The organism is Paenibacillus sp. E222 (assembly GCF_013401555.1).
Lineage (GTDB): Bacteria > Bacillota > Bacilli > Paenibacillales > Paenibacillaceae > Paenibacillus.
Map to the genome: position 1 here is coordinate 3,575,113 of NZ_CP058552.1, position 115,343 is coordinate 3,690,455.

Consider the following 115,343-nt stretch of genomic DNA (forward strand, 5'->3'; position numbering starts at 1 on the left):
GGATTATAATATATATCATGCGGAATTGAGTTGCATATCATGAGAAGTCGTGGAGAATTTCAGTAAAACGTGGAGGCAGCATGTCTACACCGTTGCTATGGCGGAAAGATGAGTTGAGGGAAAAAGGCCGTAACTGTACATTTCGCACAGTACGGCCTCATGATTTCCTTTTGAAAATGACGTTTTTTTAGAATATAGAAAAGCTTTGCAAATTAGGTCCTGAAACGCTGAATCAGCTCGAGCAGTTCCTGTGTAAGCTTAGCAAGCGCAGCAGAGGCGGCTGTAACTTCTTCCATCGCTGCAAGCTGCTCCTCGGAGGCAGCTGCCACACTTGAGGCGTGATCTGCCGTCTCGTGACCTATGGTTTTGAGCTGTTCCAATGTGGCGTCCACCTGTTGTGATCCAGCAGACATTTGCTCAGCGATGGCGGAGACATCCTCAATCTGGATATTCACATCGGAAATCTGTGAAGAAATAGAGAGGAACAGTTCTCCACTTTCGTTAATTACATCGGCAATATGAAGGACTTCGGAATTTCCTTTTTCCATATTTGTGACAAGGGAGAGTACTTCTTGTTGAACAGTATGAATCAATACTGCGATCTGTTCGGCGGATGTGCGTGACTGTTCGGCCAAATTGCGAATTTCAGATGCTACCACACCGAATCCACGTCCGTGCTCGCCTGCTCGCGAAGCTTCAATTGATGCGTTAAGGGCAAGAAGATTAGTTTGGCGACTTACTTCACTGATCATGTCTGTTATGTTCCCAATCTGCGCCGAACGCTGACGAAAGTTCTCCAGTGCAGACATGGACCCCTGTGCAGAAGAAGTCGCAGAGTCCACCATTCGCATAGCAGACTGAATCTTGTCCGATCCTGCCGCAGTTTGGTCAGCCACGCTTCGCGAAGATTCAGCTACATCTGCTGCGGCTTGTGCAATGCGGCCAATACCTGTCGTAATCTCATTCATGGCACGTGAAGTTTCTTGAAGCTCATGCATTTGCGTGCCGGCTTTTTGAGCAACGTCCTGACCTGTTGAAGCAATGACCTCAGCGGCCTTACCCGTTTCCTCTGCACTGGCTGTCAGCTGTTGGGAAGTGGAACCCACAGATAAAGCATGCTCCGATATCACGGAAATGGTATGGCGGAGCGTATCCATCATCTGATTCAAATGGCCTGACATCACGCCGAACTCATCTTTGGAATAGACAGGAAGCTTCTGTGTAAGATCTCCATCTGCGAGTTGCCCGGCAACCGTATTGACCCGATTCACTTGCCTTACAATGTACAGGATTGTGTAAGTCACAACACCACCAAGCAACAGCAAAGCGAGAAACGCAATGATAACGGACCAGGTCAGGCTATCGTAGAAGGGTTGCAAAATATGACGTTTGGGCAGGGCTGACACGAGATACCAGTTCGAATCCGTTCCTTGCAACTGAGCAGGCTCCGCAATAAACAGTTCTTGCTCTGATCCATCCGTGACGTAAAACTGGCGCTCGCCTGTTTGAATCCGTTTAATGACGTTTTGAATCTCTGTCGGGATTACTGCGTCTTCCTTGGCCAATTCCGGATGGGTTCCATGCGCAGCTATTTTTCCATCACTTGTAATCAGCATCGCGTAGCCGTTATCCGGATTTAGTGAAGATATATTCTGTTGAAAGCGTTCAATGGAGAAGTCGGCTCCGACAATGCCAAGAAACGTATTATTTTCATCCAGTAAAGGCAGGACGATGGAGACAAGCAAAGTTTCCTTTCCAGATACGGTGTAGGTGGTTGGCTCAGACCAGTAGGCGGATTTACTCTTTTTGGGCTCCTGGTAATACCTGCTGGTTTTACCTTCTCCCTCATAGGTCGTCAGAGGTTCCACGTGCAGGGTATTCCCATCACGTATCACGTAAGGAACGAAGCGGCCGGTGTCATCGTCATAAACGGTCTTATTCATATTCTCTGTATCTTTTCCGTCGAACGCATCAGGTTCCCAACCGGTATAAAATCCGAAAACCTTATCATCTTTTTTTAAGTATTGTTCCAGAAGGTGGACGATCTCTTTGCGGTCAAGCGACCCTGTACGAGCCGAATCCACTAATGTGGTACTTATGGTATCAAGGGTGTTTTTCACTTGGTTCATTTCAACCATGAATTCATTTTGGGCTCGGTCTGATGCTTGTGCAGCAACAGTTTCACCGTACTGAACGCTCTTGTCGTAGATCATTTTGGTATTAAATGCAATGAGTGTTCCAATACAGCACAATAATACGACTCCCAGTAACAGTCCGAGTTTGACAGCCAGTTTGCGATCGCTCAGAAACTTTATCATGTGATCCCCCCAGGTTTCTCTTTAGGTGTACGATGTGTTATTCAGTTCTCCGAAAGGGAGTGTATATTTTATATCGTTACTTGGGGGTTCATAATGTATATTCAGGTAAAAAAACACGTAAAAAAACAGCTGCCGAGAAAATCTCGGACAGCTGTTTGGTGTGAAGCTTAATGAAATTGCAACGATTAACGGTTGTAGAACTCGACGATTTGTTTTTCGTCGATGTCTTGGGACAATTCCGAACGCTCAGGCAAACGAATAAATTTACCTTCCAGAGCAGTATCGTTGAATTCTACGTATGCCGGAAGATGCGAACGGTTTTCCAAAGCTTCCTTAACGGAAGAAAGACCGCGGCTTCTTTCACGCAGGCTGATAACGTCGCCAGTGCTTACTTGGTAAGAAGCGATGTCAACTTTTTTGCCGTTTACAGTTACGTGACCGTGGGATACCAACTGACGCGAACCAGCGCGGGAGTTAGCAAATCCAAGGCGGTATACGAGGTTATCAAGGCGGCTCTCAAGCAAGAACATGAAGTTTTCACCCGCGATACCTTGCATTTTTTGCGCTTTAGCAAAGAGAGTGCGGAATTGCTTCTCGCCCAAACCGTACATGTGACGCAGTTTTTGTTTTTCTTGCAATTGCATACCGTAGTTGCTCATTTTTCTCCGTTGGTTTGCTCCGTGCTGACCTGGAGGGAAAGGACGTTTCAATTCTTTGCCTGTTCCGCTCAGGGAAATGCCGAGGCGACGGCTCAATTTAAATTTAGGACCAGTGTAACGTGCCATGTTTAAAGTAGCTCCTTTTTAGTTAAAGTTCATATAGGGCTCTGTTTGCGCTCCAATTTGTTGATGCGGGCTAGGCCACGCATAAGACGATCAGAAAAGTTCAGCCGCTGTCCTGAAAGCAACAAAAAGAATGAGGGTGACACAACCGGTAATGCCCAAATTTAAAGACCCATTAGTAGTCTTCATCAACAATTTATTTTACAGTTTAATAGAACCAAAGTCAAGCTTGTGATAAAAGCAAAAAAACGTCTAAATTTGTCGATAGGTCATTAGGCCCAAAAAAATGGGACAATTTTCTGAAATATGGATGCAAAAAAGCTTTAAAGAGAGTAAAATAGATTGTATCTTAACTTTAAATGATCTTGTACATTAAGGTTATCGCATAGGATTTGCAGGTTTGCGATAACGTCTGCAGATTAATGCATCCGAGTGGATGCAAAAACGGTGCAAAGGAGCGCCTGACATGTTAGAACATCTAAGAAGTAAAACAGCCAGCTTGAATTCGCGAAGTTCGGGCGATTCCGCATCTTCTGCCGCTCCTCACGAAGCGCATATATTTTGGATGCAAAAAATGGACATCACACCTTTTGATTTTTCATATTTGGGGAGCCTGTTGCAGCAAGCATACACCGACTGGCATGCCCAGCGGCGGCCACACTCAGACAGATCATCGATAATATACAACGTATGGAATACAGAAGGGATCTGTATGGGGCAAGGGAATGAAGGGGTTCCATTGCTTGATGTACATTCGACTGTGATGCAATGCCTTGAATCGGGACAGGCCCAGTCGTTACGTGGAACTACTGAAAATGGAGAGTATCATCTAATGGCTGAACCGCTGTTCTCCAGAACAAATAGGGATATGTTTGCTGTCTTCACTGCTGTAACCTACGAGCAAAATCGAGATGACACGTCTGAAGCTGTTGTTCGATCGGAGGCATTGCATTATCGTACCTGCTTTTACCGAAGATTTGAATACATATTTATGACGGATCTATTACATGCTCATGAACAAACGGCTCGTGAAGATCATCGAAGGTCGATTCTGTTCCAAATCGTTCAACGGATGCATGACAAAATGGATGTGGACGCCATATTGGATGAAGTATTTGACAGCATTGACTACTTATATCCAACGACCCGCATGACATTGTATATGTCTCAGGATCAGAGCAGCCTCAACCCACGCATCAAACCGCTGCTTGTTCATGAACGTGGAGAAGACATCTGTGTACAATCGTTCATGGAAGGCAAGCTCATTGTTGTTCGATCGGATGAAGGTGAACATCGTATTCTGGAGGTTGGTCTTCCTCTAAAAGGCAAACAAGGGATCTATGGTGTATTTCATATTGAGATGAATGAGGAGCTAATGGAAGATTCAGATTTGCAGCTGATTACGATGATGGCGGATACAGCAGGAACTGCTTTTGAAAATGCCAAGCTGCACGAACAATCGAATATGTTGATCCAGGAACTTCGTCTAATCAACGATCTGACACAACGTTTGAACAAAAGCCTGCAGCTAATGGAGATCTACCAAATCTCCGAGCAGGAGTTAAAGGACATCTTCCAGGCTGAATCTTGTTGTATTCTGCAATTGAATGATAGTACGAATCACTTCGAAGTGATGTCATCGAATATAAATGAGTTATGTCGCAAAACGTTTCCTATGGACTATGGAATCGCAGGTTTGCTCTATCAAACCGAAGAACCACTCATCCTATCCAATTATGCAAAATACGATAAAGTGTCATCGGTTTTCATGGATCTTACCGGCTCCCTGTCATTGATCGCTTCACCCGTTCGGGTGAATGGGGAAGTGAAGGGTGCCATTTTGCTGGGACATCCGAAAAAGCAGTATTTTTCGTACGATAATTACCGTCTGCTGCAGATGCTGTCCATTCATATTGGACTTGCTCTCTCCAATGCTACCCTCCACGCCGAGGTACGACGTTTGGCAAACCTGGATATGCTGACAGGACTATATGTGAGGCATTACCTGGATACTGTGATCCATGAACGTCAGGCTCACGAATTCTGTGGTTCATTGGTTGTTGTGGACATCGACCAGTTTAAGCAGGTGAATGACACGTTTGGACACCAAACCGGTGATCAGGTATTGAAACAGGTGAGCGACATTGTAACGAGTTCTGTCCGGCCCGAGGACATCTGTGCCAGATGGGGCGGGGAAGAGCTGGCCATCTATATGCCTCAGATTGGTGCTCGTCAGGCACTGGAATATGCAGAAATCATTCGTACCAGGGTTGCTGAAGAGACAAGGCCTTCCGTGACCGTATCCAGCGGTATTGCCGAATGGAACTGGATGGATGAGAAGGTTAGTGTGGAATCGTTATTTTACCGGGCTGATATGGCTCTGTACGATGCGAAGCATGGTGGTCGTAACCGAATCGTCATGGAAAAACAGGAAGTTACACGTTAAGAGAGGACTATTCCGATTTCGGAGTCGTCCTCTCTTTATTTTTTTGAAGAGGCGATGCCAAAGGAAGGAAGTATAAGCAAATAAGGGAGGGGCAGGCTATGGAGAAAGTTTGATGGAAAGGTGGAATAGAATATGTTGAACCGTCGGTATATGCGTGGACTATTGTTAACTCTGAGCATGGTTGTGTTGTGTGCTCCTGGTTGTGGATTGTTAGAGCGGGATCGAACTCCCGAGGAATTATTTTCACTGGCTTTATCAGGAATTGCAGGTAAAGAAAAGCTGAGTTTTGATGGGGAAGCGGGATTGCGACGTGAAAGCAGCGGGCTGTTCGAAAATCAGTTCAAATTTGAGGGCAAACTGGAGGATCATGATCGCTTGACCTTGCAAACGAGGTTGCCTGGAGCTGTAACTGCTGCCGGAACGGGAGTAAATGCTGCTGCTGTTAACAATAATGGGCAACCAAGCGGATTCAGTGCATCTTTTGAACGAAAACGAGGACAATGGATGGCTCTAACTGCCCAACATGAGCCCCTGCGCGGATCGCTGTCCCGTTTTAATCCCATCGCGCAAATGGAAAGTATCGATCGGTTGAACAAAACGATTACGTCCGAGTACGGTTCAGGTCGTCGAACGAAAATACTGCGAATTGAACTCGCGCCGAAAGACGCTAAAACCTTAGCACTCGCACAGCTTAACGACGAGATGGATGCAATCCGGGCAGAATATATGCATAAGGCAGCTGCGGTTAAGGGAGACAAACAGGCGAAGCTGGAGAAGGATTTGAACAAAGTGTGGGAGCAAGGGGAAGCATCGATGCAAGAGATGATGAAACAGGCCGAGGTACAGACGGTGTATCATCTTACCATAGATCGGAAAAGCAGCTTGCCCTTGCGACTTTCCTCCGAAAGCCAGGTGAGCTATAAGGACATGAACAGGAAATTGAATAAAGAAGCTCTTGTCACAGATGTAAACTTCAGGGCTTATGAGTAGATGAGTTGCGGGACTGCCTGCTGACGGGATCGTTGTAGCGTGCTACAATAGTATCGTAATTTACCGTTGTTCAATTCAAGGGATGGCGGATGACAGGAGGAGTTTACACGATGAAGGACCCAAGAATTCAGAAGCTCGCAGCTAATTTGGTGGGCTACTCTGTAGATGTACAGCCCGGCGAGAATGTGCTGGTTGAGATGATCGGCACGGAACGTGATCTGATGAACGCAATCATTGAAGAAGTAGGCAAAAAGGGCGGTAACGTCTTTGTACAGCTGACTGACAAAACAGTACAGCGTGCCATGCTCAAAAATGCAACAGAAGAAATGATGAAAACCTGGGCAGAGATCGATCTGAACCGGATGAAGCAAATGGATTGTTACATCGGTATCCGTGCAGGGGAGAATGTGAATGATCTGTCCGATGTACCGGAAGAGAAAATGAAAATGTACAATTCACTGTATTCCCATCCGGTACATAGCGAGCAGCGGGTAAAACATACAAAATGGGTTGTGCTTCGTTACCCGAATGCAAGTATGGCACAGCTGGCGAATACAAGTACAGAAGCGTTTGAAGATTTCTACTTCGACGTATGTAACCTGGATTACGCTAAAATGGACAAAGCACAGGATTCACTGGCTAACCTGATGAAACGCACGGATAAAGTCCGTATTACTGGACCAGGGACAGATCTGAGCTTCTCCATTAAAGATATCGGCGCAGAGAAATGTTCCGGGCAAAAAAATATTCCGGATGGCGAAGTGTACAGTGCCCCTGTACGTGATTCCGTGAACGGAACGATTAGTTATAACGCGCCAACGTTGTATAACGGCATTACTTTTGAGAATATCAAGTTCACCTTCAAAGACGGTAAAATTGTTGAAGCAACAAGCAACGATACAGACCGCATCAATGAAATTCTGAATTCAGATGATGGCGCTCGTTATATCGGTGAATTCGCCATCGGATTCAATCCGCATATCCTGCACCCGATGAAGGACATTCTGTTTGATGAAAAAATTGCAGGCAGCTTGCACTTTACGCCAGGCCAGGCATATGAAGAAACAGATAACGGAAACCGTTCCTCCATTCACTGGGATCTGGTGTTGATCCAGCGTCCAGACTACGGTGGTGGCGAAATTTATTTTGATGATGTACTGATCCGTAAAGACGGTATTTTCGTTATTCCTGAGCTGGAATGCCTCAATCCGGATAACCTGAAGTAGGAACCGTATTTTGCTGTTGCTAGGAAAGCGGATTCACGGTATCATGTAGTGGTAATTAATAGATGATATCAAAAGTGAAAAGACGGAGGGATTCCTATGTCGAGTAATAACGCAGCGGTAGTTGAAATTGCTCAAACAGCGAGCAAATTTACTTCTTCAATCGTACTTCATTCAGAGAACAAGTATATCGATGTAAAAAGTATTCTCGGGCTGTTTACAACGCTGATCAGCACGCACAGCTATGAACTGCACGTTCATGGCCCGGATGCAGCTGAGGCCAAAGCAGCTATGTCAGAAGTATTTGCCAAACATGGACTGAATGTGAGTATTGCATCCGAGTAATGGCACTAAGAAGCATCTCTGCCTGTTATGGCAGAGATGTTTTTTTGCATGAGATCATTCAGTTGTGCGGCAAGACCTCTCTAAAATAGGGAGATTAGGCAAGAATAAAGCTGTTCATGATCTATGGTTATTTTGGTCAGGTTCTTGTATTAGCTCCTGATTTCGTCTAATATTAGAGGTAGAACGTCTTTACGCGATTTTTGGGACATAGGGGGGAAAAATGCATGACTTCATCTGATCTGCAGGACCAGTTGCACTTGAAAGCGATCAGTCTTCTTCAAGAAGATGCAGATAAAATACAGAAGCTTATTGAAGTACAGATGGAGAATCTGGCTACCCGCTACTGCCCTCTCTATGAGGAAGTATTGGATACACAGATGTATGGGTTCTCCAAGGAAGTCGATTTTGCTGTTCGTGCAGGGCTTCTTCCAGAAGGTGCAGGTAAGCAGCTGGTAAGCGCGCTTGAGCGGAATCTGGCAATTCTATATGAAGCTTTGAACAAGAAGAATGAGCAATAGCCTGCAATAGCGCGGGTCAGAATAGAAGGCATGCAGGTGTTTGCATGCTTTTTTTGTGCGCCTGGATCGGACAGTTCCTCTGATGTGATTCAGGCAAAGGGAATCATAAAAGGCAGTCTGGAAATGCGATTTCCAGGCTGCCTTTTACGCGCTGATTGTTTAGTCAATCATTTAGGGTGATGGGAGTACTGTTATACCAGGAAGAACGATACACCCAAAATAATATACACGACCATGAGGAGCAGACCTTCGTACCAGTTCGTTGAACCGTCCTGAGTGATGGACTTGGCAATAAATACGGCTACGCCTATAGCAACCAGCTCAATCGTTGTAAATACGATGTCCATCGTTCTGCCTGTGAAGAAGCTGACAAAAACGAGTACAGGGGCAACAAAGAGTGCGATTTGCAAACTGCTGCCGACTGCGATCTCCACGGCGGCACCGATTTTGTTTTTCATGGCAAGCATGATGGCTGCACTATGCTCGGCTGCGTTACCGATAATGGCAACGAGGAACGCACCGACGAACAGTTCGCTGAGTCCGAATTGTTCAGTAAACACCTCAAGGGTGCCAACAAGCCATTCACTGACGAAGGCAACCATGACGGTTGCAAGAACGAGATAGAGAATCGATTTTTTCTTGGACCACTCGGGTGCATGTTCATGCGGCAGCTCTTCATCTTCATCCACCGTGACATCTGCGAGATAGTTCTTGTGTGTGACCATGGAAAATACTAACCACGCTATGTAGGCAAGGATCAGTAAGCCTGCGACAATAAGACTGAGTGTATTCGTGTCCTTCTGTGTGATGGAATGGGTGTTCAGGAACACGGCTGGAATAAACAGGGCAATGATGGCTACAATCATCAGGGAGCCGTTTAGGCCGGCAAGCGATACGTTATAATTCTGAATTTTGAACTTGAGTCCTCCGGCAAAGATACTTAGACCAAGCACCAGCAGCAGGTTACCGATAATGGAGCCTGTCAAACTCGCCTTAACCATGTCGAACAATCCTTCTTTGACGAGGAAAATGGCAATGATCAATTCGGCGGCATTGCCGAATGTAGCATTCAAAAATCCGCCTAACCGCTGTCCGGCATAATGGGCTACATTTTCAGTGGCTTTGCCTAAAAAACCGGCCACAAAAATAACCGAAATGGCTGAAATGACGAATTGCAGAATCGAATCCCATTTCAAGTAGTGGGCGACGGCGCTGAGTGCAAAGGTGGCAATCAGCAAAATGGATGAAATTCGGTTTCTCACAACAAACACCTCGGTAACGTATTATTTTGTTTTAAACGATAGTACTAAACACTTATGAGATTATTTTCATATTTCAATATAACCAAATCGTGGTAGGTTGTAAACGCATCTTTTTGAGTTTAATTTGCTTTTTGGGGTCGAAAGGATTTAAAATACGAGTAACGAAGTGAAGGAGGATGTGGCATGGCAGAACAACTTCAACTAGAGGGCGGAAATATCCGGATTGCCGATGACGTAGTGGCGAAAATTGCCGGAATGGCTGCGATGGAGACACCCGGAATTGCCGCAATGTCTGGAGGATTGTCAGAGGGCTGGGCGAAGCGCCTGAGCGGTAAAAACGTACAGAAAGGCGTAGGCGTGGAGGTCGGCCAGCTGGAAGCAGCCATTGACCTGCGCATCATCGTCCTGTACGAGACACCGATTCATGAAGTTTCCCGCATGCTCCAGCAGAACGTAAGAGAAGCGGTAGAGACCATGACCGGGTTACGTGTTGTTGAAGTCAATGTAAAGGTAGAAGGCGTATCTTTCAGAGGCGACGATCTGTAAACTTTAGCAATCCGTGATGGAAGAGCAGCTTTATAATGGCTTGGTTCTTCCATCTTGATAGACAGAGTGTACCGAGTATACGAAACCGAGCTCACACAAAAAGGCTGCGCACCCCACCGGATGCACAGCCTTTTTGGTGTTGCTTTTTTCTATTGAAGGGGTACATGATTCGTTCCGGTAGGAACAGTCCCATTTACCGAATTCGACGGATGGATTCACGTGAACGAAGTGCGGGAGAGGTACGAGTCTGTGTCTGAACTGTCACCGACTTCGTTTTCTCTTCCTTGATAACGTCCAAATTATTGGTACGCGAGATGCTGAGCAAGATACCCATGGCCACCATCATCACAAAGAGTGAGGTACCGCCATAACTGATGAACGGAAGGGTAACCCCTGTCACCGGAATGGTCTGGGTGACGCCCCCAATGTTGATAAAGGCCTGGATTGCAATTAATCCCATAATACCAATACCAACCAGCGTCCCAAATGGATCGGGACAGCGAAGGGAGACGATAATGCCTCGCCAGATGAAGTAAAGGTAGACCAACAGGAACAAGGCAGTTCCAACAAAGCCAAGCTCTTCCCCAATGACGGAGAAAATGAAGTCGTTATAGGCATTGGGCAAATAATGCAGCTTCATCGTACCTTGTCCGATCCCGGAGCCGGTGATGCCTCCATCCCCGATTGCAACAAGGGAACGATAGAGATTAAGACTTCCGCCTGTTTTGTCGGATAAAGGATCAAGAAATGCCTGAATGCGCCCAATTTTGTAGTTCTGTGTAGCTTCCGTAGTTGTGGTGCTATCTGCAGTATCTGAAGAAGACATGGAAGAAAAAAGGGCATTCGCTCCAAGTGCTAATGCTGCTCCCAACACTACGAGCAAAATGGAACCCATAATGTGTTTCATACTTGCTCCACCCGCATAAATGACTAGACCGCACGTCGAAACCAGAATGAAGCAGGTACCAAAATCCGGTTGCAGCATAATCAGTCCTGCAATGAATCCGACAATGACCAGCACAGGAATATATCCTGTCCTAAGATCCCTGAACCGTTCCCCTTTTTTGGTAATCAGTGCAGCGAGGTACAAAATAATGGCGATTTTGGCAAATTCCGCAGGTTGGACACTGAAGCCGATAATTTCAATCCAGCTTCGGGCACCGTTTACCTTCTTGCCTGCAACTAATACAATTAGTAGCAATACCGTGGTAAGTAAGAAAAAGGGTGCATAAAGTTTTTTGTATTTGTTAAATCGGATATTCATGGCAAAAAACATGCCCACTAAACCGATAACCGCCCACATAAGTTGTTTTTTCGTGAAGAACAGGGCATCATTGTTAAAACTTTTATTTGCAATTGCAATGCTGGAACTGGAGCTGAACACCATCACCAGTCCAAAGCCCACCAACAATAAAGTGAGGATTAGCAGTTGAAAATCCGGCGTGCCTCTCTTCGTTTTCGTTTGGGCCGTTTGTTGTTTCATGGTTTGGCCCAGCCTAAGCTTCCAGCAGTTCTTTAAGCTGCTGTAATTTTTGGGCCGCCAGCTTCACGACTGGCTGCGGTACGGTAGAGTCATAATCCAGACCATGCGGAAAGGTTGCTTTTCCAAGATAAACAGCTTCAACTGCGAGAACCGTATCCGGTTTTTCGAGTTTGCCATCGATCGCACGGGTATTAATACGTACAAAGTATTCCGATTTGGTTTGTTCATCTTCAATTTTGTAGTCATATGTAGCACGATAATATTCCCATTGCCACCGGACAAATCCGACTTTCTCGGCGCTCTCATCCAGGTATGCCAAGTCGCTCTTCAAGCCATCCAAGCCTGTATTCTCAAAAATCATAAGCGTCTGATCCTCCTCATAAGCTTCCGAGAGTATAAATCTCGTTCTTTTCTCTAGTTTATGATAGTATGTTTCCCCTTCCCGTGCAAGCTTTCAAGCGGTCATTCGTATCGGTTTTCTTCCAATTCTGCTACAATATACAGCAATAGGTTTCAAGAGGAAGGTTCGGGCTTGATGAAAGTCCCGTATAGAGAGCGAAAGGATGGAGAGACATGACAAATAATATATGGTGGAATGACCTGCAAATCCACATGGTAGAATGGCGTCGTCATCTTCATCGGAATCCTGAGGTTTCCTTTCATGAGGAGAAGACATCCTCTTTTGTAGCGGGTATGCTGGAGAGCTTTGGCGTTGAAGTGAGACGACACGTTGGCGGACACGGGGTTATAGGTACCCTTCGTGGGGACAAGCCGGGACCTGTCGTTATGCTTCGTGCGGATATGGATGCACTTCCGATCCAGGACGAGAAGGACGTTGAATATGCATCACAACAAGCAGGAGCCATGCATGCCTGCGGCCATGATGGTCACATATCCATTTTGCTGGGCACGGCATTGTACTTCAGTCGTCATAAACATGAGATCAAGGGTGAGATTCGCTTTTTGTTCCAACCTGCAGAAGAATTACTTCCAGGTGGGGCGCTCAAGGTCATTGCAGACGGCGGACTGGAAGGGGTAGATGTCATCTATGGTATTCATCTGTGGACCCCGCTTCCTGTAGGCGTGGCAGCAAGTACTCCGGGGCCGATGATGGCAGCGGCAGATGACTTTTATATTGAGATCAAAGGAAAAGGTGGACATGGCGGCATGCCGCAATCCACAGTGGACAGCCTGGTGGCTGGCTCCGCCCTTGTAATGCAATTGCAGACGGTTGTCAGTCGTTCAGTGGACCCTTTGCGTCCCGCAGTATTGACGATTGGCACAATGCAGGCGGGGTCAGCGCAGAATATTATCGCCGAGTTATGCAAAATGACGGGTACGGTGAGAACCTTCGATGAAGAGACACGCAGTATCATGAAAGAACGTATGCATACGATTGTGGCTCAGACCGGAGAGATTTACGGTGCCGAGACGAAGTTGAACTATATTATGGGATATCCTCCTGTTGTGAATGATGAGCAGGAAACGGCACGATTCTTCAAGGAAGCGGTGGATGTATTTGGCGCAGACCATGTACAGAAATCACCGATGCTGATGCCGGCTGAAGATTTCGCTTATTACTTGCAGCAGATTCCTGGCTGCTTTATGTTTGTCGGAGCAGGCAACCCGGAGAAGAATGCCATCTATCCGCATCATCATCCCAAGTTTGACTTTGATGAGGATGCCATGCAGAATGCGGTGAAACTATTTATAGCAATGGCTAAAGGATATACAGCCGAATGATTTGAGTATAGTTGGGCATCCTATTCATACGAAGGTATGGGCAGGGTGCTTTTTTTGTTAGGTTTTTATAATGATTAGGTTAAGGTCGAACTGTTGTACGATACAGGTTCAATTTCGGAAGAAACCGGAACTGGACTTTTTGTGATGCCTGTTATTCGGAAAAACATATAACTCATTTTTAAATTAGGGAGGCAGCGGAATGGAAAAAACGGACGCCTGCATTGTCCAGCGTGATTTTACAGTATTGCTTGAAGTGGGCCATCATGGATTTGACCAAGCCCGAGCTCAATTAGGGATGTATGCCGAACTGGTGAAGACACCCGCGGCTTTTCATACCTATCGTATCACTGCATTATCGTTGTGGAATGCGGCTGCACTCGGATGGAGTGCTGATCAAGTGATAGCAAGTCTGGAATACGTGTCTCGTTGGAATGTTCCTGCCGCCCTGATTCAGGATATCCAGAGAATTATCCATCAATATGGGAAGCTTCAACTGAGGCCAGAAGCGAATCATGGGAGAATGCGTCTCGTGAGTGAAGACGAACGATTGCTGGATGAATTAAGCAGTATGAAGACCATCTCGGCTTTTCGAATGGAACGTGTCGATCCCCATGAGCTTATGCTTGGCGGTGAGCAACGCGGATTGTTGAAGCGGGAATTGACCCGTTTGGGTTATCCGGTGCTGGATTATGCGGGATATCGAGAAGGAACAAGTCTGCCGTTCGAATGGCGAGCTAATACGCTAGGCGACAGTTCTGATGGCTTCCGGTTGCGCCCGTACCAACGAGATGCTGTGGATGCTTTTGAAGGTAGCGAAGGCATGGGAGGAAGTGGTCTGCTTGTTCTTCCCTGCGGTGCAGGCAAAACGGTTATTGGGATGGCTGTATTAGAGCGTTTACAATGTGAATGCCTTATCTTGACCTCGAATACCACATCCGTGCGTCAATGGATTCAGGAATTGCAGGATAAAACAACGATAACGAGTGAACAGATTGGTGAGTATTCCGGTCAGAAAAAACAGGTGAAACCTGTGACCGTGGCTACTTATCAGATTCTTACACATCGAAAATCGAAAGATGCTGATTTTACTCATATCAAATTGCTTAGTGAACGTCAGTGGGGACTTATCATTTATGATGAGGTCCATCTGCTGCCAGCACCTGTATTTCGGGCTACTGCAGATATTCAGGCTACGAGAAGACTGGGATTGACAGCAACATTGGTGCGTGAGGATGGCTGTGAACAGGATGTGTTTTCACTAATTGGTCCGAAACTATATGACATGCCATGGAAAGAATTGGAACAGCAAGGCTGGATTGCTAATGTAGAATGTCAGGAAATACGCATCCCGTTTACTCCTGAACTACGATCAAACTATTTGGAAGCAGAGGTGAAACATCAATTTCGCCTTGCAGCGGAAAATCCGGCCAAATTAGCTGTGATCAAACGGATATTGGACCATCATGAGGGGATGCCAGCGCTTGTCATCGGACAGTATTTGGATCAGCTTGAGAGCATTGCCCGGGAAATTGAAGCGCCGCTCATATCGGGTACGATGTCGCAGCAAGAGCGAGTGAAATGGTTTGCAGCGTTCCGGCGTGGTGAGATCAAAACGATTGTAGTATCCAAAGTTGCCAATTTTGCCGTAGACTTGCCGGATGCTGCTGTTGCACTTGAAATATCCGGAAGTTTCGGTTCAAGGCAGGAAGAAGCCCAGCGATTGGGTCGGATCTTAAGGCCGAAGTCCGGAAAAAATAAAGCTTATTTCTATGCCCTTGTGTCCGAGGACAGTAAGGAACAGGAGTTTGCATTACGTCGTCAGATGTTTCTGGTCGAACAAGGATATGAGTACAAAATCGTTCATGAATTGCAATGAAAAAATGCTGTACATCTCTACTTAAAATTATGGGAAAGGCATGATAAGCAATGCATACACAAGGTAATCTGGATGTGAATTCATTAAAAGAGCTTTCATGCGTTGAAAGAATGGTACTTGGTGTGTTTTTCTGCAAATATGCTGGACAGCCCTTTTCCAACATGTTGACATCAGCAGAGTGGGCTGTGAATGGTCTTAGCAGAGCTGAAGCAGTAACCGCGTTTATAGCGCTTCGGCATAAAGGGTGGATTAAAGCTGTGCGCAAGTCTTGGGGCGAACGCCTGTATTACATACCAGAATCATTACTTTCGTTGTTAACTATTGCCTATGCAGCACGGGTCGGACATTTCGTTCAGCAGAAGGTGAACGTATTACAGAATGATATGACACAAGCTAAGTCCATCTCCAATAATGAAGTCCAGAAAGTGAACATTGTTCGAGAGGGGAAGCCGGATATTGCTGCGGAGCTTCTGCATGTATTGGCTTGGATGGTAAGGGAAGGTCAAGCTCAAGGCGGACTTCCATTAACAAGTAAGGGAACGATCCACAAGAAAATGGTGCAGCGATTAAGTCGAATGACGGTTCTGGACCCTGAAGACTTCGCCGAACTAGGTATTCGTTACGATCATGCGGATGTATATCCAGTCCATGTGGCCCTTGTGATTGATGTACTGCTTAGTCTGGGTTTGATTGAAAAGGCGCATAATCGAATGCATGTGTCATCTGATCGTCTTTATCACTGGTTATCAATGCCGTGGTCTTCAATGCACCGAGAAATTTATAGCATATGTCTGGACCGATATGGTATAGCGCAGCCCAAACTTCAACATTTTCGTCAGCAATTGCTGATGTTTGCTTCACGGGAAAATGAATGGTTGAGTATTGCAGCAGGAACTATATACGGCGACAACAATCCGGAAGAAGCAATTGTAAATAGTGAGAGTGGAGATTCTTTGAGACCATCTTTCTCAACACATATTCGAGGGTGGCTCAATGTTCTGGCAGGTTTGGGATATGGTGAGGTTGGTGAGTCAACTGCGGGAGAGCTTTTTTATCGCTGGCAGATTGATCCTAAACTCTTACTGAACTTGGCAAATGATGAGGCGGAACATGAGGGGGGGAATACCATTTTTGTTCAGCCTGACTTTGAAATTATGGTTCCCCCAGACGTAATTCCTTCGGTTCGCTGGAATTTGGATATTGGTGCAGAGCTTATAAGTCGTGATCGAATGTCCATATACCGGATAACAAAGGAACGAATCGTCGCAGCCTCAGAGATCGGTCTTACAGCGGATGCAATGATAAACTTCCTTAGGCGGTATGCTGCCTCGGGATTGCCTGAGCATGTGGAGCTGGCAATCCAGCAGTGGGGACAGGAGGCAGAACGACTTCACATCGATGCTGGGAAGAACGTTGATGAGGACGAAGCAACGGATACATTCAAGAAAAGGGATACATGGATATATGAATCAAGAAGTGAACTACCTGAGGAGTTGACCCGGACAGAGTCGGACGCCATTGCAGATGAGTCCATTGTCGGGGCAAATGAGTTCAATGTCGGACTTGAGGTGCAGAAGGAACTCTTTTATATTCGTGGGAGGGTAGGGCTCATTCAAGGTGAAACCAATTTGCACACGTATGAACAGGATCATTCCATCACGGAACAGTCGGGGCTGTTTCCCGGATACGGAGAGATCCCGGAGATGTGGCATAACGAGTGGCGGGGATATCATGTGTCCACTGCCCGTCAGATTGCTGCAAAAGCTATTGAATGGCAGACAAAACTGGGTCTGAAGCTGGACAACAATATCGTATACGTGATTCCCGATCAGATTCACGGTCATGAAGATTGGACACTAACCGGATGGTCCATAGCGGATGGTGATACAGATCCCGTAGAACGCCGTACTTTTTCACCTAACGAATGGAACCAGATCCGCCTGATTATTCCGGACCATGCATAAGTTTGATTATCTTTGCCAAAGCAGATCCCATGTTCCCCATATTTCTATTTGCAGGAAAAACTCTTCTTAACTTTTCGGGGATATGATATGATGAAGTAGTCTACGTTAAGTAGAACTTTATATATAGATAGGATGAATTTCATGAGCGTAGCGGAAATGAACACGGTCGATATGGCCCAAGTGTTAACGGGCGCATATGAACTGGGCGACATGATTAACCAATCAGCCGAAGTATCGGATTATTTATATTGGAAGCAGCAAGTGGAGACGAACCCTGAAATTCAGGCGGGAATACGCAAGCTGGACGCCAAAAAGGAACTATTCGAAGAAACCCAGCGTTTTGGGCATTTTCACCCGGACTATCACGCCGCAAAAGATCAGGTCCAGGCTTTGGAGATGGAGTTGGAACGTTTCGAGGCGGTAGCCCGCTTCAAACAGGCGGAGAAGGCATTGGACGATATGTTGTTCCAGATGTCGGAGACGATTGCATTCGCCGTGTCAACGACCATTAAGGTACCGAGCAATGATCCGAATCCGAAGGGCGGCTGCGGTAGCGGAGGCAAGTGCGGTTGTAGCTAAGATGTGATCAGAAAATAAATTCATGACAGACCGGACCTTTCCGAGGCTCCGGTCTCCATTATAGAAAGGCGGGGAAAATGATGTTTGCGGAAAGGACAGGATTCATTATTTGGGTCAGTGATTTGAAAGCGGCTCGTAATCTCGAAAAGTATGGTACCGTTCATTACATCTCCCGCCGTATGCATTATGTCGTCATGTATGTTAATGCAGAGCGGGCAGAAGATACGATGAAAAATGTGAACAGACTTTCCTATGTGCGCAAGGTTGAACGTTCCTACCGGAATGAGATCAAAACAGAGTATGCTAGCAAAACAATGGACAAAACGAGTTTTTACGGGATATAACAAAATGGTTTCGGAATGTACAGTGAACTTGTTGCCACAGTACATTCCGAAACGATTCACCAGAGGGGTCCTTCGGGGCCGCTCTTTTATTGAATTAGGCATAAACTGGATTTTGTGAAAAAAACTGAAGTTACGCCTTGAGGTTGCGGGACTTATGTTGTAATATATTGGGTAAATAAATAGATAGAAAGTCCTATCTGGTGGAGAGTGATTCCCATGCGTGATAAGGTGATGCAACGTTGGAGCACGTATGAGCCTTTTTTCGTGGCTCTTGGAGACAAAAAAGTGGCCGACATCGTCATTACCAATCATGCCAAGATGCGGTATGCAGACCGTATTGAGCCGGCACGTAATGATGATGACCATATTGCGGCATGGTTATGGGAGTGTCTGAAGCAGGACCGTATTACACCATACTACCGTAATGAGCAGGATGTTTACCTGATCGACGAAGATCTGGTTGTGGTTGCTGAATTTTCCGAACTTGAAGGGGAATATGATATTGCTGGCAATCCGCTTCATAAGATGATTGTTGTTACGTTTCTGGGGAAAATGTCCGAGACAATTGAACTGCGGGATTTAAAATCGTATTATTCTTGGCTAAGACATTCAAGACGAATGACTCTTGTCAAGAACAGTCGCAAGCATAAGTAAGTTTGGAATAATCCATATTTTCGAATTGATAGATTCAGGTTACATCGCATGCAGACAAGCTGCATGCTTTTTTTGTTGGAATTCACGAAATCGGCTACAATGGGGAAAGCGTACAGAAGAGGGGCGAAGATATGAATTTTCATCAATTGCATATTTTTTATACCGTAGCAGAGAAGGGAAGTTTTTCAGCGGCTGCGCAAGCACTACATATGACACAACCTGCGGTGACGATGCAGATTCAATCGCTTGAGGATTATTTTGGGACCAAGCTGCTGCATCGTTCTACCAAGAAAATAGAATTATCCGAGGCGGGGCGGACATTACTGCCTCATGCCAAACGCAGTGTAGAGTTGGTCAGACAGACAGATGAGGCGATGTCTGCGTTTACACAAATGCTGCAAGGCCGATTGCAGCTTGGTGCAAGTTTGACGATTGGTGAGTATGTGCTGCCACGCATGCTGGGTCCTTTTGCCCGTCAATACCCGGATATCTCGATCGTTATGAAAGTGATGAATACGACGCAAATTATGGACGATATCTTGAAACATCAGCTTAACTTTGGACTGATTGAAGCCCCGGTTCATCACCCGGATATGATTGTAGAGCCGGTCATGCAGGATGAATTGAAGCTGGTTGTTCCGGCAGGACATGCACTGGCAGATCGTGGTGAAGTAGAGCTGGAAGATGTGCTGAGCTACGCATTTGTACTGCGGGAGAAAGGCTCAGGCACCCGTCAGGTGATGGAGGATCAGCTGCAGAAGAGAAATATAGACCCACAGGACATGAATGTAGTGATGGAACTTGGCAGTACAGGTGCTGTGAAATCTGCCGTAGAAGCGGGTGTGGGCATCACCATGTTATCCCCGTCGTCGGTTCAGCATGAGCTGGCTCTTGGACTGGTTCATATCGTGGATATTCGTGGGCTTGAGTTCAAAAGACAATTCTACGCTATACATCTGAAATCTTCATTACTTCCCTTGTCAGCAGTAGCTTTCCTGAATTATTTACGTCAGCAGGAGCAGACATTATGAGAAGGAAGAGCGGAATAAGAGGATAATATCATTTAGAAATTCGTCCAGCTAATCACTTGATATAAGAAGGAGCTGTTGTTCATATGCATCAATCTAACGGACGTTGTGATCTTCATACGCATAGCCAAGCGTCGGACGGAATGCAGCCACCTGCCGAGAATGTGAAGCTTGCCAAACAAAGGGGTCTGTCTGCGGTTGCGCTGACGGATCACGATACCGTAGCGGGTGTAGCCGAGGCACAGCAGGCTGGCCGTGAATATGGGGTTGACGTTGTGGCAGGAGTAGAGATCAGCACCCGCGCAGGCGGTAAGGATATTCATGTGCTGGGGTATTATGTGAATACAGAAGATGAGAAATTTCTGGATCGACTGCGCGGGCTGCGTGAAGCGAGAGAGGAACGCAATCATCTGATCATTGCCAAGCTGCAGGAGCTTGGACTCGAAATTAGCTGGCAGGAGGTCATTGATGGCCTTGGCCGACCGCTGGAGCCGGATGAAAGCATCGGTAGACCTCATATGGCCGATGTGTTGGTACGGAAAGGATATGCCGCTGATATGAGGGATGCGTTCAATCGTTATCTGGCTGAAGGTCAACCGGGCTTTGTGTCGGTTCCCCGAGTTGCACCAGAAGACGCATGCCAGTGGATTAAAGATGCGGGTGGTGCTGCTGTTATTGCTCATCCTGGTTTATACGGAGACGATGAATTGGTTCGTCGTATTCTGGAGGACTCCCGCCCTGACGGTATTGAAGTGGTTCATTCGGATCATGGACCAGAAGAAGAGCGCAGATATGCGGAGTTGGCACAGGAATTTGGGCTTATTCAAACAGGCGGTTCGGATTACCATGGTGTAAGGCAAGGGGTAGTATTCCACGGGGATCTGGGTAGCAAAACCGTAACCATTGATGTGCTCGATAAACTCCGGGCTGCCGCCGCAAAGTCTTGATTCGGAAACTCTCTTCAGTTGTTGTATGAGACTGGGGTATAAGGGATCGGATGTCATCGTGCTAAAATTGAATATGAAAAAAAGAAAGGACATAGAGATGGGTGAGCGTTAGTCGCTAGCCATGTCTCTATGTCCTTTTGGATTGCCTATAATGGGCTAGGTGATGGAATAATTCACCCATGTGCCGCGAGCAGCCCCAAGGCGTTCAAATAACTGCTGTGCCCGCTCGTTGGTTGCTGCTGTGATCCAAGACATGTAAGCACATCCGTGTTCACGTGTATATCGCTGACAATGTTCAAACAATCTGGCCTCGGCTTCTCCTTCTCTCCAAGCTTCCGTCACAAACAAGTCATTCATAATGGCCACGCGGTTTGCCTTCATCGTGCTGTAGGTAAAATAGAGTGTAGCGAACCCGATGAGTTCACCATCCTGCTCTGCAACGAATTGAACACCAATCTGCTGATCAAGCAGGTTTTTGAACAAAAGCTCGATTGCCTGATCACCAGGCCAGGGGTTGTTATAAAAGCCGACGACATACTCTTGCATTAATGCACTCAGCGGCAGTATATCATTAGGCTGAGTTGGTCTGATATTTAGCGTCATGGGACACATCCTTAGAAGTTAATATATAGATTTCATAATTGAATTATTATACATTAAAATGAATTTATATTCAATCAAGTGGTTCAACTGCATGACGTCCATATTTATTTGAAAACAAAGAAAATCCCCCGGATCGTCTTTTGTTCCGGAGGATTTTCTGTTGCCTAACAGGATTGAAAGCAAACATCTTATCCATTTTTGATCGTGGATGGCAAACTTTTAACCAGTTCTTCGTTCGGCGTCACAAACAGGGTCTTCTGGTGGTCATAAATGACAAAGCCTGGTTTGGAGCCGCTTGGCTTACGCACATGTCGTATAAAGGTGTAGTCCACCGGCACGCTGCTGGATTCTTTGGCCTGACTGAAATATGCCGCGAGTTGTGCAGCTTCCTCCAGCGTTGCTTCGCCAAAGTCTGTGCTGCGAATGACGACATGTGAACCCGGGATGTCTTTGGTATGCAACCAGGTATCATTGGCAGAAGCCAGACGGTTGGTGACATACTCATTTTGCAGGTTATTTTTACCTACGAGAAGTTCAATGCCTTCGGAAGAAGTAAACTGATGCACGGTTGGGCGGTCGTTTTTCTTTTTCTTTTTGCCTTTTTTGTTACGGTCACGAAGATAACCCTGTTGCACTAGCTCTTCGCGAATTTCTTCGATGTCATTCATGGACGCGATAGACAGCTGCTGGAGCAGATTGTCGAGATAGTTGATTTCGTCTTTCGTTTTTCCAAGCTGCTCATGAATAACTGCCAGACTGTTCTTGTATTTGTTATATCGTTTGAAATAACGTTGAGCGTTGTCAGACGGTGTTAGTAATGGGTCAAGCTGAATGGTAATGTTGGCTTGATCTTCATCATAGAAGTTCACAAGCTCCACACTTTTGTCCCCTTTACTAACCTGGTGCAGGGAGGCAAACAACAGCTCACCCCATAATCTGAATTTATCCGCATCGTCGGCTTCCAACAGATCCTTGTTCAGGTTGTCCAGCTTTTTGATGTTTTTGCTGCGCTCATTTTGCAGAAAACGTAGAAGATCGCTCACTCTTTGCTTAACCGTATCCCGCTCAGCCTTGTCTCCGTAATAATCCTCCATACACTTGCTCATCGTGTCATAGGTTTTCTCTGCGTCCTGAATGCTCTGAAGCTGAACGGCTGAGAAAATCATTTTGCCTTTGGCATTTAGCCCGGTTACAGGCGTATAACTATTATCTCTTACTGGCCCCATGATGGACTCAAAAGCAGTCCACAGCGCATCGGCTTCGATTCTAGCATCTTCACCTTCGCTTAGAGCGTGGTCGTCACCTTGATCGGCAGATACCCGAGAGGTAATCTCTCCTGCGATCAGCGGACTAAGACCGCTGAATGAATTCACCAACCAGCGAGAGGCTTCTTCTTCAGTAGCAGTATAGCTATTTCGGAATTCAGTGCTGCTAACTTCCAGTGGATTGCTTTTATGCTGCTCTGGTGGTTCGGTGTACGAAAATCCAGGCATAATGACCCGGTAACTGCTGATGGACGGGGTTACGTGATGAATTCCATCCAGAATCGTTCCTGTTATCGGATCGACCAAAACAATATTACTGTGACGCCCCATCAGTTCAATGATGATCCGTTTGACCGAAACATCCCCCAGTTCATCACGCTGACGCACGTCAATATGAATAATCCGCTCCATGCCAATCTGACGGATATCCTCAATGATCGCGCCCTCGCAGTGCTTGCGCAGCAGCATGCAGAACATCGGAGCTTCAGTGGGGTTAACAAACGTTTTTTCGGTAAAATGCACACGCGGATATGTCGGGCTGGCCGAAATAAGCAATTTGCTATTTCCGCGCTGAGCACGGAGGGTCAGTACAACATCATGGCCGTTAGGTTGATGTATTTTGCTGATTCGTCCGCCCTTGCAGCCTTGCAGTTCATGCACGATAGCTCGTGTTACGATGCCGTCCAATGCCATTTTTTTCAACGTCCTTTCTATCTATAACTGAAATGAACACCGGGATATGTAAAAAAGAACCCGTTGCAGATTCGTATTCGTTTGTATAGCAAAAAATCGGATTGCCACTGTGTACGTAACCACAGACCTTTATTTTAGCTTATTCTGCCCATCAGGGAAAGGATTCGCCATCGGGTGCTAATTAGGGTCCTGTCCGAATACATATAGAGCAGGTAGTTTGTCCGGCATCGCGTACAACCTGTTGATTAGCATAGCCGGTGTAGTATGTGTGACGTTTTACAGAGGAAATACAGACTGGGAGGGAATTTTGAAGCATGGAACATACCAAGTGGCACCAACTAAGCGTTGAAGAGCTTCGTAACACTCTTGGCGTCAGTCTTGAGGAAGGATTAACGGAAGAGACTGCAGCAGAAAAGAGGAAGACTGCCGGTTCGAATGAGCTGAGCGAAGGAAAGCGCATATCTCCAATCACATTATTGCTTAATCAATTTAAGGATTTCATGGTTCTGGTCTTGATGGGGGCCACACTGGTGTCCGGATTGCTTGGAGAATACCTGGATGCTGTAACGATTGTTGCCATCATCGTCCTTAATGCCATTCTTGGTTTTGTACAGGAATTCCGGGCGGAGCGTTCCCTTCGTGCGTTGAAACAATTGTCAGCCCCATTGGCCAAAGTGCTAAGGTCGGGTCAGGAAGTTCATCTTGCAGCCAAACTTCTGGTGCCAGGGGATATTGTGCTTGTGGAAAGCGGTGATCGCATACCTGCCGATGTGCGCTGGCTGTCCACGAACAGCCTCGATGTGGAGGAATCTGCACTTACTGGGGAATCAGTTCCTGTAAGCAAACATTTCCATCCCATAGCTGCGGATGACGTGCCGCTCGGAGATCAGAAGAACATTGGATTCATGGGAACCATGGTTACTCGCGGTACCGCCAAGGGCGTTGTGATCCGGACGGGCATGGATACCGAGATGGGCAAAATCGCCGATCTGATCCAGAATACGGAGGAACAGGAAACACCACTGCAACACAGGCTGGAACAGCTGGGTAAAATTTTGATTTTTGTGGCGCTTGGATTAACCGTTATGGTTGTTGTTGCAGGTATTCTGCATGGACAGCCGGCAGTAGGCATGTTTCTGGCAGGGGTCAGCCTCGCAGTGGCCGCCATACCAGAAGGGTTGCCAGCGATTGTAACGATTGCGCTAGCCCTGGGCGTACAGCGTATGATCAAGCGAAAAGCGATTGTGCGCAAGCTTCCCTCTGTGGAAACCCTTGGTTGTGCCTCGGTCATCTGTTCGGATAAAACGGGTACGTTGACCCAGAACAAGATGACGGTTACGGACGTGTGGCTGGAGGGACGCAGCATCAAGGTCACGGGGGATGGATATGCACCAGAAGGGCAGATGCTGGAGAATGGTCGTACCTTGGAACTGAAGAGTGACCAGACATTGCGGAGAATGCTTCAGATCAGCGCACTTTGTAACAATGCCAGTATTATCGAGAGTGTTGCAGATGAGATGCGGAATAAAAAGAAAGGCAAAGAGACAAATAAGGATAGTAAGAAAGAGGCGAAGAAAGGTACAAAAAAAGATCAAGTTAATGAATCGGTCAAGGAAGAGAGCGTGGTATGGGAGCTGAAAGGCGACCCTACGGAAGGGGCGCTCATAACACTGGCTTCCAAAATGGGGCTTACCCCCGCTGGCCTCAAAGAGCTATATGCACGTGAGCAGGAATTCCCGTTTGACTCTGATCGGAAGCGGATGTCCGTCCTGGTTCATCATCAGGGTGGGCGCATGATCTACACCAAGGGTGCACCGGATGTGCTGATTGGGCAATGCAGCTACATTTTGTGGGAAGGCAATGTTGTACCTTTCACAGGAACGCTGCGGCAGAAAGTCATGGCGGCGAACGAGAATATGGCGGGTTCTGCACTGCGGGTTCTCGGGATGGCTTACCGCGATGTACGGCCGAATGAAAAAGTAGAGAATGAACATGCTGCCGAGAGCCAACTCGTCTTTGTCGGGCTTGCAGGCATGATTGATCCACCGCGGCGTGAGGCACGGGATGCAATTGCGACTTGTCGCAGAGCAGGCATACGCACCGTTATGATTACGGGCGATCATGGCACGACGGCAGAGGCTATCGCCCAGCAGTTGGGTATTCTTCAGCGGGGTGGGTCTTCACTTAGCGGCCAACAATTGGCGGGCATGACGGACGAGCAATTGGATAAACAGGTAGAGGGGATTTACGTATTCTCACGAGTATCGCCTGAGCACAAACTGCGGATTGTAAAATCATTACAGCGTAAAGGGCATGTCGTAGCGATGACTGGAGATGGCGTGAATGACGCACCAGCCATTAAAGCAGCAGACATCGGTATTGCGATGGGAATTACCGGCACGGATGTGACGAAGGAAGCATCGGCGTTAATCCTGAGTGATGATAATTTTTCTACTATAGTAGCTGCAATTGAAGAAGGACGTAATATTTATGAGAACATCCGCAAGTTTATCCGGTATTTGCTGGCATCCAACGTTGGCGAGATTTTAACGATGTTTTTCGCGATGATGATGGGATTGCCGTTGCCACTCGTGCCGATCCAGATTCTGTGGGTCAACCTGGTGACGGATGGCTTGCCAGCAATGGCACTCGGTGTGGATCAGCCGGAAAAAGATCTGATGGAGCACAAGCCACGTGGCTCCAAGGAAAATATTTTTGCCAGACGACTGGGCTGGAAAATTGTCAGTCGGGGTGTATTGATCGGACTTTGCACACTCGGGGCATTCTGGCTTACCCTACAGGCCGCGCCGGATCAACCGGGTCAGCTCATTAAAGCTCAATCTGTAGCCTTTGCTACGCTCGTTTTGGCACAGCTCATTCATGTATTCGACTGCCGTAGTTCACGCTCCATCTTTCATCGGAATCCATTGCAGAACAAGTATCTGGTGTTTGCAGTTATTTCATCCATCGTGCTGATGCTGGCGGTCATGTATGTAGAGCCGCTGCAGCCTATCTTCAAAACCGTACCGCTGGGTATGCGTGAATGGGCGATTTCCATCGTTGCCGCAGGTATTCCAACCTTCCTTATGGGAGTGGGCAGCGTGTGGGGAGGTCGTCGCAACCGTCGCCGCATGGGCCCTGAGCGCTTCGTACCGAAAAGTACAAAGTTTTCGGCATAAAATCAATAGCAATTGCTTATCGTTTTCGTTATGCTATCCTCAAAATGATTCGAGGCGAGATTCCTCGGCATTTTGCAGGATAGCTTTTTTTATTTGGAATGTTGGATATGAATTTTCCGGGTTATCCTGTAGAGGAGCAAGAATAACGCTTTGGCAGCAGACTGCCAAAAGGAGTGGGCAAGGTATGGAATTTACAAAAATGCATGGACTCGGCAACGATTTTATTGTTGTGTTTGGAGAACAACAGCTTCCGGCTGATGCAGCAGAATTAGCTGTAAAATGGTGCAACCGTTTCTTCGGCATCGGCGCGGATGGCCTGGTTTATATACTACCTTCAGAGAAGGCGGATTTTCAGATGCGCATCATGAACTCGGACGGTTCGGAGGCAGAGCAATGCGGCAATGCCATCCGCTGTGTATCCAAATATGTATATGATCATGGTCATGTGACCCAAGAACAGATTACGATTGAAACCATCGGTGCGGGTGTACAACCCGTAAGCTTGAACATTCGTGATGGTAAAGTGGAAACGGTTCGTGTGGATATGGGAGAACCTATCCTGAATGGACTTCAGGTTCCCACCACCGTCGATGCCAACCCGGTGGTAGATCACTCCATTGAAGTGAGTGGACAGGAGTTCAAATTTACGGCAGTCTCTATGGGTAATCCTCATGCAGTCATCTATGTCGATGATGCTGTCAATTTCGATCTCTCGACATGGGGGCCACTTCTTGAAGTTCATCCTATGTTCCCGAAAAAAATCAATGTAGAGTTCGCGACGGTTCGCGATCGCGGATATGTGGACATGCGTGTGTGGGAACGCGGTGCTGGCCCAACACTTGCCTGTGGAACTGGAGCTTGCGCAACACTGGTATCATCCGTTCTGAACGGACATACGGATCGCACAGCGGTGATCAGCCTCAAGGGCGGCGATCTTCATATTGAGTGGAACGAAGCAGACAATCACGTATACATGACTGGGCCTGCCGAAGTTGTTTTCAAGGGAGTCACTTCGTAAAGGATACGTTTAAATGAGGAGGCCTTAGGGCCTCTTTTTTTGCAGTTATATGAATTCCTACTAGTCCAGATGGTTATAGAAACTGAATTTCACGAAAAACCTGTGTTTTTCTTCGTTTTCAGATGTTTTTTGTGTTACATTAGTATGAAATGATCAGTCAGGCGGGGGGAAAAGGGATGAAGGCGGATTTACGCAGTGTAATGCAGGAACGGGTCCTCATAGGGGATGGGGCGATGGGAACTTTCCTGTATCAGATGGGATTCCCGGTAGGGATTTCTTATGAAGAGTTGAACTTGATTTCACCTGAAGTGGTGGCAGATGTGCATCGTCGTTATCGCGATGCGGGTACAGAAATTCATGAAACCAATACGTACTCTGCCAATTACGATAAGTTGTCCAAGTTTGGTCTGGAATCCAAGGTGGAGGATGTAAATCGTGCCGGTGTGCGCATTGCCAAAGAAGTAGCTGGGCCAAACGGTTATGTTCTGGGCGCGGTTGGCTCCATTCGTGGAGGAAAGCGGACGAACGTATCAACAAGTGAATTGAAGCGCTTCTACCAGCAGCAGATTTTTGCACTGCTCGAAGAAGGAGTGGACGGCATTCTGCTCGAAACCTTTTATGATATCGAGGAGATGGATATCGCCCTTCTGCAGGCGCGCAAGCTGAGTGATCTCCCGGTAATTGGACAGTTCGCTGTTGAGGATGTAGGGCATACACTGGATGGATACACGATGCCTGAAGCTTTCCGAATCATGCGTGAGCAAGGGGCTGACGTCATTGGTTTCAACTGCCGTTCCGGTCCAAACGGAATTATGCGGGCGATGGAAACTGTATCAGGCCGTATCGGTGTTCCCATGTCTGTTTACCCGAATGCGGGTGCCGCGGATTACGTCGATGGTCAGTTCCGTTATGGAGCGTCTCCGGAATACTTCGGACAGACCGCAGTGCAATTCGCTGATCTGGGCGCACGTATTATCGGAGGCTGCTGTGGTACGACACCTGATCATATCGCGGCAATTGCCCAGGCTCTTGTTGAGTACACACCTGCTCCGATACTGGAACCTGATCCGTCCGAGTCGAAACCGCGTATCATCTTGCATGAGAATGTAGATGAACGGTCTGGACGGGGTGGGCAGCCTACGATTGTGGATCTGGTCAAACAACGTCATACCGTCATCGTCGAACTTGACCCACCGCGTGATCTCGACATTGCGAAGTTTATGAAAGGTGCCGAGACACTGAAAGCGGCTGGTGCAGATGCATTAACATTGGCTGATAATTCCCTGGCGGTTACCCGGATGAGCAACATGGCTCTAGGTCATCTTGTTCAGGATCGTACTGGATTGCGCCCACTGGTGCATATTGCATGTCGTGACCGGAATCTGATCGGGACACAATCGCACATGATGGGATTTGATGCTCTGGGCATTAATCATGTACTCGCTGTAACAGGTGATCCTGCACGATTTGGTGATTTGCCCGGATCAAGCTCGGTATACGATCTGACTTCATTTGAAATTATACGTATGATCAAACAGTTGAACGACGGCGTGTCCTTCTCCGGTAAACCGCTTAAGCAGAAGGCAGGCTTTGTTATCGGTGCCGCATTTAACCCGAATGTGAAACATCTGGATAAGGCTGTACAGCGTCTTGAGAAAAAGATTGCTTCCGGAGCCGATTATATTATGACACAGCCGGTATACGATCCTGAACTAATCGTAGCCATGCATGAAGCGACCAAGCATCTGGATGTGCCGATCTTCGTAGGGGTAATGCCGTTAGCCAGCGGCCGAAATGCAGAATACCTGCATAATGAGGTTCCGGGTATTCAACTGTCGGATGAAGTTCGCTCCCGGATGGCTGGTCTCGAAGGCGAAGAAGGTCGAGCAATGGGTGTGAAGATCGCCAAGGAGCTTCTGGATGTAGCAACAAAACATTTCAAAGGAATCTATCTAATGACTCCATTTATGTTCTATAGTATGACGGCCGAATTGACCCAATATGTGTGGGAGAAGTCGGAGCATCAATGTCCTACTTGTTTCAACCCTAATAATCAATTACAATAGTGTAACGGATGTGATGCCGATGTCATTCAGTATGACCGGATACGGTCAATCCGCCTTTCATTTTGGAGGCTATAAGGTACAATTGGAAATCAAGTCTGTCAATCATCGTTATTGCGAAGTGATGATGCGTCTCCCAAGAGAGTGGACGTGTTATGAAGACGGATTGAGGAAAAAGGTACAAAGCCGCTTAAAACGTGGGCGGATTGATGTTTATGTAATGAAAGAAAAAGATGAAGACCAGGCTCTTCCCGCTGTTCTGAATGAGCAGGCGGTCAGGGCCTATCTTCAGGCCGCAGAGCAATTGGAGAGCCGCTATGGTATGCAGGGCAAACCGAGTATTATGGATATGCTGGCACTTCCAGATGTCATGGTTCATTCGGATGGGACGAGTTCGCTTCCGGAAGAGCAGAAGGACGAATGGGAGCGTGTCCTGCAGCAGGGGTTGGAAGAGGCTTTATCCGGTCTGGAGCAGATGCGCGCCCGCGAGGGTCTTCATCTGGCCAGTGATCTGGAACGACGTGTCAGTCGTCTGGAATCACTGCATACCGAGATGCTTGCTCTTGCGCCGACTGTGGTGAGTGATCATCGCAACAAGTTAAGACAAAGGCTTACGGAAATGCAGGAAGAAGGCTCTTTCCCTTTTGACGAGCATAAATTGGGTATGGAAATTGCTATGTTTGCCGATCGTTCTAACATAGAGGAAGAGCTTACGCGTCTACTCAGTCACTTTGGACAGAGCAGGGAGCTGCTGAAAAGTGATGAGCCAGTAGGCCGCAAGTTGGACTTTCTTATTCAGGAGATGAATAGGGAAGTCAATACGATTGGATCAAAAGCCAACCATTTGGCTCTGGTGAACCGTGTTGTCGAGATGAAGGCGGAACTGGAGAAAATTCGTGAGCAAGCGGCGAATATCGAATGAACGGTCATATTTCGGCAAAAGAGTCGCATGTATAGGGGGAAGAACCTGATTATGGCAATCAAACTCATTAACATTGGATTCGGTAACATCGTATCGGCGAACCGGATTATATCCATCGTGAGTCCGGAATCGGCGCCGATCAAGAGGATTATACAAGAGGCAAGAGACCGTCATATGCTGATAGACGCAACGTACGGAAGACGTACTCGTGCCGTGATTATTACGGATAGCGATCATGTCATTCTGTCTGCGGTTCAGCCAGAAACGGTCGCCCATCGTCTTTCTTCGAAAGATGATGACAACGACGAATAAAATGGAGTGTAATATGTCTAAGGGATTACTGGTAGTGTTGTCCGGCCCATCTGGGGTCGGGAAGGGTACAGTATGCAGCGCTTTGCGCAAACGGGTGCCGGAATTGATTTATTCTGTCTCGGCAACGACTCGTCAGCCACGTCTGGGTGAGGAACATGGCGTCAATTATTTCTTCAGAAGCCATGAAGAATTCCTGAACATGATTGCTGAAGATCAATTGTTGGAACACGCAGAATATGTAGGGAACTATTACGGAACACCGCGTGATTTTGTGGAGAAAACGATTAACGAAGGCCGGGACATCATTCTTGAGATTGAAGTTCAAGGCGCGTTGAAGGTGAAAGAAAAGTTCCCGGAAGGGATCTTTGTATTTCTGTTGCCTCCTTCATTGGACGAGCTTAAAGATCGCATTCAGGGCCGTGGTACGGAAAGTCAGGCGACGATTGATCACCGGATGTCCGTCGCGGTAGATGAGATCAGTCTGCTGGAGCAGTACGATTACGCTGTCGTTAATGATGAAATTGATTTGGCGTGTAAACGAATAGAAAGCATCATTATCGCCGAACATTGTAAGATCAATAAATAATCCATTTGCCGCCGCAAAATGCGATAATCAGTGGAGAAGCTGTCATAGGATATATGTAGAGCAGCTCCAGTCTGGTTCACGCATACAGCGGTGCACCATGATTCCGTCAGGCAGCGAATTGTGATTATACTAATGCAAAGAGGTGTTTTGTAAATATGCTGTATCCTTCTATTGATGAAATGATGAACAAAGTCGACAGCAAGTATTCCCTTGTTGTTGCCGCTTCCCGCCGGGCAAGACAGCTTCGTGAAGGTGAGAAAACGGATTTGAGAAATGCCAGATCTCATAAACAGGTTGGCGTTGCACTTGAAGAAATTTATGGTGATCTGCTCGTTGTCATCAAAGGACAGGACGAAGAGGAAGAAGAGTAAGCCGCCTGCGGCTGCTCTTCAACTGCATACGGCGCAAGCCGGATTTATTTGACAACCGCGAGGTTGTTATTTTTTTCTCTATTCATCATTATAAACGTCGTATATCGGGGGGATAACCATGTTGAACGGTAAAAAAATCGTGCTTGGTGTGACTGGCGGCATAGCCGCATACAAAGCGGCTACATTATGCAGTAGACTGGTGCAAAAAGGAGCGGACGTTCATGTCATTATGACGGATTCCGCGAAACAGTTTATTACCGAATTAACGCTGCAAACCTTGACCCGAAATGTGGTATATAGTGATACATTTGATGAGCGGGAGCCTTCGGTCGTCTCGCATATCCATCTGGCTGATATGGCCGATCTTGTTCTGGTTGCTCCGGCAACAGCCAATGTCATTGCCAAAATGGCACATGGGATGGCTGATGATATGCTCTCTACAACCTTGCTTGCAACCACTGCTCCGGTGATGATTGCGCCAGCGATGAATGTACATATGTATGATCATCCGGCTGTACAACATAATATGTGCCTGTTAACCGAGCGCGGAACGATGATGATTGAACCAGGTGAAGGTCAACTGGCCTGCGGCTATGTGGGCAAAGGTCGTTTGGAAGAGCCAGAGACGATTGTCGATGTGGTGGAACGTTTTTTTGAACAGCAGGAGTCTGCCAAACGGGAACGTAATGAACAGTTTTCTTTGTTGAGTGGGAAGAAGGTTGTGGTCACTGCAGGAGGTACCATAGAACGAATTGATCCGGTGAGATATATTACCAATGATTCCTCTGGAAAAATGGGTTTTGCCATTGCAGCGACAGCACGTGATCTGGGGGCAGATGTAACTTTAGTTATGGGGAATACCCAGGTTCAGCCGCCAGCCAATGTACATGTGATCCCGGTGCAGTCTGCGCAGGATATGTATGATGCGGTAGCAGGTGAGTGGGATGATGCAGATATCGTGGTTAAGGCCGCAGCTGTTGCGGATTATCGTCCCAAGGAAGTGTACACAGAGAAAATCAAGAAGAAAGGCGATACATTATCGCTTGAACTTATTAAAAATATAGATATTCTTGAAACGCTGGGTAAGCAGAAGAGCCATCAATTTTTGATTGGTTTTGCTGCGGAGACCAATTCATTAGAAATGTATGCACGTGAGAAACTGGAACGGAAAAACTGTGATCTGATCGTAGCCAATGATGTCACCCAGGCGGGTGCCGGATTTGGAACAGATACCAACGCGGTGCACATCTATGACCGTGAAGGTTTGGTGGAAGAGCTTCAGGTGGTTGCCAAGGAAGAGGTAGCTCGCCGGTTGCTTTCGATTGCGGCGGAGCGCATTGCCGGGAGGAATTAATATGGAGATCGCCAAGGTTATTGTCGATGTTCCGGTGAAGGAAACGGACCGGCCGTTTGATTATCTGGTGCCGGAATCCATGCGTGAATGGATTGAAATAGGCAGCAGGGTAGGTGTACCTTTTGGTCATCGGACGGTGCAGGGTTTCGTGATTGATCTGGTGCCTCGCACGGGTACGGAGACTTTCAAACTCAAACCGATTCAGGAATTGCTGGATATCGTTCCACCGTTATCAGAAGATTTGGTTGAATTAGCTGAATGGATGAGTGAACGTTATGCCAGCAACCGCATTTTGTCTTTGCAGGTGATGGTACCGACTGCGTTGAAAGGGAAAGCAGAACGGTACATCTCACTTGGAGATGCCCTGGATGGACAAATGGCAGGTTCAACATCAGGTGAAGAAGTTCTTTTTGTGTGGGGAGAAGAATCGACTTCAGAAAAAGTGCAGCAAGATATTATTCGTTTTGTGAAGAGTCGTGGGCAGGTTCCCCTTCAGCAATTAAGTCGTAAATACCCCAATCATGCTGCGCTGATCAAGAAGTTGTTGCTCAGTGGTGTCCTGCTTGAAAGTCAGGCGATTAAGGACAAGCTGAATAAAAAAACGATGAAATCCATTAATCTAGCTGTGGATGCAGCGGCTGCGGAAGAGGCATTGACTTCATTCCCGGCAAAGGCGCAACGGCAGAAAGAAGTTTTGGCTTTCTTGCTGGAAATGAAAGAACTGTTGCCGATGGCGATGAAAGAATTGCTGTCCACACTTCAGGTATCAGCGGCTACAGTCAAAGGTCTGGAGGAGAAAGGGCTGGTTGTAACGGATGACGTCGAAGTCTTTCGTGATCCTTATCAGGGACGTAAGTTTCGTGCGACCGAGCCACTGAATCTGACCGATGAGCAGCAGCTTGTCTATAACAATATTAATGGTCGATTGCAGGAAAGGCGCCATGGCGTCTTTTTGCTTCATGGTGTAACAGGCAGCGGCAAGACGGAAGTATACCTCCAGACCATTCAGCGCTGTATTGAACAGGATCGGCAGGCGATTGTGCTTGTACCCGAGATTGCATTGACACCGCAGATGGTTGAGCGTTTTAAAGGACGTTTTGGTGATCAGGTTGCCGTGATGCACAGTCGTTTGTCTGGTGGAGAGCGTTATGATGAGTGGCGCAAAATTCGGGAAGGCCAGGTGAAAGTTGCCATTGGCGCCCGTTCAGCAGTCTTTGCTCCGTTCAGTCGTCTTGGTCTGATCATTATGGACGAGGAGCACGAGACTTCATATAAACAGGAAGAAACCCCGAAATATCATGCCCGTGATGTAGCGGTAAAAAGAGCACAGCAGCACCAGGCTGTCGTTGTCCTGGGTTCAGCGACACCTTCACTGGAAAGTTACTATGCTGCTCGTTCGCAGAGCAATGATGATTTTGCACCACTTTTGTTGGAGATGCCGACCCGCGCACTTGGTAATAAGCTGCCGGAGGTACGGATTGTTGATATGCGTGAAGAGTTGAAGGACGGTAATCGCTCGATGTTCAGCCGCGCCTTGCACAAAGGGCTGGAAGAGCGGTTGGAGCGTGGGGAACAGACCGTGCTTTTGCTGAATCGACGCGGCTATTCCACCTTTGTGATGTGTCGCAGTTGTGGTTACGTCGCAGGCTGTCCCGAGTGTGATATTTCATTAACCTATCATCAGCGTTCCAACAATCTTCGTTGTCACTATTGTGGATATGCGGAAGCAGCACCAGAAGTGTGCCCGGATTGTGGCAGCGAGCATATTCGATATTTCGGTACAGGTACGCAGCGGGTAGAGGAAGAATTGGCGAAGTTGTTCCCGGGTATTCGCGTCATTCGGATGGACGTGGATACAACGAGCGAAAAAGGTTCGCATGAGAAGTTATTGAAGCAGTTTCGCGAGAAAAAGGCAGACGTATTGCTCGGTACCCAGATGGTGGCTAAAGGGCTTGATTTTCCTGATGTCACTCTGGTTGGTGTCATTACCGCAGACTCCGCACTCAATTTGCCTGATTTCAGGGCTGCCGAAAAAACATTTCAACTGCTCACCCAGGTGGCGGGTCGTGCAGGTCGACATCAACTGCCGGGCGAGGTATTCGTTCAGTCCTATACACCAGAGCACTATTCGATTGGGCATGCGAGCCAGCATGACTATGTTTCGTTTGTCCGTGAGGAATTATTGCATCGGCGCAATTTGCAGTATCCGCCTTACTGTCGCCTGATTTTGGTGACCTTCTCACATGAGCAGCTTCCGGTACTGATCCGACTGGCTGAGAACTACACACGAATACTGAAAGAAAAGGCAAATGCTGCTGGCTGGTTAGGCAGTTTGGATCGTTTCAGCAATGATGCCTTTGACGTGCTTGGCCCGGTAGCATCACCGATTCCCCGGATCAAGAATAGATACAGATTCCAATGTATGATAAAATGGCGGGGGGATGTCGACGCCATTGGCCTGGCGCTCGCGACGGCCCGGCGCATGGACGACGACGTTCAGGCGCAGAAGCTGCAAATTAGTCTGGATGTAGACCCGCAAATGTTAATGTGAGCATTTGTAGTAAAATGCGGATGTAAACAGGCGGTATAAACATAGATTAAAACAACATGAATGATGGCTCGAACTTAAAATCAGTTTTTGATACCTGCTACATAGCAGAAAATCAGTACTATTTTTGAAATGAGCCTGATGTCCTGAAATTATGATGAGGATTAGGAAGGTGCTTACAACATGTCGATTCGTATTATCGTGAAAGAACCGGATGAGGTACTACACAAAAGAGCTAAAGAAGTAACGAAAGTTACACCCAATGTACAGAAACTGCTGGATGATATGGCAGATACGATGTATGACGCAGAAGGCGTAGGTCTGGCTGCACCACAGGTTGGTATTTTGAAACGGCTTATTGTGATCGATTGCGGAGATGAGCAGGGCCTGATCAAGATGATCAATCCGGAGATTATTGCGAGTGAGGGAGAGCAATTTGGACCCGAAGGATGCTTGAGTATTCCTGGTATTAACGGTGATGTGCGTCGTTTTGAGACAGTTACTGTCAAAGGGTTGGACCGCGAAGGCAAGGAACTGATTATTACGGGCAGCGGACTGTTGTCTCGCGCATTCCAACATGAGATTGACCATTTGGATGGCGTGCTATTTACGGATATTGCTGAAAAGGTGTACGAAATTGCAGCCGATCAAACCGGGCCGCGTCGTAACTAAGGAGTGATCGATTTGAATATTGTTTTTATGGGAACGCCTGAATTTGCAGTTCCGTCTCTCGATATGCTTATTGCCGAGGGATATAACGTGGTTGGGGTAGTCACACAGCCGGATAAACCACAGGGCCGCAAAAAGGTACTAACACCAACACCGGTCAAGGCTGCGGCAGAACGCCACGACCTGCCTGTATTTCAACCAGTGAAACTGCGTGCGCCGGAAGCTGTAGCCCAGTTGGCTGAATGGAAACCGGATCTGATTGTGACTGCGGCTTTTGGGCAGATTCTGCCCAAAGCTGTGCTGGATATGCCCGTTCGCGGTTGTGTGAACGTGCATGGCTCTCTTTTGCCAAAATATCGCGGTGGTGCCCCGATTCAACGTTCCATTATTAATGGAGAGCCGGTGACGGGTGTTACACTGATGTTTATGGCGGAAGGCTTGGATACGGGAGATATGATCTCACGTGTAGAAGTAGCGATTACGGATGAAGATACATCAGGGTCCATGTTTGTAAAGCTCAGCGAAGCGGGCTCCAAACTGCTTCAGGAAGAAATGCCGCGGCTGATTGCAGGTGAAACAACGGCTGTCCCACAGGATGAAGCCGAGGCTTCCTATGCACGTAATCTGACTCGGGATGACGAGAAGATGGACTGGAATCGGACGTCGCGTGAATTGTTCAATCAGATTCGCGGTCTTGTGCCGTTCTCGGGTGCATTCACGATGTGGGATGAGCAGGTCTTCAAGGTATGGGCAGCAACGAATCCGAAGCAGATGGATGTACTCTCGTCTTCCGATGCTGGACAAGCTGAGCCGGGAACGGTGTTACAATTGGGCAAAAACGGCATTGAAGTTCGCACAGGTGACGGTTCTCTCTGGCTTACTGAGGTTCAGCCCGCAGGCAAAAAAGTAATGCAAGCTGCTGACTTTGCCCGTGGTGGTACCCTGAAACCAGGAACGGTGCTGCAATGAGCGGAAATACACCGGGCCGTCCGTCAGGAAATGGTCATAAAGTCGCAGGAAACGCCTCTCGGGGCGGAGGAAACCAGCGTCGTCCGAACACAGGAAAATCGGGTCGTGCAGGACATTCATCTGCATCCCCAGCTTCTGCCAATGGTGCATCACGCTCGGAGCGGCCTAAAACATCTGCTCGTGCACTCGCTGTAAAGGTACTCAGCGCTGTTGAGCAAGAAGGAGCGTACAGCAACCTTGAGCTGAATCGGCGTCTGAAAGAAGCCGAGCTAAGTCCGGCAGATGCTGGGCTGGCTACAGAGTTGGTCTATGGTACGATCGCAAGACGGAATACCCTTGATTATTTTCTGGAACGATATGTAGCCAAAGGTGTATCCAAGCTGCAACCTTGGGTTCGCAGCCTGCTGCGCATCAGCGTGTACCAGATGTTATATCTGGACCGTATTCCGGAACACGCGGTGGTGAGTGAAGCTGTCAATTTGGCTAAGAAATTGGGTCATCAGGGCATCTCCGGTATGGTGAATGGAGTATTGCGGAACATGATTCGCAATCGTGATGAACTGCGTATTCCCGAACATCTGCCTGCAGCTGAACGTATCTCACTGGAGCATTCTCATCCGCTGTGGATGGTCGAACGCTGGATCAGCCAATATGGCGAAGAGACAGCGGAAGCGATCTGTCGTGCGAATAACGAGCCGCCTGCGGTTAGTGTTCGTGTGAACACGACAATGACTACACGTGAGAAACTGATGCAAGAGATGGAGAGTACGGGAGCGATCGTGGAACCTTCTCGACTTAGTCCGGACGGTATTCTCGTTCGCAGTGGTGGTAACATGGCACATACGTCCTGGTATCGGGATGGCTTGCTGTCCGTTCAGGATGAAAGTTCCATGCTTGTAGCTGAGGCCGTTGGGCCTGAAGATGGTCAGACTGTACTGGACTGCTGTGCAGCTCCCGGCGGAAAGACAGCCCATATGGCGGAGAAAATGCAGGACCGTGGACGGATTGTGGCCAATGATGTACATGCTCACAAACGTCAGTTGATCATGGATCAGGCAGATCGTCTGGGACTTAGCTGCATTGATGCTGTGACAGGTGATGCCCTTGATCTGGATAAGCGTTATCCAGAGGAATCCTTTGACCGCATTCTGCTGGATGCGCCATGTTCAGGTCTAGGTGTTATTCGCCGCAAGCCAGATGTCAAATGGACCAAAACTGCGGAAGACATCCAGGATATCTCCAATCTGCAACGTGAACTGCTGGATCGGGTTGCACCGCTATTAAAGCCGGGTGGTGTTCTGGTGTATAGTACGTGTACAATCGAGCCAGCGGAGAATGAGCATAGGATCGCTGACTTTTTGGCTCGGCATCCCGAATACAAGGCGGCTAAAGACTCTGCCTGGTCTGGTATGGAAACAGCTGATTTGAAGGTTGTTAACGGTGGTGTGCAGATTCTGCCACAGTACGCTCACAGTGACGGGTTTTTCATTGCCAGGTTGACAAGGATAGTGGATTAACAGTTTAATAGAGCACTGAAGGATAGCCGCCGAGGGGAACTTCGGCGGATTTCTTTGTGATTAGCCTCAAGGTTTAACATCAGTAAAATGTCATGATAGGGTGCGATGCAGGCATTGAGGTGTTATAATGCATGAAGTAAAGGCATCAAGGGTATACATGGATGTAACGTGGTCTTTGTGATAGAATAGGACGAATGGAAAGAAAAGAAGGAAGACGATCAAAAGAAAAGAAGGAATAGGTGTTGACAACAAAATGAAACCTTTTATATATGATTATTCCCTGGAGGAGCTGCAACAGTGGGCTGTTGAGAACGGGGAGCCGGCTTTTCGCGGTGGTCAGATCTTCGACTGGATTTATGTGAAACGTGTGAATGATTTCAGTGAAATGACGAACCTGTCGAAAGCGCTGCGTGAAAAGCTGACTGAACAATTTGAATTCGTTACACTAACTGAAATTACGAAATTTGAATCCAAGGATGGAACGGTTAAATTCCTGTTCGGTCTGCATGATGATCATGCGATCGAAACAGTTATTATGAAGCACAACTATGGTAACAGCATCTGTGTAACAACACAGGTTGGCTGCCGGATTGGCTGCACGTTCTGTGCATCCACACTGGGTGGACTCAAACGTAACCTTACAGCTGGCGAAATTGTCGCTCAGGTTGTGCAGGCCCAGAAAATTCTGGATGAACGCGGTGAGCGGGTCAGCAGCATCGTAATCATGGGTTCAGGTGAGCCTTTTGAGAACTATGAAGCAACAATGACGTTCCTGCGTATCATGATTCACGAAAAAGGGCTGAATATCGGTCAGCGCCATATTACGGTGTCCACAAGTGGAATCGTACCGAACATTTACAAGTTTGCAGATGAAGATACACAGATTAACCTGGCGATCTCCATCCATGCGCCAAATGATGCATTGCGTTCCAAATTGATGCCGGTAAACCGCCGTTTTCCTTTTGACGATGTAATGGAGTCATTGCGTTATTACTTGGCGAAAACGGGCCGCAGAATTACGTTTGAGTACGCACTTATCGGTGGTGTGAATGATCAGCCGGAACATGCGGCAGAACTGGCAAGTGTGCTTAAGAACATGCTATGCCACGTGAACCTGATTCCGGTCAACCATGTACCTGAGCGTAAGTACGTAAGAACATCCAGAAGCGACATTTTCAATTTTCAGAAGATCCTCTCGGAGCAGGGTGTTAATGTAACCATTCGTCGTGAACAGGGACATGATATTGCTGCCGCTTGCGGTCAGCTTCGTGCAAAGCATATGGAGTTGAGGTGAGAACGTTTTGATCAAAACAGTTCATGTGAGCCATATCGGACGGGTGCGTTCGGTGAATGAAGATTCAGCCTGGATTCGAAATCTTGATACAGGTTATATTCTGGGTATTGTTGCCGATGGTATGGGCGGACATCTTGCAGGAGATACAGCGAGCCGCCTGGCGGTAGAGACGTTGGTGCAGGATCTGGGAACGCTTGAGCCGGGTCTTTCACATGCGTCTTTGTCAGCCGCACTCAGCGATGCTATTTTGCATGCCAACGAAGTGATCTTCCGCACTGCATCCTCGGATGATAATTACCACAACATGGGAACCACCGTGGTTGCGGCCTTATTGAATGATACGGAAGGCGTTATTGGTCACATCGGTGACAGCAGAGCATACAAGATTGCAAACAAACATGTGATCCAGTTGACCGAGGACCATACGCTGGTCAATGAATTGTTCAAAAATGGTCAGATCAGCAAAGAAGATGTCTCTCATCATCCGCGACGCAATGTGCTGACACGTGCACTTGGGACAGACGCTGAAGTGAAGGTGGATCTGGATACCGTCAAGCTGGAAGAAGGCGAAGTTCTTCTCCTGTGCAGTGACGGGCTTAGTAATCTGGTCAGCAATGAGCAGATCATTCAGGTCGCAGGTAATCTGGAACTGGCATTGGAAGATCGGGCGGATCGCTTGCTTCAGCTGGCTTTGCTTGCTGGAGGAGATGACAATATCACGGTGGCATTATTCGAACTGCAAAAGGAAGGTTCCGTGACATCGGAAACGGGGTGTGAGTCATGATTGGGCACCAGCTAGGCGGACGCTATGAAGTGATCGAGCGTGTCGGCGGTGGCGGCATGGCTCTTGTGTACAAGGCCCAGGATCTGTTGCTCAACCGGAACGTTGCCATCAAAGTGTTAAGGCAGCAATTTGTGCATGACGAAGAGTTTATTCGCCGTTTCCGCAGGGAAGCACAGTCTGCAGCATCTCTCTCCCATCCTAACGTGGTCAGTATCTACGATGTGGGGCAGGAAGATGACGTTCATTATATTGTCATGGAATATGTCGAAGGTAAAAACCTGAATGAAATTATTAAAGAGCGGGCGCCTCTGCAGGTGGACGAAGCGGTTCGGATCGCCTCCCAGATTGCAGATGCCCTCGATCATGCACATCATAATCAGATCATTCATCGGGATATCAAACCACATAATATATTGATTGGTCGTAATGGCCGTGTGAAAGTAACGGATTTCGGGATTGCCCGTGCGGTTACGTCCACAACGATTACACAGACCGGCTCCGTAGTTGGTTCCGTACATTACTTCTCACCTGAGCATGCCAAAGGCATCGTGACTGGCGAGAAGTCGGACTTATATTCCCTTGGTATTGTACTCTATCAAATGCTGACTGGGCAGCTTCCGTTCCTGGGAGAGAGTCCGATTAGCGTTGCTTTGAAGCATTTGCAGGAAGAGTTTGATGAACCTCGCAAATTCAATCCGCTTATCCCGCAAAGCGTAGAGAACGTTATTCTGAAATCCATGCGCAAAAATCCGCAGGAGCGTTACCAATCCGCTAAAGAAATGCAGACGGATCTGGAAACCTGCCTGATGCCGGAAAGACGTAATGAAACGAAGATTGATTTTCCGGATGAGGATGATATCGATCAGACCCGTGTTATGCCGGCGATCAAGCCGGAGCCGCGTGGAGTTACATCCACAGGTGCTATACCCGTGATGGAGTCTGACCAAGATAACAACAAGGGCAAACCCAAAACAAAGAACTGGAAAAAGCCAGCGTTGTTGATCTCGTTGACCGTGCTTATTCTTATCGCGATGGTTGGAGTTGTGTGGTACGTGAAAGGCATGCTTGTTGTGCCAGATGTGACTGTACCCAATGTCATTGGCCAAACCGAGGAGAAGGCTCGTCAAATGTTGCAGGATCAAGGGCTTGTGGTCAGTGATACTGTCATCCGGGAGTACAAGGAGGATGTGGAACCAGGTATTGTATTTGACCAGACCCGAAATGAAGGCGACGTGGTCAAAGAAGGCTCTGAGGTCCAGCTGAGTGTTGGCGCGGAAAAAGAGTTGTTGAAGATGATTGATCTCAAAGACCTTTCATATGATGAAGCGGTCAAACAACTTACCAGCCTGGATATCAAAGAGGATCAGATTCAGCGTAAGGATGAATATTCAAATGATAAATCTGCGGGGACGGTTCTATCCCAAACTCCTGGGGTGAATGTAGAATACGATCCGGCAGAGGTTCAGATTGTTCTGACCGTGAGCAAAGGATCCGAAACGATAAAAATGCCGGACTTGAAAAATCTCACGCGAAGCGAGGCTGAGAAAAAGCTCCAAACCGCCGGCTTAATTCTTGCTCAGGTTCAGGAAGAGTCGAGCTACACCGTAGATGAAGGCAAAGTGACACAGCAATGGCCTGTGGAAGCTGGTGCAGAGGTGAATCCTGGTGATAAAATCACCATTTTCATTAGTACTGGATATCCGCCTGAGGCATTGAACTACCCCTATAACATTAACGTTTCGCCAAAAGAAGTAGGAAAGAGCAGCAAAATTCGAATTACTTTCGAGGATGCTCGTGGCAAAAGTCAGGAATGGGGAACCCGGAGCATCAAGTCTGCCCAAACGCTGACAATTCCGCTTGTTCTGGCTCCAAACGTCGATGGTGTTGTCTCTGTCTATCGGGATGGCCAATTCCTGGATACGTACCTGGTGTCCTATATTGATGCCAAAAATGGAACGGTAGTTGTGCCTACCATTGAGCCCGAGAAGGGTGCAGAGCCGCCTCCAACAACGGAGGAGCCTGATCAAGGCGGTGGTGGTGATGAGGGCACTGTAGATACACAACAGGAAGGTGAGCCTGATACACCTGTGGATGGTGAAGTGGACAACGAAGAGGGAGATACTTCTGCGATGAATAAGGATAAGGGTCCCTCCAAAGGCAAAGATAACAAGAAAAAGGAAGTCGTTAACGCATCAAGCCGTCCATAAGGACGGCTTATTGCCGACGTTTAGGGTAAATGTACTGTAAATTAAAAGGAGGGCGACGGAGCTATGCCAGAAGGTATCATCGTTAAAGCGCTAAGCGGTTACTATTATGTCATGCCACTGGAAGACAGCGGGGTGCCTTCGGTTGAAGGCTCCGCCGTTCAATGCCGGGCCAGAGGCATCTTCAGAAAACGGGGTACCTCACCGCTTGTGGGTGACCGTGTCAGCTATATGCTGACAGAGAACGGGGAAGGAACAGTAGATGAAATTCGCAAACGTGAGACGGAGTTAATTCGTCCACCTGTAGCCAATGTAAGTCTGGCTGTTCTGTTATTTTCCGTTAAGGAACCGGATATGAATCTCAATCTGCTGGATAAATTCCTGGTACATATCGAACAAGCCGGACTGGATGCACTAATTGTGCTCACGAAGCAGGACCTGGCTGATCCAGAAAACGATGCCCGTGATACAGTGGCTGAAGTAAAGGCTTTGTACGAGCAAATTGGATATGAAGTTATCTCTACGAGTTCACGAACTGGTGAAGGTAATGAACTGCTCAAGGAACGTCTTGCCGGCAAGATTAGCGTATTCTCCGGGCAATCCGGTGTAGGTAAATCTTCGATGCTGAATGCATTGATGCCAGGTCTAACCCTGGAGACCAGTGCAATCAGCATGCGCCTGGGCCGAGGGAAACACACCACCAGGCACGTGGAGCTCATACCGCTGGATAATGGTGGCTTTGTCGCCGATACGCCGGGATTCAGCCAACTGGACTTCCTGGAGATTGGTGTGGAGGAGTTATCTACTTGTTTCCGGGAGTTCGCTCAATATGCGGATCAGTGTAAGTTCCGAGGCTGTACCCATACGCACGAACCAGGTTGCCGGGTGCTTGCAGCCAAGGCGGAGGGAATGATCTCCGAAAGCCGTTATCAGCATTACGAACAATTCCTTACAGAAATGAAAGACAAAAAGCGGAGGTATTAATATGATTAAAATTGCCCCATCTATTTTATCTGCGGATTTTGCCCGTCTCGGCGCGGAAGTGGCGGAAGCCCAAGCTGCTGGCGGAGACTGGATTCATGTTGATGTCATGGACGGTCATTTCGTCCCTAATATTACGCTTGGACCTGCGATTGTAAAAGCGATCGCTCCACATACAAGTTTGCCGCTTGATGTGCATTTGATGATTGAGAACCCAGAGCGTTATGTGGAGGAATTTGCGAAAGCTGGCGCAGCTGTTATTACGGTTCATGCCGAGGCTTGTGTGCATCTGCACCGGGTTATTCATCTGATCAAGGAACAGGGAGTGAAGGCAGGGGTTGCTCTTAATCCGGGAACTCCGGCAAGTGCAATTCAGGAAGTGCTGGACGATGTGGATATGGTGCTTGTCATGACCGTAAATCCCGGTTTTGGTGGACAGGCCTTCATCTCAGGCACCATGAATAAAATCAAGCAAATTCGTAGCTGGCTGAACGAAAAAGGACGCCATGACGTGCATATTGAAGTGGATGGCGGTATTGCTGCCGACACAGCTCCGCTTGTGGTTGAAGCTGGAGCGGATGTGCTCGTTGCAGGAAGTGCTGTATTTGGACGTGAAGATCGCGCTGCCGCGATTGCCGAAATTCGCAGTAGCTACGGAGGCTGAGCATGAACCTCAAGGAGACGCTGTGGACAATGGGTGCAAGTCTCGTTACGGGACTGGTGCTTGCTATGTTTGCGGTCATTCAATCCCCTTACAATGCGATTACGTCATTGATCGGGGTTGGTGTTGTCATTATGTACTTCCGCAAATTTGACCGTACAGGACTTCGGGTTACTTTTGTGATATTCAGCATACTGTATTACTTATTGAGTGTATTCATGATCGCTGTCTATCAATATATCCCTACCCAAACCTAAATGACCTGATAACCAGGCTCGTCATTGTGGAATAGGGACAAAGGGTTCCGCATAAATATGGTTACATGAGCAGGTTTCTCATGTAGCCTTTTTTGTCGTGTTTAAGGCAAGGAAGGCCTGGAGCATAGGATACGGCGGATGCATGAGCATGATGGGGAGGGTGAAGTATGAAATTTTACACATTCAAACTGCCGAAGTTTTTGGGAGGCTTTGTAAAGGCGATTCTTAATACGTTTCAAAAGAACTGACATGATTAAAAGGTTCCATTGGCGAATACCGCCGCTATGGCTTCAGGATCATCTGGAATTCGGACCTGCGAAGCGCCATGCGGCGGCCATTCACATGCTGATGTGTGTATTCATGATTTTATTTCTGAATACCAAAAAAGCACCTGCAAGGAACAAGGTGCTTTTTGCTTACCCGATTTATAGTAGCTTTGCGTGATTATACGCGAGTCACTTTACCGGCTTTCAGTGCACGGGTGCTTACGTATACACGTTTTGGTTTACCGTTCACGAGAATGCGGACCTTCTGAACGTTTACGCCCCAAGAACGACGGTTACGGTTGTTAGCGTGGGATACGTGGTTACCGGTGCCCGGTTTCTTACCTGTCACATAACATTTGCGAGACATAGATTACACCTCCTATCCTAAAATAACCAGTTGCCCTAAGGAGACACGAATGCCATTCCAGACGGGCTAAATTGTTCTTCCTGACCGCAATGGTCAGGTTCCAGTAGCTAATGGCGTTGTTCAAGCCGGCATAGCCGGATCATTTCCATTACTAAACCTGCATAAAACAATACTTGAATATAATATCATATTGAAAAAAGCTTCGTCAACTGATCCAAAAACTTTATTTATTTCTCCTGTCTAATATAGTACAATGTTGAATAGTCCATAATACAGCGGTGAACAGGCTGTTGCCTCGGGGAAGCCGGAGAAAAAACCGGCCTTAAAGGGTCGGTGGTCTGCTTTTTTGGCAACGCTGTGAGCTGCGGCATTCCATCATTGGCACCAGTCTCCATGCGGCATTCATGCCGGCTCTTGATACCGGTGCATATCCGTATGCCCCGAATTAGGGGTTACAGAGTAATTGCAGGATATCGGTTGCCCGGCCGCCCAGACCGTTAATCCGGCTGACATGTTGTATTATATGCCTTTGCCGGACAAGGTATGGACGAAGAATAACGCGATAAGCGTTTGCGCATGAACAGACCAGATAACATCTTGGTGCAAGATGTTCGTGTATCAAGCTAGGAAGGGGAATTCTCACTTGAGTATACGTTCTTTAAATGGAACAGATTTTACCGCAATGGTACTTGCCGGAGCGGAACAACTTGGACAGCATGCAGAGCACGTCAATTCCCTGAATGTTTTCCCTGTGCCGGATGGCGACACGGGAACGAACATGAATTTGACAATGAGTGCAGGAGTCGCAGAGATTAAACGCAAGAGTTCTGCCTCCATCGGAGAAGCTGCCGGTATTTTATCAAAAGGCCTGCTTATGGGCGCACGGGGGAATTCCGGAGTAATATTATCACAATTGTTCCGTGGATTCAGTCGTTCAGCTGCTCCTTACGAGGAACTGAATACACTCCAGTTTGCCGCAGCCCTGCAGAACGGTGTGGACGCTGCTTATAAAGCCGTAGTGAAACCCGTTGAAGGGACCATTCTTACCGTAGCCAAGGAAGCGGCGAAACATGCCAACTACTACGCAAGACGGACGAATGATATAACTGAATTAATGAATGAAGTATTGTTAAAAGCAAAAGAAGCACTGGCAATGACTCCGGAATTGCTGCCTGTATTGAAACAGGTTGGTGTTGTGGATTCAGGCGGTCAGGGGCTTGTATATATTTACGAAGGCTTCATGGACGTTCTGTTGCAAACGGACGGGGCAAGTCGTACATCCTTCCAGAGAGACGTACAACCAACCGTAGCGGCATCTGCATTGAAACCGGCTGCACCGTCAGAAGTGGTTTCTGCGAAGCCTGCACAGCAGGTAATTGTCCCGGAGATGCCAATGTCTGCCCAGGCGCGACTGGAAACGGAAGATATTGAGTTCCTGTATGACATGGAGTTCTTTATTAACCGCGAGCTTGGAGAGAACGCAGGTGTTACATTTGATGATGAAGCATTCCGGAAAGCGTTGTCAGTTAACGGGGATTCCATCATTATTATTGCTGACGATGAAGTGATTAAGGTTCACGTGCATTCCAAGACACCTGGGGATGTACTAAACCTGGCTCTCCGTTATGGAGAAATCACACAAATTCACATTCTCAATATGCGTGAGCAGCATCGTGATCTGCTGACTGCAGGCATGGACATTGCGCCTTCGCCTGAGCTGTTCGCAGAGATTCCACCTGAAGCGGTGCGCAGTGTGGAAAAAGCCGTGCTCCCAGCAGACGAGATGGCACCATATGGTTTCATCGCGGTATCTTCCGGTGAAGGCATTGCGGAGATTTTCCAAAGTCTTGGCGTGGATGTCGTTCTGTCTGGTGGACAAACGATGAATCCAAGCACCGAGGATTTTGTGAAAGCGGTGCGTTCGATCGCGGCAGAAAAGGTATTTATTTTGCCGAACAACTCCAATATTGTACTTGCTGCCGAGCAGGCCCGAGAGCTGCTGGAAGATGAACGTCGAATTATTGTGATTCCGAGCAAGACGATCCCTCAGGGCATGGCAGCGGCTTTTGCTTTCCAGGAGGATGAATCTGCGGAAACCAATCGTGACCATATGCTTGAGGCAATTAGCCGGGTACAGTCCGGTCAAGTGACTCATGCGGTCAGAGATACACAATATGACGAGCTTGATATCAAAGCGGGACACTACATCGGTATCCACAATTCCAAGATCGTGGCAACGGACGAAAGCATGCTGCATGCATGTGAAGGCCTGCTGCAACAGATGATGGAAAGCGGAGATGAAGTGGTGACGATCCTTGAAGGGGACGAGGCTACCCCTGAGATTACCGCTGCGCTTGTCGCATGGCTTGAAGAACAATATCCTGATGCTGAGGTAGAGGTGCATCTTGGAGGACAGCCGGTTTATTATTATTTGTTCTCTGTAGAGTCCTAATAGAGGTTGTTCAAAAAGTCCCCAGTTAACTTTTTGAACATGCACTAATAGCACTTAAGCAAAGAGGAGGGATCTGATGAGCCACAAGGTTGCGATCGTAACCGATAGCACGGCAGATATACCGGAAGAACTGATCCATAAATACGGGATTCATGTTGTTCCGCTGCGTGTTTTGTTCGGGGAAGAAGCTTATGCAGACGGCGTTGATCTGACTTCGGAACAGTTCTATGCAAAATTGGAGAAGGTATCCGTGCTGCCTACAACCTCACAGCCTTCTCCCACTGATTTTATGAATATCTATAACACATTGTTGGATGAGGACCCGGAGCGGCCCATTGTATCGATTCATTTGTCTTCCGGCATGAGTGGTACCTATCAATCGGCTCTGCTTGGCAAATCGTTGCTGGAACGTGAAGAAGATATAACGGTACTGGATTCGAAGTCTGCATCCTATGGATATGGTTTATTGGTCGTACAGGCTGCCGAGCTTGCTGAACAAGGAAAATCCGCTGCGGAGATCGCTGCGGCTGTAGCCGCCATGCAGCAGAGCCGCAAGCTGTTCTTTCTCGTAGATACATTGGAGTATTTACAGAAAGGCGGTCGGATTGGCAAAGCTGCGGCCATCTTGGGAACACTGCTGAATATTAAACCGATCTTGTCCATTGATGAGGAAGGCGTTATTTACGCAGTGGAGAAAGTCAGAGGTCACAAAAAAGCCATGGCACGCATTATTGAGCTGTTTCAGCAGGATCTGGCGGGTCAACGTGTTAATCTGGCGGTAGGTCATACCGCAGACCCCGGATCAGCGATCGCTTGTGCAGAGCAATTACGCGGGCATTTTACACTGAATGAAGTGGTATATACCAATATTGGGGCCGTCATTGGCAGCCATGTTGGGCCAGGCGTAATTGCCATCTTTATGTGGCCTGTTCCGGAATGAGGGATTAGACATGAAATGGGAAGAAATATCGGTAAAACAAATTAGCGGCGTGAGTGCTCTCAAAGAGGGAGAGCTTCACGCCTTTGGCATCTCTACTGTAAAAGACCTGCTTGAATATTATCCGTTCCGTTATGAGGATTATCGACTGCGTTCGCTCAGTGAAGTGAAGGACGGGGATAAAATTACGGTACAGGGTAAAGTGATGGGCATCCCGGTGTTGCAGCGTTATGGCAAAAAGTCACGCCTTACCTGTAAGGTGATGACGGAAGAATGGATGATCTCAGCCACCTGGTTCAATCGGCATTTTCTGAAGGAGCAGCTTACGCCCAATCGAGAGATTGTTATTACGGGGAAATGGGAACAAAAACGTATGCAGATGACCGTAACGGACTCGGAATTTCCGGATAAAGGGGAAGGACGATCGGGAACGCTGCAGCCTGTGTATTCCGTAACCGGCAAGATTGCGCAGTCCTGGATGCGTAAAACGATTAATCAGGGGTTAGTCCAATTCGGGGAAATGATCCCTGAAATTCTGCCTCACTCCCTCATGAAGAAATATGGATTCATGGCTCGCAAACAGGCGATTGCCGGAATTCACCGTCCGCAGGATAACCGGGAAGGCCAGCAGGCCAGACAACGGATGGTGTATGAGGAGTTATTTTTGTTTCAGCTCAAGATGCAGGCTTACCGTGCATTGAACCGGGATCGTATGGATGGTGTAGTGCACACAACGGATAATACGACGATTCGCGAGTTTGTTCGCAGTTTACCATTTGAACTCACGGATGCGCAGAAGAAGGTAGAGCTTGAAATTCTGCATGATATGCGTTCACCGTATTCGATGAATCGATTGCTGCAGGGAGATGTAGGCTCAGGTAAAACGGTTATTGCGGCGATTGCGCTGTATACAACCGTTCGTTCCGGTTTTCAGGGGGCACTGATGGTGCCTACGGAGATTCTGGCAGAACAGCATATGCGCTCACTGCAAAAGCTGTTTGAACCTTTTGGCGTAACTGTGGGGCTGTTAACGGGTAGCGTAAATGGACGCAAGCGTAAAGATCTGATTGCATCCTTACAGATGGGCATAATCGATATCGTTGTAGGTACACATGCTCTGATCCAGGAGGATGTATTTTTCCGCGATCTGGGTCTTGTCGTTACGGATGAACAGCATCGCTTCGGTGTAAACCAGCGCAGCATTTTGCGGCGTAAAGGGTATAACCCGGATGTGTTAACGATGACGGCGACGCCGATACCGCGAACACTGGCGATTACGGCTTTTGGTGATATTGAGGTATCCACCATCTCGGAACGTCCAAAGGGACGGATTCCAATCTCGACGTACTGGGTCAAGCATGACATGATGGACCGGGTTCTTGGTTTTATTTCGCGAGAAGTGGACCAGGGACGTCAGGCCTATCTGATCTGCCCGCTCATTGAAGAGTCGGAGAAGCTGGATGTACAGAATGCGATTGACCTGCATATCCAGATGCAGCAGAACTTTCCGAAGTACCGTGTAGGTCTGCTGCATGGACGGATGACGGCTGGCGAGAAGGAAGAGATGATGCGTGAATTCTACAGCAACGAAATTCAGCTTCTGGTCTCCACAACGGTTGTGGAGGTCGGTGTCGATGTACCCAACGCTACATTGATGGTTATTATGGATGCGGATCGCTTCGGTTTGTCACAGCTGCATCAGCTTCGTGGTCGGGTCGGGCGGGGTGCTCATGCATCTTATTGTGTGCTCATTGCTGATCCCAAGACAGAGGTTGGGCAGGAGCGCATGAAGGTCATGACGGAAACCGAAGATGGATTCGAAGTATCCCGTCGAGATCTGGATCTGCGGGGACCGGGCGATTTCTTTGGCACCAAGCAAAGTGGATTACCGGAGTTCCGTCTTGCCGACATGGTTGCGGATTTTGCCGTATTGGAGCAGGCGCGAGATGATGTGTCCAGCCTGATTGCGGATGCGAGCTTCTGGACGTCTGTTGACTACGCTCCTTTACGTGACTTTTTACAGCAGCAGCAAGTATTCCAGGGTGATCTGATCGATTAATCGGGGCTGTGGATATGTAGTTTTCCACATTTTCCGTGGGAAAATGTCAAGTGTACAAGCCCTCCTGTCATATGAATAAGAAGTGAGTTCATTATTCAGGAGGTGCTGTACGTTTTGGGTTACCAACAATATGGAATCAGTCCGCAGCTGGTGGAGCGGATCAAAACGAAAATGAAAAATCCCGCTGTCAAAGAGCGTATCAAGAAGTTGATAGATGGGGTCACCAAGTCTGATTTGCAGGATAAGGCAAAAGTAAGAAGACTGGTCAAGTCGTCAGCGGTCATTTTGAACGAGAATTTTTCTGCGGCTCAGGAGGAACAATTTGTTGCTTTTGTTCTCGCGCAGAAGATCGATCCGAACAATACGTTTCATTTGATTAAGCTGTGGGGCATGTTCAGGTAGGGATTCGATGGAATGTTGGGTGGTATAAAATGAACTAAGGGTGTTACACGTGGCCACTCCGAGTGCAGTACCATCTTCCGATCGCTGTTATCCCCGGATTTTTTTGAATTACCCTTTGAAAGGGTAAAATCCGGTGATAAAGGCGAGCGCTTCGCTTCTCCAGATTGGTTCTGCACTCTCCGTTACTGTGTAACTGGGAGTTCATTTTATAAAAACCAAATTACATCGAATGTGTATGAAGTAATTATAGTGGATGGGCGGTTCATAAGTCAGGAAGTTGACTTATGGATCGCCTTTTTGATTTAAATGTAGACGTGTCCTTGGTCCTGAAATGATTTATGCTATGCGTTTTTTATCGTTGTTGAAGCTGAGGTTGTAACGGTGAGATGAAGAGCGTGACCTATGGGGAGACGTATTAACTGTGGCTAACGAACTGAGGTGACGCTATTTGGAGCATTTCTGCCTGATAGAAATTGTAACGAACCTGAGAGGCGCTATTTTCTCAATTCCGGCATGCATACGTTATTTATTGCTGTTTGCGGATGAAATAAGGTCACTGAGGTTCGTTACATTTTCTCGCTCCCCAAAATCACCTTAATAAGGCTTCTGAGGTTCGTTAGAATTTGGAATGACACTGCCGGATATGCTCTTATTTCTTTTTCATGTGCGCAGGAGGGTCGGGGATTGTGGTCATTATGAATACTGCGATGAATGTTGCAATAATGCTGCCGTTATACGGTATTTCTTTGAATATGTAGTCCTGTACAATCAGGATCAGAGTCGAAATACATAAAATGATGTGGAGCATTCGTCCTGATGAGCGTTCGAAATCTTTGGAGCGTTTGGAAATTTGGGATAGGGTGAACCATATGAGACTAAAAAGTAGAAGTGAACCAAGGATCAGGATGGTAAACATGTAAATACACCTTTCTGTGAGGAAAATGAACAGAGCAATTGGAATCTAGATAATAATATGGAGATAAGACAATGCAACAATAATTTCCTGATTATACCACATTATATTTTTAAGCTATAAATTTGTTGGAATAATTTATCCGTAAGCTGGACTAATGAACGTACATATGTATCTTATTTTCACAGGATTGACTTTGCTTTCCTCCTATTGGAGCGGTAAACTGTTGCATACGAGCATACATGGATTTCAAAGTGAGGAAAACGCTGCTGCGATAAGGGGCGTTTATTTTTGACGGATGTGGAGGAAGTCAGATTGACAGAGATGTTTACGATGCTGCTGGGGTTGTTTGAACGGGCGGCACTGCTGATTATATTTTTATTCTTTCTGTCGAGGATACCGCGGTTTAGACAGATTTTGCAAAAGGGAAAATTGAGATGGCAGGAGTACATTGCTGTTACGTTGTTATTCTGTGGATTTGCCATCTTCGGTACCTATACCGGTATTAATGTGGAAGGCTCGCTGGTGAATGTGCGCATTATTGCTGTCATGTCTGGCGGTATTCTGTTCGGGGGGCCTGTGGGCATCATTACCGGGATTGTGTCCGGGGTGCATCGGTATTTAATCGATATGGATGGAGTTACGGCGATCCCGTGCCTGATCACGAGTATTCTGGCAGGTCTGGTCTCCGGGTATATACATAAGTATACGCCTAAGTCGAAGCGCTGGATGATCGGTATTGCGGCGGGAATGATCTGTGAGGCGCTTACGATGCTGCTTATCCTGCTGTATTCCTATCCCGATCCTCTGGGTGCCGATATTGTCTCGAAGATTGCGCTGCCGATGATATTGGGTGAGGTGAATATTGGACTGATCGTGCTGCTGGTGCAGAGTGTGGAAGGGGAAAAGGAAATGATTGCAGCTCGTCAGGCCAAGCTGGCGCTAGAGATTGCGAACAAGACCTTGCCGTACTTCCGTTCCATTGATGAAGACTCTCTGCGTACGATCTGCCGGATTATTCAAGAGGATATTCAGGCGGATGCGGTTGCCATTACGGATACGCGAAATGTACTGGCTTATGTGGGATTTGGTGAGGAACGATATCACATCGGTAATGAAATTATTAGTGAGATGACGAAGAAGACAATCTCCAGTGGAGAGATTACGATCAGCAATGATGTCATTGACGAAAAAACGCCGGATATTCACTCCCTGCTCATTATTCCGCTCAAAGAGCGAGGCGAAGTGACGGGTGCCCTGAAAATCTATTACCGTAAAGCGTACAAGATTACGTATCCGTTGCAAACGATGGCTGTGGGTTTGTCCCAGATTATTTCCACTCAGATGGAAGTATCACGTGTGGAGGAGATCAAGGCTGCCGCCAATAAAGCGGAGCTGCGTGCATTGCAGACCACGATTCATCCTCATTTTCTATTTAATGCGCTGAACGCCATTGCCTCATCGATTCGAACTAAGCCGGATCGGGCGCGTGAGCTGATTGTGAATCTGTCTGGATATATGCGTTATAATCTGGAGCTGTCGGATGAGCTTATTGATATTCATAAGGAGTTGGAGCAGGTCCGCAATTATGTGGAGATCGAGAAGGCGCGCTTCGGCAGCAGGCTTAACGTCATCTATGATATTGATGAGGTGGCTGTGCATATTCCAAGTCTGGTCATTCAGCCGCTTGTGGAAAATGCCATTATCCACGGTATTCTCAAGGTGAAAGGACCCGGGACCGTACGGATTCGGGTACAGGATTATCCTGACTTTGTCCGAATTGGGGTGAGTGATACAGGAGCAGGCATTGGAGCTGACATTATTGAGCGTGTATATCATGACCGGATGCCTGTCAACCAGATCGGATTGTACAACGTGCATCGACGGGTGAAGCTCATTTATGGAAAAGGATTAACGATTACACGGCTGGAGCAAGGAACCGATATTTTATTTGATGTACCCAAAGGAGATGTAGTAACAAGGTGATGAACGGTCGATGAGAGCCCTTATTGTTGAAGATGAAATTCCGGCAAGTGAGGAACTGAATTACTTGATACAGGAACATAGCCAGATTGAAGTGGTAGATTGTCTGGAAGATGGACTGGATGTGCTGAAGTTTTTGCAGGAGCAGGAAGTCGACGTTATTTTTCTCGATATTAATATCCCTTCGCTGGATGGCATGATGCTGGCACATCATATTGGGAAGTTTGCGAGCAAGCCCTATATCGTATTTACAACGGCGTACAAGGAACATGCGGCTGAAGCGTTTGAGCTGGAGGCGTTTGACTATATTCTGAAGCCCTATGATGAGAAACGAATTGCCGCGATGCTGCAAAAACTCGAAACGGCATTCAAACGGGATCATGAGCAGGAGGAACGTGAACGTGGCAGCGACGATGGACAGGCTCACAATACGGCTCAAGCCAACGATGAATGGTCTGCATCACATATGCAGGCGCGGGAATCCAATACCCAGACGGAACGACGCATTAACCTGCTGCGCAATGACAATATTATTGTGACAGATACCGCCGATATTTATTATGCAGAAGCACAAGAAAAAGTAACGAAGGTGTATACCAAAAACGGTGAGTTTACGATGCCGGTCAGTATTTCGGATTTTCACGGCCGATTGCCGCAGGAAACCTTTTTCCGCTGCCATCGCTCTTACGTGGTGAATTTGTCTCAAATTCGTGAAATTGTGCCTTGGTTTAACAATACGTACCTGCTTCGTTTGCGTGATCTGGAGGCTGAAGTGCCCGTTAGCCGGGGCAAAGTCAAAGAATTCAGGCAGCTCATGCGCATCTAGAGGCATTTCATTCCGCATCTGATGCAACTCATGCTCAAATCGGTGTAATGAATCCCCTTTCATGTATGATTAGCTTGTGAACGCATTCATATATATGACATCGGCAAAGGGGAGATCACGATGAAAGCAGCTATTTCATCCGCACCTAATTCAGCATCTACAACTATAAAAATGAACCGCTGGCTTATTGTACTGGGAACTATTATTGTACAAATGGGTCTCGGAACCATCTACACCTGGAGTTTATTTAATCAACCGTTGTCTGATCGTTTCGGATGGGACGTCAGCTCGGTCGCGATAACTTTTTCGATTACCAGCTTTGCTTTGGCATTTGCCACACTATTTGCAGGCCGACTGCAAGAACGATGGGGACTTCGTCGTCTGATTCGGGTAGCGGGTGTGGTGCTTGGTCTGGGACTCGTGCTCAGTTCTCAAGTGAGTTCGTTGACACTGCTCTATATTCTGGCCGGATTTGTGGTTGGATTCGCGGATGGTACGGCGTACATCACTTCCTTGTCCAACCTGATCAAATGGTTCCCTGAGCGAAAAGGTCTGATCTCAGGTATTTCGGTCGGGGCCTTTGGTACGGGCAGTCTGTTGTTCAAATATGTGAACTCGGCATTAATCGGTGCTGTTGGTCCTGCTCAAGCTTTTATGTACTGGGGCATTATTGTATTGGTATTGATTGTAGGCGGCTCGTTCCTGATCCGTGAAGCGGTTGTTCGTGAACAAGCTCCGGCAGCAAGCAGCACAGACGGTGGGAAGCAACAAGTAACACGTCATGATTATACGGTCAAAGAAATGCTGCGTACAAAAGAAGCTTATATGCTGTTCGTTATTTTCTTCACGGCATGTATGAGTGGACTGTATCTGATCGGTATTGTGAAAGACATCGGTGTGCAGTTGGCAGGTCTTAATGTGGCTACAGCTGCCAATGCGGTAGCGATGGTTGCCATCTTTAACACCGCTGGACGTATCATTCTGGGCGCGCTGTCGGATAAAGTAGGACGGATGAAAGTTATTGCCGGAGCACTGCTGGTTACGGCTGTTGCCGTAATGACGCTGAGTCTGGTACCGCTGAGCTTTGGCATCTTCTTCGCCTGTGTGGCCGCTATCGCATTCTGCTTTGGTGGCAATATCACGGTTTTCCCGGCGATTGTAGCAGATTACTTTGGACTGAAAAATCAGAGCAAAAACTACGGCGTGATCTATCAGGGATTTGGATTGGGTGCCTTGGCTGGATCGTTTATCAGCGCCCTGCTGGGTGGATTCCATCTTACCTTTATTGTGATCGCTGTACTGTGTGCCATCTCGCTCTTGCTGGCGTTGATTATTACGCCTCCGGGTCAAGGACGTCGTACACGTCAACGTGAACAGCAGATGAATCTTAACCCTTCATCCCGGGCAAGCTGATCGTAGTGGGGATGACGTTCTATTTTATAAAAAGCAAGCTGGCGGTCTCTACGGAGGCCGCTTTTTGGTATCGGCTCAACCTCAGAGGAATGGAGACTTCTGTACAAGAAGCGGTTGTGTGCAATGCATACTTTGCTTCTGGTATACTCTAGGTGAAATAAAAAGAGCAAGTCCTTGTTAGCCATTTGGAGGAGGTATGTTCGTCATGAATTTCTTGAAATATGCACCATCTGATTTTGCTGATTATTATGCTCTTGTGTCCAATATTGAAGTCATGCAGCAGATTACCGAACGGGCTCTGCCTGAGCATGAAGCTACGGCGGAATTTGAATCCATGCTGAATTATAATCTCGGCAACAATTGTGGCTATTATCGAATATCTGGTGAAGATGGGGTAGGCATGGCCTACGCCAAACTGATCCCGGATGAAGCCGATCCGTCCCGGGCGGAAATGGGTTACATGATTCTGCCGGAGTATTGGGGGAAAGGACACGGGACTTCCATCGCAGCTCGGCTGATTATTCAGGCACAGGCGGCGGGAATTGGTGTACTCTATGCGGTTATCGATCCATCCAATGCGGCATCACGTCGAATATTGCTCAGACAGAACTTTGTATCCACATGGGTTGGGGATTATCATGGGTTACCTGGCGAGATTCTGGAGCTGAATCTTCAGGTGAAGCGGTAAGGGATCAGGCTTGCGGGTAATACATACCATACCGGGCATTTTGCATCACTTCAATGGGATTTTGTCATTCGGAGGCGTGTGAAATGCTCATACAGAGATTTGGAGGAGATGGAGATGAGCAATGCTGCAATGGAGCGTCTGAACCAGTTGCTGCCGGAATGGCTGGAGACCAGCCGTCTGCACACTGGACAGGGGAAAGTGGCTTCTTATATTCCCGAATTGTTCAAGGCCTCACAGGACGAACTGGGTATACATATCATGAACGCCGAAGGCAATCATGTATCAGCCGGAGATTGTGGTGTCCCGTTTACGATGCAAAGTATCTCCAAGGTATTTACACTTATTCTGGCCCTGATGGATCATGGGGAGGAAGCGGTCTTCTTTAATGTAGGAAAAGAACCTACTGGGGATGATTATGATTCCATGATCAAGCTCGAACTGGTCGAACCGGGTATTCCGTTTAATCCATTGATCAATGCGGGTGCGATTACGGTATCGTCCCTGATTGCCGGGGATTGCAAAGAGGAGAAGTCACGGCGCATTTTGGAATTTTTCCGCAAGCTGGCCAATAATGATCGGCTGGGCTATAACGAGGCGGTGTATCGGTCCGAATCGGAGACAGGCCATCTGAACCGCTCGCTTGGTTATTTTCTGAAGCACAATGGTGTGCTCAAGGATGATGTCGAAGATGTGCTTGCCGTCTATTTCCGCCATTGCTCCATCGAGGTGACTTGTGCGGACCTGGCCCGTATGGCACTGGTGCTTGCTTATGACGGGACAGATCCGATCACCGGGAATGAGCTTATTCCTCGTCGTTATGTGCAGATCGCCAAAACGTTCATGACTACCTGCGGTATGTATAATGCATCAGGCGAATTTGCGATTCAGGTCGGGTTGCCTGCCAAGAGTGGAGTGTCGGGTGGAATTCTGACTCTGGTTCCAGGCCAGTTTGGCATCGGGCTTGTAGGTCCGGCTCTGAATCGGAAAGGAAACAGCATTGCAGGCGTGCATCTGCTTGAGCGTCTTTCCAATGAATTTGACTGGAGTTTGTTCTAAACTAAGAAATCCCCTTACCCTCCTGAGTGGCCGATGAATCGCCATTTCGTCCTTTTGCTTCTTTGGAACGAAATGGTCTGATAGGAATACAGCTTGTCGGCTGCTTCAGTCTTGGTTCAAAACATGTAGGAAAACGGTCCTGCATGGCAACAGCCATGCTGCTTCTATTCCGGTATACCCGCACGCTGGGGTGAATTCGGGATGCTCCCTTTATATCACGTGCATTCGCCTGAGGCTTTGGCTCGCATCATTCATTTGCGAGCACCACATCCGTAATCAGATTCATCTGAATGTCCCGGGTCCCGGTCTCCGTTAACAGTCTGAGAGTGCGGGCAGGGGAGTCCAGTCGAAGCACCTGTCCGGTAAAACGGATATCATCATGTTCATGGAACAGGGTGATGGTGACTGCGTCCCCAAGCAGCATGGAGTTGCTAAGTAAACGGGACATTTCTTCCGCTGCCTGGGCATCCAGGGATGGACGGCTACGGGGAGCGAGTTGCTCCTGATGAATGATGTAGGCTTCCCGGTGTTCGGGAAGCATCATGCGCGACGACTCAAAAATCCCGTTTTGCTGTAATTTTTTACTCATTTATAGTGACCTCCAATTTTATGAGAACGGTCCTGTGCCTGTGCGGACGAGCAGAGCGAGGAGGCCCGCATGATCGCGGTTTCTCCGAACTTGCGCTTGATGTCATCGGTGGCACGTTCCAGTTCTCTTTTGCGTTCACGGTCATCGAACCAGGACAGCTGTACTTCGGAATCGGGCACGAGTCCGGTCAATGACACGCTGATGCGGCGAATGGGTAATCCGTCCCAATGGCGCAGAAACAGAGCTGCCGCTGCATCGTATACTTCATCGGTGATGTTGGTAGGTTCATTCACCTTCATCTGGCGGGAGAAGCCGGTTGGACGATCGTAATCCTGCCCCCGACATCCTACAGAGACGACATTACCCATGAGGGATTTGTCCCGGGAACGCCGGCTGACCAGCTCTGCCAGTTCGAGCAGCACCACCTTGATGTCTGCCCACGATTCATAGTCCCGAGGCAATGTCATCTGATGTCCAATGCCCTGCTGCTGGTGAGCATATGTCCCGGGTTTTACCGGAGAATCATCGATTCCGCGGGCAATACGCCACAGTACCTCACCATTGACACCCCAACGCTCTCTCAGTCGAGACAATGGAGTCTGCGCCAGATCACCGATCGTATGAATCCCCATCTTATAAAGATGCTGCCCCATCCGGGAACCGACCATAAACATGTCTCGAACAGGTTTATTCCACAACGTTTTCTGCATGTCCTTGCGGGGCAGTGTGTAGATGCCTCCTGGGACTTTTTTGGCATACAGGTCACAGGCCATTTTGCTGACTACCTTGGTGTCGCTGATGCCAACGCGGATATAGACGCCAGTCTCTTCCATGACCCTGTCCTGAATGCTGCGGGCAATCGTTTCGGGACTGCCGAACAGATCCAAACTTCCGGTGACATCCAGAAACTGTTCGTCAATGCTATATGGTTCAACCAGATCGGTATAGGACTGAAGGATACGGGTAATGTGTAGGGAAACACGAATATATTCGGCCATCCGGGGACGAATGACGACCACATCAGGACATTTGGCAAGAGCTTCACCCAGTCGTTCTGCAGTAGTAATTCCATAGGACTTGGCGAGTGGGCAGGCGGCCAGAATAATGCCTGAACGGCGTGCAGGATCTCCCGCAACAACAAGCGGACGGTCTCTGTATTCAGGATGTGCAGACTTCTCCACACTGGCATAAAATGACTGGCAATCGGCCAGCATAATGACACGTCCGTCTTTGCGGGGCATAGTACTTCTCTCCTTTTATTCATGATTCGGCTGCTTCTGTGCAGTGATGGGTTTCATTCAGTCAACGTTATTTTACAGTTTATTTACAGTATGGAACAAGTGTTCCTGTTTTATAAGCATATCCGACAATGTCAGATGCGGCAACCGGAATTATTTTGCAATTTGGACACAAATATTGGATGGACCTAATAGAGTCAAAATTTAGGAAATAAGATGTATTTTTTTACATTTCATGTAAGAGATCCGTGACTTCCGGGTGATGACCGGGTGTTCATTGGGCTTTGTGTAAAAGTAATATAGATGGGCACAGTCCTATAGGGGGGGACTGATGTCCTTTTTTCATTTTCTGCACTTTTCAGAAAACCTTGATAGGGCGCGGGTTTTCAAGGATACGTTATCGGACTATAGTATCAATTTTGTAATCTTTATGGTTAATACTGTAAAAATGTCCGCAACTTTAAAATATCATTAGCGTTTAATGGGGTAAGCGTTCAAGCGGAAACAGATCTCGCAATCCGCGTTGCATATAACAATAACGGGTAGAGATGTGCAAGCCTGGAAGAACCTCAAACGGACGGTTAAAGTGGCATATATTCGTGTCCATGGAACATAAGAGCAAGAAGGACTCCTGGATGCTAGTTGATGGCGCATTTTACGAATTATGGGCAGAATGTTGCAGTTCACGTTTGCTTCCATCAGCCTAGTTACAAATGCAGAGTCTTAGAGCTATAGTGAGAACTACACCGCTGACATCTCTACCCAAAGCGGACATCCGATGCGGGATTACCCGCAGACCTTCATGTCATTTAAGATCCGCAGATGAAGCAGGATGCATACTAGAGAGGTGAGCAATTAAGAGCCATGAGCAGACGAAGACGTAGACGCTGGTTGCTAACGATGTTTGTAGGAGCGGCCATAGTGACAGGCGGAATATTTGCCGGATGGCACTATATGCAGCCCCAGCTCGTTACGTACACAGCGGACAATGGCACGGAGATGAAGTTCAAGACCGATGGAGACCGGTTCATGGAATATGGACCCGATGGCGCATGGCGGGAGATGTTCGTGAAAGGTGTGAACCTGGGCGCGACATCACCAGGACATTACCCGGGCGAGTTTCCGTTGACCAAAGAGGATTACTTGAAGTGGTTCCAGCAGATTGAGGATCTGGGGGCCAATGTCATCCGGGTGTACACGGTACATGAGCCGGTTTTTTACAACGCATTGGTTGAGTATAACCGTGGCCGGGAGCAACCGTTATATTTTATACAGGGCATATGGTCGCCGGAAGAAGAGTTGATCGAGAAGCAGGATGCCTATGCTGACCATATTGAGCAGACGTTCAAGCAGGAGATTGAAAAGGCGGTATCGGCTGTATATGGGGATGCGGACATTCCCGATAAACCGGGAGAGTCAAGCGGCAAATACAAGACGAATGCCGGGAAATATCTAATGGCTTGGCATGTGGGGACCGAATGGGACCCTTCGATGGTGAACAACACGAATGAGAGTCACCCCGACGTGCCGCAGTACAAAGGCGTTCATTTTTCCGGGACGCAGGATGCATCACCGTTCGAAAATTGGCTGGCAGAGCTGCTGGACTACACAGCCGTGTTGGAGAAGAAATACGGATGGGAGCATCCGATGACCTTCACCAATTGGGTAACCACCGATGTGCTGGATCATCCGGGCGAGCCGCTGTTCGAAGAGGATTTGGTGAGTGTGGATGCGCGACATATTCAACCGGAAGAGTGGCAGGGCGGATATTTTGCCGCATACCATGTGTACCCTTATTACCCGGACTTGTTCCATACGGACCAGACACTCCAGACCATCAAGGATGAGAACGGCGAGTACAACACGTACAAAAGTTATCTGCGCAAGCTCAAAGCCGAGTTTTCCGATATGCCTGTAATGATTACAGAGTATGGTGTACCGTCTTCGCTTGGGATCTCCCATCTGGGTATGGGGGGTCGGGATCAGGGCGGACATAACGAGGCCGAGCAGGGCGAGATCGACGCATCGCTGACTCAGGATATTTATGATGAGGGGTATGCGGGAGCGATTTTGTTCATGTGGCAGGATGAGTGGTTCAAAAAAACCTGGAACACGATGCCGCTGGAAATTCCAGCTGATCGGCGGGCCTACTGGCTGAACGTGCTGACGAATGAGAAGATGTTCGGTCTGCTCGCCATGGACCCCGGTAAGCAGGAACAGCTGACCATCGACGGGAAACTGGATGACTGGAATGCGCTGAAGAAGGAAGAGGTCACCATCTGGCAAGGTAAGGTAGACGGCATCAAGGAAATGAAAATCACCCATGATGAAGCCTACCTGTACATTGGCATGACGCTGGATCAACCTTTTGACCCGGACCAGACCTTGCTGCGCATCGGAACGGATACGCTGGATGGTGGGAATCAGCCGGGTACGAGACTTCCGGATCGAACGCTGAGTGATGGACTCGAAACGGTGATTACATTGGGGCAGGATGATGAATCACAAGTGGAGATCGCCAAGGACTATGACTTTAACCAGCGCCTCTATGGCAAGGACGGTTACGGGATGCTGACCGAGGAGCAAGAGAATGCGGCAGATCCATTCCATCCATGGAACCTGGCAGTCAGCCTGCGGATGACCCCACCGGATACCCGGTCCGCCCAACCGTTCATGAATGAGCAGGTCGGTACATTGAAACGCGGAACGACAGCTCCAGATCAATCCGATACCGATTCGTTAACCGCCTGGCAATATAACGGTAATCAGGTTGAGATGCGTATTCCATGGATGCTGCTTGGATTCGGTGACCCAAGTTCACTGCAAGCGATCAAGTACGGAGCGCTGAAAGGTGGACGGGAATTCGAAACGGTCGCAGTCAAGGGCGTTACTCTGGTTCCGTGGCTAATGGATCGTTCTACTGGAAATATCTCTTGGCCTGGTGGTGACCAGAAGACACTGGATGTGAAAACATTGCCTATATACAGCTGGCAGCCCTGGGAGCAGGTACAGTACAGTGAACGACTGAAACTGAGCTACGAGGAAATGAAGAAACGGTATGAACAAATTCCAAGTTTTCAGACCGAATAAATGAGTATAAAGGAGGACCTTTTCACATGTTTCCGAATTTGGCTTTGGCTTATCTATTTCTATACATCTGTACGGCGCTTGTCGTTGTAGGTGTAATCCTGCTGTTTGCCATGAAAATGTCCCACAACGGCAAACGGCGCAAGATTGAGTTTTATAAATTAAAGCAGCGTGACTACTTTACGTATCTGCAGACGGCGCTGACAGAGGACAGTCCATTGAAATTGCCACCTGGGAAGCTGGCCCCGCTGGAGCGTCGGGTCATCCAGAGCAAGCTTATTGAATGGATTGATCAGTTCAAGGGCGAGTATCGCAACAAATTGATTGTACTCTGCCGTGAAGCTGGATTTGTAGAGCATGATCTGAAGGAACTGAGTCGTATTCGTTATGGACGCCAGATTGATGCAGCTTATCGATTGGGCGGCATGCGTTGTCCGGAGGCCGTTCCAGGCTTGATGGAATTGCTTAAGGATGAGAAGCCTGGTCCGATGGCGATTATGATTGGTCGTTCGATCGCAAGATGTACGATCCGTCAGGGTGAACTGAAAGACATGCTCGCGCTGCTGCTGACCAAAGGAAAATCGATTCATCATCTGGCAGCAGATATTTTGCTCGAAACCAGTCTGGAACCAAGCAGAATTCTGATTGAGTTGCTGGAAGATCGCAATCCTGACTTTGTCAAAGTGGGACTGGTTGCGATGTGGGGACAAGCTGTGCCGGAAGTGATGCCTGCACTCGACAGACTCGTTGGTGCAGAACATCAGGATGTACGGGCAGAAGCGGTGAAGCTGTACCTTAGCGCAAGTCCGGCACTTCAGGACGAAACCATTCTGAAGCTCATGCAGGATTCGGACCCGGAGGTGCGTGCCGAAGTGGTGCAGGCGCTCGGTTCGAAACATGCGTCAGGCAGCATTCCACTGCTGCGCAAAGCGCTGCGTGATGAAGATTGGGGCGTACGCTATAACAGTGCGGAGAGCCTGGGCAAGCTGGGCGAACCGGGATTTGAAGCCTTGTGTCAAGCCGCTGTGGAGGGCACAGGTGCTGAACGGGAAATTGCAATGCAGCAGATTGAGAGTACGATGCAGCACTCAGGAACAGACCACAAAGCCGTTGACCAGATGATTGCACATAACAAAAAAAGGCTGCTGTATGATCGGTACTTCGGTCCCGTACGTGGGAACCGGACAACAAGCACGAAACGTACAGGTGTGGCTGCGGTAGGAGGGGATTACACTGCTTAGAGATCTACTATTAATCTACGGCATGGTTGCAATCTATTATGTCGTTGCCGTAAATACGCTTTACTTTTCGATTCTGGCCTTATCATTCCGTAACATTTGGACAATCTTCAGGCGTTCGCATTATTCCAAATACAATACGTTGTCAGGCTCGGAGCTGGTACCATCGGTTTCCTTGCTGGTGCCTGCATACAACGAGGAACTGACGATTATTGAAAATGTAAACTGCCTGATGACGCTGAATTATCCAACGTATGAAGTCATCGTGGTGAATGATGGTTCCAGCGATACCACCTTAAAGGTGTTGCTGGAAGAATATCGTCTGAAGCCGGTACCCAACACGAAGATTCGGGGCAAGATTTCCTGTCAGAAAATTCGCGGGATCTACCACAATCCGGAATTCCCCGACCTGTATGTCATTGACAAGGAAAACGGCGGAAAGGCCGATTCCCTCAATGCCGGAATCAACCTGTCTCATTATCCGTTGATTTCTTCCATCGATGCCGACTCTTTGCTGGAGAAGGATGCCCTGATTCGTATGGCTCGCATGTATATGGAGAATCCGGAAGAGACGGTGGCTATTGGTGGGGATGTACGGATAGCTAACGGCTGCAAAATCGAGAATGGGGCAGTGCAGGACGTTTCACTGCCTCGCAAGATTTGGCCAATGTTCCAGTCCATCGAGTATCTCAAAGCCTTTCTCGGCGGACGGATCGGTTGGAGTCACATGAATGGTCTGATCATCGTCTCGGGTGCCTTCGGCATGTTCCGCAAGGATGCGGTTATTGCGGTTGGGGGATACCGGGACGGTTATCCGGGTGAAGACATGAACATTATCATCAAGCTTCACCGTTATATGCTGGAGAACAAATTGAAATACCGCGTAGCTTTCTGCCCTGAAGCCGTGTGCTGGACGCAGGCGCCGGATTCCTACCGGATCTTGTCCAGTCAGCGCAAGCGCTGGGGACGTGGAAATCTGAAGAACATGATCGAGAATCGCGGCATGTTGTTCAACCCGAAATATAAAGTCATGGGCATGCTGACTATGCCGTACAACATCCTTTTTGAAGCGCTGAACCCGTATTTCCGCATTACCGGACTTCTCGCTCTCACGGGATATGTACTGATGGATATGACTCAGTGGCCGATACTTCTTCTGTTTGGATTGCTCAACGTGGTGAGTGGTTATCTGCTGAGTGTGGGAGCACTTGTGCTCGAGGAAATTGCATTCAAGCGGTATAACAAGCTATCGGATCTGGTCAAAATGCTGTTCTACTCCGCTCTGAAATTCGTCGGCTATCATCAGCTCGGCGTGCTGTGGAGATTGCAGGGGCATATCCAGTTCATGCAAAACAATAACTCATGGGGTACCATGACACGCCAAAGCTGGTCCGAAGAAGAGAAGACAAGCGAGGCGGCTTAAGCACAGCGTAATCAAAGTAATACAGCAGAAACAATATAGATAACCGAGGGAGAAGGGTGGAAAAGAACATGCCAAATACGGCGACATTGCAGCGTGAGGCTGCCGTTAATGTGTACCGCAGTGTAGAACAGGGATTGAAAGAAACGGGTGCCGAAACATGCGGCTTAATGTTCATCCATTGTGCAGGGCAGTCTCAGCCGGAGCAGCAGGTCAGGACATATCTGGAGCAGACCAGTGAGTCTGCCTTCCAGGTCTGGCAGGATGGAGCCACACAGGCGATTGCTGTCCTGCTGCCAGGGTTGACACTGGATGAGGTTCATTATGAGGGGCTTCGCATCAAGCATGAATTGCAGGAGACGGTACCTGGTGCCGATCCGCAAATTACGCTGGCAAGTTTCCCGGCAGGTGAGCGTCCTTCAAAGGCAACCATTCAACATATGGCTGAGTCCGCCAAGCTGGTAGACCCGTCGGAGATTCATATCTACACGCTGGACAAGACGGCAGACGAGCCGGAACGAATTTTGATTGTGGATAACGATCCGACGGTACGCGAGTTTCTGCAATTGCGTCTGAAGATGCAGGGGTATGAAACTTATGAAGCGGTGGATGGACTGGCTGCACTGGAACTGATTGAGAAACTCACGCCTGACCTGGTACTGACCGAATTGAATCTGTATGGCATTGATGGCCTGCCGTTCATTCAACATATTCAGAACCTGGATGTGGAGCAGCCGCCCAAAATCGTCGTATTAACGGAACAACGTGTGGAACAAACGATCAGCCAATGCTTCCGCAGCGGAGTCGATGATTATATGACCAAACCGTTCTCACCTGTGGAGCTGGATGCCCGAATCAGGCGCTGCCTGCACTAAATGCAACCACAAGCAAAGCCAAGAGAAGCCAATAGCCTTCATTCATTTTTATCAGCCCAATAAGTACATTTACAGACAAACATCTATCAAATGGATTCGTCAATCAACCAAAAAAATACACTGCCCGGAGGGAATATCATGGAGAATCAACAATTCCACACATTACTGAATGCGATCGAAAATAAAGAAGCGGTGCTCGGCGTGGTCGGGCTCGGTTACGTAGGATTACCACTTGCGGTGGAAATGGTCAATCAGGGTTTCACGGTCATCGGGATTGATCTGGATGCATCCAAAGTGGAGAGCATTTATCAGGGAGATTCCTATATTCACGATATTTCGTCCGATGAATTGAAAAAAGTAATGCAAAGCGGCCGCTTCCAGCCTACAACGGATTACAGCATGCTTCGCGTGATTGACGCGTTGAGCATCTGCGTACCTACACCGCTCAGTGAAAATCAGGACCCGGATACGTCTTATATCGAGACGGTTGTGGATCAGATTAAACTGCACATGAAACCAGGCATGCTGATTACACTGGAGAGCACCACTTATCCGGGTACAACCGAAGAGCTGATCCAGGATGAGCTGGACAAAATCGGACATGAAGCAGGCAAAGACTACTTCCTGTGCTTCTCGCCTGAACGTGTGGACCCGTCCAACGGACGATTCACTACGTTTAATACACCAAAAGTCATCGGGGGCACAACGGAAGCTTGCCTCAAGCTGGGAACAGCGTTGTACAGCAAATATGTTGAAACGGTTGTACCTGTATCTTCACCCAAAGTGGCTGAAATGTCCAAACTGCTTGAAAATACGTTCCGCAGCGTAAACATTGCCTTTGTTAATGAAATGGCCATGATGTGTGATCGTATGGGCATTGATATCTGGGAAGTTATCGATGCAGCTGCGACGAAGCCGTTTGGCTTCATGCCTTTCTATCCGGGCCCTGGCATCGGCGGTCACTGCATTCCGCTTGATCCGATGTATCTGTCCTGGAAGGCCAAAGGATTCCGTTTCTACAGCAAATTCATTGAGCTGGCGCAATCCACCAATGACAATATGCCATATTATGTACTGAACAAAACATCAACCATTCTGAATGAGTATGCGAAATCGGTACGTAAATCCAACATTCTGTTGCTCGGTATGTCGTACAAGCCGAATATTGCCGATCTGCGTGAATCTCCAGGACTGGAAGTCTATGAACTGTTCAAGGAAGGCGGAGCCAATGTCAGCTATTATGATCCACATGCTGAATCGTTCCGGGACAAACATGGCGAGACAGTATATAGCGAAACGTTCAATCTGGAGCAGTTCAAGAAGTACGATTGCATCGTGCTGATCACCAACCACAGCGATTTGCCTTACTTTGATATTGCCGAGATGGGTGTGCCGATTCTGGATACACGTAATGCGTTCAAAACGTATACACATCCGCACATTTACAAGATTGGTCATTCGGTACAGCACCCTGTGCTGGAGCCAAGTGAAGCGTTGCTCGTCTGAGGAATCTAACGAACAAGTGGGGCAAACTGACGGTGAAGGCAAAATGGGCCATCTTGGCCCTGCTGTTCTGCCTGCTTCTTCTGCCCTGGCTACTTAAATGGTTTTCACATGAGGAACACAAAGCGACCTGGCTGTGGGACGCTTCCATTATTGCAGAGCAGACGCCTGAGATTATCTCCTTCTCCAAAGCGCAGGGTGTGGATACCATTTTCCTGCAAATTCAGGATGAGGTACCCGATGCGACTTACCGCGAATTCATCGCGGCTGCACGACAGGCTGAGATTGACGTACATGCCCTTAACGGTCATGCAGACTGGGCCTATACGGAGAAGCGGGAAGAGGGACTTGCGTTTATTGAAAAAGTACGGGCATATAATGCAGCTTCGGCCAAAAATGAACGCTTTGAGGGAATTCAGCTGGATGTGGAGCCTTATCAGCTAAAACGCTGGGAGAACGAGCAGAATAGCGTTATTGCGGAGTGGAGCGACAACATGAAGGCATGGACTCAAGCTGGTAAGGATGCCGGACTTTACATGAGCGCCGCAATCCCTTTCTGGCTGGATGCACGCGAGTCGGCAGAAGGCGGAGGTACATTCAGCCGTTGGGTGATTGATCACTTTGATGCGGTAGCCATCATGGCTTATCGGGATCGTGGTCAGCAGATGTATGATCTGTCCAAGGAAGAGCTGGACGAAGCGGATGAGCTTGGCAAGAAAGTATGGGTTGGAGCCGAACTGGCAGACACGCATGAGGGCGATCATCTAACTTTTTTCAGCAAATCCATCACCAATATGGACGAAGAAATGAAGAAAGTGTTTGATCTTGGCGCTTCTCATTCCTCCTTTGCAGGTGTCGCTGTGCATCATTATGAAGCATGGTATGCAAAGGAAAACGGAATTCCGCTGGCTCGAAAGAGCGAGGAGAAGAAGTAGCGGGTGTTTATAATAGGTGTATGCCGTTTACAGTAAGAGCACTGTCATATGTCATGAGGAAAAGGCAAGTCTCCGGTCAAGGAGGCTTGCCTTTTTGTTTGGGTTTGCTTAGGGTACGCATGGTTTGCGGGCAAATCAGCTTTTGTTTTTCTCGGCCGTTCGATAGCGGTTGGGTGGCAGACCGACCTGCTTTTTGAACGCTTTGGAGAAGGAGAACAGGTCGGGGTAACCCACCGAGTGCGCAACTTCAGTTAACGTTAACGGGGTCTGAACAAGCAGCCGTTTGGCCTGATTCATTTTGAGACGTTGAATGTACTGGACAGGAGACAGGCCGTAGGCTTTGCGGAATTGTTTGGTAAAATGGGTCCGATCCACGCCTGCGTGTGAAGATACACCTTCCACAGTAATGCCGCCAGCAAAGTGAATATCCATGTACTCCTTCCCCTTTTGCAGCCATGGTGTGGCAGAGTCTGGTTGAAGCACTCGGGTAGCGGGAGATTTGGCAATTCGGTCAAACAATCCGAGAAAACGAGTAAGTCGTCCCAGGTCGCTTGCGCCTCCCTGAGGTTTGCGAACCTCTTCCATAAAAGCACGCATGCCACTTGCCGTCTCTGGGGTAAGTACACCTGAGCGATGCGGCGTGTCCGGGGTAAGCCCGATTCGTGTCAGAAGTTCAGCTGCATGTTTTCCATCAAAGGCAATGAAAATTTTGTGCAAAGATTCCTTCGGGTCGGACCAATATTCATGGGTAACCTGTGGATACAGGCAGAAAGCATCACGGGCACGGAGGGAGTACCGATGTCCGTTCTGTATGAAAGTACCCTCGCCCTCCAGAACAAAAATTAAATAATGAAAAGGCGTCGTTCGCGGGCCGATATGATAGTTGCTCTTGGCTATATTACGACCGATTCGAATCGGCCATGCTCCACCGGCTTTCTCGAATTCAGACGGAGTAAAAAAAATAATATCCAAAAACTCGTGGTGGTCCTCCTTCATGCTCTCGATCATCAGGAACACCTCTTTAATATAAGTATAGTTTGTAATCTCTGAAAGTTTCTCTTATAACCTATTATACAGGTGGGTTTTGTAAATATTCAAGATCGAGAAGACCTATTCCTGTGAATTCACCACAAAATGACAAAATGAAATTACCGCGAAATGACATTGATCACAGACAAATCAATTGTTATGATGTCCATACCTATTAAACCAAGTTATTTTATCGGCATTTGGGAGTGTACGTACTTATAAATTGATTAGAAATTAGGCGCACTTTAAAAATAAGGTTTAACGAGTGCGAACGTAGTGGAGGGGACGAAATCGATTCTGGAAGAAACGCAGTGTTCGCCTTTATCTCCGGATTTTCCCCTTGGAAAAGTGAATCAAAAAAATCTGGAGATAACAGCGATCAAAAGAACGATTCGTACCCGGAACGGCCATGTTGCACAACACCGATCTTATTTTTAACATGAGACTTTATTTATTCATAGAAGGGATTGACTTGCGTGAGCGAACAGGAAGAGATGAAGTTTGGTTGGTTTTTGCCTACAGCAGGAGACGGAAAGTATGTGGGGGTTGCCCCGGAGCGGGAGCCGAGCCTGGATTATTTGATTCAAGTGGCGCAGACAGCGGAGACGGCAGGTTTTGAATTTGTATTGATTCCGACAGGGGGAGCCTGTCTGGATGCGTGGGTTGTGGGTTCGGCTGTTATGAGTCACACGAAAACACTGCGTCCGCTTGTCGCCATTCGTCCAGGTCTGGTCACCCCTGTATTGGCGGCGCGTATGGGAGCTGCACTGGATCAACTGTCTGGTGGTCGTGCCATGATCAATGTGGTGACAGGCAGTTCGGTTCGGGATTTGGAGGAACTGGGAGATCCACTGGCTCATGCTCACGATGAACGTTATGAACGGGCGAGCGAGTACATGGAAGTGATGAAGCGTTCATGGACACAATCGGCCGGGCTCAATCTGACCGAGTTTGCCGGAAGTGGTGCTCAATCGAATGAGGAAGCATCCGAAGATAATTCGGAGTTTAACGGTAAGTATTACAATTTTAAAGGTCCGGTAGGCATGCCTGAAACGGTGCAAAAACCGTATCCGCCGTTTTACCTGGGTGGAAGTTCACCGATTGCAAAGCGGGTCGCTGTTGAACACGCAGATACATTCCTCATGTGGGGCGAGCCGCATGACTGGATTCAGGAGCAGATCGAAGAAATTGAAGTCATTCGCGAACAGATCAAAGAGGAAACCGGACAAGATCGCCAGTTGCGTTACGGCATGCGGGCACAGGTACTCATCCGGGATACGGAAGAAGAAGCATGGGCGGCGGCTTGGGAGATTATTAGCAAAGTACCACCAGAGGCCATCGAAAAAGCCAAAGCAGCCTTCGCAGAGACGGATGCAACCAACCAACGCAGGCAGAATGAGCTGCGGGAACTGTCCGAGAAGCAGCAGTTCGTCGTAGGTCCAAACCTGTGGACAGGTTTGTCCGTTGTACGTTCTGGCGGTGCCATCCTCATTGTGGGTACAGCAGAACAGGTCGCAGAACGATTGATGGAATATGGAGATCTGGGCGTGACGACTTTCATTCTGTCCGGTTATCCGCATCTGGAAGAAGCCGAAATTTTCGGCCGCACGGTTATGCCCATCATTCGTGAGAAGTGGAAAACAAGACAGAAGAAGCATTCAGTTACTACCAACTAAATAAGTTCAACTAATCTTTTTATACGAAAACGGAGAGGACAGAAATAACGTGAAGAAGCGAAGCTAAAAGCTTTCTGAAAGAAAGCTACTTCGTAAGCATCATCTCGCCTGAAAGCTTTCTGGAAGAAAGCTGCATCGGAAGCACACGCTATCCCCGGATTTCCACTTTAATTAAGTGATTTAAAAAAAATCTGGGGATAGCAGCGATTGGAAGATGGTTCTGACCGCGTAGTGGTTCAGTGTAAAATCATTGTTTAACTTATATAACATCCTTCAGGAGGTCTTCTTTCATGAGAAAAAAACAAAAATATATCCTGCCCCTAGTCAGTATGCTGGTGATGTCCATCCTGCTGTCTGCCTGCGGCGGCGGGGATAACGCGGCATCAGGAGGGAGCGATTCCTCCGGTTCGGGCAAAGTAACAATCAGCTTCATGCACTGGCGTGGAGAGGATGTGGAAGCACTGAACAAGACGATTGATGCGTTTGAAAAGGAAAATCCGAACATCCATGTGGAAATGCAGACTCTTCCTTCGGACCAATATCAATCCACTGTACAATCCAAAATCAGTGATGGTTCAGTTGGGGATGTATTTGCTTCCTTCCCTGGTGCACAGTTCGAAGCCTTCACCAAAGCCGGATTGTTCACCGATCTGACTGGATCGTCGTTTCTGTCTGCATACAATCCTAAGTTAATTGAAGCAGGCCAGCACGATGGGAAGCAATATGCAATCCCTTATCAACTCGTATACAACGATCCAATCTATAATGTGAAGCTGTTCGAAAAATATGGATTGACACCACCGACGGATTGGGAAGGCTTCCTGGCACTCTGCCAGACGCTGAAAGACAATGGCATTATTCCGATTGCCTTTGCTGGAGCGGACATTGGTCCGGGCCAATTCATGAATACGATGGTGATGAACAATGCGCCGAGTGACGACATTTTTACCAAAGTAGAAGCTGGCGAAGCCAAACTGACGGATGAGTTCTGGGTGAAAACATTAACTCAGATCAAAGAACTGAACGACAAAGGATACTTCCAGCAGGACGCACTGGGCACGAAAGACCCGGCAGCGGGAGCGCTGTTTATTCAGGAAAAAGCAGCGATGCTCGCAAGTGGATCGTATCAACTCGCTCAGAACAAACAGCAAAATCCGAATCTGGAGCAAAAGCTGCTTGCACCGATTACCGTAAGTGCAGATCAGGCGAAGTATGAAGGTGTTCATACCACGACATTTATGCTCGCGGTGAACAGTAAGTCCAAACATCCGGAAGAAGCGAAGAAGTTCATCGAGTTCCTGAGCAATCCGGAAGTGGCTGGTGAATATGCGAACCAGACGGGACAGAATGTAACGGTAAATGATGTGAAGTACGATACACCTGAGCTTCAGGTTGCGGGAGATTGGGCGAGCAAAAAGACCGTGTTCCAGCCACGGTTTACCATCCTGAATGGAGATAATCAGAAAGCAGTGACGAACTCCATTCAGGCTGTGCTGAGCGGCACTTCTCCTGAAGAAGCAGCGCAGCAGGCACAGGCGATCATTGATCAGCATATCGGGAAATAAACGATGAAGAACCGTATTCAGCTATCCCTGTTTCTGTTACCCGGGTTGCTGCTGTACGTTGCACTGTTCGTATTTCCTACATTGACGGGGCTGTTCTACTCCTTTACGGATTGGGACGGGGTATCCCCGTCGTATGCATTTGTAGGGCTGGATAATTACAAGGACAGTCTCAGCAGCATCGTATTCCGCAAAGCATTTGGCAACAACGTGGAGTTCATGTTAACGGTTGTCATTGCGCAAACGTTTATTTCACTTGTTCTGGCGCTGCTCCTGGTACGCAACACCAAGACACGCATTGCACTCCGGGCGCTCTATTTTCTGCCTGCGATTCTGTCCTCCGTATCGGTGGGTCTGATCTGGGCATTTATGTATGATCCTTCGATCGGGCTGATTAACTATGGATTGAACGAGGCAGGTATGGGGAGCATGGCCCACAACTGGATTGGTGATCCGAAGATCGCCATCTACTCGATTGCCGCGGTACAGGTCTGGGCACATGCCGGGCAAATGATGATCGTGTTTATCGCAGGTCTGCAAGGCATTCCGGCAGAGCTGTATGAAGCAGCACGTATGGATGGCGGCAGCAAATGGCAGGTATTCCGTACCGTGACCTGGCCGCTGCTTGCACCTTCGGCAACGATTGTTGTTGCCTATACGACGATTCAATCGTTTAAGGCGTTTGACCTCATTTTCACCATGACGGACGGAGGCCCGAACTACGCTACTGAAATTTTGACGACATATATCTATCACACCGCCTTTGGCAGTTATTCATTTGGCCTCGCTTCTGCGGGTTCGATGATCTTCCTGGTTCTGCTCGCTTTGCTGACGTTATTGCAGTTCAAGGCGCTGCGTGCCGACCGGGTAAGCTATTAACTGTTGGACGGATTGAAGTGCTCGTGAGCAGGGAAGTTGAGAGTACGATGAGTTATTGAACGAGTTGTTGAGTCCATTATGTTGAAATAACTTGAGGGCTGGAATGATTAATTTTAACGGACTCTGGCAGCAGACCTAAGGAAGAAGGGAGGGAATTTATATGTTTTTAAAATGGTTCAACCGCCTGATTTTATTGGTGTACGCGCTGCTGATTATCGTGCCGTTGTACTTTGTATTTGTGTCATCGTTCAAAACGAGCAGCAACTTCTTCATCAGTCCATTTAGCTGGCCGGACCCGTTTACGTGGGATAATCTTACGGGCATGTTCCGCAACCAGCCGATGTGGCAGTATTTCGGGAACAGTCTGGTTGTAACGCTGGGTACGGTTGCGATTGAGTTATTGCTCAGCAGTATGATTGCTTATGCCATTGTCCGCTGGGGCGGCAGCGTGGGCAAAATTGTGTTTGCTTTATTCGTGGCTGGGCTGATCGTTCCTTCCCAAGTGAGCATGCTGCCGATCTATTCCCTGACGCGTACGCTTGGATGGTCGGACAGTCTGACTGGACTCATTGTAGTATCAGCGGCGATGTTAATGCCGGTCTCCGTATTTATGCTGACGGGCTTCATGCGTATGCTGAATGCGGAAATACTGGAAGCGGGCAGTATGGATGGAGCAAGCGAGTGGAGGCTCTACACACGAATTGCACTGCCGCTGGCAGCTCCTTCGCTGGCGGCAACAGCTACGTTCCTGCTCGTTATGGTGTGGAATGATCTGCTCATTCCGATGCTGATGCTCAGCAGTAAATCCAAGCTGACGTTACCACTCGCACTCATGCAGTTCCGTGGGGAATACGTGACGAACTATCCGATGATGCTCACCGGTGTGCTGGTTACAGCCATTCCGATGATTGTGCTGTTCATTCTGCTCCAGCGTTATTTTGTAGCAGGTTTGACAGCGGGTTCACTCAAGGGGTAAGGAATGGGAAGAAGATCAACGGATATGCGTATTTTACATTGATTTCTGGATCATTCTGCATAATAATGGTTTAGTGTCAGAATGACTACATAGAGATCAAGGGAGCTATAGGACATGAGCAAACTGGAAGTATTGCAGAATCCCAAGCAGCGCAAGCTGCTGTTCAGTGCCGGCATGAGCTGGCTGTTTGATGCCATGGAAGTCGGCATGATTTCCTTCATCGTGGCTGCACTCGCCAAGGAATGGAGTCTCAGTCCGGGACAAGTCGGGGTGCTTACGAGTATCAACTCCATCGGTATGGCGCTCGGTGCATTGCTTGCGGGGGCACTTGCGGACCGTTTCGGCCGAAAGGCCATTTTGATGTGGACCCTACTGGTATTTACGATTGCTAGTGGCCTGTCAGCATTGGCGACCGGATTCGCCGTATTGTGTGTACTGCGTCTGATTGCCGGTATCGGCCTCGGCGGGGAGCTGCCCGTTGCATCTACATTGGTATCGGAGTCGATGCCTACAGCAGAACGTGGACGTGCAGTTGTACTGCTGGAGAGTTTCTGGGCAGGTGGCTGGATTGTATCGGCACTCATTGCCAACTTTGTTATCCCGGAATATGGCTGGAGAATTGCTTTTGCCATTGGTGCCGTTCCAGCGTTCTATGCGCTGTATCTGCGCCGTGCCATTCAGGACCCGCCTCGTTACAAGAACAATACCAAGATTAAGAAAATCACGTTCCGCGAAAAGGTAGCCACGGTCTGGTCGGCACCTCATCGCCGCACAACGTTGATGCTCTGGATCTTGTGGTTTACCGTCATTTTCTCTTATTATGGCATGTTCCTGTGGTTGCCGTCGGTTGTTATGGCAAAAGGCTTTACGCTGGTCAAAAGCTTCCAGTACGTGCTGATTATGACGATCGCACAGCTGCCAGGTTACTTCACAGCGGCGTACTTCATTGAGCGGTTTGGCCGCAAATTTGTACTTGTCGTTTATCTTACATTGACAGCAGTAAGTGCGATTGCTTTTGGACTGGCAACAACGGAAGCGACGATCCTGACCGCAGGTATCTGTCTTTCCTTCTTCAATCTGGGAGCTTGGGGCGGTCTGTACGCATACAGTCCGGAATTGTACCCCACTTCCGTTCGTTCAACAGGTGTGGGTCTTGCTACATCGGTAGGCCGGATTGGGGGCGTGCTTGCTCCATTAATGGTTGGTATGCTGGTTCAGCGTGAAGTCGCAATCAGCCTAATTTTCACGATATTCTTCGTGACCATCCTCATTGGCGCTGCGGCTGTGCTGTTCCTGGGCCGGGAAACCAAGGGTCTGGAACTGGCCGAATAAATGTCAATAAATACAACGCAACTTTTGTGCGGGTCTGCCTGCCTACGACTATAACGGGGTGGATAAGCGGCAGAAGGTTGATACAAGAAGAGGCATGACTATGGCGTGACCATGGGCTCATGTCTCTTTTTGCTGTGTTTAGAGTGGATTTTCGCCTGCGCCATCGGTCCGATAGACGTCACTTTTTCTATATCCTATAATGACACTCGGGATGTAGGGCCGTGAGGATTCAGGGGGAAGAAGTGGGATCTGGATTCAGAAAAGTGGAGGTTAATGGAATGATGAAGAACAAACTTGAAATGGATCAAACGTGTGAAATGAATGCAAAGAATATGATGAATGAGAAGAATAAAATGAATGAAAAGCAAATGAAGAGTGGACAGAATAGCGTGTGTGAACGGATACGTGTGATTGAGAATGTCGGAATAAATGTGATGTACAGCTATAATGGCAGCGATAGGATGAATGAGATAAACGGGAGATTTGATGTCATTGATCTTACTCCTGTTAACGAGATGAAAGAGATGAAAGAGATGAAAGAGATGAAGATGACGAGCTATCTCTACAGCCATGATGAAGAGTTTAGATTAGATCGCGGGAATGAGAGGCTTGATCTGCATGCAAGCACTGACCACATGGAACCTATTACCGTCAGCCGGAAAGTCACCCATCGCAGGGGGAGAAAGGCTGGCAAAAGAGCAGGACGAGTCAGCGTGCTTCTCGGTGCCTTCGCGATGGCTCTCGGACTTACGATGGCAGCTCCGTCTGCCGGAGCACAGAAACTGGAGCAGGGCGTTCGCGGTGAACATGTGCTTCAATTGCAGGAGCAATTAAGCGAACTGGGGTATTTTAAAGCTGGATTGACCGGATATTACGGTTCTATTACCAAAGGCGCCGTCCGTAAGTTCCAACAGGCTCAGGGGCTGAGTGCGGATGGGATTGCAGGTCCAGCAACACTGAACAGACTGAACAAGAAAGTTGCAGCCCAAGGTAATACACTGCGCCAGCTCGCGAAGCTGATTCACGGGGAAGCGCGCGGAGAATCCTTTGAAGGACAGGTCGCTGTAGGCGCGGTTGTCTTGAACCGAGTGCATTCTAATGCATTCCCTTCATCAATTCCGAAAGTAATTTTCCAAAAAGGGCAGTTCACGGCCATAGACGATGGACAGTTTAATACAAAACCAACCCAGACTTCCTATCAGGCAGCTCGTAAAGCCTTGAATGGCACCGACCCGACACACGGAGCGCTCTATTATTTTAATCCGAAAATTGCCACTTCGTTGTGGAGTAAGAGCAGACCAACGTTGCTGACGATTGGGCAGCATGATTTTACAAGGTGAGTTAGGTTAAGAGATATTAGTAATAATTAAAATAATGGTGAACCCCGGTTGTGCGCTGCTGAATGCAGACGTGCTGCCGGGGTTCTGTTGGTTTTGGAGGGGAGTGACAGGGATTTCCTCCGCACCTTTAAGTTGCTCTCTAATTGACAATGATTATCGTTATCGAATATAGTCAAATTGAATTATAAAGGGATTTATTACTGAATGTAGCTTCAGTATGTGGTCAAACGGGGGAGAAAAATAGTGAACTGGGAAGAGTATATTCAAATGTGGGACCATTCATCGATTCAGCTGGTGGATATTCGCCAAATTGTAATAAGTAGCGGGGGGAAGCAGCAATATCATCTCCCAGTCAGTAGTTTTATATATATCGTGCAAGGACAAGGCTCCCTTTGGTTGGATGAGGATATACATATATTTAAACGGTTTTATCTACTGCATGCAGGAAAAGGAAGCAGGATCAGGATCGAGGCTGGACAGGATGAGGTGACGTACTATTACATTTTATATAGAGGTAGTATGTCACCCAAAGCTAGCAAAGAAATCCAGAAAAACTATCTCATGAACAACCCTTTTCATCTACCCTATGCCTACCAGCCTCTTGCTCCGGTTAATCTGTATCGTCATGTCGATTCGATGTATGAGGAATGGAACCGAAGACAGGTTTTTGAACGTTTTCATGTGAAAATCTTTTTTTACCAGTTCGTATATACACTCGTCCAGCAGCTTAAGCTTCAAGGAGTTACTTCAAAGGAAAAAGATATGGTAGAAGAGATCATCCAGTACATTCACGAACATTTTAATGAATCTATTTCACTTGAATCCTTGGCTGAACAATGGAATTATAGCATTCAATACTTATCGAAACAGTTCAAACTTCGTACTGGCAGAAGTCCTATCGAATACGTGATTCAGGCGCGGATGGCTAAAGCAAAAGAATTAATGATTCGGACAGATGCCACTGCACAGGAGATTGCTTCAAGTGTAGGTTATAGTGACGTTTTTTATTTTACACGTCTGTTCAAGAAGCAGGTCGGGATGACGCCAGGGCAATATAAAAAGAAAATGAAGGAGAGCTTAGGCGATTCAGATAGTCCATGGGAAGGGTTCGTATCCTCTATGGGCAAACATTCTTCTACTTGTTATGTTATTGATGATAATCATTATCAATACAAAACAGAAGGGGATAGACAGATGTATAGAGGAACAAGATCGAAGATGGTATTAACACTCATGTTATGTTTTACATTGATGCTTGCAGCGTGTACGAATGGGAACTCCAGTCAAAATAATAGCCAGGGGTCAGCAGGCGGAAATTCAAATCAGAGTGCAGAGTCGACTCAAAATATGCCTACCAATGAGGCCAAAGAAGATACGAGCATGCGGAAAGTATCAACGGTCATGGGAGAAGTTAGTGTTCCGGCACATCCCAAACGTGTTGTTGTTGACTGGGATTTAGGGCCAGTCTTGGCTGTAGGGGTAACGCCTGTTGGAGCGTCCAGTACACAAATGAACTTTGCAAAGTTTCTAAAACCTTATTTACCTGACACGGTTCAAGATATTGGTTTGGAGGGGAGCATCTCTTTAAAGAAGGTATTGGATTTGACTCCAGATATCATCATTACATGGAATACAGCGGCCTATGAAAGTTACTCCAAAATTGCACCGACCGTCGTGTTTGAGACAAGCAAGTATTCCACGATTCAAGAAGAAATCACGGCCATGGGCGATATCCTGGGTCGACAAGAAGAAGCTAAAAAGTGGAATGAAGATTTTGAAAAACGTACGGAAGCTGCCCGCAATAAAATCAGAAATGTAATTCCTAAAGATGCAACGATCTCCATTGTGGATTATATTACAGTAGACAAATTTTTGATGGTGATTGGCAATGCAGGCGAGCGTGGAGGAAGAGCTACATACGATATTTTGGGACTAAACCCAACGCCTAAAGTAAAAAGTGAAATCATCGACAAAAAAGAGGACCGTATTGAAGTGTCATGGGAGACTGTAAACGATTATGTAGGCGACTACGTCATTGTGCTTAGTGTTGAAGGCAAAGAGCCACCCAAGCTCCCGGTGACTTGGACATCCTTAGATGCCGTCAAAAATCATCATGTAATTGAGATTGAAATGGAAAAATATTTTGCGGCGGATTCATTCTCATCCCTTTTACAAGCAGAAGATATTGCCGACAAGATCACGAAAATGGCTGCCAGTGCTAAATGATTAAATGCTCCAATTGGATTTAGGCTTTCAATGGCAAACTTGAAACAACGCACACCGATTGAACATCAATGCCTATCGTAGCTTAACTATTTTAGTTAGAGGGTACCATCAAAGTCGCCTACATGGCGGCTTTTTTGGCAACATATTCAAATGTACAATAGTAGAGATTTAGAGATTCTATCCAAATGGATATGGGGGGAAGAAAAAAAGGAATAGAAGATACTATTTAATATGGACTATTAACATAATGATGCTCAAATAAGAATCCAAAGCGTAGGAATAAAGGAGGAGTAGCAAGCGCGCTGCTCTTTTTTATTCGCGTTTAGGAATTTATGGAATATGAGTAAAGTCTTATTTTATATCCTTTTTATTGAATTTAAGGATAATGTATAAACAAACATATTCCTTTCAGAATGCTGCCAGTTTGATTCCAGATGTCATGCAGAAGATTAGCAGGCTCTATCCAGACGGTCAGACATTCAATACGTTTATGGAAAAGAAAAAACTTGGAGCTTATACACTCCAATACCAGGAGACCGACTGGGAGTTTCTGCAGCGATTAGCATCTCATTATCATACGGTATTGATTCCTGTATCAACGGAAAAACGCATTCGTATCTATCTGGGTATACCCGAGCAACGGGATGCAGGCAAGCTGGAAGCAACGCATTACCGCATGTATAAGGACATGCTGGCCTATCAACAAGAAGCGCTAGGTGCTAGTGGCCTTAGTGAACAGGATTATATCCGATATGAAGTTAAGGTACATGACCGAGTTTTGCAACTTGGGGATGAGGTACAGTTTAAAGGGCAAAGACTCAACGTTTTTGAAATTCGGACCGAAATGCAGCAGGGGCTACTTATCCACCATTATGTGCTCGGGCACATGAAATCTGCTTATCAGCGTAAGCGATACAACTCACGCCTTGTCGGTGCATCCATTTCAGGACAGATTATGGGCGTCGTGAGAGATGAGGTTAAAGTCCAGTTGGACTGTGACCAGGAATGGAGTCTGGCCACGGCCAATCTGTTCCCTTACTCCACCATGTATGCTTCGGATGATCAGACTGGGTGGTACTGTATGCCTGAGCAAGGGGATAGTATCCGTCTTTACTTTCCTAATGCAAGGGAGGCGGAAGGCATTGCACTGAGCTCTGTTCGCAAGAAAATACCGGAAGAGGCCATGTCATCACCTTCTTCGTCGCCTGCATCGGCCCAAACTACCCAAACTGGAGGTGGTGGAGGAGGGATCACCACTACGGTTGTTCAGCAGGAGCAATTGCAGCCCATTGTGCAATATGACAAGGATTTAAAAGAAGATCTGATGGCCAATCCCAACACCAAATTCCTACTTACACCGACTGGACAGAAGATTACCTTTGAAGAAGACAAAATCACCATTACTGGAGCCACAGGAGGAGCGACTCTGACGCTGACCAGTGCGGGAACCATTATCCTGAACTGTGAGAACAAGATTACCCTTCAGGCAAGTAAGCAGATTGAAATGGTATCCGAGTCCGTCGTCATGCTAGCTAACCAAATAGATCTGTCAACCAAGGATGGAAACGGCGGCCTAACCATCGACCAAGGCCAGGTTGTCATTAAAGGGATTGAGATCTTAATGAACCAATAAAGACAGTGAGGGGCTAGATCATGCATCAGATGGAGCTGTGGCAGCAGTTCTTGGAACAGGAAGTGCTGCCACTTCGGAATAGCAAGATACAGGAGTTGCACACCTATTATGTTAGGCATCGGCAAGAGATAGTACAGGGAATTGTTCCTCTATTTGACGCCTTCTGTGAACGGGTAAGATTGCAACAAGAACAGGGTGAGCTACAGGCGTGCAGTATGCTGCACGTATCGTTAATGCGGACCAGGCTGAATCAGGGAGATCCGGCTTATATGCTATACGCGAGTGATCGGTACCGTGAGGGGGAGATGCCCGCGAGCGGGTTTCTATACGATGCAAGCTGGATTTATCGTTATATGGAACAGTGGTTCGAGGAATGTGAGAGCAGTCGCAAGAGATATATGAACCGGATTGATCAGGTTGCCCTTCATGCATGGCAAACAGGACAGTTGTATCCTTTTCATGTCTATATGGTACATGCTGTCCGTTATGCAATGGATGACATTCGTAAACTAGATTCATTTCAGAACTTAAACAAGGACATAGAATTTGAAGTTCGTGTTGGTGAATTTCAGGATCATGAGGTGACTGAATCGGTATACCGAATGAATGGGATGCAGCGCAGCTCGATAACTTGTAAGGGTTGGCTGGAGAGCAAGCTGACCAGTGAATACATCTATGAACATATTGCGAGTGTAGATCTTACGCAAGGGGATTATGGGGAAATAGATTTCAATTACGCTCGGTTCGAAGAAGTGAAACTCAGCGGTAGCCACATGGAGGAGACGAGCCTACTGGGAACTCGGTTTATGCGGTGCCAGTGTGATCATGTCAACTTTGGAGAGACGCTTTTGTATGATGCGGACTTTCGAGGGTGTGATCTGAGCAAGGCAAGATTCGATGGTGCTTTGGGTGGCCGCGATACCTTCGTCGATACACATGGACTGTTCTACGGTATGAACGGTGTCCAGTTTCAGGGAGCCAATCTGAATCATGCAAGCTTTCGATATGCGAAAATTGCGGGTGACTTTACAGGTGCACAGCTGGAGCAGGTAGATTTCACCGGGGCTGATCTGGCAGGAAGCCAGATGCTTGTACAAGATCGATTTCGGGTGCAGTTAACTGCTGAACAGCGCGCTGCTATTGAATGGGTGGAGAAGGATTCATGAGTGAAACAAATTACTACGTGATCGAACATGACAGACAGCTTTCTTCCAACGGAGCCAGCCTTCAATGGCCAGAGAGAATGCTTCAAGGTTATGACTATGCTGCTGAAGAGGAAATCGTTTATGTGAAGAGTGGTCAACCCTTTTACTCTTCCAGTATCCTTGCGCAATATCCTTTGCTGCTGCTCAGTGATGAGTTATCCAAGCTCATCATGAAGCTTGCACCTGAGATTACTTCTAAAAGAGTTGTGGTGATGAACCTGGAACAGTATAACCAGTCATTCTATCACTGGATGGATCTGCCGAAGGCGACGTGTATCGCGCCTGATCAAGCCTTGATCCAGAGTGGGCAGGTTATGAGCATAATGGCTGATCTCAGCGGCCTTGAACAAGAACCTGCATTCCTCATTCCGTATTATCGGACTCAGTTGGTGATTGTTCGTCTTGAATTGGCAGAACGTCTACTGCGGGCAGGTATATATGGTTTGAACGTCAGACCGATTCAGATCACAGAAGGAGACATGTAGATGGGAGTTACAGATACAATCTTAACGAAGGATACGCTAAACAAGCTGCTTTCCTCCCCCTGGAGGAGTGAAGATACATATGTAACGGCAGGAGCCTATATGCATTGTACGTTTGGAACCCATGAGGAGGTACTGAACAAGCTGGAGCCCAATGGGGTGTACATAAACGGTAGCCCGATGCTAACGGTCGAGGATTGTGCCACGTCCACTTCTGAGCCAGGGACGATTCACGGTATACCTTATACAAAAATGGGACAGGAAATCGACGGGAACTTATACTCCTTCGGGTATTGCCGGAGTGAGCTGCATCCGATGAAGTTAGCTGAACGTGTCGCAGGACCCAAATCGGATCCTTCGTACATTATTGACCCCGATCCAACAGAACCAACATGTGGACAGGCTATCTACCCTTGTGCCCCTGGAATTATGCCCACCGCCTCGGCTTCTGCTCAAAGCACATTGATGTCAAAGCCTTCGTTAAGTGCACTGATCGAGGCATTGGCAGGGGCAAAGCCCCAGTGGACCAATGGAAGTCCCAATGTGTCCATTCAGGGAGTACCGGCCCTGACCAGTAAGTCCTGCCTGTTCTGTACGTGTGGAGGACAGATACGCTTGTTAACCAATGGCATGGATCCGGCTCCTCCGGAGTTTGCTGTAAGGTAAGGCTGGCATAACGGAGGAGGGTATCGAAATGGATGTTAACTATCAGGGAGATGGATTTGAACTGCAGTGGCCCTACAAGATCAAGGACCTCCGCAGTTTCCGAATTGAGCGAGCTTTCAATGCACATACACGTTGTGTTTTTACAGCCCACATGAGCGAAGAGGAGGCAGAGCAATGCCTCCTCCAGAGTTCCTTTAACGACAGCCTCGTTCTGCAGAAGCCAACGGATGCCAGACCGGAGGGGTGGTTCGCCGGAGGAATTACCAAAGTCGATATACAGATGGAAGACGGTATCCCCCTTTTAGAAGTGGAGGCTTTATCACGTACATATATTATGGATATGAAGCCGCGGAGTCGCTCGTATCAGAACAAGCATCTGACCTATACCGATGCGATTCGGCAGCTGGTTCGGAATTATGCCTCAGGGGATGCCCAGAATATGGCGACAAGTGACCAGGCTTCCATAGGTGCTTTGTTGGTACAGTACGAAGAAACGGATTGGAAATTTCTGAAGCGACTTGCTTCTAGAGTGGGGACGGTCATTTTACCGGACGTATCCATGGATGCACCTCGTGTCTACTTTGGTGTCCCGGACTTATCCTGGGGTAAAGAGCTACATGTCCGGCGTTACAAGGCCATGAAAGATCGAGCTGTCTATGAAGAGCTTCGAGCTAATGCTGAAGGCAAGGATGCCGAGCGGCTAGTGGAAGCCGATTTTGTTAACTACCGAGTAACCAGTGATCAGTATTGCCAAGTTGGCGATGATGTGTCATTTAAGAAACAAATGTGGGTGGTCTCCGAGTCCGTGATCAGCTACTCAGCAGGTTTATTACAGTATGAATACTTGCTGGTAAAACGCCAGAGTTTGCGCCGAAAATCCCGCCGTAATGATAAACTCCAAGGGATGTCTTTGGAAGGACGCGTGATCAAACGCGCAAACAACATGGTGAAGGTGCATTTAGATATCGATGATGCACATGATCAGCAGGGAAATTGGTGGTTTCCTTATTCGGGAGAGGGCAACAATATCTTTCACTGTCTGCCGGATGAGGGGGCTCGCATTAAGGTCTATTTCCCCAGTGGCACAGAGAAAAAGGCGATGGCTATTAATTCGGTTCGTGGCGGCGGCGAGGAAATGAAGAGCCGGACGGTGTTCCAGAAACCTTCCACAAAAGTATTCGAGATGCCTGGTGAGGCCAAAATGCAGCTGGGAGATGACGGGGTATTATTTGAGAAAGGGACCGTTAGCCTGCATCTGGATGGAGGAAATATCACGCTGAATGCCAGCGAGGATCTTCTCGTTGTAGCAGGAAATCAGATTGAAGCCGGCAGTGGGGGTGAAGAGGGAGTTCTCGAATCTCTTCGAATCCGTGCTGAGCAGGAAATTGTACTCCAGACGAATACGGACCAGTATGTTATCCTGAACGGTAACCGGATGGGGATTCAGAGTGCCAAGGTTGACTTCCAGAAGATCGAAGTGGACTTTGTGGATCTTCTAACCGAAGAAGAGCTGGAAGAGTTGTATCTAGATAAGCTCGCTCAAGGAGAAATTGCGAAACAAGAGATCGATCTATCGCTCCAACTCAAGGCTGCAGTTCAGCTAACGAATGGGCAGCGAGCGGATATTCGTAATCAAGTAGCCGAGAAGGCTAAGAGTGATCCGGGAATGAAGGATCAAGCCAAGAACTGGCTGAGCACCATGTCTTCCAATGAACAAAAAACAATCTATCAACAAAAGTATATCAATCAGTCTGCTGCAGAGCCGGAAAAGAAAAGCAAAGCAGAAAAACAGGCCGAACTGGCAAGCCAGCAGAAGGTTTACGACCAGATGGACCAGGATCGAACGGCGATGTACGATTGGAAGCAGCAAGCCAAACAGGTGATGGATCAAGGGCAGCAAGCTGGCAAGTCATCAGAGGAAATCCGTGCAATGATGCCAGCTCCACCAGTGCTGAGCGGTCAAGGCTCCTCCCAACCGGCTGGATCGAGCGGAAAGCCAGGGATGATCCAGCAGTTCGTGGAAGCTACCGGAATCGGGGGCGTATTGGAAAAGATCAGTCCTTGGCTGGAACAGATGGAACTTGCCTATGGCATACCGCAAAAGCCCGACTACTTGAGCAAGCAAACCCAAAAAACGGTATACTTATCCCGATACACATTCGAAGAGCTTATTATTGGTCCCCAAGTATTGATTGCAGAATTCAACATCATATTCGGGGTAGTTGCAATTATAGCGGCGATACCAACAGGTGGAGGATCTCTGTACATGCTGGCTGTAGCCGATGCTGCGCTGGGCGTCTCCATGATTGTGGTCAACGCGGAGAAGCTGAATGATCTGAAAAACGGAAACGCCAATACGAATCCAACGTTTCTTGGAATGGATCAGGAATTGCTGGATAAGTTGGGTATTACGTTGATGGTTGTAAACCTGGCTATGCTGGCCAAGCATGGGTTAAATAAGGCAGCGGACAAGCTGGTGAATAGTAAGAACAGTTCAGCTCTAGGTGATACATGGGCAGCTTGGAAGCAGCAGATTCAACAAGATCCGGCGGCAGCTAGCGGTAAGACTGGACCGAAGACTGCTAAATCCAAGCCTTCCAGAGGGGCGTTGGGCGGTCCTGGTAAGAATAGGCCTTTCGATGAGTTTGATGACTTGCATCTATATGATGAGGCTAGTAAGGGACGGACCAGCACAATTCATAAGGTCGAACCTCCTCCTAAAACTGAGGGGACGGGTGATGGTAGAGACTGGTTTCCAACAAGACAAATCGATCCAGATGCTGAAGGTCATATCATTCAAAGGGTGTCAGAGTTAAAGAGTAGATTATCTAATGGAGCTTTGAATAAGAGTGGATCAAACTTTGCATATGCGGAAGTTGATATTTCAGGGATAAAAAAAGAATTCTATGCACACAGTCAAGTAGATGGACCACCGCCACCACACCAAACTGAAATGAATTACGATGGTTTTTCATTCAAACCACAAGGTGAGATTAGATATCCAGCAGAAGATGCTCCTAATAGTATTGGTAAACTTATACCGAGAAATGGTGATACGGAGCATAAAATTATAAATGATTTGGCAAATCAACTTGGTGAACCAAATCCAAATATAACAGGAAAAATAAAACTATTCACAGAAAATGATACTTGCGCGAGCTGTAATAAAAATATTAGAGATTTTAAAAAGGATTATCCTGGTATTATAATTGAGATAATTCATAATGATGGAAATAAAATTCCTAAAAAATAAGAGGTGTTTTTTATGACATGGCAGTATCAGGATTTAATAGATGAATTCTATTTGGATGTAGAAAAGTACAAAAATGAATATTATAGTCACGATGAAGCAATTAACATTACTTTCAATGAATTTTATTCTGAAAATATTGTTGATGAAATGGAAAGAGCGCTAATATATATTCTATATGCAGAGCTTTCATTGCAAAATCCAAGGATTTACAATAAAACAAAACAAGTTCTTTTACATGAATTAGAGTCAATAGATCTAAATAGAATTAGAAGTCAAATAATAGATGGACAACTAAATCAAGAGCAATTTGAAGAAATATCAATTCGTAAAGATGAGGTAATAAAGAAGCTAAAACTGATGCCTATCGATTCGTGTAATCAGGCGAGATGGTACTATACGGAAATTAGGAATGCAGTTAGTAATTTCTATTTAGAGCTCGTTGCCCAGAATATGGATAGTGATGAGATCATAGATCAGGTGCTGTCAAGATATAAGAGGGGGTGCGATCGAACTCCTAGTGTAAAAATTACAGTGTATATTACTTTGGCTGAAATACTATTGAAGAATAATCAAACTATTTCTAAAGAAATTATTGATGAAATAAGTGGTTTTAAAATGGATTCAATTAATGAGGAACTTAGCTTAGATGAATTAACAGATTTATCAAGAGCCGTTAAGAATGTATTAGAATAATATTCTGGTTCTGATAAAAACAATCTACTCACAATATTACTAATATCACCATAATGTGAGCTAACCGACGTATTGTGGTTTCTTTTTTTTCGCCGCTCCATTCTAAAAAATATAATCATTTAAGTGGCGGCTTTTCAAAAACACCCCACCCAGTGCCGAATGAACCCATCATTCAACCAATAACACATATAACCCATGTAATACCCGTATAAAGATTTCTCGATTTCGGTTGTACGCACATCAAATGCTTTAATTTTATAACCTAAATAACGCTATTCCGTTACGTTGAACAGGTCGATTATGGTCAGATACCACCATGATTGACCTGTTTTTTGTTATGTTCACTTTCGTGCTTTTTTTTCAAATTTACTCGCAACTGTAGATTACCCAGTAGCGTAGTGAGGAAGAGGTAGACAGAATCTAAAGGCTGTATACAATAAATATTAAATCTAGTAAGTTCAAGGCGATGTGTGAAAATTGTGAGCCAATGTACAGTAGTTTTGTATCAATTATAAAAGATTAAGAGGGGTTTTCATTGTATGCACCCAGGCAGTAACAAATATTCTTAGTGAAGCAGGTTGGTTTGCTGAACGTGAAATAGAAATTAAGCATTACGTGGAATTTCTGAAGAATGATGATTACAATATTTTTGAAAGGGCCATACAATTTCTAAAAGAATATGGAGGATTGAAAATTCAATTCAAGAATCCTAGAAAACTGGATCAATATTTAATTTTGAATACTGATCCTGAACATGCAGGAGAATCTATTTTTCGTGAGCTCGCCGCGAGATATGAACAACACTGTAATGAATCATTTGTAATTCTTGGAGAGATCGCCTCTATTGATATGACATGGTACATTGGTTCGTCAGGAAAATTCTATGGTGGCAATGATGATTTTCTTATTTGTTTAGGAGATAACTTTGATGAGGCATTATTTCATGTTGTTTCAGGTGCAAAACTTGATATGATAACTATAGATAGTGACTAATACACTATAACTTGTAAAACACATGTCATTCACCAAAAAAAAGACATGTGTTTTTTCTTTCGTGAAAAGGATGTTATAACTGATGAAAAAAGTGGTGAACTACTGTTCCTAAGTCGGAGATAATGCTGCACTGGTCGTCGTTTATACTAAGAAGTTGAACTTTAGAAGAACGCCAATACGAATCCAACGTTTCTGGGAATGGATCAGGATTTGCTGGATAAGTTGGGTATTACGTTGATGGTTGTAAACCTGGCTATGCTGGCCAAGCATGGGTTAAATAAGGCAGCGGACAAGCTGGTGAACAGTAAGAACAGTTCGGCGCTCGGAGATACGTGGGCAGCCTGGAAGCAGCAGGTTCAACATGATCCGGCGGTAGCTAGCGGTAAGACTGGACCGAAGACTGCTAAATCCAAGCCTTCCAGAGGGGCGTTGGGCGGTCCTGGTAAGAATAGGCCTTTCGATGAGTTCGACGATACTCGCTTGTATGATGAGGCAAGTAAGGGACGGACCAGCACAATTACTGAGAGGACGGGTAAACATGATTTTATAACAGATCCAGTTGTAATGAAAAAGCACATCATCGTACCAGAAGATGGATTTCAAGCATTCCTCGAGAGGAAATATATCGATATAAGAAAATCAGGTATTGGAGATATTTCCACAGTAGCCAAAAATACAGGATTGACAGAAGAACAGGTCTTGAAGATAAAGAAGCATTTGTTCTTAGACACAAAATAAATATCTGTTGGTGGTAAACCGTACGAAGAGTTATATTTTCAAGCGGATGCAGATATTGCATATGCATGGCAGAAGGCTCAAAAGGGCGAATTGACAGAAGAGGAAAAAGAATGGTTTAGGGAGCTAGCAAATCATGAGATTAAAGAAAAGGAATTTATGGATGGTGGGATGCCTTTAAGAGATCCGTCTACTTGGAACCACGAGGACGAGATATATGATATCGACATTAAAAAAAATGCACATGACAGAGCTAACATAACAGATCCCAATCCACCTTCATTTCCAGGATACGATCAATCAAAAGAATTTAACAAACATTTTGATAAACACATAGATTATTAACTAAGAGGTGAAAAAATGTATCTAGATGAGGCTATAGTAAAAATCAATAATGTGAAATGGGATGTAGTAGGTACAAGCGTATCAAAAGAGGATGTTAAGTTAGCTCGAGAATTTTTAAGGAGATTGGCTCAATTTTTCAAGGAGCAAGCGATTAAACCGAGGCCACCTTTGTTTTCAAATATAGCTCAATTGCTTGGTGACAATGAGGAAGAAATAGTGATCTCAGACTATTGTAACGAAGAAGCTTCAAAGTTTTTAGGTAGAAGCATATATACAGGAAAAATATTTGAATATTATATCCAATTGGCTAATTATGCTGATAAGGATCCAAAATATGCTAAATATATAAATGTATATGAACCCCTAATTAAAATTATTGAAAGAGGAGGTTTATTTGATCTCCGACATCAGTCACTGGATATACAAAATGTTGGACATATGCCATTAAGCGGATGGTTTGAAAAATTTGTAACAAAGGAACCGTTAGACATAGATAATCTGGTTTAAATATTTAAAGAGTCGAGTCTATCAATAACTCTTGCAAACATACGCCGCCCTGCGAGCTAACCGCCTGATATTGATCGGCCGTTGTTTAAAAAACTTTACCCATTGCCGAACGAACCCACCAAGCAACTAATAATCACTTAACCCGTGACATATCCGTAGATAGATTTCTTCATTTTGTTTTTGTTTGTACGCTCATTAACACTTTGAATTTTTACCCTAAATAACGTTACAGCGTTGTATTAAACATGTTGATTATGGTCAGATACCACCATGATCGATGTGTTTTTTACGTCTAACGCCACCATCCATGCACACCATCCATCATCCACTAAGTTGGACGGAGATAACAGAGCCAAGCAAATTCAAAAATCTTGTGATACTAATTAAATTGAACTTGGTCGAACAGTAGCGTACTGTAAATTCAGTGGGGTTTATCGTTACTGGTAAACATGTTACTTAATTAGGATGTGACAAATTCAAGATTCAAAATACGTCCTATGCTTCTGTATGTCTGGTGTGATTCCTGCCTATAGAATGTCTAAACCTATGAAGGGAGAAATCAGCCATGAACCATCCAGGTAAGGAGTGCGTTCAGAAGCTAGGGATAACACATCGAGCGTTTGTTGTTCTGTATGACATCTCAATGGGAATTGCTTGTATGGCTACACCGATTCCATCCCCCGCGCCATCCTGAACGTCATGACGTAACATGGCTGCGATGAATAGACGTTTTGGTTCAGATCCTCCTGGTGCACATGATGTAGCTTCTGATCAACCTTCATTTGAACTCCCAGGAGCATATGACTATTATTCGAAAAAAATTCTTGGGTAATAAAAATAGAGAAGGTGGAGCGCTAATTTTAATCAGGCAATTAAGCGTATTTCTGCAATAGATTGGAGTTGTATTGGAAACAAGCAAGCAAGATCGTATGTTCATATGAGTAAAGAATACTTAAGAAGAGCATCAATATTTTTCCAATATTATCCTGGGCCTTGTAGGTATCCCTTTATTATCATTTCAATTTCGATAACTAAGTCACAAGTGAGTGTTGATGAATTACAAATACTAAAAGAGATTGACAATAGTTATGTTAGAGAAATTGCTACCAGTTATTTAGAGTTAGACGTACTCATTGATGAAGGAAATCAAATTGCTATTGAAAATAAAGATTTGTTTGTGCCAGCAATAAAGCTATATGAAAGAGGTGGCCATTTCTTTATAAGGGCAGGTCTGATATGCGTGATCCAAAATGAAAACAGATTTCAAACAGACCTTAAAGAAAGAAGTGAGAACTTTGGAAAGGTTTGAAAAAGCAGTACAAAGAATTATAAATATTGATTGGAACGTCAGGAGGAAAGACCTTCCTTTACATGCATTACTTGTAACTGAATTTATTAATAGGGGTAACATCTTTAGGGATGTTTATTGCCCTGATAATAAAATACGTAAACCCATATACAGTGCAGCTCAGATTATTGGTGTTAAAGAAGAAATACTGCTTCATATTCAAGAAAAAGTTGAGGAATTGGAATTATTGAAACAAGGTTGGACAGTAGAGTTCTTGTGCAAATATTTTTTAGAGTGGGAGTGGATAATTAGCGTTGGAGAAAAAATTGATGCACGTTTCGAGGCTCTATATGAACCTATAATATTGTTGTTGGAGAGGGGGGTGAGAGTTAGTTACCACCATAATGAGCTTGTTTGTGGAAAATATGGATGGCCTCAAAATGTTTATTCTTTTCCAAGAACAGAATTTAGTGAATTTAACATGGAGAGACTAGATGAAATAGATAGAGTAGTATGATTTATATATTTTTGTTTCTATACTGAATTATATTTTTATTGTTTGTCTATTTCAGAAAAACTATAAACCATTTTGTGTTAGCAGTATACATGTTAAATAAAGTATTAACGCCACGATGCGAGCTTTCCGCTCGTATTGTGGTTTTCTTTTGCCCTTGTCTCAACTCCCACCCAGTGCCGAATGAGTCGGCGGCTAATTTCAAGTAGACTTAACCCTGTAATACCCATATCCGTTATTTCGTTTGTACGCAAATCAAATGCTTCAATGAATGGTATGCTCAGTTTTAATGATATTGAAACTGCCGTAGCATATAATGCAGCTGAAATTCGTGCAACACTTCCTAATGGCATTACATTCAGTATGAAAAGGGGAGTAACCGGCGTGGAAAGGAACAGCTTCTAAAGATTCCTCTATGTCTTCAAATGTTAAACCGACTAAGGCGAAGAATGCACCTAGACCTAAAGATAAAGATGGAATTAAGGCCAGGGATGAAAAAACTTAGTGGACGGGTAATATTATAATTAAACTTGAGTAAAGAGGTAACCCGATCGATCATCCAATAGAAGTACGACAATACGAAAAAATGTCTTCAATGTAATTATATTCTTTCTGGCTTTAATGTTCTTTCTGACATATAGTATTTTATTCAGTAGAGGGGAGTGCACAACAATGGAGGAAATAAATATACTATCGAAAGAAGAAGTTCTTTTAAAAGGTTTAGAATTTACAGGAGATGTTTGTTTTGATGGAGAGTACGGGGACCAAGTTTTTGATAGGTCTATTGAAGATGGAGGAAATCCAGTAACAGGATTAGTTTACGAAAAATATAGCAATGGGAATTTGGCTCACTATTGTTACTATGTGGATGGAGTTCCTGATGGTGATTATGTCACGTATTACTCAGATGGTAAAATAGAAGGATTTAAACGTATGCGTAATGGAGCAATTGCTGGAAAGTCTATTTCTTGGTTCAAGAATGGTGAAATTAGAGCAACATCAGTTTCTTGATGTTTTAAAGTTACTTTCAAAAATGGAAAATAGGAACTGTGAGTAAATGCATTCTGGCCAAGTTCACTACATACTTGTGGTTACTCGTCTAAGGAAATCAATGATTACTTGAACAAATAAATCAATAACAGGATAACAAATTGAAAGGTGATTATAATGGAGCAAATATTAAATCATCCATGGGAAATAAGCGAGAAAGAGGCCATTGTCCTTCAATATAGATTAGCTGAAAAAGTCATTAAACAAGATGAATTTACAGAGGTGAATTATGTTGCTGGAGTTGATGTAGCATATAGTAAACGAAGTGATAGTTTAATTGCTGCAGTAGTTATTTTGGATGTTAATTCGCTAAAACCAGTAGAATCAGTAGTAATTGAAGATAAAGTTAGATTTCCATATGTCCCTGGATTATTCTCATTCAGAGAGTTACCTCCAATTGTTAAGGCGTTTAAGCGAATAAAAATTAAGCCAGATCTAATTGTTTGTGATGGGCAGGGCATTGCTCATCCAAGAAGGTTTGGCTTGGCTTGCCACTTAGGAGTACTTTTAGATACACCAACGATCGGATGTGGGAAAACAAGATTAATAGGAACATTTGTGGAACCCGAATCCCAACGCGGTAGTTATTCACCTTTAATCGATAACAGTGAAGTAATTGGCAAGGTACTGAGAAGTCAAAACAATGTTAAGCCTATTTTCGTGTCAATTGGTCACCGTATCTCTTTAGAAACTTCATGTAATTGGATACTGGAACTTTCACCTAAGTATCGGTTGCCTGAAACCACTAGACAAGCTGACCATCTTGTTAAAACTACTCTAACTTAAGATTATTACTGTACACAGAATGCTAACTGGGTGAATATTCAAAACGGAAAGGTCATCACCAAGTCAGAAGGGGTCAAGAGGCAATTTTAGTCCGCTGGATGTCACAAGGGGTATACTTCCAGTGGTTTCTGATAAATCAATATGAACAAGCTAGGAGGATCGTATATGGAGAAAACGAATATGATGGCTGAATTTATCATTACCGGAGATCATTTCGAACCGAAGTTAATCACAGAACAGATTGGAATCGAACCATCAGGAACCTATATAAAATGAGAACAGATAGATGATAGAGATTTGTATCGAAAAGAAACCTGCTGGTTCTTGGATACGGACTATCAGGAATCTTTTGATGTCAATCAGCAATTGAACTACTTACTCAATCTTTTGGAGCCACATATTGAAATGTTGAAAACCTTGAGAATGAAGCATAATTTGAATTATCTGTTTAGCTTCTCAATCAGAGTCATGAATAATGAAAGCCCTGCGATTTCTATCGCGCAAAAGGCAATCAGTATAGCCTATGACTTGAGTGCAGAGTTTGATTTTGATTTGTATATTCTATAGCAATAGGAATAAGCTTTTTTTTAAAATACATACGTATAAAGAGTGTCATATTATATCATTAGCATACACCTACAGAGAAGAGCAATGGGTACAACTTACTTCTGATCCATAATACCCAGATGAATTGTTGATCACTTTCTTGATAGGGATAACCGGGTACTGGACGTCTCTCACTCACCCTAATGGTAGTTCAAGCACTGGATATCATTGAAACCGAATACGATTTTACAAAGTATATATAAAGAAGGATATAATTAGTTGCTATTTATAAATTTGTACTCGGTTACATCCAAAGAGGGGAGGACGAATATGCCATTTATTGGGGGAATCATTTTAATCTTGATCCTTGCATTTATTCTATGGGCATTAATGATCCCGCTATTCAATAAAATAGGTAGTAGAATTCTGAAAAAGTACGATAAATTCAAACAAGAGGAGAATGGTGATGAAAAATTCAAAGACGTTTAGGGTAGGGGCGATAACGGTTGCATTGGTTATTATCGTGGGAGTATTACTGGTGACTTTCTTTGTAACACGAATTCCTAATGGATATGTCGGGGTTGTATATTCACCCAATGGAGGTGTAAAAGACAGTACACTGAGTCAAGGGTGGAAACTCGTTGGAGCGTTTGATAAAGTGACGAAATATCCGATCCGAATTCAAACGGTTGAGTACAAAGATATTCAAATTGCGACTTCTGATGGAAAAAACATCACAATTGATTTTGCTTATAACTACCAAGTAGAACCAAGTAAAGTATCTTCTATCTTTAATACATTTGGGCCAATTAGCATTCAAGAAATTGAGGATACATATCTCAAAACACGTTTCCGTGACGCAGCTCGTAAAGGTATCTCCAAGTTTACAGTCATTGATGTGTATGGTGAAAAGTCATCCGACGCAGGAGTGGACGTCCAGCAACGTTTTTCTGATGACGTTAAAGAGTTAGGCTTTATTGTATCCAACGTTACTGTAGGTGTTCCTCAACCTGATGCTAAGACTCAGGAAGCCATCGATAAGCGTGTCGAAGCTTCTCAAGAACTGGAACGTAAAACGACTGAACTGGAGATCGCCAAGAAAGAAGCAGAACGTAAGCGCGTGGAAGCGCAAGGTAACGCAGATAAACTATTAATTGAAGCAGAAGGCCAGGCAAAAGCCAATAAAGAGCTTCAACAATCCTTATCGAGTCAACTCGTTGAATATGAAACCATCAAGAAATGGGACGGAGCCCTTCCATATGTAAGTGGGTCCAACACGCCAATGATTCAATTGCCGGGTACTAAAGTAGAGCAAAACAGCGGGGCGGGAAGCGTATCTCCCTAATTAGAGGTTTGAAATGCATGCCTTGCTTTCACATTTAAAGTGTTGAATGCTAATGAACAAGCCGGTCCAATCGTGGGCTGACTTGTTCTTTTTTGAGTGTTTTCAAAGGTACTATGAGTGGAATCAGTTAGCCTTGACATTGGATTCACTTAGCCAATCCTGTACAATGGATAACGACAATAACAACGGTAGATTAAGGATGGATCAGGACGATGAGAATTATTATATCACCAGCTAAAAAGATGAAGATCGATACCGATCATATGGCTATCGCGCAGATGCCGCAATTTATAAACGAATCAGAACAGCTATTAAGTCTGCTTCAAAAGTTATCCTATGACGAGCTCAAAACAATGTGGAAGTGTAACGATGCAATCGCCGAACAGAACGTGGAGCGGATTCGGAATATGAATATAAAAGTAAATCTTACGCCAGCCATCTATGCCTATGAGGGCATTCAGTATCAATATATGGCGCCAGGTGTTTTTCAACATGAGGAACTGGCGTATCTTCAGCAGCATTTACGTATCTTATCCGGTTTTTATGGCATGTTGCGGCCTTTGGATGGGGTTACCCCTTATCGCTTGGAGATGCAGGGCAAGCTGCAAGGTCCAGGTTTCAAATCGCTCTATCAATTTTGGGGAAGCAAACTCGCAGATCAGCTTCAAGCGGAAAGTAACTGCATTCTGAATCTGGCTTCCAAAGAGTATAGCAAAAATATTTTGCCGTTTCTTAATGAGGAAACCCGGTTCATTACATGTGTATTCGGACAAATGGTCGATGGGAAGCTGGTTGAAAAGGCCACCTGGGCCAAGATGGCCAGAGGTGAGATGGTACGGTATATGGCGGAGCATAAGATTACAGATGTGGAAGACGTAAGAAACTTTGATCGGTTAAATTTTGGCTTTTCGGAAGAACGATCTGACGAGAGCACGTATGTATTCATACAAGCAGAGGTAAAGTAGCTAGATGTCCGCTGATCATGTACCAGAATGATAACTATTTCATTTCACTTAAAAGTCGCCAACTGGCGGCTTTTTTATTATTCAGATAATAACTCTAAGTCCTAATCAAAATAGGAAAGGTTAACTCAATTGAAAAAGCATTTGAACTGCATCTATCTTTATTCTGTTTCGAATCAAGATAATTACAGGTTATATTAACTGTTATCTGAAAGGGAAAAGGAAAAAAGTCCCTTAAAGTAGGTGCTAATTAACTATGTCCTAAAATAAGGAAAATGACGATAATGATTTATTAGACTCCATTTACACATCTGTTTAGGAAGGGAATGGAGAAAAAACATAAAGGAGGAATATAAATTCCATGATTTTAAGAAAAGGTTTTATTGTTTTTCTGATGGCTTTGTTGTTGATTGGAACCATGTATCCGACCAGCGGTTATGCGCTTTCGGATCAATCGGATACCATAATAACAACTGAAAGTAGCGCGGGGAATGAAGATGTTACTATGGAGGAATCAGTTTTAACAGACGACGAATATCTGGATGGTATTGATCCAGACGTCCATGAAGAACCGGAAGGTGTAGACGAGGACGTTGAAGATGTAGAAGATGCGCCGACAGTAACTGATGATACATACGGGGAAAACTCTTTCTCTCCTCAAGCTATGGCCATGGCAGACGAAACTTTGACCATGAGCCCTGGAGATTCCTATACGTTCACGAATAACGGAAGTGCGACAAGATCGTTAAGTACGAATGCGGCGACCTCAAGAAGTAGTGCATACGATTACGTTATTTATAGACCAGATGGCAGCATCATGGGCGAAAATATGGACTCTACTAGTGGTTTATCAGTAGGTTCAGGTTATACAGCTGTGATCACCTCGACGGGTCAGAATCCGTTTACTTTAAACGGTATGAATCCCATGTGTTTTCTCAGGATCACATTAAAAAAGGGATCATGAAACTCGGGAAAGATAGATTGTCTATTTTTAACAGTGTAACTAGTAAGATAGGGCAAGTTAATCCTAGTAAAATTAAAATAGGTTCGAACCAGATGTTTACAAAAATCAACGGTCACGATGTAACAATTAGGTTTTTTGCTGACAAGAACGGCACCATAATTAATGTAGATGCCTTTATGGGCAAGTCTACTCGTATTCTTGGTAACCAAATTAATTAGAAATGAGGATTTTGATGAATGATTTGTCCATTCAGAATATTGTCAATGGGTTAGTGAATCAGTCGACTGGAGAGTCCATGGAAGAAGCAGAGAAGTTAATTCTTGACTATTTAAATAAGTTTCCTCAGGACGTAGATGCATGGGCAAGAGTAGTCTTATTGCAAACATTACCTCCTTTTGGAGATTATCAAAGAGCTATATCATTGTTAGATTCGGCAATGGAGTACAATGATAATGTTTCATATTTCACAATACTTTCAAGTTTTTTCAGTGAATGGTTTATGGGTGGAATGAATGATTTCCAACTTGAAAAATTAATGCAATTAAAGAAAAACTCCAGTGATACACAAACGAAAGCCATTATATTGTATTTGATGGCATGGCATTACGAATCTACAAACAAAAATAAGTTTGTTACTCTTGTTGATCAATCAATTAAAACATGTGATTATCTTGTAATGAATTGGCTTGATTTAGGAAGCTATTATTTACAAAATGGAGAAATGGATAAAGGAAAACTATTAATTCAGAGTGGATTGGCTAATGTTAAACTTATTTATAAGGAAGATACATGTTACGAAGATTATGACTCACTAGATGTAATTAGGTTTATTAATGAACGAATTACTGGCGTCTTTATGACGGAGGGAAGATACAATTCAATTGTTAATTTAACAACTACCTAAATTTCTTTTTTGAAAGAGGAATCAGCATAAAAACACAGTTGGTCTATAGTCGATAGAAGAATGCGAATTGATTAAATTCAGGTACTCACACGTTTCAAAGGTTATACAATGGGTACAACTAACCCTTGATTCTTATTTAAAGTATAAATAATTTTTAACTTAAATTTACAAAATGTAATGAATAAGCCAGTCCATTAGCGGGCTGGTTTGTTCGTGTTTGAGTCTTTTCAAAGGACCATGACAAGTGAAGGGGTTTAACATTGGATACACCTGATCAATCCTTTACAATGAATAACGACAATAACAACGGTAGATTAAGGATGGATCAGCACGATGAGAATGATCATATCACCAGCTAAAAAGATGAAGATCGATACCGATCATATGGCTATCGCGCAGATGCCGCAATTTATAAACGAGTCAGAACAGCTATTGAGTTTGCTTCAAAAGTTATCCTATGACGAGCTCAAAACAATGTGGAAGTGTAACGATGCAATCGCCGAACAGAACGTGGAGCGGATTAGGAATATGAATATAAAAGCAAATCTTACGCCAGCCATCTATGCCTATGAGGGCATTCAGTATCAATATATGGCGCCAGGTGTTTTTCAACATGAGGAACTGGCGTATCTTCAGCAGCATTTACGTATCTTATCCGGTTTTTATGGCATGTTGCGGCCTTTGGATGGGGTTACCCCTTATCGCTTGGAGATGCAGGGCAGGCTGCAAGGTCCAGGTTTCAAATCGCTCTATCAGTTCTGGGGCAGCAAGTTGGCAGATCAGCTTCAAGCGGAAAGCAACTGTATTCTGAATCTGGCTTCCAAAGAGTATAGCAAAAATATTTTACCGTTTCTGAGTGAGGAAACCCGGTTCATTACATGTGTATTCGGACAAATGGTCGATGGGAAGCTTGTTGAAAAGGCAACGCGGGCCAAGATGGCCAGAGGTGAGATGGTACGTTATATGGCAGACCGGAAGATTACAGATGTGAGGCATATTAGAAACTTTGATCGGTTAGGTTTTGTTTTCTCAGAAGAGAACTCGGATGAAGGGAATTATGTATTTATATATTCAGAGGGAAAATAGTCATTAGTGTGCCAATTATATATGAGAAGAGTGGTTTATTGTCGTTAATCAAAACGCTGTACAACATGAATCTTGATTTCATATGACATTGGCTTCCTCTGGCATACAAAACTCCCATCATAGTAGAGTTATTTCTACTGTCTACTATGATGGGAGTGTAACAAGAATTACAGTGGGCAGTTTTTCGTATTATATACAGCTAGAAATGTAATCTTTGTTTTCTCGATTTTTAAAATTATGTGAGAGTTGGATTGGTGTCAATGTTTAGCCTCTGGCGTTTCTTCAAGATGGCGTCCCCCCATGTCGTTCCAACACGTTTAAAGCAAATGTCCGCCAGACACTTCAATGTCTTGAGCTGTGACCCAGCCGAAATCATCGGACAATACGTTCACAATGACCTTCGCAAGATCTTCAGGTTGGCCTATTCTGCCAAATACAGATTGCTCAGCCAGTGGTTTGATGAATTCGGGATGCTTATCGAATACGCCATCGCCGAAATTGCTGTGCGTAGGGCCGGGAGAAACGGCGTTGACCCGAATGTTGCGAGGTGCAAGTTCTTTGGCGATATAACGAGTCCATGTGGAGAAGGCTGCTTTTAACGAGCCGTAGGCAGAGTAACCTGGGAATGATTGGTTCTTGGAAGAACTCGTAGTATTAACGATGGCTCCATGATCATCCATAAATCGCACAAGGTGTTGTGTTAAAAAAACGGGTCCTTTAAAGTTCGTATTAAGAATGTTGTCGAAGTATTCTTCGGTCATCTCATTGAACATCATAGGTCCGCCAATACCACCATTATTAACTAAGTAATCAAAAGTCGTTCTGTCCCAGATATCGTTCAGGTACTGTTTGACTTCTAAGGCGAAACCTTCGAATGTTGATATTTGGGTCAGATTTAACTTCAGTGCTACAGCCCGAACTCCTGTATTTTGCTCCACTTCCTTAACGACCGCTTCTGCTCTGTCCTTATAGGAATTATATGTGAGAATCACGCTAATTCCGCGCTTGCCTAGCTCCAGGGCCGTCGCTTTTCCAATGCCATTACTTCCACCTGTTACGATTGCAATTTTCATCATATCCACCCTTTCTTGTGATCGATCTGGACTTTATTTTAGTCTTCTCTGCGGAAATTATATAGATCTAATCACACCTTTAAATTGCCTAAAACCACCACATGTATTTGTAATGAGCAGAGAATATCGTTATTTTATAACATCAGAAGAGCCTAAAAATGCTGCTTCATTTCAGAGCTGTGTTGAGGGATGCAGATTCATTTGATAAGATAGGTGCATGAATAAAATTATGGATGAAATTATCGAATTAATGAAATGTGCAGGTACTCGACCGATTGAAACCGAAGTTCCAGGGCTGAGCATGATTAAGGGAGATATTCCCGCACATCAGCTTGCAGCACTCTACGAGCCGATGATTGGTTTTACGGTTCAAGGAACAAAGATGCTTTCAATCGGGGAGCGCAGAACTACACTGGGAGGCCCCTCATATTATGTTCTGCCGATACATGTTCCTGCAACGGCGAGTGTGCATCCAGATAGGAATGGCGGCCCTTACATGTCTCTTGGTCTTGCGATAAATCAGAATGTTCTTCAACGCTTATTAAGAGATCTGCCTGAAAATCTAATTCCAACTTCTTCTGTGCAGTTCGCAGCTTGTGAGATGGATCTTGAATTCATGGAGGCATGGCTACGCTTATTGCGATTAACTAAGTCAACCAGAGATATTCCCGCTCTTGCACCGGCTTATGAACGTGAAATCCTTTATCGCGTTCTGATGGGACCGCAAGGATGGTATCTGAGACAACTGGGTATGAGGGAAAGTAACTTCGCCAAGATTTCTCAAATTGTAAAATGGTTTCGCGATAATTTTATGAGGCCCATAGACATCAGTGAGATGGCATCAAAATCGGGTATGGCTATAAATACCTTTCATCGTCAGTTTAAAAGTGCAACGGGATTAAGTCCTATTCAATTTCAAAAGCAATTAAGGCTTTTGGAGGCTAGGAACCTCATTGCTTTTGAGGGTTATGCAGTAGCCAGTGCTGCATATCAGGTTGGCTATCAGAGTGCCTCGCAGTTTAATCGCGAATATTCCCGCTTCTTCGGTTTATCTCCAGCTCGAGATACGGAGAAACTAAGACGAATCGAACATGCAAGGGAGTAGACAAGCCTGGGATCATTAGCATTAATCTGGACGGAAACAATGTTCCCATTAAACTGTAGGACCATAGTATGGAAGCTCAACATTGAGAGAGTGGATTCATGAATTGAAATCAGGAGGTTAGCCGGATGAAATTGCCATTAAACTTCTGCTAACATAGTTTTATCCCATATCAAATGAGCGGTGAAAACAGATGAGTACAATTAAAGTTACCCCTGAGCAGTTACATTACTTGTCAGGTCAGGTGGATCAGGCGAGGCAACAATTGGAGCATATTCAAGATAATCTCTCCAGGCAGATTATGTTCCTTCAAGCCATGTGGATGGGTGTGACACAGGAGCGTTTTTATGATGATTTTGCGCGGTCGCGTCCCTTACTACAGAAAGCACTGGAGAGAATGGTGTATACTTCGAAAGAGTTAAAGGATATTGCGACACGGTTTGAGCATGCAGATGCGGAGAAGAGCAGTCTGGGTAGTGTTATTGGTGCTGTTGGTGCGGCAGCAATGATGAAGAGCACAGGGAGTGATGCGGGTTCGGGTGATAAGGGCTACCAGATGGCTCAAATCAATATCTATGGTCGGCTGATGTGGATGCCAGTAAACGAGAATGGTGTTCCCGATCAGGCCTCTCTGCAGGCATATCAGAAGGATCAGGGGCATTTGGATATCAACCGGATGCAAGCAGGTCATGCGGAAGAGCCGGGGGAAGATCTTAATGCTTTACAGATTAAAGCTTTTGAAAATAGAATCCATCCTTTCACAGGCGAGCCTGTATCCGATAAGTATGCTCAGATCATGTTGACTTCTCTGAAGTTCAGTCAGCTATTTATGGCATTTCAGATGGTTCGCGGGAGTATGCCGGGTGGCAAAGGGCCGTTTCGCTTACCTTCTTCTCATCCAGCTGTGGCGAAGATTAAAAAGAATTTGGAAGCGGCTGAATCAAGGAAAGCGAATGGGCAAAAGAAGGGTTCTGAGGTCACAGGGCAAGCTTCTAACATCGGTAGTATAGTTAAAGAAGGAAACAAAACGACATACACCAATCCAGTCGGTAATGTGCTGCATTGGGATGATCAGCATCCCAAAAATATTAATCGAGACATTGATCAATTGTTAAACAGTAAGGACTCAGGAAAAGCAACTGAAGCCAAAGCTGCTTACGCTGTAAGAGAAAGTAAGGAAGTTACAGCCTTCAGCCAAAAAATTCAAAGAGCTGATGGTAATCCTGCAGGAGATTTTGACATAGTAACTAAACATGAGATTATTGAAGTTAAAAAATCATTGAAAGCCATCACAGATGTGGAACAGTTTGATAAATATGTTAATGTAAAACACCAAGATTTCTTTAACTATGATCAGAAAAAAGTTATTTTATATATTGACAAGCCGTTGACTAATCCACATCCGAATGATTTGATAAAATTGGAATTAATCAAATCTAAAGGTGTTACTATTGTGAACTCTTTAGATGAACTCAAGGGGGTATTGAAGTAAAACATGGGGACTTCAGCTGTTATTTTAACAAAGAAAGATAAATATTCTCCAGAGCAGCTTCTAGCTGATACTATTGTTGCAGCTTTTCATGCGGACGCAGCTCTTTATTTCTATAACAATAAAACATATACAAATGAAGGAGAATTTTTGTATACAACGCTGAATATTAATCATAAGTCATTTACAGGGGACAATGAATCCTCATTGATTTTCCATATTCACAGCATTAGTAGCCTAAGCACTGAATTTTATTATCACGAAGATTTAGGTTTAGATCCTAACGAATCACTATGCCAGGTCGGGCACATTGAGGATATCTATGGTAATCAAGAGTTAATACTTCATTTTATTTATGAATATCTCAAGCTGAATCCTGATGATTATTTTTGGATTGCAGACAATGATTGGGTATACAGCCGGGAGGACATACAAAAACTGAAATCTTTACCGTACGACCCGGATTGGTGTTATAAAAATCCCAAAGACTAATTTCTAAGTCATGACAAAGGGAACATAAAGAATGTTGATCCTGCATTCCGATTAATATTTAGGAAGAGATAATTGATGATTCCATAAGAGGAAGATCAGAAAGTGTGTTTTATTGGAGAGTCTCTAGCTATGATTAAGATGTAATCTCAGTCATAGAATATGATGAATTTTATACAATATTTTATGATTTACAGTGAGAATTACGTGGAGAAGCATCCAGAGGGAAAAAGAGGATACTATCAATTTAATAGATGGCGTGAAAAGAAGATTGAATTTTAGTATACCTGCTAATACTCACTTAAAATATTTGTAAGTTAAACAAGTTAGTAATGTATAATTATGAGACATATCTTTTGCACCTCTGCGTAGAGTGGTTGGCGGTACTTCTATTTTACGTAAAGAGTCAAAGGTGTCTCTTTTTACATTTAATGGAACTTTTTTGAGCGAATCCAGTTATTAAGCTTTTTTTTCAATAAGATAATGTCTCAGAACGGAGGTGTTAAGTATGCCGTATGAATTAGGAGGAAGATCGGATAAAAGTGGAAATAAATTTGAAATTCGATGGACAGTAAATCAGATTCTTGAAGTATTAGATGAAAGACTAGATTATATTACATTAGAAGCTCTCGGAGATGACGAGCAAGGAGTTGATATCTGGGTCGGACTAAAGAATGGCACTAGGGAAGCACAGCAATGTAAAGGACGAAATGCGAGTAAAGAATATTGGGATTATGGCACAGCTAATGCAAAAGGAATCTTCACAAATTGGAAGTTCCAATTAGAAAGAAATGAGTCTAACACAGTTTCATTAGTATCTCCGTTAGCATTTACCCTATTAGAAGATCTAATTAATAGAGCAAATAATACAAGCACGTCCCCTCAGGACTTTTATCAATTTCAAATACTTACTGCCAGTAAAGAACTGAGAAGCTTCTTTGATTATTTTTGCAAATCAATGGAATTGATCCCTCAAGTGGATCATGATTTAATAAAGTGCATTTCACTTCTGAAGAGAATATCGTATCGTCAGACTTCAGATAGTGATTTAAAAAGAACGATATTATCCAGAATTAATTACCTTTTTCTGGGTGACGAAAATGAGATATATGAAACGTTGGCTACTTGGGTTATAGACGGAGATATCTTAGGGAAACCAATTACTCCATCCGTAATTTATCAGTTAATTAATGGAAGAAAAATGATTTTAAAAAATCTTGCATTAGACAAACGAATTATCCCACGATTTGAAGAGCTAAATCGTGAATATACCTCTTTATTTCTTCCATTAAATAATAAACTTATAGAAAGAAAGGAGTTTTATGAGAGCAGAAAAGCAATAAGTTCAGGCGAATCATTAATAATACATGGAAAAGCTGGGAGAGGAAAAAGCGGTTGTACAGAAGACATTATTAACTATTGTCAAGAAAATGCTATAACGTTTATAGCTTTAAAATTAGATAAGCGTACTCCAAGTGTAAGTGCTCAGAAATGGGGTGAAGATTTAGGGTTGCCATCTTCTATAGTTCATTGTATCCATAGTGTTTCCAAGACTGAGAGTGCTGTGATTATTTTAGATCAGTTAGATGCACTACGTTGGACTCAAGCACACTCAAGGGATGCTCTATTGGTGTGTACTCAAATTATAGATCAAGTTGAAAGAGTAAATTTAGAAAGAGAAAATAAGATTTCAGTAGTTTTTGTATGTAGAACATATGACTTGGAAAATGATAATAATATTAAATCTCTTTTCAAAACCGATAATAACAAAAAAACAGCTTTGCATTGGAATAAGATTCAAATCAACGAATTGCCCGATGATTCGGTCAAAGTTATTGTCGGTAATCGTTATGAGAACTTGACAAGAAAATTGAAAGAAGTATTACGAGTTCCAAGTAATCTTTATATTTGGAAACACTTGGATAATACTAGTGAATATAATGAATGTTCAACGGCAAATCATCTGGTCTTAGAATGGTGGAGACAATTAGAAAAAAGATGTTTTGAATTTGGACTTAATGAGGGATCTCTTAATGAAACTAAGGAGCAACTGATTAAGCATTTTGATAAATTAGGTAGAATATCTATTCCTATAAATTTATTAAGTGTCAACAGGTCAAGTTTGGAGTTTTTATCTTCAAACGGTTTCCTGATGTTACAAGGAAATAAAATTTCTTTTGCTCATCAATCAATATTAGATTGCTTTTTAGCTGAGATGATGCTGAAACAATATTATGAGAACGAAAACATATTAAATGTTATTGGCGACAAGGAGAAGCAAACACCTGGAAGAAGATATCAAGTTCAGATGATGTTACAAAATTTAGTGGAGTTTGACAGTGCAGATTTTCTTGTTGCTGGACAAAAGATTCTTGCGTCTGAGAATATCCGATACAGTGTCAAGTTTGTTTTTTTTGAAATATTAAATCAACTGGAACATTTAGATCATAATGTACAAAATTATATAATTGATAACTGTGAAAATGAGATGTTTGCTTCTCATATAATTAATAATGTAGTAAATTTCAAACCTCAATATATTAATTTACTTAGAAACAAAGGTATTCTTGATCGATGGTTTGAAGATACAGAGAAGAAACAGACAGTAATTAATCTTTTTATTAGTAAATCACCTGAATATGAAGTAGAAGATGCACTATTTATAGAGAAACATGCATTTCAATCACAAGAAGATGATACTAATTTCATGCGATGTTTCTTACATGATATTAATATGGATATTGACGAGATGTTCGAATTGAGAATGAAATTTTATCGCCGATATCCGAACATGGCAGAAAACTATCTTGACTTTAAGGCAATGCTAAAAAAATGCGAGATGAGAACAATACGGGTGTTTGCATTTCTTTTAGAAAATAAACTGAAGCGTCATGCTCAAACTTTGTATAGATACGAAGAAGAATTTTTACTGGAAGATTCGGAATTTCTAATTCAGGAAGGTAGCGAAGTTATTAATTTACTACTACCTTATGTTCCAACTATAGAGAACGAAATTTCATCTTTTAATGATTGGTCTGCAAGGTATTCACACATAAATGGTCTTGAACGAGCTTGTATTCAGATCATAAAAAAAGCAAATACGGCAATAATTTTATCAAATCCAGAAACATTTTGGGAACGTTATAAAGGATATATGGGTAAAGGAAACGACCTATACAACGAAATTATTTTAGATGGAATGCTCAAATTACCGTATTCATATAGCGATTCTATTATTGAATTTTTATGTGATGATTTTGACAATAACATATTCGATAACACTAGTGGTAACGGAGATCGGCTGTTACTAGCTAAAGAAGTTCTGGCAAGACATTCTGAACACTGTAGTTCACCTATTTTTGAGTTACTAGAAAAGACGGTTATTAGTTATGTATCCCCGTTAGCTAGAAGACTATATCAACGTAGAATTGAATATAACCGAGAGAATAATGGATCGATAGTTTACTGGAGTTTTTGGGGGGACTTACAAAAAGAAATCCTTGAAGCATTGCCATTGAATCAGCTTAGCGAAAAAGCCAAAGATCTGATTCATGTGTTACGGCGAAGATTTAAAAATGAAACTACTTTATATATGTATTCTAACGGACACAGTGGCTCTGTAAGTTCGCCTATTGCTGGGAAGAAGCTTAGTGATAAAAGATGGATTGCTATATTGACTAATCAAAAACTAAGAACAAAAGGTGGTTCGCGTTGGAATGAGGTTCCTGGAGGTTTTCTAGAAAGTTCAATAGAATCCTTTTCAAGTAACTTAAGGACTACCGTTTCTGAAGAACCAGAAAGAATGATAAAGTTATTACTCTCATGTAGTGATACAATACCGGAAATTTACATTGATGCTCTATTCAATGGAGTAGCTCAGAGTAAAACATTTAATAATATTCCATTAGAACTACTAGAATCGATGATTTTGAAATTTTCATTTGACTTCACTTCATATAGAGCAAATTCTGTATGTACAATGATTGAGAAAAGTGATGATGTAAGATGGTCACAGGAGATACTGGATTCACTTAAGGATATTGCAATTAAACACAAAAATCCGGAAATTGGAAAGCCAAATGTGACCAATAATGAAGATAAAGAAATGCGTAGCTTTGATATGTTACAAAGCAATGCAATAAATTGTGTGAGAGGTGAAGCAGCTCAAGCCATAGCTAACTTACTATGGAAAAAAAGTGATCTTTTCAGTGAGTTTAAAGATACCATTGGAAAGTTAGTATCTGATGAAAACCCAGCAGTGAGGTATGCAAGCCTATTCGCTCTATGGCCCTCATACAACATTGATAGGGATTGGGCATCTGAAAAAATCCTTTATCTTTATGAACAAGATTATCGATTAGCTGGATTCCATGATACAAGAAATATGTTTTATTTGTTATATCCACGATATCGTCAAAGAATAATCAATATTATCAAGCAATGTTACAATTCTGAAGACGATCAACTAATTAGATCAGGGGCGCATTGTTTATCTGAAATGTTTATCATTAAAAATGATTTTGTTGATGAAATGGCAAACGTAGATAATATGAGTAAATTACAAGCTGAGGAAATTATTTATATGGTTATGTTGTATTTTGATAAAGAAGAGTACAATGCATTAGCTAAAAATATTATTCTTAAATTTAAAACAAGCACTTTAGATTTAGAAATGCCGATCTCAAGATTATTTTATGATAATTTAATCGATTTGGAGAGAGATAAGGATTTTCTAATTGAACTAATGAGTTCAGATTTGAGTCGTAGAACGTTGCATGCATTTGTAAATTATCTCGAAGAAGAGGCAAAATCGGTAGTTGAATTCAAAGATATAATATTATCAATGAGTCGTCATTTAATTCAGAATGATACTAGAGGATATGAAGGTCTATGGGGTATCCATGATGATATCTCTAAATTAGTTATTGGACTATATGATGAAACTATTGAAGATACGAGAACAGAGATAAAATGTATAGCACAAGAATGTCTAGATATTTGGGATTTAATGTTTGAAAAGCAGATTGGACCTGTGAGAAGACTAAGCCATGAAATGATGCAAAGATAAAAAGAGAGTGAAAGTTTGAGCGAAATAAGACCTGACTGGACTGTTTCCTGTGAACGACTAGTCCAGTTACGTCTTTTTGCTTTGCAAACGTCTTGATGAGCGTGGGATACGAGTCCATTATCATTTTCTTCGCCAAGTATGAATTTTTAGTTTACAAGGATAAGGTTTCCTTACAACCGTCCGATTCAATAGATTATCTTCTAGTCTGATTATAATCAGCCAGCTTAATCAAGAATAGCTTTTGGAATATTCAGTATCCCGTTCGCAGTGTCATAAACACGTTCACCACAGCAAGATAAGCGTAAAATTGGTGTTTGAGGTAAGGTTTAACTTTGGATCAATAAAAAACACTAGTGGATTTCCCGCTAAATTCCCATCTCAGCTCTTCCCTTGATATACAATCTTCATGAGGTGACCTTACCATGAAAGATAACATGTCAAACCTGATCGAGGATTTGTTTCACGGAAACCTGCGGTTGGACGAGTCGATTCATCCTGAGCATGCCGAGTATCAGGAGATCAATCGCCGAATATCGGACCTGATGCAGAACTATAAGACACAGCATACGGAGAACGAATACGATGCATTGGAAGAATTGGTAGACTTAATCGGGCAATCGACGTCCATGTACGTGGAAGCAGCGTTTGAGCAAGGTTTCCGCACAGGCGGTAGGCTGATGATCGAGGTTTTGTGCAGAGCATGAGCGCAAACGATTAACCCAACCTATACGCGAGCAGGGCAGATGTAACCTTTCAAAACCAGCCCTAAAATATTCGAAAACATAAGCAACCAGCATTAACTGTTGATTGCCCGGTCATTCAAAAAACCACAAATCCCCTTATCCATCACCAGCAATCAGGCTGGCATGGAAAGGGGATTTTGTGCCTAATCCTGCACTTATTTACCTACATCTGTCTAACTATAACCTACCTTGCCCCAATATTCGTACCCGCTGGCGTTCCAGACCCAATCAGATCACTACCACCCGCAAGCTTGAGGAAATTGCCCAGCACAGGCGTCCCATCCGCACTGCGTGTCACCGAAGGCACGAGGGACACAAAGTCGGCTGCGCTGGCGAGCAGGCCTTTGTCGTTGACACTCTTTTTGTTCTTCCACCAGACGTTGGTGCTGCTGACGTCGGTTCCGCTGGTTTTGTCGCTGGCGCCGCCTTCGAAGGACAGGTTGTTGGTGAAGATATGTGTGCCTACATCAAAGGCAAAGTTGCTTTGACCATTTTGCCAGGACGTATTGTTTTTTATCTGAATGGAACCGGGATTGCTGTTATAGGTGAAGCCGTGCTTTTTATTTTGAAAAGCAATGCTGTTCTCGACAATATGATTCACTGCGATTTTCTCGCCGCCCAGTTTGAAGCCGTTACCGTCACTGTTGGAGGTGGATGTACCATCCGAAGTCTGCCCGTTGTGATGGGAGATGCTGTTGCGGATCGTCACGACGCCGATGGCGCCAGTATCTGTTTTGCTATAGAGATCCCAGCCATCGTCTACATTATAGGCAGCGATACAACCATCGAACAGGTTGCCAGGACCTACCGTCAATTTGGCAGCAAAACCGTCGGCATCCTCGCCGTCATCCGGGTCATAGTTATCATGGGAATAGGAGCGAATAATCTCGTTATAGGCAGGCCATTCGCTGTTTACCGCAGTCGAAGCATAACGGCCGAGCTGGATGCCAGTATCCCGGTTGTGATGAGCTTCGATCTGTTCCAGGCGATTGTAGCTGCCCCCGATAAAGATACCGTTGTCGCCCGCACCCTTCACTTCAAGTCCTTTGACGAGCCAGTAGTCTCCGAACATTTGCAGCCCGCGATTGGTGGAGGCGAAGGCTTGTGCCGAGAAATCAAAGACAGGCTTTTCCGATCCGTACGCCACCAGATTTTTGCGCTGTCCTGATGTACCACTGTTGCCTCGCTCAATCGTAACCGTTTCCGAGAAGCTGTAGGTGCCGCCGCGCAGATATATCGTTTTGCCCGGTGCGATCTGGGTCAGCGCGTTAGCCAGTGACGTAGGACTCGCAAGGGTTCCGGGATTGCTGGCCGAGCCGCCAGGAGCGACATATAGATCACCTGCGGCGAGTGCAGTGCTGGAGGCAGCCACGGAATCAGAGGAATTTTGCAGTCCGCTATCGATCAATTCCGCCGCACCAGCCGATCCACCGCCGAGTAATAATAGAGGGAACGCGGCACTTAGGCAGATGTGAGTCATTTTCGATTTCAGCGAACGTTGGGATGATGCATGAACAGAAGTAATAGGGAATAATTTCATTAGGCCAACCTCCTTAGTAATTGGGAAATGAAGTCCTAGAGGACACAGGTTCATGGTAAATGCTGTAAACGTTATCATCAATAATCATTTGATCAGATGGACTCAACCTGCTGACAAGCCTCGTATAACTGGTCGAAAATGGAAGTTCATGTGAGCAGCGCATAATCCTGCGCTCAGTTCATGTCCCTCATTTAACAGGGGATCATCTGAAATGAACGTAGGAAGAGCCCCTTTTCCCGGCAAACGGCATGATCCATACCTCTAATCATCTGAAATCAACTTTAAAAATATTTAAAATAGAAGAGCCTCGCGTGATCAGCTCACAGGCTGCTCAGGTTGAAACGCCAAATACCCCCGATAGCAAGCTGCGCAAGCAGTCTTTGCTACCGAGGGTTAATGAACGAGCCCATATGTTTCCTATATAACATGTCCCTTACTTTAAAATACGCCTTAACTAAACCATCCAGTGCTTAATATGGATCTGCTTCATGACTTCGCTTGGCGGCCTGTTCCACTGTGGGCTCATGCTTGGGCTGAACCGTAGCACTGTCATCCGTTGAGACGGAGGATAATCCTTCCGCTACCCGGCGCCCATAATCAGCATCCGCCTGTGTGAAATGGGAGATCATGCGCTCGCGGATATCCGGTTTGCATGTGGCTAAAGCATCTACCAGGTTGCTGATCAGCTCGTCTCGCTCCCAATCTTCAAACGAACGGTAGGTATCCCCGGCTTGTCCGAAATCATTCGTACGTTCGATCTTCTCACGCACTAGCCTGCCCTCCACCAACGGTTCATGTTCCGGGCCGCGTGGTGTAGCTTCTTTTAATCCACCAAGGGAGGATGGCTCGTAGTTCACATGCGGATTCTGACCCGGTGCACGATCCACCTGATATTGCATCTGCCCGCCGCTCTGATTGGTGGCTACCCGCTTTTTCGGTGCATTGACGGGCAGTTGCAGATAGTTGGCCCCCACTCGGTGACGCTGGGTATCCGAGTAGGAGAAGGTGCGGCCTTGCAGCAGTTTGTCATCTGAGAAATCCAGTCCATCCACCAGCACTCCTGTGCCAAACGCTGCTTGTTCCACTTCATTGAAGTAGTCTTCGGGATTGCGGTTTAGGGTCATTTTCCCAACGGGTAAAAACGGAAACTGCTCTGGCGGCCACAGCTTGGTCGGGTCCAGCGGATCAAAATCCAATTCGGGATGCTCGCCATCCTCCATAACCTGAACGCACAACTCCCATTCCGGGTAGTCCCCTTGTTCAATGGCGTGATACAGGTCCAGTGTAGCATGGTTAAAGTTCTGCCCCTGAATATCGCTGGCGTCCTTCTGGAGCAGGTTGTGTATGCCTTGATTGAGCGGTTCCCAATGATATTTAATGAGCACGCCTGTGCCTTCCTGATTTACCCATTTGTATGTATTGACGCCTGACCCCTGCATTTGTCGATAGTTGGCCGGAATTCCCCAAGGGGAGAAGAGAAACGTAATCATATGGGTCGCTTCTGGACTAAGCGAAACAAAATCGAAGAACCGTTCCATATCCTGTGCATTGGTCAACGGGTCTGGCTTGAAGGCATGCACCATATCCGGGAATTTGAGCGGGTCACGAATGAAAAAGATTTTCAGATTGTTGCCCACCAGATCCCAGTTGCCGTCCTCGGTATAGAATTTCACAGCAAATCCGCGCGGGTCCCGAAGCGTCTCTGGTGAATGTCCACCGTGAATAACCGTAGAGAAGCGAACAAATACGGGCGTTTCTTTGCCTTTTTCCTGAAACAGACGTGCGCGTGTATACTTCGATACCGGTTCATCCCCGGCCGTTCCATACGCCTGAAATACGCCATGAGCGCCAGCGCCGCGGGCATGGACTACCCGTTCCGGAATACGTTCGCGGTCAAAATGGGTGATCTTTTCGAGAAAGTGATAATTCTCCAGTGTAGTCGGTCCCCGGCTGCCGACGGTTCGAACATTCTGATTGTCCGTGATGGGATGGCCTTGCCGATCCGTTAATGTCTCAGGTGCCTTGTCTGAGGAATACTCAGGTTGTGAAGACTGATGATTCATGGAGCACCGCCTTTCCTTTTGATGGATTCGAATATATATTTTCCCTGCAAGTCGGTTCTATACATCGTTTTCATTAAAAAAAACTTGTCACCCGCCTCATGGCGTGGGATAATTAACTTTTGCCCAGCGGCCTTTTTTGAACGGAAAATGAAATTTGGACCGCTTGTCTAAGAATGGAGGCTGACCTAGGATTGTCTACACAACGTTATCCTTTTGCATATGATCCGGCAGAGCCCTTTGTATCCCGTCTAGGGGAATGGGTTGCCGATGTTTTTTACGATATTTTGCCAGAGTCCGGCTTCGAGGTACGGGATGAACAGATTTTTATGGCGTACCAGCTCGAACGGGCCTATGGAGATAAAAAGACCATTATGGCTGAGGCTGGTGTGGGAACAGGCAAGACGTTAGTTTATCTGCTCTACGCGGTCTGTTATGCACGTTATACGGGTAAACCGGCGGTGATTGCCTGTGCCGATGAATCTTTGATTGAACAGTTGGTGAAACCGGGCGGAGATATTGCGAAGCTGGCTGCACATCTGGACTTGGAAGTGGACGCACGTCTGGGCAAGTCACCTGACCAATACGTCTGTCTGAACAAATTAAGTGCGATGAGATTTGCGGATGAGGATGCGCCTGTTATTGAAGAAGTGCATGAGAGCCTTCCGGATTTTGTGAATACGCCGGGTACGCTTCAGGCCTTCCATCCGTATGGTGACCGCAAACAGTATCCACATCTGAATGATCGCCAGTGGAACAAAATTAACTGGGACCCTTTTCAAGACTGCTTCGTTTGTCCCAAACGTCAACGCTGCGGTCTGACGCTGTCTCGTGACCATTACCGCCGTTCCAAGGACATCATCATCTGTTCCCATGATTACTACATGGAGCATGTGTGGACCTATGAAGCGCGCAAACGCGAGGGACAATTGCCACTGCTGCCTGATCACAGCTCGGTTGTATTTGACGAAGGACATTTGCTGGAAGAAGCGGCCCTGAACGCACTGAGCTACAAACTGAAACACCGCATCTTCGAGGAACTGGTGACTCGTCTGCTTGAAGGCGAGATTCGTGAATCCCTCGCGGAGCGTGTGGATGAAGCGATTGAGAGCAGTGAACGATTGTTTGCGCTGCTGGATACGTATACGGTAGCCATTCCCGGATCGGAACGGAAAGAAGTGCGGGTAGAACCGCCGCTGCTGCGTGAGATTGAACGTCTGACCAGCGTCTTGGATGCGATTGGCGAAGAATTGGTAT

The 115,343-nt window shown here is 45.8% G+C and carries 98 protein-coding genes and 1 pseudogene (1 of these 99 running past the window's edge); 85 read left to right on the plus strand and 14 right to left on the minus strand.

Annotated features, from left to right (window positions below):
- Positions 1–212: 212 nt before the first annotated feature.
- Positions 213–2,318, minus strand: coding sequence for a methyl-accepting chemotaxis protein (locus HW560_RS16100; protein WP_179263891.1), 2,106 nt, complete (start codon positions 2,316–2,318; stop codon positions 213–215).
- A 185-nt stretch (positions 2,319–2,503) separates the two neighbouring features.
- On the minus strand, positions 2,504–3,103 hold the full coding sequence (gene rpsD, locus HW560_RS16105; RefSeq protein ID WP_076288214.1) for a 30S ribosomal protein S4: 600 nt from the start codon (positions 3,101–3,103) through the stop codon (positions 2,504–2,506).
- A gap of 463 nt (positions 3,104–3,566) precedes the next feature.
- On the opposite strand from rpsD, the gene HW560_RS16110 reads away from it, so the two are divergent.
- The 5 genes from HW560_RS16110 (at position 3,567) to HW560_RS16130 (ending at position 8,622) form a co-directional block, all read left to right on the plus strand.
- Complete coding sequence (locus HW560_RS16110) at positions 3,567–5,546, plus strand: sensor domain-containing diguanylate cyclase (protein ID WP_179263893.1); 1,980 nt, start codon at positions 3,567–3,569, stop codon at positions 5,544–5,546.
- Positions 5,547–5,678: 132 nt separating this feature from the next.
- Positions 5,679–6,536: a hypothetical protein gene (locus HW560_RS16115; RefSeq protein WP_179263895.1), complete on the plus strand. Its 858-nt coding sequence runs from the start codon at positions 5,679–5,681 to the stop codon at positions 6,534–6,536.
- Between the two features lie 110 nt (positions 6,537–6,646).
- On the plus strand, positions 6,647–7,762 hold the full coding sequence (locus HW560_RS16120; RefSeq protein ID WP_179263897.1) for an aminopeptidase: 1,116 nt from the start codon (positions 6,647–6,649) through the stop codon (positions 7,760–7,762).
- A gap of 96 nt (positions 7,763–7,858) precedes the next feature.
- Complete coding sequence (locus tag HW560_RS16125) at positions 7,859–8,104, plus strand: HPr family phosphocarrier protein (protein ID WP_024631140.1); 246 nt, start codon at positions 7,859–7,861, stop codon at positions 8,102–8,104.
- A 224-nt stretch (positions 8,105–8,328) separates the two neighbouring features.
- The gene (locus HW560_RS16130) at positions 8,329–8,622 is read left to right on the plus strand and encodes an Fpa/YlaN family protein (protein WP_024631139.1); all 294 of its coding nucleotides are present in this window, start codon (positions 8,329–8,331) and stop codon (positions 8,620–8,622) included.
- Positions 8,623–8,813: 191 nt separating this feature from the next.
- Here the strand turns inward: HW560_RS16130 and cax are convergent, their stop codons facing one another.
- Positions 8,814–9,884, minus strand: a complete 1,071-nt coding sequence (gene cax, locus HW560_RS16135; RefSeq protein ID WP_090901092.1) for a calcium/proton exchanger — start codon at positions 9,882–9,884, stop codon at positions 8,814–8,816.
- 183 nt (positions 9,885–10,067) lie between these two features.
- Here cax and HW560_RS16140 point away from each other — a divergent pair, with 183 nt between their 5' ends.
- Entirely contained in the window at positions 10,068–10,430 is a 363-nt protein-coding gene (locus HW560_RS16140; RefSeq protein WP_024631137.1) for an Asp23/Gls24 family envelope stress response protein, read from the plus strand.
- A 193-nt stretch (positions 10,431–10,623) separates the two neighbouring features.
- Here HW560_RS16140 and ftsW read toward each other — a convergent pair whose 3' ends face one another.
- Positions 10,624–11,913 (minus strand): putative lipid II flippase FtsW, encoded by a 1,290-nt coding sequence (gene ftsW / locus HW560_RS16145; protein ID WP_179263899.1) that lies wholly within the window; start codon positions 11,911–11,913, stop codon positions 10,624–10,626.
- Between the two features lie 13 nt (positions 11,914–11,926).
- The gene (locus HW560_RS16150; protein WP_053784292.1) at positions 11,927–12,274 is read right to left on the minus strand and encodes a YugN family protein; all 348 of its coding nucleotides are present in this window, start codon (positions 12,272–12,274) and stop codon (positions 11,927–11,929) included.
- 212 nt (positions 12,275–12,486) lie between these two features.
- Between HW560_RS16150 and HW560_RS16155 the strand changes: the two genes are divergently transcribed.
- From HW560_RS16155 to HW560_RS16190, 8 genes are all read left to right on the plus strand, one after another.
- The gene (locus tag HW560_RS16155; protein ID WP_179263901.1) at positions 12,487–13,656 is read left to right on the plus strand and encodes a M20 family metallopeptidase; all 1,170 of its coding nucleotides are present in this window, start codon (positions 12,487–12,489) and stop codon (positions 13,654–13,656) included.
- Between the two features lie 199 nt (positions 13,657–13,855).
- Positions 13,856–15,532 carry a DNA repair helicase XPB gene (locus HW560_RS16160; protein ID WP_179263903.1) on the plus strand — a complete coding sequence of 559 codons (1,677 nt, stop codon included), beginning with the start codon at positions 13,856–13,858 and terminating at the stop codon, positions 15,530–15,532.
- Between the two features lie 50 nt (positions 15,533–15,582).
- On the plus strand, positions 15,583–17,496 hold the full coding sequence (locus HW560_RS16165) for a helicase-associated domain-containing protein (protein ID WP_179263905.1): 1,914 nt from the start codon (positions 15,583–15,585) through the stop codon (positions 17,494–17,496).
- A 141-nt stretch (positions 17,497–17,637) separates the two neighbouring features.
- On the plus strand, positions 17,638–18,075 hold the full coding sequence (locus HW560_RS16170) for a YlbF/YmcA family competence regulator (protein ID WP_179263907.1): 438 nt from the start codon (positions 17,638–17,640) through the stop codon (positions 18,073–18,075).
- An 80-nt stretch (positions 18,076–18,155) separates the two neighbouring features.
- Positions 18,156–18,419 carry a YlbG family protein gene (locus HW560_RS16175; protein WP_063565591.1) on the plus strand — a complete coding sequence of 88 codons (264 nt, stop codon included), beginning with the start codon at positions 18,156–18,158 and terminating at the stop codon, positions 18,417–18,419.
- Positions 18,420–18,635: 216 nt separating this feature from the next.
- On the plus strand, positions 18,636–19,073 hold the full coding sequence (locus tag HW560_RS16180; RefSeq protein ID WP_063565592.1) for a hypothetical protein: 438 nt from the start codon (positions 18,636–18,638) through the stop codon (positions 19,071–19,073).
- 131 nt (positions 19,074–19,204) lie between these two features.
- The gene (locus HW560_RS16185; protein WP_090901078.1) at positions 19,205–20,104 is read left to right on the plus strand and encodes a selenium metabolism-associated LysR family transcriptional regulator; all 900 of its coding nucleotides are present in this window, start codon (positions 19,205–19,207) and stop codon (positions 20,102–20,104) included.
- Between the two features lie 83 nt (positions 20,105–20,187).
- Complete coding sequence (locus HW560_RS16190; protein WP_090901075.1) at positions 20,188–21,048, plus strand: PHP domain-containing protein; 861 nt, start codon at positions 20,188–20,190, stop codon at positions 21,046–21,048.
- A gap of 156 nt (positions 21,049–21,204) precedes the next feature.
- On the opposite strand, the gene HW560_RS16195 is transcribed toward HW560_RS16190, so the two are convergent.
- Complete coding sequence (locus HW560_RS16195) at positions 21,205–21,651, minus strand: GNAT family N-acetyltransferase (protein WP_090901072.1); 447 nt, start codon at positions 21,649–21,651, stop codon at positions 21,205–21,207.
- A gap of 188 nt (positions 21,652–21,839) precedes the next feature.
- Positions 21,840–23,609, minus strand: a complete 1,770-nt coding sequence (locus tag HW560_RS16200; RefSeq protein WP_179263909.1) for an Rqc2 family fibronectin-binding protein — start codon at positions 23,607–23,609, stop codon at positions 21,840–21,842.
- 314 nt (positions 23,610–23,923) lie between these two features.
- On the opposite strand from HW560_RS16200, the gene HW560_RS16205 reads away from it, so the two are divergent.
- From HW560_RS16205 to HW560_RS16300, 20 genes are all read left to right on the plus strand, one after another.
- Positions 23,924–26,788: a calcium-translocating P-type ATPase, SERCA-type gene (locus tag HW560_RS16205; RefSeq protein ID WP_090901066.1), complete on the plus strand. Its 2,865-nt coding sequence runs from the start codon at positions 23,924–23,926 to the stop codon at positions 26,786–26,788.
- Positions 26,789–26,972: 184 nt separating this feature from the next.
- A complete protein-coding gene (dapF, locus tag HW560_RS16210) occupies positions 26,973–27,806 on the plus strand; it encodes a diaminopimelate epimerase (RefSeq protein WP_090901063.1) in 834 nt (277 codons plus the stop codon).
- 176 nt (positions 27,807–27,982) lie between these two features.
- Complete coding sequence (locus HW560_RS16215) at positions 27,983–29,872, plus strand: bifunctional homocysteine S-methyltransferase/methylenetetrahydrofolate reductase (RefSeq protein ID WP_090901060.1); 1,890 nt, start codon at positions 27,983–27,985, stop codon at positions 29,870–29,872.
- A gap of 19 nt (positions 29,873–29,891) precedes the next feature.
- Positions 29,892–30,791 carry a YicC/YloC family endoribonuclease gene (locus HW560_RS16220; protein ID WP_076288229.1) on the plus strand — a complete coding sequence of 300 codons (900 nt, stop codon included), beginning with the start codon at positions 29,892–29,894 and terminating at the stop codon, positions 30,789–30,791.
- A 51-nt stretch (positions 30,792–30,842) separates the two neighbouring features.
- Positions 30,843–31,103, plus strand: coding sequence for an extracellular matrix/biofilm regulator RemA (remA, locus tag HW560_RS16225; protein ID WP_006209218.1), 261 nt, complete (start codon positions 30,843–30,845; stop codon positions 31,101–31,103).
- Positions 31,104–31,116: 13 nt separating this feature from the next.
- Positions 31,117–31,689, plus strand: a complete 573-nt coding sequence (gene gmk / locus HW560_RS16230; RefSeq protein WP_024631121.1) for a guanylate kinase — start codon at positions 31,117–31,119, stop codon at positions 31,687–31,689.
- Between the two features lie 155 nt (positions 31,690–31,844).
- Complete coding sequence (gene rpoZ, locus HW560_RS16235; RefSeq protein ID WP_024631120.1) at positions 31,845–32,060, plus strand: DNA-directed RNA polymerase subunit omega; 216 nt, start codon at positions 31,845–31,847, stop codon at positions 32,058–32,060.
- A gap of 118 nt (positions 32,061–32,178) precedes the next feature.
- Positions 32,179–33,414, plus strand: a complete 1,236-nt coding sequence (gene coaBC, locus HW560_RS16240) for a bifunctional phosphopantothenoylcysteine decarboxylase/phosphopantothenate--cysteine ligase CoaBC (protein WP_179263911.1) — start codon at positions 32,179–32,181, stop codon at positions 33,412–33,414.
- A 1-nt stretch (position 33,415) separates the two neighbouring features.
- Complete coding sequence (priA, locus tag HW560_RS16245; protein WP_179263913.1) at positions 33,416–35,965, plus strand: primosomal protein N'; 2,550 nt, start codon at positions 33,416–33,418, stop codon at positions 35,963–35,965.
- A gap of 180 nt (positions 35,966–36,145) precedes the next feature.
- Positions 36,146–36,634, plus strand: coding sequence for a peptide deformylase (def, locus tag HW560_RS16250; RefSeq protein ID WP_090901049.1), 489 nt, complete (start codon positions 36,146–36,148; stop codon positions 36,632–36,634).
- A 12-nt stretch (positions 36,635–36,646) separates the two neighbouring features.
- Positions 36,647–37,600: a methionyl-tRNA formyltransferase gene (gene fmt, locus HW560_RS16255; RefSeq protein WP_090901046.1), complete on the plus strand. Its 954-nt coding sequence runs from the start codon at positions 36,647–36,649 to the stop codon at positions 37,598–37,600.
- Positions 37,597–39,117: a 16S rRNA (cytosine(967)-C(5))-methyltransferase RsmB gene (gene rsmB / locus HW560_RS16260; RefSeq protein ID WP_179263915.1), complete on the plus strand. Its 1,521-nt coding sequence runs from the start codon at positions 37,597–37,599 to the stop codon at positions 39,115–39,117. The genes fmt and rsmB overlap by 4 nt, the downstream gene beginning before the upstream one ends.
- A 253-nt stretch (positions 39,118–39,370) precedes the next feature.
- Positions 39,371–40,411 (plus strand): dual-specificity RNA methyltransferase RlmN, encoded by a 1,041-nt coding sequence (gene rlmN / locus HW560_RS16265; protein ID WP_090901040.1) that lies wholly within the window; start codon positions 39,371–39,373, stop codon positions 40,409–40,411.
- A 7-nt stretch (positions 40,412–40,418) separates the two neighbouring features.
- Positions 40,419–41,195: a Stp1/IreP family PP2C-type Ser/Thr phosphatase gene (locus HW560_RS16270; RefSeq protein ID WP_090901037.1), complete on the plus strand. Its 777-nt coding sequence runs from the start codon at positions 40,419–40,421 to the stop codon at positions 41,193–41,195.
- Positions 41,192–43,402: a Stk1 family PASTA domain-containing Ser/Thr kinase gene (gene pknB, locus HW560_RS16275; RefSeq protein ID WP_090901035.1), complete on the plus strand. Its 2,211-nt coding sequence runs from the start codon at positions 41,192–41,194 to the stop codon at positions 43,400–43,402. The genes HW560_RS16270 and pknB overlap by 4 nt, the downstream gene beginning before the upstream one ends.
- Positions 43,403–43,465: 63 nt before the next feature.
- Entirely contained in the window at positions 43,466–44,383 is a 918-nt protein-coding gene (gene rsgA / locus HW560_RS16280; RefSeq protein WP_090901032.1) for a ribosome small subunit-dependent GTPase A, read from the plus strand.
- Between the two features lies 1 nt (position 44,384).
- A complete protein-coding gene (gene rpe / locus HW560_RS16285; RefSeq protein ID WP_053784310.1) occupies positions 44,385–45,044 on the plus strand; it encodes a ribulose-phosphate 3-epimerase in 660 nt (219 codons plus the stop codon).
- A 2-nt stretch (positions 45,045–45,046) separates the two neighbouring features.
- Positions 45,047–45,298: a hypothetical protein gene (locus HW560_RS16290; RefSeq protein WP_090901029.1), complete on the plus strand. Its 252-nt coding sequence runs from the start codon at positions 45,047–45,049 to the stop codon at positions 45,296–45,298.
- Positions 45,299–45,465: 167 nt separating this feature from the next.
- Positions 45,466–45,546 (plus strand): stage V sporulation protein SpoVM, encoded by an 81-nt coding sequence (gene spoVM, locus HW560_RS16295; RefSeq protein ID WP_019424875.1) that lies wholly within the window; start codon positions 45,466–45,468, stop codon positions 45,544–45,546.
- A 1-nt stretch (position 45,547) separates the two neighbouring features.
- Positions 45,548–45,742, plus strand: a complete 195-nt coding sequence (locus tag HW560_RS16300) for a hypothetical protein (protein ID WP_064636619.1) — start codon at positions 45,548–45,550, stop codon at positions 45,740–45,742.
- On the opposite strand, the gene rpmB is transcribed toward HW560_RS16300, so the two are convergent.
- Complete coding sequence (rpmB, locus tag HW560_RS16305) at positions 45,743–45,931, minus strand: 50S ribosomal protein L28 (RefSeq protein ID WP_024631107.1); 189 nt, start codon at positions 45,929–45,931, stop codon at positions 45,743–45,745.
- Positions 45,932–46,574: 643 nt separating this feature from the next.
- Here rpmB and HW560_RS16310 point away from each other — a divergent pair.
- From HW560_RS16310 to glsA, 9 genes are all read left to right on the plus strand, one after another.
- The gene (locus tag HW560_RS16310; protein WP_179263916.1) at positions 46,575–48,383 is read left to right on the plus strand and encodes a DAK2 domain-containing protein; all 1,809 of its coding nucleotides are present in this window, start codon (positions 46,575–46,577) and stop codon (positions 48,381–48,383) included.
- A gap of 76 nt (positions 48,384–48,459) precedes the next feature.
- Complete coding sequence (locus HW560_RS16315; RefSeq protein WP_179263918.1) at positions 48,460–49,323, plus strand: DegV family protein; 864 nt, start codon at positions 48,460–48,462, stop codon at positions 49,321–49,323.
- 10 nt (positions 49,324–49,333) lie between these two features.
- On the plus strand, positions 49,334–51,379 hold the full coding sequence (gene recG / locus HW560_RS16320) for an ATP-dependent DNA helicase RecG (protein ID WP_179263920.1): 2,046 nt from the start codon (positions 49,334–49,336) through the stop codon (positions 51,377–51,379).
- Positions 51,380–51,493: 114 nt separating this feature from the next.
- Complete coding sequence (locus HW560_RS16325; RefSeq protein ID WP_090901017.1) at positions 51,494–51,781, plus strand: stage VI sporulation protein F; 288 nt, start codon at positions 51,494–51,496, stop codon at positions 51,779–51,781.
- A 1,246-nt stretch (positions 51,782–53,027) separates the two neighbouring features.
- On the plus strand, positions 53,028–54,680 hold the full coding sequence (locus tag HW560_RS16330) for a sensor histidine kinase (protein ID WP_306459246.1): 1,653 nt from the start codon (positions 53,028–53,030) through the stop codon (positions 54,678–54,680).
- A gap of 10 nt (positions 54,681–54,690) precedes the next feature.
- A complete protein-coding gene (locus HW560_RS16335) occupies positions 54,691–55,503 on the plus strand; it encodes a LytR/AlgR family response regulator transcription factor (protein ID WP_179263922.1) in 813 nt (270 codons plus the stop codon).
- A gap of 120 nt (positions 55,504–55,623) precedes the next feature.
- Positions 55,624–56,916 carry an L-lactate MFS transporter gene (locus HW560_RS16340; protein ID WP_179263923.1) on the plus strand — a complete coding sequence of 431 codons (1,293 nt, stop codon included), beginning with the start codon at positions 55,624–55,626 and terminating at the stop codon, positions 56,914–56,916.
- Positions 56,917–57,121: 205 nt separating this feature from the next.
- Complete coding sequence (locus HW560_RS16345; protein WP_177185756.1) at positions 57,122–57,604, plus strand: GNAT family N-acetyltransferase; 483 nt, start codon at positions 57,122–57,124, stop codon at positions 57,602–57,604.
- Between the two features lie 114 nt (positions 57,605–57,718).
- On the plus strand, positions 57,719–58,660 hold the full coding sequence (gene glsA, locus HW560_RS16350; RefSeq protein ID WP_090901009.1) for a glutaminase A: 942 nt from the start codon (positions 57,719–57,721) through the stop codon (positions 58,658–58,660).
- Between the two features lie 247 nt (positions 58,661–58,907).
- Here glsA and HW560_RS16355 read toward each other — a convergent pair whose 3' ends face one another.
- Together HW560_RS16355 and HW560_RS16360 are read right to left on the minus strand one after the other, a co-directional pair.
- On the minus strand, positions 58,908–59,249 hold the full coding sequence (locus HW560_RS16355; RefSeq protein WP_111618793.1) for a YolD-like family protein: 342 nt from the start codon (positions 59,247–59,249) through the stop codon (positions 58,908–58,910).
- Complete coding sequence (locus HW560_RS16360; RefSeq protein ID WP_179263926.1) at positions 59,246–60,490, minus strand: DNA polymerase IV; 1,245 nt, start codon at positions 60,488–60,490, stop codon at positions 59,246–59,248. Before HW560_RS16360 ends, HW560_RS16355 begins: the two co-directional genes overlap by 4 nt.
- 861 nt (positions 60,491–61,351) lie before the next feature.
- On the opposite strand from HW560_RS16360, the gene HW560_RS16365 reads away from it, so the two are divergent.
- From HW560_RS16365 to HW560_RS16390, 6 genes are all read left to right on the plus strand, one after another.
- Complete coding sequence (locus HW560_RS16365) at positions 61,352–63,577, plus strand: hypothetical protein (protein ID WP_179263928.1); 2,226 nt, start codon at positions 61,352–61,354, stop codon at positions 63,575–63,577.
- A gap of 26 nt (positions 63,578–63,603) precedes the next feature.
- Positions 63,604–64,815, plus strand: coding sequence for a HEAT repeat domain-containing protein (locus tag HW560_RS16370; protein WP_179263930.1), 1,212 nt, complete (start codon positions 63,604–63,606; stop codon positions 64,813–64,815).
- Between the two features lie 22 nt (positions 64,816–64,837).
- Complete coding sequence (locus HW560_RS16375) at positions 64,838–66,235, plus strand: glycosyltransferase family 2 protein (RefSeq protein ID WP_177185755.1); 1,398 nt, start codon at positions 64,838–64,840, stop codon at positions 66,233–66,235.
- A gap of 68 nt (positions 66,236–66,303) precedes the next feature.
- Entirely contained in the window at positions 66,304–67,107 is an 804-nt protein-coding gene (locus tag HW560_RS16380; protein ID WP_090900992.1) for a response regulator transcription factor, read from the plus strand.
- Between the two features lie 138 nt (positions 67,108–67,245).
- On the plus strand, positions 67,246–68,613 hold the full coding sequence (locus HW560_RS16385) for a nucleotide sugar dehydrogenase (RefSeq protein ID WP_090900989.1): 1,368 nt from the start codon (positions 67,246–67,248) through the stop codon (positions 68,611–68,613).
- A 32-nt stretch (positions 68,614–68,645) separates the two neighbouring features.
- Positions 68,646–69,545 carry a hypothetical protein gene (locus HW560_RS16390; protein WP_257031953.1) on the plus strand — a complete coding sequence of 300 codons (900 nt, stop codon included), beginning with the start codon at positions 68,646–68,648 and terminating at the stop codon, positions 69,543–69,545.
- A 135-nt stretch (positions 69,546–69,680) separates the two neighbouring features.
- Here HW560_RS16390 and HW560_RS16395 read toward each other — a convergent pair whose 3' ends face one another.
- On the minus strand, positions 69,681–70,553 hold the full coding sequence (locus HW560_RS16395; RefSeq protein WP_179263932.1) for a helix-turn-helix transcriptional regulator: 873 nt from the start codon (positions 70,551–70,553) through the stop codon (positions 69,681–69,683).
- 515 nt (positions 70,554–71,068) lie between these two features.
- On the opposite strand from HW560_RS16395, the gene HW560_RS16400 reads away from it, so the two are divergent.
- The 30 genes from HW560_RS16400 (at position 71,069) to yaaA (HW560_RS16540) (ending at position 100,522) form a co-directional block, all read left to right on the plus strand.
- Positions 71,069–72,250 carry an LLM class flavin-dependent oxidoreductase gene (locus HW560_RS16400; RefSeq protein WP_179265836.1) on the plus strand — a complete coding sequence of 394 codons (1,182 nt, stop codon included), beginning with the start codon at positions 71,069–71,071 and terminating at the stop codon, positions 72,248–72,250.
- 290 nt (positions 72,251–72,540) lie between these two features.
- Positions 72,541–73,815, plus strand: a complete 1,275-nt coding sequence (locus tag HW560_RS16405) for an ABC transporter substrate-binding protein (RefSeq protein ID WP_090900979.1) — start codon at positions 72,541–72,543, stop codon at positions 73,813–73,815.
- A gap of 3 nt (positions 73,816–73,818) precedes the next feature.
- The gene (locus tag HW560_RS16410; protein ID WP_175383100.1) at positions 73,819–74,691 is read left to right on the plus strand and encodes a carbohydrate ABC transporter permease; all 873 of its coding nucleotides are present in this window, start codon (positions 73,819–73,821) and stop codon (positions 74,689–74,691) included.
- A 160-nt stretch (positions 74,692–74,851) separates the two neighbouring features.
- Complete coding sequence (locus tag HW560_RS16415; RefSeq protein WP_109998601.1) at positions 74,852–75,667, plus strand: carbohydrate ABC transporter permease; 816 nt, start codon at positions 74,852–74,854, stop codon at positions 75,665–75,667.
- 114 nt (positions 75,668–75,781) lie between these two features.
- The gene (locus HW560_RS16420) at positions 75,782–76,999 is read left to right on the plus strand and encodes an MFS transporter (protein ID WP_179263934.1); all 1,218 of its coding nucleotides are present in this window, start codon (positions 75,782–75,784) and stop codon (positions 76,997–76,999) included.
- Between the two features lie 752 nt (positions 77,000–77,751).
- Positions 77,752–78,339: a cell wall hydrolase gene (locus HW560_RS34430; protein WP_179265837.1), complete on the plus strand. Its 588-nt coding sequence runs from the start codon at positions 77,752–77,754 to the stop codon at positions 78,337–78,339.
- A gap of 243 nt (positions 78,340–78,582) precedes the next feature.
- Entirely contained in the window at positions 78,583–80,565 is a 1,983-nt protein-coding gene (locus HW560_RS16430) for an AraC family transcriptional regulator (RefSeq protein ID WP_179263936.1), read from the plus strand.
- 385 nt (positions 80,566–80,950) lie between these two features.
- Positions 80,951–82,198, plus strand: a complete 1,248-nt coding sequence (locus HW560_RS16435; protein WP_179263938.1) for a hypothetical protein — start codon at positions 80,951–80,953, stop codon at positions 82,196–82,198.
- A 20-nt stretch (positions 82,199–82,218) separates the two neighbouring features.
- Positions 82,219–83,364, plus strand: a complete 1,146-nt coding sequence (locus tag HW560_RS16440) for a pentapeptide repeat-containing protein (protein WP_179263940.1) — start codon at positions 82,219–82,221, stop codon at positions 83,362–83,364.
- Positions 83,361–83,888, plus strand: a complete 528-nt coding sequence (locus HW560_RS16445) for a hypothetical protein (RefSeq protein WP_179263942.1) — start codon at positions 83,361–83,363, stop codon at positions 83,886–83,888. Before HW560_RS16440 ends, HW560_RS16445 begins: the two co-directional genes overlap by 4 nt.
- On the plus strand, positions 83,889–84,551 hold the full coding sequence (locus HW560_RS16450; RefSeq protein WP_179263944.1) for a PAAR-like protein: 663 nt from the start codon (positions 83,889–83,891) through the stop codon (positions 84,549–84,551).
- A 28-nt stretch (positions 84,552–84,579) separates the two neighbouring features.
- A complete protein-coding gene (locus HW560_RS16455; RefSeq protein WP_179263946.1) occupies positions 84,580–87,804 on the plus strand; it encodes a deaminase domain-containing protein in 3,225 nt (1,074 codons plus the stop codon).
- A 12-nt stretch (positions 87,805–87,816) separates the two neighbouring features.
- A complete protein-coding gene (locus HW560_RS16460) occupies positions 87,817–88,497 on the plus strand; it encodes an Imm3 family immunity protein (protein ID WP_179263948.1) in 681 nt (226 codons plus the stop codon).
- Between the two features lie 534 nt (positions 88,498–89,031).
- Entirely contained in the window at positions 89,032–89,490 is a 459-nt protein-coding gene (locus tag HW560_RS16465) for an SUKH-3 domain-containing protein (RefSeq protein WP_257032021.1), read from the plus strand.
- Between the two features lie 210 nt (positions 89,491–89,700).
- Positions 89,701–90,228: a hypothetical protein gene (locus tag HW560_RS16470; protein ID WP_179263950.1), complete on the plus strand. Its 528-nt coding sequence runs from the start codon at positions 89,701–89,703 to the stop codon at positions 90,226–90,228.
- 90 nt (positions 90,229–90,318) lie between these two features.
- Positions 90,319–90,570, plus strand: a complete 252-nt coding sequence (locus HW560_RS16475; RefSeq protein ID WP_179263952.1) for a hypothetical protein — start codon at positions 90,319–90,321, stop codon at positions 90,568–90,570.
- Between the two features lie 15 nt (positions 90,571–90,585).
- A complete protein-coding gene (locus HW560_RS16480; protein ID WP_063565634.1) occupies positions 90,586–91,077 on the plus strand; it encodes a hypothetical protein in 492 nt (163 codons plus the stop codon).
- Between the two features lie 937 nt (positions 91,078–92,014).
- The gene (locus HW560_RS16485; protein ID WP_257031958.1) at positions 92,015–92,386 is read left to right on the plus strand and encodes a hypothetical protein; all 372 of its coding nucleotides are present in this window, start codon (positions 92,015–92,017) and stop codon (positions 92,384–92,386) included.
- Positions 92,373–92,882, plus strand: coding sequence for a hypothetical protein (locus tag HW560_RS16490; protein WP_179263954.1), 510 nt, complete (start codon positions 92,373–92,375; stop codon positions 92,880–92,882). Before HW560_RS16485 ends, HW560_RS16490 begins: the two co-directional genes overlap by 14 nt.
- 669 nt (positions 92,883–93,551) lie before the next feature.
- On the plus strand, positions 93,552–93,890 hold the full coding sequence (locus HW560_RS16495) for a toxin-antitoxin system YwqK family antitoxin (RefSeq protein ID WP_179263956.1): 339 nt from the start codon (positions 93,552–93,554) through the stop codon (positions 93,888–93,890).
- A gap of 156 nt (positions 93,891–94,046) precedes the next feature.
- A complete protein-coding gene (nfi, locus tag HW560_RS16500; protein WP_179263958.1) occupies positions 94,047–94,715 on the plus strand; it encodes a deoxyribonuclease V in 669 nt (222 codons plus the stop codon).
- Positions 94,716–94,880: 165 nt separating this feature from the next.
- Positions 94,881–94,991: a DUF4279 domain-containing protein gene (locus HW560_RS33500; protein ID WP_218834993.1), complete on the plus strand. Its 111-nt coding sequence runs from the start codon at positions 94,881–94,883 to the stop codon at positions 94,989–94,991.
- Between the two features lie 6 nt (positions 94,992–94,997).
- The gene (locus tag HW560_RS34435) at positions 94,998–95,282 is read left to right on the plus strand and encodes a DUF4279 domain-containing protein (protein ID WP_373565001.1); all 285 of its coding nucleotides are present in this window, start codon (positions 94,998–95,000) and stop codon (positions 95,280–95,282) included.
- A 309-nt stretch (positions 95,283–95,591) separates the two neighbouring features.
- Positions 95,592–95,750, plus strand: a complete 159-nt coding sequence (locus tag HW560_RS16510) for a hypothetical protein (protein WP_179263962.1) — start codon at positions 95,592–95,594, stop codon at positions 95,748–95,750.
- Positions 95,728–96,606 (plus strand): prohibitin family protein, encoded by an 879-nt coding sequence (locus HW560_RS16515; protein ID WP_179263964.1) that lies wholly within the window; start codon positions 95,728–95,730, stop codon positions 96,604–96,606. Before HW560_RS16510 ends, HW560_RS16515 begins: the two co-directional genes overlap by 23 nt.
- Before the next feature lie 212 nt (positions 96,607–96,818).
- Positions 96,819–97,571: a peroxide stress protein YaaA gene (gene yaaA, locus HW560_RS16520; RefSeq protein ID WP_179263965.1), complete on the plus strand. Its 753-nt coding sequence runs from the start codon at positions 96,819–96,821 to the stop codon at positions 97,569–97,571.
- Positions 97,572–97,929: 358 nt separating this feature from the next.
- The gene (locus HW560_RS16525) at positions 97,930–98,532 is read left to right on the plus strand and encodes a hypothetical protein (protein ID WP_179263968.1); all 603 of its coding nucleotides are present in this window, start codon (positions 97,930–97,932) and stop codon (positions 98,530–98,532) included.
- Positions 98,529–98,750 carry a hypothetical protein gene (locus HW560_RS34440; protein ID WP_179263970.1) on the plus strand — a complete coding sequence of 74 codons (222 nt, stop codon included), beginning with the start codon at positions 98,529–98,531 and terminating at the stop codon, positions 98,748–98,750. The genes HW560_RS16525 and HW560_RS34440 overlap by 4 nt, the downstream gene beginning before the upstream one ends.
- A gap of 14 nt (positions 98,751–98,764) precedes the next feature.
- Positions 98,765–99,436 (plus strand): tetratricopeptide repeat protein, encoded by a 672-nt coding sequence (locus HW560_RS16535; RefSeq protein WP_179263972.1) that lies wholly within the window; start codon positions 98,765–98,767, stop codon positions 99,434–99,436.
- Positions 99,437–99,769: 333 nt separating this feature from the next.
- Complete coding sequence (yaaA, locus tag HW560_RS16540) at positions 99,770–100,522, plus strand: peroxide stress protein YaaA (RefSeq protein ID WP_179263974.1); 753 nt, start codon at positions 99,770–99,772, stop codon at positions 100,520–100,522.
- 317 nt (positions 100,523–100,839) lie between these two features.
- Here yaaA (HW560_RS16540) and HW560_RS16545 read toward each other — a convergent pair whose 3' ends face one another.
- Entirely contained in the window at positions 100,840–101,598 is a 759-nt protein-coding gene (locus HW560_RS16545; RefSeq protein ID WP_244192743.1) for an SDR family NAD(P)-dependent oxidoreductase, read from the minus strand.
- A gap of 214 nt (positions 101,599–101,812) precedes the next feature.
- Between HW560_RS16545 and HW560_RS16550 the strand changes: the two genes are divergently transcribed.
- The 5 genes from HW560_RS16550 (at position 101,813) to HW560_RS16570 (ending at position 110,447) form a co-directional block, all read left to right on the plus strand.
- Positions 101,813–102,700, plus strand: coding sequence for an AraC family transcriptional regulator (locus tag HW560_RS16550; RefSeq protein WP_109998586.1), 888 nt, complete (start codon positions 101,813–101,815; stop codon positions 102,698–102,700).
- Positions 102,701–102,890: 190 nt separating this feature from the next.
- Entirely contained in the window at positions 102,891–104,189 is a 1,299-nt protein-coding gene (locus HW560_RS16555) for a WXG100 family type VII secretion target (RefSeq protein ID WP_109998585.1), read from the plus strand.
- A 3-nt stretch (positions 104,190–104,192) separates the two neighbouring features.
- Positions 104,193–104,678: a hypothetical protein gene (locus HW560_RS16560; protein WP_109998584.1), complete on the plus strand. Its 486-nt coding sequence runs from the start codon at positions 104,193–104,195 to the stop codon at positions 104,676–104,678.
- Positions 104,679–105,183: 505 nt separating this feature from the next.
- Positions 105,184–109,743, plus strand: coding sequence for a hypothetical protein (locus HW560_RS16565; RefSeq protein WP_109998583.1), 4,560 nt, complete (start codon positions 105,184–105,186; stop codon positions 109,741–109,743).
- Between the two features lie 422 nt (positions 109,744–110,165).
- A complete protein-coding gene (locus tag HW560_RS16570; RefSeq protein WP_082935008.1) occupies positions 110,166–110,447 on the plus strand; it encodes a DUF6809 family protein in 282 nt (93 codons plus the stop codon).
- A 223-nt stretch (positions 110,448–110,670) separates the two neighbouring features.
- Here HW560_RS16570 and HW560_RS16575 read toward each other — a convergent pair whose 3' ends face one another.
- Entirely contained in the window at positions 110,671–112,026 is a 1,356-nt protein-coding gene (locus HW560_RS16575) for a right-handed parallel beta-helix repeat-containing protein (protein ID WP_109998582.1), read from the minus strand.
- A gap of 563 nt (positions 112,027–112,589) precedes the next feature.
- Positions 112,590–114,089 (minus strand): annotated as a pseudogene (locus tag HW560_RS16580) (catalase); the annotation flags it as partial.
- Positions 114,090–114,262: 173 nt separating this feature from the next.
- Here HW560_RS16580 and HW560_RS16585 point away from each other — a divergent pair.
- On the plus strand, positions 114,263–115,343 hold the 5' portion of the coding sequence (locus HW560_RS16585) for an ATP-dependent DNA helicase (protein WP_109998580.1). It continues 902 nt past the right edge of the window; 1,081 of the gene's 1,983 nt are visible here — the first part of the coding sequence; it begins with the start codon at positions 114,263–114,265; its stop codon lies beyond the right edge, outside the window.

Bases quoted from the DNA above. Each gene is read 5' to 3' on its own strand.
- glsA (WP_090901009.1), top strand. From the start codon at position 57,719: ATGAGCAATGCTGCAATGGAGCGTCTGAACCAGTTGCTGCCGGAATGG.
- HW560_RS34430 (WP_179265837.1), top strand. From the start codon at position 77,752: ATGGCAGCTCCGTCTGCCGGAGCACAGAAACTGGAGCAGGGCGTTCGC.
- HW560_RS16495 (WP_179263956.1), top strand. From the start codon at position 93,552: ATGGAGGAAATAAATATACTATCGAAAGAAGAAGTTCTTTTAAAAGGT.
- HW560_RS16565 (WP_109998583.1), top strand. From the start codon at position 105,184: ATGCCGTATGAATTAGGAGGAAGATCGGATAAAAGTGGAAATAAATTT.
- dapF (WP_090901063.1), top strand. From the start codon at position 26,973: ATGGAATTTACAAAAATGCATGGACTCGGCAACGATTTTATTGTTGTG.
- HW560_RS16405 (WP_090900979.1), top strand. From the start codon at position 72,541: ATGAGAAAAAAACAAAAATATATCCTGCCCCTAGTCAGTATGCTGGTG.
- HW560_RS16190 (WP_090901075.1), top strand. From the start codon at position 20,188: ATGCATCAATCTAACGGACGTTGTGATCTTCATACGCATAGCCAAGCG.
- HW560_RS16370 (WP_179263930.1), top strand. From the start codon at position 63,604: ATGTTTCCGAATTTGGCTTTGGCTTATCTATTTCTATACATCTGTACG.
- priA (WP_179263913.1), top strand. From the start codon at position 33,416: ATGGAGATCGCCAAGGTTATTGTCGATGTTCCGGTGAAGGAAACGGAC.
- HW560_RS16555 (WP_109998585.1), top strand. From the start codon at position 102,891: ATGAGTACAATTAAAGTTACCCCTGAGCAGTTACATTACTTGTCAGGT.
- HW560_RS16550 (WP_109998586.1), top strand. From the start codon at position 101,813: ATGAATAAAATTATGGATGAAATTATCGAATTAATGAAATGTGCAGGT.
- spoVM (WP_019424875.1), top strand. From the start codon at position 45,466: ATGAAATTTTACACATTCAAACTGCCGAAGTTTTTGGGAGGCTTTGTA.
- HW560_RS16545 (WP_244192743.1), bottom strand. From the start codon at position 101,598: ATGATGAAAATTGCAATCGTAACAGGTGGAAGTAATGGCATTGGAAAA.
- HW560_RS16215 (WP_090901060.1), top strand. From the start codon at position 27,983: ATGAAGGCGGATTTACGCAGTGTAATGCAGGAACGGGTCCTCATAGGG.
- HW560_RS16380 (WP_090900992.1), top strand. From the start codon at position 66,304: ATGCCAAATACGGCGACATTGCAGCGTGAGGCTGCCGTTAATGTGTAC.
- rpe (WP_053784310.1), top strand. From the start codon at position 44,385: ATGATTAAAATTGCCCCATCTATTTTATCTGCGGATTTTGCCCGTCTC.
- HW560_RS16440 (WP_179263940.1), top strand. From the start codon at position 82,219: ATGCATCAGATGGAGCTGTGGCAGCAGTTCTTGGAACAGGAAGTGCTG.
- HW560_RS16410 (WP_175383100.1), top strand. From the start codon at position 73,819: ATGAAGAACCGTATTCAGCTATCCCTGTTTCTGTTACCCGGGTTGCTG.
- HW560_RS16110 (WP_179263893.1), top strand. From the start codon at position 3,567: ATGTTAGAACATCTAAGAAGTAAAACAGCCAGCTTGAATTCGCGAAGT.
- gmk (WP_024631121.1), top strand. From the start codon at position 31,117: ATGTCTAAGGGATTACTGGTAGTGTTGTCCGGCCCATCTGGGGTCGGG.
- HW560_RS16460 (WP_179263948.1), top strand. From the start codon at position 87,817: ATGACATGGCAGTATCAGGATTTAATAGATGAATTCTATTTGGATGTA.
- HW560_RS16360 (WP_179263926.1), bottom strand. From the start codon at position 60,490: ATGCCCCGCAAAGACGGACGTGTCATTATGCTGGCCGATTGCCAGTCA.
- HW560_RS16560 (WP_109998584.1), top strand. From the start codon at position 104,193: ATGGGGACTTCAGCTGTTATTTTAACAAAGAAAGATAAATATTCTCCA.
- nfi (WP_179263958.1), top strand. From the start codon at position 94,047: ATGGAGCAAATATTAAATCATCCATGGGAAATAAGCGAGAAAGAGGCC.
- HW560_RS16485 (WP_257031958.1), top strand. From the start codon at position 92,015: ATGAGTAAAGAATACTTAAGAAGAGCATCAATATTTTTCCAATATTAT.
- HW560_RS16170 (WP_179263907.1), top strand. From the start codon at position 17,638: ATGAGCGTAGCGGAAATGAACACGGTCGATATGGCCCAAGTGTTAACG.
- HW560_RS16115 (WP_179263895.1), top strand. From the start codon at position 5,679: ATGTTGAACCGTCGGTATATGCGTGGACTATTGTTAACTCTGAGCATG.
- yaaA (WP_179263974.1), top strand. From the start codon at position 99,770: ATGAGAATGATCATATCACCAGCTAAAAAGATGAAGATCGATACCGAT.
- rpmB (WP_024631107.1), bottom strand. From the start codon at position 45,931: ATGTCTCGCAAATGTTATGTGACAGGTAAGAAACCGGGCACCGGTAAC.
- HW560_RS16355 (WP_111618793.1), bottom strand. From the start codon at position 59,249: ATGAGTAAAAAATTACAGCAAAACGGGATTTTTGAGTCGTCGCGCATG.
- HW560_RS16340 (WP_179263923.1), top strand. From the start codon at position 55,624: ATGAAAGCAGCTATTTCATCCGCACCTAATTCAGCATCTACAACTATA.
- HW560_RS16455 (WP_179263946.1), top strand. From the start codon at position 84,580: ATGGATGTTAACTATCAGGGAGATGGATTTGAACTGCAGTGGCCCTAC.
- HW560_RS16450 (WP_179263944.1), top strand. From the start codon at position 83,889: ATGGGAGTTACAGATACAATCTTAACGAAGGATACGCTAAACAAGCTG.
- HW560_RS16150 (WP_053784292.1), bottom strand. From the start codon at position 12,274: ATGATTTTTGAGAATACAGGCTTGGATGGCTTGAAGAGCGACTTGGCA.
- HW560_RS16165 (WP_179263905.1), top strand. From the start codon at position 15,583: ATGCATACACAAGGTAATCTGGATGTGAATTCATTAAAAGAGCTTTCA.
- HW560_RS16575 (WP_109998582.1), bottom strand. From the start codon at position 112,026: ATGAAATTATTCCCTATTACTTCTGTTCATGCATCATCCCAACGTTCG.
- HW560_RS16535 (WP_179263972.1), top strand. From the start codon at position 98,765: ATGAATGATTTGTCCATTCAGAATATTGTCAATGGGTTAGTGAATCAG.
- HW560_RS33500 (WP_218834993.1), top strand. From the start codon at position 94,881: ATGGAGAAAACGAATATGATGGCTGAATTTATCATTACCGGAGATCAT.
- HW560_RS16100 (WP_179263891.1), bottom strand. From the start codon at position 2,318: ATGATAAAGTTTCTGAGCGATCGCAAACTGGCTGTCAAACTCGGACTG.
- HW560_RS16375 (WP_177185755.1), top strand. From the start codon at position 64,838: ATGGTTGCAATCTATTATGTCGTTGCCGTAAATACGCTTTACTTTTCG.
- HW560_RS16160 (WP_179263903.1), top strand. From the start codon at position 13,856: ATGGAAAAAACGGACGCCTGCATTGTCCAGCGTGATTTTACAGTATTG.
- HW560_RS16330 (WP_306459246.1), top strand. From the start codon at position 53,028: ATGCTGCTGGGGTTGTTTGAACGGGCGGCACTGCTGATTATATTTTTA.
- HW560_RS16420 (WP_179263934.1), top strand. From the start codon at position 75,782: ATGAGCAAACTGGAAGTATTGCAGAATCCCAAGCAGCGCAAGCTGCTG.
- HW560_RS16315 (WP_179263918.1), top strand. From the start codon at position 48,460: ATGAGCCACAAGGTTGCGATCGTAACCGATAGCACGGCAGATATACCG.
- rpsD (WP_076288214.1), bottom strand. From the start codon at position 3,103: ATGGCACGTTACACTGGTCCTAAATTTAAATTGAGCCGTCGCCTCGGC.
- def (WP_090901049.1), top strand. From the start codon at position 36,146: ATGTCGATTCGTATTATCGTGAAAGAACCGGATGAGGTACTACACAAA.
- HW560_RS34440 (WP_179263970.1), top strand. From the start codon at position 98,529: ATGAAACTCGGGAAAGATAGATTGTCTATTTTTAACAGTGTAACTAGT.
- HW560_RS16200 (WP_179263909.1), bottom strand. From the start codon at position 23,609: ATGGCATTGGACGGCATCGTAACACGAGCTATCGTGCATGAACTGCAA.
- HW560_RS16120 (WP_179263897.1), top strand. From the start codon at position 6,647: ATGAAGGACCCAAGAATTCAGAAGCTCGCAGCTAATTTGGTGGGCTAC.
- HW560_RS16180 (WP_063565592.1), top strand. From the start codon at position 18,636: ATGCGTGATAAGGTGATGCAACGTTGGAGCACGTATGAGCCTTTTTTC.
- ftsW (WP_179263899.1), bottom strand. From the start codon at position 11,913: ATGAAACAACAAACGGCCCAAACGAAAACGAAGAGAGGCACGCCGGAT.
- HW560_RS16130 (WP_024631139.1), top strand. From the start codon at position 8,329: ATGACTTCATCTGATCTGCAGGACCAGTTGCACTTGAAAGCGATCAGT.
- HW560_RS16290 (WP_090901029.1), top strand. From the start codon at position 45,047: ATGAACCTCAAGGAGACGCTGTGGACAATGGGTGCAAGTCTCGTTACG.
- HW560_RS16515 (WP_179263964.1), top strand. From the start codon at position 95,728: ATGAAAAATTCAAAGACGTTTAGGGTAGGGGCGATAACGGTTGCATTG.
- HW560_RS16335 (WP_179263922.1), top strand. From the start codon at position 54,691: ATGAGAGCCCTTATTGTTGAAGATGAAATTCCGGCAAGTGAGGAACTG.
- HW560_RS16155 (WP_179263901.1), top strand. From the start codon at position 12,487: ATGACAAATAATATATGGTGGAATGACCTGCAAATCCACATGGTAGAA.
- coaBC (WP_179263911.1), top strand. From the start codon at position 32,179: ATGTTGAACGGTAAAAAAATCGTGCTTGGTGTGACTGGCGGCATAGCC.
- recG (WP_179263920.1), top strand. From the start codon at position 49,334: ATGAAATGGGAAGAAATATCGGTAAAACAAATTAGCGGCGTGAGTGCT.
- HW560_RS16510 (WP_179263962.1), top strand. From the start codon at position 95,592: ATGCCATTTATTGGGGGAATCATTTTAATCTTGATCCTTGCATTTATT.
- HW560_RS16525 (WP_179263968.1), top strand. From the start codon at position 97,930: ATGATTTTAAGAAAAGGTTTTATTGTTTTTCTGATGGCTTTGTTGTTG.
- HW560_RS16195 (WP_090901072.1), bottom strand. From the start codon at position 21,651: ATGACGCTAAATATCAGACCAACTCAGCCTAATGATATACTGCCGCTG.
- HW560_RS16400 (WP_179265836.1), top strand. From the start codon at position 71,069: ATGAAGTTTGGTTGGTTTTTGCCTACAGCAGGAGACGGAAAGTATGTG.
- HW560_RS16300 (WP_064636619.1), top strand. From the start codon at position 45,548: ATGATTAAAAGGTTCCATTGGCGAATACCGCCGCTATGGCTTCAGGAT.
- HW560_RS16385 (WP_090900989.1), top strand. From the start codon at position 67,246: ATGGAGAATCAACAATTCCACACATTACTGAATGCGATCGAAAATAAA.
- remA (WP_006209218.1), top strand. From the start codon at position 30,843: ATGGCAATCAAACTCATTAACATTGGATTCGGTAACATCGTATCGGCG.
- HW560_RS16395 (WP_179263932.1), bottom strand. From the start codon at position 70,553: ATGATCGAGAGCATGAAGGAGGACCACCACGAGTTTTTGGATATTATT.
- HW560_RS16570 (WP_082935008.1), top strand. From the start codon at position 110,166: ATGAAAGATAACATGTCAAACCTGATCGAGGATTTGTTTCACGGAAAC.
- yaaA (WP_179263965.1), top strand. From the start codon at position 96,819: ATGAGAATTATTATATCACCAGCTAAAAAGATGAAGATCGATACCGAT.
- HW560_RS16220 (WP_076288229.1), top strand. From the start codon at position 29,892: ATGTCATTCAGTATGACCGGATACGGTCAATCCGCCTTTCATTTTGGA.
- HW560_RS16185 (WP_090901078.1), top strand. From the start codon at position 19,205: ATGAATTTTCATCAATTGCATATTTTTTATACCGTAGCAGAGAAGGGA.
- HW560_RS16125 (WP_024631140.1), top strand. From the start codon at position 7,859: ATGTCGAGTAATAACGCAGCGGTAGTTGAAATTGCTCAAACAGCGAGC.
- HW560_RS16435 (WP_179263938.1), top strand. From the start codon at position 80,951: ATGTATAAACAAACATATTCCTTTCAGAATGCTGCCAGTTTGATTCCA.
- rlmN (WP_090901040.1), top strand. From the start codon at position 39,371: ATGAAACCTTTTATATATGATTATTCCCTGGAGGAGCTGCAACAGTGG.
- HW560_RS16365 (WP_179263928.1), top strand. From the start codon at position 61,352: ATGAGCAGACGAAGACGTAGACGCTGGTTGCTAACGATGTTTGTAGGA.
- pknB (WP_090901035.1), top strand. From the start codon at position 41,192: ATGATTGGGCACCAGCTAGGCGGACGCTATGAAGTGATCGAGCGTGTC.
- HW560_RS16175 (WP_063565591.1), top strand. From the start codon at position 18,156: ATGTTTGCGGAAAGGACAGGATTCATTATTTGGGTCAGTGATTTGAAA.
- HW560_RS16345 (WP_177185756.1), top strand. From the start codon at position 57,122: ATGAATTTCTTGAAATATGCACCATCTGATTTTGCTGATTATTATGCT.
- HW560_RS16415 (WP_109998601.1), top strand. From the start codon at position 74,852: ATGTTTTTAAAATGGTTCAACCGCCTGATTTTATTGGTGTACGCGCTG.
- rsmB (WP_179263915.1), top strand. From the start codon at position 37,597: ATGAGCGGAAATACACCGGGCCGTCCGTCAGGAAATGGTCATAAAGTC.
- HW560_RS16445 (WP_179263942.1), top strand. From the start codon at position 83,361: ATGAGTGAAACAAATTACTACGTGATCGAACATGACAGACAGCTTTCT.
- HW560_RS16140 (WP_024631137.1), top strand. From the start codon at position 10,068: ATGGCAGAACAACTTCAACTAGAGGGCGGAAATATCCGGATTGCCGAT.
- rpoZ (WP_024631120.1), top strand. From the start codon at position 31,845: ATGCTGTATCCTTCTATTGATGAAATGATGAACAAAGTCGACAGCAAG.
- HW560_RS16205 (WP_090901066.1), top strand. From the start codon at position 23,924: ATGGAACATACCAAGTGGCACCAACTAAGCGTTGAAGAGCTTCGTAAC.
- rsgA (WP_090901032.1), top strand. From the start codon at position 43,466: ATGCCAGAAGGTATCATCGTTAAAGCGCTAAGCGGTTACTATTATGTC.
- HW560_RS16480 (WP_063565634.1), top strand. From the start codon at position 90,586: ATGTATCTAGATGAGGCTATAGTAAAAATCAATAATGTGAAATGGGAT.